Raw genomic sequence first — 115,343 nt, forward strand, 5'->3', positions numbered from 1 at the left:
TGTTCGGATCGTCGCCCTTATCGACGATCTGGTACCAAAGGCCACTCGTCGGGTCTTGATAGCGCTGATACGCGTTGCACAACTGTCTCACCAGAGCGATCAGGTCGCCGCGGCGTGGATGCTCGTGTGGCATGACCTCGAGTACTTCGATCAACGCCATGCCGAACCAGCCAATCGCACGGCACCAGAAGAAGCCGGAATGATGCGTCATGGGATCGGCCCACGGCTGCTGACCGGACTCATCGTATGCGTGGAACATAAGACCAGATGCTGGATCGTTCAGGTGCTTCGCGTAAATCAGCAGTTGTTTCGCGGCCTCGTTTACGTCAACGTCGCGCTCTTGGAACATATCGCCATAACGCACCAGAAACGGCATCGACATGAACATGCCATCCAGCCAGAGCTGGTGCTGGCGGCTGAGTGCGTGCCAGATCCCCCCATCTTGAGTTCGGGGATAGGTGTCCAGCGTATGCCGGATCGTATCTGCGGCGGTGCGGTACTTCTGCTTTCCCGTCTCCTTATAGAGGACAAGCAGGAGGTTGCCGGGAAGCATATAGTCGAGCGCCGTAATAGGACGATCGATCTTCCCTTGATCGTCGACGTGCCGATCAACCCAACCCTGGATATAGTCGAGGTGCCTTCGGTCGCCGTGACGCTTATAGAAGAGGTATTGGCCGTAGAGATAGAGCGAGATGGCGTATCCCCATCCACCCAACGACTCGGGCGCGGGCCTTCGCGCCATCATGTTCTCGACGACAGCCTCCGACCAGTCGACCGTAGGTGACGTTGACCGCGTTTGTGCCGCGGCCAGATTGCATGCCAGGGAGCTATGCAACAGGGGCGCGCCGGCCAGCAGCTTGAGGATCTTCCTTCTGTCTTGCGTGCTCATCGTTTCCTTCTCTCGTATGCATCGTTCTGACTTGAGATCAGCCAGCTAAACTCTCAAATCGATATGATCGGTGCTACATTTCTATACGGATCAATTCATGAAGATGAAGAGCCCGCTACAGCAGCTGTATCCCAGCCAAAATCTTTTCTTCGTTTGCTGCCGCTCTCACCGACGCGCAGCAGAACCGCAAGTTACATCAGAAACGATTGGGGCAGCTGTCCTGGTTTGAGGGTGACAGCTGGCGCTACTTCAACGCGCGCGGCGCACCTGTGGAACTCCGCAACACCAGCGACGTGCCCACGGTATATTGCTTGCCGACTTTGTGTGGATCCGTGCCAAAACTGGTCAGCGCTTCATAGAACATCGCCGCAAGCTCAGGGCGTGCGAGGCGAATCGTCGTCAACGGGGGGAAGATGATGTCGGCAAGATCAATATCGTCAAAACCAATGACCGAGAAATCCTCGGGCGCGCTGAGTCCGTGACGCCGAATGACGCGCAAGGCGCCGATCGCCGTGAGGTCATTCGCGCAGAGAATCGCGGTCGGCTGGTCCTTAAGCTGGAGAATCTCCTCCATCCCAGCCTCCCCACCAGAGATGCGGTAGTTGCCCACTCGAATCAACTCCGGCCGGACCTTCAACCCTCCCTCGGCTACTGCCATTTTGAAAGCCTCAACGCGGTGGTCGGAGATCGTGGGGCCTGACGATCCGCCAATGTACGCGACCTTTCTATGGCGAAGCTTTTTCAGGTGTTGTATCGCCGCGCGCATACCGCTGGCGTAGTCGATGGACACATCGCTCAGCCCACGGCCAGTAACGCGTCTATCCATTGTTACCAGGGGAACACGGTGGTGGATCAACGCTTCGATCGGCTCCGTCTCGATCTCCGCCGCCAGCAGCGCCACACCATCCACCTGGCGAATCAACATCCTGCGAATCGTCTGCTGCATCTGCGAGTAGTGGAAGTCCGTGGTCGCCATCAGCATGTCCTGATTTCGCTCCACGAGAATGCCCTCAAAACTACGGATAAACTCAGGGAAAAAAGGGTTCGTGATGTCAGGAATGATCAAGCCATATGTGCTGCTCCGGCCATACTTCAGCGTGGTGGCGCTGCCGTTCGGCACAAAGCGCATCTCTTCAATGACTTTGCGCACCCGAGCAGCGGTCACCGGCCGGACAACCTTCGATCCATTGATGACGTTGGACACAGTAGCGCTGGAGACGCCTGCAAGCTTCGCAATGTCCCGCATGTTCATGCCCGACCGCCCCGCTGGTCAAAATAATGCAACTGACTCTCCTGACAATTTATCTCGGAGAGCCCGGTCAGCTGCGAATCCTTACAGCGTCATGCCGGCTTCCCTCCATGAGAGTAAGCGATTTTCCTGCCGAAGAGAGGTCGCCTCCGTCGATGACAATACGTTCGGTCGTTTCGCCCTCGGCGGCGAGAAACACCTGCGTGGGGGTAAGCAGCCGAACTGCCGACATCAGTACCTGCCTGCTATTCCGAATTCTCATCGCAGACTCCGCCTTTGGATCGGCTTCCATACTGAGACCATTGATGGCGCAATCCGTCACCCGATCGAGGATCAGTGCCGGCCGCAGGTCCTGCGACGCCACCTGAAAGCGCAGGTTGGTGAGTGTGAGCCCTTTGACCCCGCGGGCGTACAGTCCATAGGCCGGCATGGGGCCCATCATGAAGTACTCGCCTGCATACTCCGGCAGATCACGCCGCGCACCATCCTCCGCTGTACCACCTCCGCCGAAGGTCAGGTGGATATCGCTCAGCGAGACATTCTCCATCGTCGCTCCCCCCACGCAGTTGAAGACGATGCAGGAGTGCTTCTCACCCGCGTTAGCGTTGCTCGTGACCTTCGCCTCATCAATCTGACCGGGGTTCGTTGTGACGTTGCCGTGGATGTGGGAAAAGGAGATATTCCGCAACACTGCAGGAGGGCCGCTCTCCTCCGGATGAGGGCTCGTCATGTCGTCTCTCACGGGCGCTGGGGGAGCACCCGCAGGCGCCTGGCGCGGAGCGCGTGGCCCCACACCAACGTGAATTGGCCCTGTAACGTCATCGAGGACAATGTCCGAGAACGAGATGTTTTCATAACTCGATCCGGGATTGCCCTGGAACTTGATCGGACATCCATAGACCTGCCGAAGCACGCAATTGGAGATCGCGACGTTCCGCACCTGGCCACCGCCAAAGCGAAAGACGGACCAGCGAGTACTGAAGGTGCTGTTCGTGATCGTCACGTTCTGGCAGCTGCCGAACAATGCGCACGCATCATCCTGCGACATCACGATGCAGTTGCTGACCGTGAGGTACTGGGCGCTGATGAAATGGAATCCATCATTGTTCCCATTCACACGATTGTGGATGTAGAGGGAGTCCATGTGGACGCGCTTGGACTGAATCACCCGAATGCTGTGGTACGCGCAATCCACTAAATCCAGATTGCGCACGGTGAGACCTTCGCACTGATACGTAAGCAGGTGGTAGGGCCGCTTGCTCCCTCCAAGTCCACTTGGCGGAAGCTGCCCACGCACCGGTGAGTGAAACTGGAAGCCCTGGCCGTCAATGGTGCCAGGCCCCTCGATCGTGACATTCTTCGCTCTCACCGCATACAGCAGCGCCCAATTGCCGTCGACGAGGGTGGTGTCGCCGGTCAACGGGATCGCATCCACCGCGTGGTAGTCCTTGCCACTGCCGCTGCCAAGCAACACAGCGCCCGCGGAAATATGCAACGTTACATTGCTCTTCACCTCAATGCTGCCGACCAGGAAACGGCCCGCCGGTAGCAACACCGTGCCGCCGCCATCTTGTGTGCAAGCATCAATCGCCCGCTGCACGGAACCAGTGTCCAGCGTTGTGCCATCGCCCGTTGCGCCAAATCCCCGCACGTTATAGACACGGGCCCCGAGGTCGCTCGATGCTGTCGGTGCTGCGGCGGATGCCGCCTCGGCGTAGAGTCCCACGGCTGCCGCTCCTGCGATCGCGCCGGCAGGAGCTCTGCTCAGCCACTGCCTGCGAGTCCAGTTCGACTGACTTAATTCGTTTCCCATCACTCTCCAAGTCCCTTCTCATTCGCTTCGATCGGCAGCCATGCAACGGGCACGTGGCCCGGTGCCACAAGGCTATTTGGTGACCCGTAGAAAGATAACTCCATGGCCCGGGACCTGGACACTGTACTCAGCCGGCAATCGGCCCAGGTCCGTACCCCTCCAGAGATCACGGGCCCTGACGTCACCCGCGAAACCTGCCTTGCGGAAGTTCACATGCGCCTCAAGAGGAACACTCAACCGGTTAAAGATGCCAATGGCAACCGCGCCTCCTTCTAACGGTCGAGCCCACACCTCGATCGGCCCTTCAGCGTCGATGCGGTCGCCCTGTCGGCCTCCGGGGTCTTGATCGACAGCGATCACATCACGATTCGTCAGCATCGCCTTCGTCTCTTCGGTCATTGTGGAGAGATCGTTTCCGGCCAGCAGCGGGGCTGCCAGGATCGCCCATAGGCTCATGTGCGTTCGGTATTCCTCCGCACTCATCCCTCCGTTCCCAACCTCCAGCATGTCGGGGTCATTCCAATGACCCGGCCCAGCGAATCGCGAAAGACCCGCCTGGCTGAAGCCGATCTCCGCCATCCGGGCATACTTGTCGTTGATATCCCCCGTCGTGCGCCATAGATTGCCACCAACCTGCGGGCCCCACGCCCAGACGGAGTCGACGCCGTACTGGCAAAGGCTATAAACGATGGGCCGCCCCGTCGCTCGAAGTGCGTCATGCATCTTCATGTACGCATCGAACATCACCTTATGAGCTGCTTCTGCCGACCCTGCGGCCTTCATCTGGTCGCGCAGCCCGCAGAGGTCGTACTTCAAGTAGTCGATGCCCCAGGCTGCATACGTGTTGGCGTCCTGCTGCTCGTGCCCGAGGCTGCCTTCAAACTTCGCGCACGTTTTCGCACCGGGCGAGGAATAGATGCCAAGTTTGAGCCCCTTGCTGTGCACAAAATCGGCAAGAGCCTTCATGTCCGGAAACTTCTCGTTGGAGTGAATGTTCCCCTGGGCATCACGCTCCCCCTCCCAGGTATCGTCAATGTTGACATAGACATATCCCGCGTCGCGCATCCCGCTGGAGACCATCGCCTCTGCCGTGGAGCGGATCGTCGCATCATCCACCTTGCCCCGAAAATGGTTCCAGCTGTTCCAACCCATCGGCGGTGTTGGAGCTACGGCCTTCTGTTGCGCACCCAGGCTCCAGCCCACTGCAAACAGTGGCATCACCAGCCACCTGAGTTTCACGTTCATGTCCTCACCCTTTCGATTGCAAACTCGACTCGCACATTTATACGTATTATTTTTTCGATCCGTCAATCCATTTTGTGACGAAGATCGTCTTCTTTCGCTCGCGCCATCCGCATCCTGTGATTGGCTGCCGCGAAGAGCCAGTCCAGCGGCGCCCGTGCTCCTGTCGCCCGCGCGCCTCCAACGTCCAAAGGCTTCCGGCCATCTTTGTAGCATTTTTGTGGCCTCATCGAGAGCCCGACGGCACGCCAACCGAGACACTTCCGGCGTCAGGCACAGATTCGCTGGCAAAACCAACCTTCAACCTACGAAAAACTCATTGACAACGGTCACATGCAGCGCCTATGTTTGCCCGCGCCGCAAAATTAGCACGTATAACTAGGCGTCAACCAGAGTCGCCACGGCTACGTGCTCCTTCGGCGGCGGGGCTTCGGCACCCGCCGACATCACCAAACTGAGGCCGCTCGATGACATTCAACTTCAAGATTCTCCTTCTCCGCCGGTGGCGCGCTTTCGCGTGCCTCACCGCGCTCTTCGTGCTCATCCAGCCGCACGGAGGGGCACAAAGCTCCAGCGCAAACATCACCGGCACCATCGAGGACACCTCGAATGCCGTGGTCCCCAACGCGACCGTGACACTGGTCAATCAGGAGACCAACGTGCAGGTGACGACAAAATCACTGGCCAACGGTCAGTTCATCTTTCCGGACGTCCAGCCCGGCAAATTCACCGTGATCGTCATGGCTTCGGGCTTCAAGGAGCTCAGAAAAGTGGGACTGGTCCTCCTCGCCTCCGAGCCTCTCGACGCCGGCACCCTCAAACTCGCGGTCGGCGATGTGAAGGAGCAGGTCACGGTCCAGGCTGACATCACCCCGCTCCAGACCACCAGCGCCGAACGCTCGGCCGTTCTCGACAACGCGCAGATGGAGAATCTGCTCGTCATCGGACGCGACCCGATGGGCCTCACTCGCCTCAACCCGGGCGTCGTCGGTGGTGGCGGGTCTTCCAGCCTGAGCACGACATCGACACCGACGGTCAATGGCGTCAACAGCCAGTACAACTTCGTTTCTGTCGATGGCGTCCCCGGCAACACACGTGGCGGCAATACCTTCGATACGCCACCCAACATGGACGCCGTGCAGGAAGTCACCATGCTGGAGTCGAGCTACTCCGCAGCCAACGGTAAAGTCGCCGGGGCGAACTTCAACTTCGTGACCAAGAGCGGCACACAGCACTTTCACGGCGGGGCCTACTACTACTTCCGCAATGAGGACCTGAACGCCAACTCATACTTCAACAAGTTCAACGGATCCAACCAGGCCCGCGCCCGTTATCGGTACAACACCTTTGGCGGTACGCTGGGCGGCCCAGTCTTCTGGCCGGGCAAGTTCAACCGGGCCAAAGACAAACTCTTCTTCTTCGTGTCCATTGAAAATGCCCCGATCACCTCTCCGGACGGAGTGAAGTATTTCCGCATGCCCACGGCAGCGGAGCTTGCGGGCGACTACTCACACACGTATCAACAGGGTCAGACCACGGACAAACTGCTCTACATCAGGAACCCTGCTGCGTCGGGAACCTGCTCCTCGACGACCGGAGGGGCCGCATGCTTCGCGAACAACCAGATCCCCTCCGGCTCGATAAACTCCCAGGGCCTAGCCCTGATGCAGATCCTGTACAACAACACCATCGGTGCTAACCCGGGAAACTACATCGCGGATAACCCGGCATTGACGACAAACAACTACAACTACACAACGAACCACTCCTCGGATAAGTCGTACAACCAGCAGATCGTCCGCATCGATTACTTCCCGACCGAGAAGCTGCATATGTTCGGGCGGTATAACCATGCCATCATCAACAATCTGGGCTATGCCTCGACGACAAACAAGTTCACGTGGTTGTTCCCGCTGAACTACCAGCTTGTCGAACCAAATTATGCGGGCAACGTAACGTATACGATCACGCAGAACCTGGTGAATGAGTTGAACGTCGGCTTCTCAGGCTGGCTCGAAAATTCCAAGTATGTTGCCAGTGACATCGCCAAGGTCCAGCTTGGAGCTTCAAACTTCAACCTTCCGTCCCTCTACTCGGGCGTGAACCCTCTCAACCTCTTTCCCAACGTCAACTACGGCATGACGAACGGCCCGACCTACGGCTGGGACTCCCGATTTCCGTTCGCGGACGTCGTGCACAACCTTGCTGCGAGCGATGGCTTGACCTGGGTCAAGAGCTCCCACACCTTCAAGTACGGCGTGGACTTCGAGCAGGATTCCTATCTGCAGCCGAACCACAACCGTGTTGGAACCTTCGACTTCTCGGTAAACACCAGCAACCCAAACGACACGAACTTCGCATACTCGAACTCAGAGCTCGGCAATCTGAATACCTATACCCAGGTCACCAAGCTCCTGAACTACGACCCCGTCACCACCGTACTCGACTTCTACGCGCAGGACACCTGGAAGCTTAATCGTAAGTTGGTGCTGGACTACGGCATCCGTTGGTCATACGCCTTCTCTCAAAGCCTCGCCGTCGGCAACAACTTCGTGCCAAGCCTGTACAGTGCATCGGCAGCCCCAGCGCTCTATTCGTATACTCCTACGGGTGGTGCGGTCGTAGATCCTACGACTGGCAATCCGGCGGCTTATGCAGCTTATGCAGGTCTTATGGTTCCCGGCACGGGTAACCTCAACAACGGCCTCCTCTTCGCGAACACACCGGGCTACCCTTCTGGCACCACGTACAACCAGGGCCTGTTCTGGCAACCGCGGTTTGGCTTCGCGTATTCAGTAGACGACAAGACGGTCATCCGCGGTCACTATGGCATCTTCTATAACGCGCGATCCGGCTCGGGCCAGGAGGGCGACCTGACCAACAATGCTCCCAGCACCAACAGCCCCAAGCAGTACTACACAAGCATCAATTCGAGCGCGTCGAACTACTACGCTAACGCCGGCACACTCAGCGGGCCATTCTCCATCGGACATGCTCTGCCACTGCATATGCCGTTGCCATACACGGAGGAAGGAAGCTTGGGAGTTCAGCACCAGTTCCCGTTCGGTATGGTGGCGGATGTCGCCTATGTCGGGACATTTACGCGGCACGCGAGCCGTTATCTTCCCATCAACGAAGTCCCCTATAACTCGGAGTTCTCGCACTACTACACCACGGGTACTGGAAGTGCGACCAAGTGGAATTCGGTACCTGATAACTTCTTCCGTGCCTATGCAGGATTCGACAGCATCAGCATGCAACAGGATGACCTGACCGCGAACTATAACTCGCTGCAGGCCCGTCTCACTCGCCGCTTTCATAATGGCCTCGAGTTTGGTGTGAACTACACCTACTCCCGTACCATGGACTACGGCACCTGCGCCTCTACGGGTTGCAGCGACGCCTACAACTTCACCTCGGCCCTTTATCAGAATCTCCGGGCCTGGAACTATGGGCCAGCGAGTTATGACATCAAGCACAATCTTGCGATCAATTACCTCTGGACGTTGCCCAAAGGCAGCCATCTTTGGAACAACTTCGCCACACGCGCGGTGCTGGACGGCTGGCAGATCTCCGGTGACATGACCTATCTGAGTGGCGCGCCCGCACAGGTGGGACTCTCGGTGACCGGCAGCCCAAACATCACCGGTGGTGGCGACGGCGCACGCGTGGCGCTCACCTGCGACCCCATGCACGGTGCTCCGCATACCTTCAACCAGTGGTTCAACACAAACTGCTTTGCGACTCCGGTGGCGGGCTCGCTCCCCACGGCGACGAACTCATCCCCCACCCCCTACACGGTCCCGACTGGAACGATGTCGCCCAAGGTCAACATCTTCCTTCCGGGGGACACCAACTTCGATACGGCGCTCTTCCGCAATGTGCCGATCGGGGACCGCGGCCTCGCCCTGCAGCTGCGCGTTGAAACCTACAACACCTTCAACCACTCGGAGTTCAACGCGGTGAATGCCACTGCGCTGTTCAATGCCGCGACTACGTCCGGGGCTCTGCAGTCCAACAACCTGGGGCGAATGAGCGGAACCGCAAATCCTCGCTATATGCAACTGGCGCTGAGATTGAATTTTTAGTCAGTAGCGTTCCCATGGGTTTCCCTCAATGCGGCCCGCGCAGATTCTCGTCGCGGGCCGCTACTTTTCCAGTTCTGATGTCGAGGCAATCAAGATATGGATTCAAGATACCCAGTCGCCAACAGCAACCCGCCGCATCCTGAGTTGAACGCTTCTCTGCTTACAGAGGCACTCCACCTCATGAAGTGCAACGTCACCGCATCATGCACCTACACCCTCTCTATAGGCAGATCCGATTCTTGATCATTCGCTACCTTACTGCCGCGATCCTTCTGCACTCTTCCCTCACTGCCCGCGCGCAGGTGGATGTGCTCACCCAGCACAACGATCCCGCAAGAACGGGCTCCAACCTTCGCGAGACCACGCTAGCACCTGACAATGTAAACGTCCGCCAGTTCGGGATGCTGTTCAAGCAGTCGGTGGACGACCAGGTCTATAGCCAACCGTTGCTTGTCTCCAATCTGGCCATGAGCGACGGGACTCACGACGTGGTGTATGTCACCACGGTGAACAACAGTGTGTATGCCTTTGACGCGAACGAACCCAACGGCGCAGCCCCCATCTGGCATGTCAACTTCGGCACGCCGGCAAGTCTCAGCGACGGCAAGTTCGGTTGCGCGGACATCAATGGCAGCATGGGGATTATCGGCACGCCTGTCATTGACCGTGCTCGCCACGCTCTTTACGTTGTTGCGTTAACGAAATCCTCCACGGGCTACGCACAGCGACTGCACGCGCTTGATCTTGCGACAGGCGCCGACCTGCTCAACAGTCCCGTAATCATCCGCGCGCAGGCATTCGATGCTCTCGCCCAGAATCAACGTCCAGCTCTTGCCCTCTCGCACGGCATGATCTACGTTGGATACGCCTCACACTGCGACAAGGAGCCCTACCACGGCTTTCTCCTCGCATACGATCAAGGTACGCTGCAACAAGTGGCGGCACTCAACACCACTCCTACTGGGAGTGAAGGCAGTATCTGGCAGTCAGGGCAGGCACCAGCGATCGACGCAGCGGGCAATCTGTACGTTGTTACCGGCAATGGCTCGTGGGACGGGAAGGCCAACTTCGGAGAGAGCTTTCTCCGTCTGAGCCCCCAGCTCAAGGTCCTGGACTATTTCACGCCTACCAATCATCTGGAGCTCGACCGAAAGGACAATGACCTCAACTCCTCAGGAGCCACGTTGATACCCGGCACTCCCTTTGTGCTTGGAGGAGGCAAGACCGGCATTATCTATGTCCTCGATCGGGATCACCTCGGTCACCTCGGCGACGAACATGCCGTCGAGCATTTCGCGGCGACCGTCTCGCATCTCCACAGCATCGTCTACTGGAAGAGCGACGCAAACGGTGGGCTGCTGTACATGTGGGGACAACGCGATCGCGCCAAGGTCTATCGCTTACGCGACGGCATGTTCACACCCGCGCCGGCGATGAGCCGTACAGATGTCAATGATGGCCACCCTGGGGCTATGCTATCCCTCTCTGCGAACGGCGGCGCCGACGGCATCCTCTGGGCAGCCATCCACGCGACGGGTGACTCCTGGCACGAATCGCGTCCGGGCATCCTGCACGCCTTCGACGCTAACGACATCAACCGCGAGTTGTGGAACTCGCTCCAAAACCCGCAGCGCGACGACTGTGGGGAGTACTCGAAGATGGCGCCGCCGACCATCGCCAACGGCAGGGTCTACCTCGCAAGCTTCGGCACGGCAAACACAGGAACCGGCCAGCTTTGTGTCTATGGCCTGCTTCCCTCAGGGCCACCACCATCCGCCCCGCAGCATCTGTCCGCTGCCGCGACTCCGAATCGCGTGATCTTGACGTGGAACTCTTCGCCAGACGCTCGCACATACACCGTCATAGTGGCCGACGCCAATAGTCAAGCCGTCAGAGTCATTGGCAGAGGACTGACCACACCGCGCTTCGTTGACGAGTCGGCGCTCGACGGCCACACATACCAGTATCGTGTCGTCGCCGCGAACACGAACGGCCCGAGCCAATCCTCCGGGGAAGTTTCCGTCTCGCTTCCCCGGTCCCATACTTCGACCCACACCACCCACTAATACACGCGTGAGGAGAACGATGAGCCTGTTTCGACGAGATTTCTTGAAGTGGATGACACATGGCGCCGTTGGTACAGCGGCCGCAACCGTACTAAGCCCCGGAGCCCACGCCCATGCCGCGCCCCTGCCTGAGGAAGGCGCAAGCAGCGTCTTCGATGTGAAACGCTATGGCGCAACCGGCGATGGCAAGACGATCGACACGAACGCTATCAACCGCGCCATTCTTGCGGCAGCGAGCAGCGGGGGCGGAACTGTTCGCTTCCCTGCAGGGACCTATGCGAGTTATTCCATTCACCTCAAGAGCCACGTTGCGCTATACCTTGAAACCGGCGCGACCATCCTCGCTGCGGATACTCCCGAAGGTGGCGGTACTAGCTACTACGATCTCCCCGAACCGAAGACCGCTTGGGATGCCTACCAGGACTATGGCCACAACCACTGGCACAACAGCCTGCTGTGGGGCGAAGACCTCGAAGACATCGCCATCCTCGGGCCTGGCCTCATCTGGGGCAAAGGCCTCACGCGCAGCGAGAAGCCGTCGCAGATTCCCGGCATGGGGAACAAGGCCATCGCACTCAAGAACTGCCGCAACGTCTTGCTACGCGACTTCTCCATCCTGAAGGGCGGGTGGTTCGGCATCCTGGCGACCGGTGTCGACAACCTCACGATCGATAACCTCAAGATCGACACGGACCGCGACGGCATGGACCTCGACTGCTGCCGAAACGTGCGTGTCTCCAACTGCAGCGTCAACTCGCCGTGGGACGATGGCATCTGCCCAAAGAGCTCGTTTGCTCTCGGTTATGCGCGTGCTACAGAGAATGTGACCATCACTAACTGCTACGTCACGGGAGCGTATCAGCTCGGAACGATGCTCGATGGAACGTGGAAGCGCTGGCCCGCCGATAGCAAGATGACGAGCCCCACCGGCCGCATCAAGTGCGGGACCGAATCAAACGGTGGATTCAAGAACATCACCATCTCCAATTGCGTCTTTGACGGATGCCGGGGTTTCGCGCTCGAAAGCGTCGACGGTGCGCTGCTCGAGGACATCACGTTTACCGGCGTCACGATGCGGGACTGCGCCAACGTGCCACTCTACCTTCGCCTCGGCCGACGCATGCGCGGTCCGGCTGGAGTACCCGTCGGAACGCTGAGGCGCATCATCATCTCCAACGTGGTCAGCTATAACTCACTTGCGACCTTTGGCGGCGCGGGCCTTATCTGGGGACTTACAGATCACCCCATTGAAGACGTCAAGATTCACGACATCTACATGGAGCATCGTGGCGGAGGCACAGCGGAGGCAGCAACACGCGTATTCGAAGAGAAGGACACGGACTACCCTGAGCCCTATCGCGTGGGCAGTGTTCCGGCCAGTGGCTTCTACGTGAGGAACGTAAACAACATCGAGTTCACAAACGTTGAGCTCGCATGGACACAACCTGATGCCAGGCCTGCCATCGGTCTGCATAACGTCCATGGTGCAGACTTCTTCCGCATCAAGACGCCAAAACTCGCGTCCGCACCGGTCTTTTCTCTACAGGACGTCGAAGATTTTGCGGTTGCTTCGTCGCGAAATGTAGTGGACACGCGATTAGCCAGCGTCCCCAGCAAGACTCTTTGACTTGTCGCGGCATCCGCGTCTGGAGCGGATGCCGCGCCCATCAACCAGTGACCTGTATCGCATACCGCTTACCCGCAACGAGCCGCAACTTAACGGCGCCCTGCTCCAGCTTGTCGTGAGCGACGGAACCCGCAAGCGGATGCACGAGTGCGATCGCCTGCCCGGCCGGTGGCCGAAGTCGAAAATCTCCGCTGCGTGTGCACAGGACACTGCATTCCACCAGGCGTCCACCGTGCCAACGCATATCGACCTCAAGTCCGCCACGAGCACGTAGCCCCTTCACCGAACCGCTGGACCAAGCAGCAGGCAATGCTGGCAGCAAGCGTACCGAACCATCATGGCTCTGCAGGAGCATCTCCGCGATCGCGGCAGTTGTGCCGAAGTTGCCGTCAATCTGAAAGATCGCTCCGTGCCCTCCGGGATGCGTATCGAAGAGATTGCCGTTCGTACTGTGCTGCATCAACATGGCTAGCGATTCATGCGCCTTGTCGCCATCTCCCAGCCGAGCCCAGAAGTTGATGGCCCACGCACGGCTCCAGCCGGTGTAGGCCCCGCCATTCGCTAGTCTTCGCTCGAGCGAGACGCGCGAAGCCTTTGCGAGTTCAGGAGTCGACCACGGCGTGATCGCGTTCCCCGGAAACAGCGGATACATATGCGACATATGCCGCTGCCCCGGCGTGCTTTCGTCAAAGTCGACGGCCCATTCCTGCAGCTGCCCATAGCGGCCGATGCGGTACGGCGGGAGGCGCGAAGCCGCGGCCTGCAGCTTCGCGGCGAACTCAGCGTCGATACCAAGTAACTTTGCGGCTGCGCTCGTGTTGTCAAATAGCTCGCGACTCAAAGCAAGGTCCATCGTGCAACCGGCGCTGGTCATCGCAACCTTCCCGTCGGGCGCAAGAAAGCTGTTCTCCGTGGACTCCGATGGGCAGGTTGTGAGGTGTCCATCAGCGTCCTGCACCAGCCACGCAAGATGAAACTCCGCGGAAGATCGAAGGATCGGATAGGCTCGCTCACGCAGGAACTGGATATCGCCCGAAAAGAGATAGTGCTCATATAAGTGCGAGCACAACCATGCTCCGCTCATGCACCAGTTCGCCCATGTAGGCGATCCCACGCCCTCACCGACTGGGTTTGCGGCTCGCCACAGATCGATGTTGTGGTGCGAGCACCAACCCGGCAGATTGTAAGTCTCCTGCGCGGCACGTGCACCGGTCTTGCTGAGATCACGGATGAAGTCGAACAACGGCTCAGCGCATTCGGCCAGATTGCATGTCTCGGCCGGCCAGTAGTTCATCTGGATATTGATGTTTGAGGTCCAGTTGCAACTCCACGGAGCTTGCACGAGGTCGTTCCAGATGCCCTGGAGATTCGCCGGTTGCGAGCCCTGGCGCGAGCTGGCGATCAACAGGTAGCGGCCATAGGCAAAGTACAGGGCAAGCAGACTGGTGTCGGCGGCTGTGTACGCCGCAAGCCTTCGGTCCGTTGGAAGATGCGGTGCCGGATTCTCGCCCAGAACAAGACGCACCCGCCCGAACAGCCGCTGATGATCGGCGATGTGCTCTCGTCTCAGCGACGCAAACGACCTGGCCTGCGTTGCATCGATCTTCTCCGCGGCCGCGCGGCGCAGTTCGATCGGGTCGATATCGGGAACGCGATCGAACCCTCGGTACCCCGTCGCTGTAGCGATCACGATGGTAAGACTCGAAGCTCCATCGATCTCAAGCACCGTGCGGCCATCGCCACCACGGGTTGGACTGACCTTCCCGCCCTCATGCCGCACCTCCGCTACACACACGAAGTGCATCCCGTCCCCAGGGAGCTCAGACATCTCGACGGGATGATCGCTCTTCGGATGCCCTGCGCCAATCACATGCGAAGGAGCCTTCCCCGTCAGCACGAGGCGAAACTGCCCCATCGAATCGACGGTGCGGAGCAGCGGGCTCCCGAGGGTAAACTTCCCCGTCAACGCGCGAGGCCCATCGGCCGTGCAGCGAATCACCAGCACCCCCGCGGGCGCAGAGCAGAACATCTCTCGCTCGTACTTCACGCCTCCGCTGAGGTACGTCACTCGTACGCAGGCATCTTCCAGATCCAACTCGCGGCGATATCCCGTCGTCGTGCCTTCATGTTGCAACGCAAGCTGCATCTCCCCCACTGGCACATACGCCTCCGCGAATGCACCTTGCATCTTGCGGCATAACGTGTCTGCGGCGTGGTAATCCTGACGCTCCAGAACGGCCGCACGAATCTGTGCAAGATACGGCGCAGCGTCACGATGATTGCCGTCCTTCGGCTTCCCGGACCAGAGCGTGTCATCGTTCAGCCCAACGCGCTCGCTCCACGGATCCCCGTCTTGGCCACCGCCGAATACCATCCCCCCCAACCGCCCATTCCCAATTGGCAGGGCATCAATCCACTCTCGCGCAGGCGCATCAAACCAGAGCTTCAGTTCATCCGAACTCGCAATCGCCGCCGCTGCGAGCTTCGGCAGGTGCGCCATTGCACCAAGTGCCGTCGTCGCAACAAAACCTCTACGCGTGAGATTCATCTTCGTCATGACCTTCCTTGCTCATCAGACTTTCTGGATTGTGGGTCAGACCCATCCGCTACTGCTCAGGGGGCCGGTCAACAGCATCTCACGCCGAAGCAATCGCGCTACGAGTGCCGCCACGTTCCGCGGCCTTAGCATTGCGATAAACCATCACTGGCCGGCGCGCATCGAGATTCATTCGCACGTGGCCTCCGGTAATCTGAGGCTCCACCATCTCGCGCCGGTCAGAGAAGAGTCTGTAGGCCACCACCGTCGCGGCGTCCCACGCCTTTGGCAGGATGACTTCGGCCAGTCCAGCCTTCGTCCGATAGAGCGCCATCCGATCCTCGCCAAGCGGGCAGGTGCAAGAGCCATTGCTCGCTACTTCGCGACCTTCGAGCACCAACTGGTACCTCTTCGTCTGCCAGTCCAAGTCAAAGTACGAATCCTCTCCTTCCAGAACCGTACGTGACTGCGCCCCATCGATGGAATGACCCTCGATGTTGCGGCGATGCAATAGGAACCAGGGCGCCATTGCGAGATAGAAGGCATCGGTGATGCTCTCCATGGGAACATCGCCACTGAGGATGGCATGGGCAGCTTCGCCATAGAACAGCAACATCCATGCGATGTCCTCCACCCCTGCTCCCTTTGGGATGTTGCGACCCCACATCGCACTCTGACGGTAGATCGTTGCGAGCATCGGGACAGGCGAGCCTCCGAAAGGGCAGGGTGAAGGCCCTCCGGCATACCAGCACATGCTCATCTTTCCGATATACGGATACCGCAGACCTTCGGAGGTCACATCCACTCCGTGCTTCTTGAACTCCTCGAGCACGCGATAGCGGCCCTGGCGCAGATTCCGAATGCCGCTCGCCGGGTGCGCAGGATCCCAGTCATTGCGAATCGCATAGTAAGAAAGCACATCCACATGGATGGTGCCAGGCAATCGATACCGCTCACAGGTATACCGCACACGTTCCGTGCCAGGGCCTTCCATGTACTTGGCAAGCCCCTGGATGTAGGACTCCTCACCGGTCCATGCGCGACTCTTCCATAAGGTGCCGTCCGGTTTGCGCGCGATGTAGCGCTCGTCCCACGCAGGACTACTCCGGTAAGCATCATCGTAGTTGTCGGACAGACTGACATCCGCATTCAGCGGACGAACGTCGTCCTTGAGCCGCATCATCGCGTCGTAGCCTCCCAGCCGTTCGTCGACGACGTTCACCGCGGGATAGCCCGTATCCTTGCCTCGAAACTGCCAGCCCCACAGATGAACCAGCTGCGAAGCACCACCTGTAAGTGCGTGTGCTTTGCGGATGATCTCCTCGCACTGGGTGAAGGTGGCGCCCGGCGCCGGGAAATTTGGCTCATCCACCCGAATGCCATAGATATAGCGGTCGTGATAGTACGGGTTCGGCACAGGAGGCATGCGGCCTCGGACGAGCTTTGCTCCATCCACCCACCCCAGCGGCGCTCCCGTCGGAGCAAGGAAATCAAACCTCACCGATGAGGGATCCTCAATCAGCAGGTTCAGCGTCTGATCATTGCCGCAGGTGTTCGGGACGGTTCGGCCAAGGTTCATGTTGTAGCAGCCGCTGCCATCCACCCGATGCTGCTGCAGTGTACCCAACGTAGCTGCAAGTCGCGGCGCGTTGCCCGTTACAGCGAGCAGGGTGCCGTCCATGAATGCCGTAGTCTCCTGCACGCAGATCGCGCCGGAGTGCCCCGCCATGATGATGGGCAGCACCGCGTGGATCTCGCCCCAGAAGCTATTGGGGGCAAGCTTCCCGGCCTTGGCCTGCGCGAGCCTGACCACGTCGCCCCCGTTGTTGCCATGCGCCAGCCACGACTCAGGCTGGTCCGACGTTACAGTGACAAGCGCAGGCAGCGAGACCGAGATCAGCTCGAAACCGATGTGCTCGATGATCTTCCTCAGCGTGAGCCGGAGCGTGCTGCCTTCGAGCTCATACCGCAGCGTGAACTCAGCTGCGGGCTGCTCCCCATAGCGCGCCACGAAGGGAGCCTCCACCGCATGCCCAAGATGCCGCAGCGGTGCTGGACGGACATTGAGGTTCGCGTAATCCCGCGGTTGGAGGCGGCAGATCCGTGCGATAGGACGGATGCCAGCCGTCTCCCCATGGAAGGTCAACCCAGAAGGCAGGAGGCGGAATGAGAAAGGCAGACCGTCGGTAGAATCGATTCGAACCTCAAGCCCCGCAGACTTTAGCACCACCGGATGCGCAGGGACCGCACGCTGCGTGGTCTCGCCAACTGATTGTGCCCTGGCAAGGGCGCCGTGCGCTGCAACGGCAAGGCCAGCAGTACCGAGCCGCAGAAACTCGCGACGTCGAAGAGGCTCAAGGAGTGGATCATGATCTGACTGCAATATGCTTTGCCCCAGTCGCGAGATTTCGCTTCGACACAACTATCGAAGGAGTCGGAAACGTTTCCCTTCCACCTCGAGTGAAGCCAATTTATACGTATATTTTCAACGTGGCAAATAGGATCTTCAGATCCTCCAGAGGGCTCGTGGATCCTGCTTGACGGCGGGATCGCGAGGTCGTGCCATCGCCCGCACATTGCTGGCTTTCCACGGGCCGAGAGCGGCTCACAAACCGCCGGAACTTGGACAACGGCAGGCGTCCTGGATTCTCTTGCAGCTGAATCATCATCACCCGTGCTCGAGGTCGCGAGCAGATTCAAGCGGGAGCCATTGTCACCGTGGAGGATGGCCCAAACTACCGGCATCGACTCGCGCTCTTTCGTGGAGTAGAGCGTCTGCCGCAGCACCAGCGCAGTCCCCGGGGCTGACGGGATCACTATGCGGAAGTTTATCCACCTGCCTTCGCGACGAGCGGGCAGCGACGTCCCCGTTCGCCCGAGGATTTCATCTTCCCCAATGCTGACGGGGTATTGCTGCTCGTCACCAACGACCGCCGCCGCGTGCTAACGCCTCTAGCTGAACGACTCCGGATCGAGAAGCTGAACTTCAAGATCCTGAGGGGGACGATGGCCACTCAGGCCCGGAACTTGTGATCGGTGAAAGACATTCAGGCATACCTGCGGCATGCGCGACCGGACACTACCGCGAACGAGTGCATGCAGGCGCTGCCGGCAAGCGTCCAACAACTGCTCGTTTCCGTGTACCGGATGCTCACGAAAGGAGAGGGCGAGAAACAGCGTTTTTGCGGGTCTGCCACAAAATGGTCTTATGGGCCGGAAGACCGGGAAAAAACCGGTATTGCTGGCCACATTTGGCATCAAAATGGCATCAATTTCCAACCAGTGGGTGTTGGGCTGACCGTGGGGCAGCCCAATCCTTGTTCAATGCTCGAGCGCCGTGAATACTCAGCGAAGGCACTGACGTGGCGGCTTGCACGGAAGTGAACTGTCTATGCCGCGACCAAATCGGGCGCCTGGCTCTTCGGTGAACCTCGCGCCGAACATCTCCAGCTGAGCGTGGAGCCGTCTGCAAGGCCATGACCAGTCGGGAGCAAACATGTTGCACGGCAGGTTTTTCACTGGAATACTGTTGGCCATTCCATGGAAGAGCTTTTCTTATTTCTCCTCATCGTGGCCGTCGTCTGGCTAGCCGTTCGAGTCTCGAATTTAGGTAACGCTGCGACGAAGCTCGAGGAACTTGATCGGGAGCTCCATCGTCTCCGAGAGCGGCTGGTTGCGCTGGAGAGGCGTCCAGTGGACGCCGCTGATTCTGTGCCCCGACCCGGTGAGTGGCTGGCGCAGCGACCGCAGCAGCCTAAGGCCGAGGCAACCCTCGACGCCACGCATCATCCCGCGCCAGCCACTGCACCTTTTACACAGCACATAGCGCCGGTTCCAGTTGAGACGGCGATCAATACTCCCAAGGTTGCGGGCCCGGCGGTTAGCCCCACGAACGCACCTACAGCGAAGCTCGTCCAGAGCCTCGCTCCGCCCGCTCCCTCGTTGCCGTCGTTCTCGATATCTGGAGTCGAGCCCGGCACTGCGAGACGCGCAATCTCACTGGAGGAGCGCCTCGGGCATAACTGGCTTAACAAGCTCGGTATAGTGATCCTTGTTACGGGGCTTGCGCTCCTGCTTGGCTACCAGGTCCGTGCGCTCGGTCCGATGGGCAAGAGCCTGATGGGCTTCTCGCTGTCGATCGGCATTCTCGTTGCCGGCCTCGTTCTAGAGCGTCGGTGCGGTATCAAATCTTCGCACGAGCGATGATGGGTGGCGGCTGGGCGCTGCTCTAGTTCGTTACCTTCGCGCTCTATCATCTGTCGGCGATGCAGGTCCTTCATTCGCAGGCCACCGATCTGGTGCTGATGCTGAGTATCGCGGCAGCGATGGTCATTCACTCGCTTCGCTATCGCTCCCAGGTCGTCACGAGCCTTGCCTTTCTGCTGGCATTTTTCACCGTCTCCATCAGTCACGTCACCATCTTTAGCCTGGTCGCCGGAGCCATCCTCGCACTGGGCCTGGTCGCTGTGGCGTTTCGGCAGCGCTGGTTTGTACTGGTGCTCGGCGGTCTCGTCGCGGTGTACGTCAACCACTTCTTGTGGCTATACCGCGTGCTGCCGAACGGAGCGCAGGTGGGCCATCCCTTTCCGGAGTTCCTGCCCAGCGCTGGGTTGCTGATTTTGTATTGGCTGCTCTTCCGCATCTTCTATATCTTCCGGGTTCCGGATAACGATCGTGACCGTTTGTGTTCAACGCTGAACGTTCTGCTGAACTCTGCGGGTCTGCTCACCCTGCTCAAATACCAGTCGGCGCATCCGGAATGGGCTTTCCGGGGGCTATTGGCATTGGGAGCAGCGGAGCTCGTTCTCGCGTTCCTCTCACGACGGCGGCATCACAACGCGTTCGTAGCGTTGGTCATTATCGCTTCGCTGTTCCTGCTCGCGGCAGTTCCGTACCGCTTCAGCGGTACCAACTGGTCACTACTCTGGCTGCTGCAGGCGGAGATGCTGTTTGTTGCCGGCCTTGCGTTGCGGGAGACCGTCTTTGGCCGCCTGGGACTTCTGTCCGCATTCGCAGCGGTGGCGCAACTCGTCATCACGGGTGTTTTTCCCATTCTCGACGAGCGCCAAAGTGCTCTGGATGGAAGCCATCACGTTGCGTTGGCGATCGCCTGTGGCTGTGCGGCGCTGGCGGCGTGGTTCAACTCGGAGTTTGCCTCACGCCGCTGGCCCTTTATCGCGGAGAGGCCGGTCGATACCAATGCTCTGCGTGCTCTGAGCTACGTGGCGCTCCTCTGTGGTGGCTTGACGGCGTGGCTCGTGCTGAGCGGTCCATGGACGATCCTGCCGTGGCTCGCTATCGCGCTGCTGCTAGCCTTCATCTCTGTCCGACTCAGGTCTGAGGACCTGGCTCAACAGGCGGACCTTCTTTCGCTTGCGGCAGTCGCTCGCGCAGGTGCCATCAATTTCACGCAGTGGGATCACTTCGCGCATCAGCCGCGGGTCATCATCCTTTTGGTCGCGACAGCAATGCTCTATGCCCATATGCGTCGACAGCAGTCCGCCCAGATCTTCCGGCTAGGTGCCATCGAACGCTTCTACACCTGGGCCGCCGCAGCCATGCTGGGAGTTCTGGGGTGGTATGCGCTGGAACCGGCCGCTCTGAGTGTGGCATGGTGCCTGCTGGGGATGATCCTGGTGGAGCTTGGCCTTGCAACGCGCAAGCCGTTCTTCCGCCATCAGGGTTTCTGTTTGCTCTTCGCCAGCTTCGCGCGGTTGTTCTTCATCAACGTCGCGCTCGCACCGGCACCTCGCCTGTACACCATGCTCCCGCTCGCGGCCGTGTATGCCTGGGTGTACCAAAGGCTCTTTGCCAGCGAACAGTCCGACCGCGTGGATCGCATTGCCGAGACTGCGAGCGCATGGTTCGCGCTTGGGACTGTCGCGACGCTGTTGTATTTCAGCCTGCGCCCCGCATGGGTTTCGATTGGCGCAGCGGTGCTGTCGATCGCTCTCTTACTGCTGGCTCGAGTGCTGCAACGTTCGGTCTTTTCCGACCAGGCCTTTGCGATCATCGCGATGACCGCTGGTCGCGCAATCGCTTTCAATGTCTTCAGCATGGAGCCGCTTGCGGCGAAGTTCTGGGAAGGGAGGCTCTTCACCGTAGGAATCACCTGCGTTCTCCTGCTTGCGGCTTTGCCTATCGCATTCTCGATCCGCCGGCAGCAATCCGAAGCCTCCATCGAAGAACCGGCGTGGCGAAACTTCATCCTTCGACGGCCAGAGCAGATGGTATTCTTCGCTCCTCTCGCCATCCTGATTGTGCTGATCGCAGTACAGCTACGTGCGGGGATGATCACCGTCGGCTGGAGCGCCCTCGGTCTGCTTACGTTCCTCTTCGCCCTCGCAGTTGGGGAGCGGAGCTTCCGCCTTTCGGGTCTGGGCCTCCTCCTCGTCTGCGTCGGCAAGATCATCGCAGTGGATATTTGGCACGCTTCTCCTACAGACCGCTACGTCACACTCATCGTGATGGGCGCGGCACTGCTTCTTGTGTCCTTCCTCTATTCGCGGTATCGCGAAACCATCCTCGAATTGCTATGACTCTTTGGCCGAAAGACGAACGATGAGTCGCTATATCCCGTTGGTGTGATTCTTACCGCGTGCCTTGTGGCCATCGTGCTGATTCAGCGCGGCACATCAGTACGCAGCCAAGTCCGCAGGCGCTACTCACTGCGGCTACTGAGGCTCAACACGCCGTAACGCTTGTGCCGATGCGGTTCGACCGAAGGTCCGATGCCGAAGAGATCACCCTTGGGAATGAACTCGCTCAGCGTGCGGGCGCGTCGCTCGGCATCGATAGCAGAGAGGCTTTTTCTGAGAGGCACGCCCAGGACCAGCGCATCGGGGCTTACCTCCAGGTCGTCGGGAGCAAGGCAGCGGCCCACGCCCGTCGCAGGTTGCCATGGACCTTTCACTACATTCCGGATCCAGGTTTCGGAAACGCCTTCGCTCTTCCCGGAGGACACGTCTTCGTGGGGCGGGGCCTGCTCGCCCTGATGCGAAGCGAAGACGCGCTTGCAGCGGTGCTCGGCCATGAGGTGGAGCACGTCGATCTGCGCCACTGCGCCGAGCGCGCACAGACCGAGACGCGGCTGCATCAGTTCGGCCCCCTTGGGAATCTCCTAGGACTTCCTATCGATCGCTTCATGGCCGGGTACAGCAAGGAGCAGGAGCTTGAAGCAGACCGCGATGGAACGACGCTCGCTGTGGAAGCCGCCTACTCCTACACCGGTATTCTCCAACTCTTTGGCGAGTTTGCAAGGCTGGAGCCACACTCGGCCTCCCAGACGCGGCAAACAAACGGACCGGTATTCGCAACCCTGCTGATTCTGTCAGCCGTAAAGCTACTCGCAACGATGTGAGGATCATCTGCCCCCAAGGGCGCGAGTAAGGCGATGCGCAACCATCACCGGACGCTGCGCTTCACGACCGGCACAGAGCTTCCACGGTCAGCGAATCGTTTCCAATGCCCGTCAGACGCGCCACGGCAGGAGAACCAAGTCGGTCGCTTCTTCAGCATCTTTGAGGAGCGTCTTGCGCGGCGTGCCGATTCGCGCACGCATGGCCAGGCCACGAGCAAGATCCGTGACCTGGACCGCGCGCACAGCTACCGGGAAGTCAGGCGGGATGTCTCCCGCAGAGATCCCGTCCCGGAAACGGCGCTCAAGAAGCATCGCTCCGCCCGAGGCTGCGTTCTGCAAAAAACGTTGAACCTCAGCATCGTTCACAAGCGGCGCGACGCAAATCATAAGGCAGCCCCGGGCGGATCCTTTCTCGGTCGCACTTTCGACGTTGTACTTGAGGAAGCCCGCGATTGAGTCGCGAAGACTCTGTGGAGTGAAGAGCGCCTTCGCGGCTAATGCGCCCTTCTTTTCTGCGTACGCCCTGAGGACGCGCAGGAATATCGCCCGCTTGTCCCCGAAGACGGCATACAGGCTCGGTCGTCCCACACCCATCCCGGCGACGAGATCGTCAATCGTCACTCCGTCGTAGCCCTTCGACCAGAACACCTGAGTCGCCTTCTCCAGCGCCCCCGTCTCGTCGAAGCTGCGCGGTCGTCCTCGCAGTCTTGCGGTATTTGCAATCATTTAGTTCAAAACTCCTTGACACTTCCATCTTACCAATATACAACCAAGTAGTTCTATATTAACAAGCTGGCTCTGGCCTTACGCTTCTCCGGTTCTCTTTGCCCTTTCACTCAGGAGCCACTCATGAATTTAATCGCTCTGGTCACCGGCGCCACCTCCAGCTTCGGCCACGCCGTCGGCGTTGGATCTGAGCGCCCCGGCCAGCCTTCAGCCCGCGCTCCCCGAGCTGGCCAAGCGAGGCCAGCCCGACCGATTTCCTACGGCCCAATGCCGAGATAGCCCAGGTAAGAAGCGCGTGTTCACGGCGGCGGCCGTCGAGGCGACTCAGGCCAAGTTGGGCGGCCATCATCAACTGACTGTCGGATTGCTCCATTCCCCAAGTAACTAAGAACCTAAAGAAGGAGAACAAGAATGATCGAGAGTATTTTGATAACCGGAGCAAATGCTGGGCTTGGGAGAGAAACTGCCCGACAGTTCGCATTGAAACAAGAAACCAAAAGGGTAATCCTATTTTGCAGAAATCGCGAGAGAGCGGCAGCAGCAAAAAAGGATCTTGAGGAGAAAGCTGGTAAAAAGGTTTTTGAAATTGCCATCGGGGACGTTACGGATGCAGATTCCATAAGAAGATCGGCCGAAGAGATCAAGGAACCGCTCGATGCAGTTGTCTTGAATGCAGGTGGGGTCATTGGGAAAACGGCTGCGAACCGCACGCCTTCCGGAATGAACCAATTAGCTGCCACGAATATTTTAGGCAACGTGATCCTGGTGGAGGAATTGATCAAACGGGACAAGGTAAGGAAAGCAGTTCTAGCAGTCAGTGCCGAAGCTATTCCAGGCGTAAAGATGCTCGGAGTAAAACGAGTTTCAATGAGGACTTCTTCTGTCGATGAGTTTGCTGCCGTTCTTGACGGATCCTATTTCGACAAGAAGTTCGTGGCATTGCATGCATACGCCTATGTCAAGTACGCGGAAACCATGTGGGCGCTATCCATTGCAAGAAAGTACCCCAAGCTCAAGTTCATTGCTGTAAGCCCAGGGAATACAAAAGGAACTCAGGCGGCAGAAAGCCTTCCACCGCCAATGCGGTTCATGTTGAACTACGTGATGATGCCTATCGTCTTCCCTTTGATGGGCGAAATGGTGCATACGCTGGACGTAGGCGCAAAACGCTTTGTAGACGCCATCTCTGATGAGCGGTACAAGAGCGGCGTGTTCTATGCCAGTAAAGAGGGTAAGTTGTCGGGCGACATGGTGGACCAGAGCACCTTCTTTACCGATTTGAGAAAAACTTCATTTCAAGATAACGCCTACGAGGCAATTCATCGTTTCACACATTAGGCGCTCCGAACCGACGCCTCCGGGCAATCCTCCGTCTCAGCTCAAGGGAACTTGACCGCCCAATTGAGGCGCAGCGCCACCCAAACCTCCACGATCGCTCTAGCCAGGAAGCCGCGTGGCGGGCCGTCGTCAAGGTCTCCGGTATCGACTTCTCATAACCCGCATCCTCGAACGCGGGGACCTGAAGGAGCGCGGATCCGCGCGTCACTGGATGCAAAACAACATCGCCACTTCCCTAACTTGGAATTACTGCGACAGGACGAACAAAAACCATTCTCAAGGAGAATTCACATGAAACGGTACGAAGGGAAAAAGGTCGTAATCATCGGCGGCACGAGCGGCATGGGGCTCGCTACGGCGAAGATGCTCCTTGATGGAGGCGCGCGCGTTCTGGTGACGGGCCGCTCCAAGGAAGGCCTGGAATCGGCGCAGAAGGAGCTTGGGAATGACGCCATCGTGGTTTCGAGCGACGCGCGGTCGTTGACGGACCTCGATGCTCTCGCCGCTCGAACGAAGGCCGAGTTCGACACCATCGACCTGCTGTTCGTCAACGCCGGGTTCAGCATCCGAGCGCCTCTGGAGAGCATCACCGAGGCTATCTACGACGAGATGTTCAACCTGAACGCCAAGGGTCCGCTTTTCGCAGTGCAGAAGTTCGCGCCGCTCATCCATCGGGGAGGCTCTGTCGTGCTCACGGCCTCGATCGCCAACGTCAAGGGAATGGCTGGCAACGCCACCTACGGAGCCGCCAAGGCTGCGCTGCGATCCTTCGCTCGTACGCTGGCTGCTGAGTTGATCTCTCTCGAGATTCGCGTGAACGCGGTGACGCCGGGTCCCATCGACACGCCGATCGTCGAAAAAGCGTTTTCCGCTGACGCAGCCGCTCAGATCAGGGACAAGATGATTGGCATGGTCCCGATGAAACGCTGGGGAACGTCCGACGAAATCGCCAAGGCCGTCGTCTTCCTTGCGTTCGACGCGACGTTCACGACCGGCGCTGAACTTCCGGTCGATGGGGGCTGGTCGCAACTCTGAGGCCTGGACCGTCCAGGTAGGTGCTCACATCGAGGACGGTCTTCAATAACTCGCATACCAGGACGCATTTGATGCGATACAGCAAGCCGTGGCGTCGGCTCGGTCGTCGCCGCGGCTCGCTCAGAGCAAGTAGTCCAAGCCTGTTCGGTGTAGCGCGACCCACGGAAGAAACAATGAAAGCGATGAAGCATGTTGTGGCTGCGGTAAATCTACTTGCTATCTCCACGATGGCACCGGTAGAGGAAACGCAGCAGGGAGTCGAGAAGGCTGCTCCAGCGACGTGGGTCGCTCCGGCAGAGACGCTAAATTCGCCGCTGAATATGACTGAATATCAGATGATCAGCGGGGCGAAGGCATTCCCTGCCGACAGGTATGGTTTTGCACCAGGCGCGGCGATTTTCGCAAATGGGCAACAAACTGAGTCGCGGGCGTCCGCACGTTCGGGGCATGGGTCATTCACGTCGCGCAGGCCACCTATGCTTTGGGCTCGTACCTGAGCGGACTAAAGCCCGATATGGATTTAACTCTGCTTTCTACGAGGGTCGTCAGAGACTCTATCGCGACCCTTCTTGGCCTTCCCGGATGTGTCGATGCTCGCTCTCGGATCGCCTGCTCATGGTGACGAACGGAGTATTTACGCGACGGGATGTCGATACCAGTTTTTGAGGGATTTTGTGGGTCTGGGCTGGACCGAGACGGTAGCTTTACGCGCGAACCAACATTAGCCTCGGATAAACGCGAATTTCGCGATACCTTCGCTGAAGCTAAGGGTGTAGGTCAGCGCTGCTCCAATTCATCGCATCTTCGCTCTGTCGTGACTGTATGCCAGAATAACTAACTTGCAGGAATACCCGGCGATGTGTGATTCCGATAGCTTCTAAAAAACACACCGAGGGAACGCGATCGTGTTCCTGTTGTGCCCAGATTCATCAAACCGACCCTCCCGACGTGCTGACGTCGGCCGAACCGGGTAAACTTCCCTGTTGAATGATGGGTCGTTGCATAGCCGTCGAGACTGGAGCGAAGGATGAACACAAAGAAGCTGCTATTGATCTTCTTCGCCTTTGTCGCGTTCGTTCAGCCCCTGCTGGCGCTGAATCCTGATAACCGCATCTCGCAGTATGGACACGCGGCGTGGCGTGTGCAGGACGGGGCGATTGGCGGAAACCCGAATGCCTTCGCGCAAACACCGGACGGATACCTCTGGGTCGGGACGCCGAGTGGACTGTACCGGTATGACGGCGCGAGTTTCCTCGCTTGGAACCCTCCACCTGGTCAACACTATCCATTTGCCATTGCGAATATCACGGCCCTGTATACGGCCAGGGATGGGAGTCTCTGGATCGGCGGCGGAGGAGGGCTCTCACACTGGGCCAATGGAAAGTTCACGAGTGTGGACGCTCCCATTGCGGAGGTAGAGGGGATTGCGGAAGACGGAGAAGGCGCGATATGGATTACGCGGTCGCATATGCATCAGTTCACCGGGCCACTCTGCAAGGTGTCGGCTGACATAGAGCAGTGCTTTGGGGAATCCTCGGGGATTCAATCTATCGCCGCTGGTCCAATCGCGACAGATGCGCACGGACGCTTTTGGATTGCCGGGGTTGGGTCAGTGATTGAATGGCAGGGAAAGCTCATTCGAGAGCATTTTCTCTCTGGGGCACGTTCGCCTGATTCGAGCCGCTTGCTCAATACCACGATGGCCGGGGGCGAGGGCATAGTTTGGACGGGAGAGAGCCGAACTGGCCCCCGCGATGGCCTGCAGCGTTTATCCGATGAAAGATGGAGTCCTTACACTGCGCCAGGCTTCAATGGTGCAAACGTCGCAGTGAATACGCTGTTTCTCGATCAAGATCATTGCTTGTGGATTGGAACCGAGAATCAAGGGATCTATCGCATCCATGGCCAGAATGTCGACCATTTTGGACATGACGACGGTTTGTCCAGTAACTTCGTGACTCGGATCTTTCAGGATCATGAGGGCGGCATCTGGATCGCAACAAGCGAGGGTCTTGACCACTTTCGCGATCTGCCGATTGTGACGTACTCGAGCGTGCAGGGAGTCAGTGCGGACTATGTCGCTACGATGCTGGCCCGACGGGATGGCTCCGTCACGATAGCGAGCGACACATCCATGAGTTCGATTCACGCTTCTGTAGTCACTCCGCTGAAAATGCCTCCCTGGATGCATGGTCATCCTACCGCAATGCTGGAGGACGACCGCGGAAACCTGTGGATTGGGGGCGATGGCGGACTGAGGGTACAGGCGGGTGGCCAATGGCACGTTGTCACCGGGAGCGCTCTAATGGGCGACGACGTACGATCCCTTGCGGAGGCCACGGATCACACAATTTGGGCGGAAATTATCGGTCTGCACCCACGATTACTCCGCATTGAGAATTACAAGGTCCGCGAAGAGTTCAAACCACCGCATTTCCCCGCGGCGTTTTTCGTGGTAACAGATCCTCATGGAGGCGTTTGGCTCAGTTTTCTTGATGGAAGACTGATGCACTATCAGACCGGACAGTGGCAGGAACTGTCGATGGAACCCCTCGTTCGAAAGTACTCGCGCATCGGGACCATCTTCAACATTTCGTTCGATTCGGACGGAACTTTGTGGGGAGTTGCGAACGGTGGGGTCATCGGATATCGGCATGGAAGACTGCAGCTGCTCAATGAGCGCAATGGTCTGCCGTGCGCACGCACGTATGCGGCCCTCGCGGATCTTCATGGAGATCTATGGTTGTCCACGGTGTGTGGCCTGATGCGAATCAAGCATTCAGACCTGGAACGATGGTGGGCAGATCCTGAAAGCCGGTTTCAGGTCTCTCCTTTTCAAGCGATAGACGGCTTCCGCGCGGGAATCCCTCTTTCTCATCCAGCGGCAGTTCGCAGTACGGATGGAAAGCTGTGGTTTCACAACAACAGTGTTGTAATGATGATCGACCCTGACCATCTTCCTTACAACACGGTTGTCCCGCCCGTGCACGTGGAACAGGTAATCGCTGATCGCAAGGTTTATGGGACTGAGAGCGATTTGCGACTTCCCCCTAGAACGCACCAGGTGGAGTTCGATTATGCTGGCCTGAGCTTCGTTGCGCCGTCCAAGGTCCTCTTTCGCTACATGCTCGAGGGTTACGACACACAATGGCAAGAGCCAGGGACCAGGCGCGCCGCGTTTTATAACGATCTTCCACCGGGGAACTATACCTTTCATGTGATTGCCTGTAACAACAGCGGTCTTTGGAATAAGGCGGGCGCATCCATGCAGCTACGGGTCGCTCCGGCCTACTATCAGACGAATTTGTTTCGGGTGATGTGCGGCGCGATCGTCGTAGCGTTGTTTTGGGTCTTCTACTTGCTGAGGCTTCGACAAATGCAGCAGGAGTTTGCCGTCGCACTGGAAGCCCGTGTGAAAGAGAGGACCCGCATCGCCCGCGAACTGCACGATACGCTCCTCCAAAGCCTGCATGGGCTGATGTTCAAATTTCAGGCGGCGAGGAACATGCTACCTCGCAGGCCGGAAGATGCCATGCAGACTCTTGATAAGGCAATTTCTGAGACCGAACAGGCGATTGCCGAAAGCCGAGAGGCGATCCACGATCTAAGATCGGAGCCACTTTCTGAGCAGGATCTCGCGACCTTGCTGGAGGGGATCGGCGAAGAGCTGGCAGCCCTTCAAGACACGAACCACAAGTCACCAAGCTTCCGCGTCATCGTAGAAGGAGACCCGCAGAAGCTGTATCCGGAGCTGCAGGGCGAGGTGTACCGGATTGCTCGTGAGGTGCTCCGCAATGCGTTCTGGCATGCTGGAGCAAGTCAAGTCGAAGCCGAGATACGGTATGACAAAAACCAGCTGCGATTGCGAATACGTGATGATGGCAAGGGCATCGATCCTAAGGTACTGGAAGAAAGCCGCCGTCCTGGACATTGGGGGCTGCCTGGGGTCCGGGAACGAGCGATACAGATAGGGGCGCAATTGAGCTTTTGGAGTCAGGATGGGGCCGGAACGGAGATCGAAGTCACGATTCCAGCGACCGTCGCTTACGAGGAAATACGCAAGAAGCAAAAGTTTGCGGTGTTTCGCAGGGAGAGGAAATTATGAATAGTCAACCCGGGTTGATCCGAATTCTCACCGTCGATGACCATCCTCTTCTTCGGAGCGGAATTGCGACCCTGGTGAACGCCGAGGCCGATATGAAATTGGTTGCGGAAGCAACAAACGGTCAGGAGGCCATCGAACGATACCGATCGCACCGTCCCGATGTAACCCTGATGGATCTCCAAATGCCAGAGATGGACGGTGCTGACGCCATACGCGAGATCAAGAGCGAATTCCACGATGCGCGCATTATCGTACTGACGACGTACAGAGGGGATGCTCAGATATTGAGGGCGCTTAAGGCAGGTGCACGTGGTTATCTCTTGAAAGGGCACGTACATCGTGAGCTCCTGGAGGCGATCCGCGCCGTTCATGCCGGACAAAAACGAATTCCTGCGGACATTGCTGCAGAGCTTGCCCAACATGCGACCGATGATGCTTTGAGTCCTCGCGAAATCGATGTGCTGAGGCTGATCGCCGTGGGGAACTCCAACAAACTGATCGCCAATCACCTCTCGATCGGCGAAGCAACCGTGAAGAGTCATGTTGCAAACATACTTTCCAAACTCGGCGCCAATGACCGAGCTCACGCTGTCGCCATGGGGCTGAAGCGCGGGATGATCCAGCTATAGCCCCACCAAAAGACGGATCGCCCGCTCCTTATTTCAGCGGTTTCGGTTTTTTGCCGCGGCGAGCTAACCTGCGCGAGGAATGCTGCAGGAGATCTCTCTGCAACGCTTATTTTCCACCTTCGCCAACGGTCTGCCCGGCAGAGGCTTGATGCTCCAGCGCTGCGCGACCGCTGCTGTCCTGATCTACGACGCAGTGGCGAACCTGCGTGGGGGATCGCAGGTTGGGCCGGTCAGCCCGCAGGTGATCGCTGCTGCTGCGGGCATACTTCTCCTTCTCGGCTTATGGACCCCGATGGCTGGTGTCGTTGTCGCCGGATGCGAGCTGTGGATCATGATCTCCGGGAGTGGTGATCCTTGGATGGCCCTTGTCCTGGCAACCCTCGGAGCGTCCCTGGCAATGATTGGCCCCGGTGCGTGCTCCATGGATGCCCACTTTTTTGGGAGAAAGCAGATCAAAACACGGCGTTAGATAACTTCGCTCCGCCGATTGGGGGAGTAATTACCCCACATAAAAACTGATTGTGAAGGTCGACTATATGCCGTTTCCGATAAACACATAGCCGCACCACAATTACATTCACGATCGCAAGGTGATCCATGTTGAGTGACTAGGACTTGATGCTTCTGGCCCGGGCGATCAAACGACTCAAGGAGGAAGCAGCGTATGAAACCGTTCAGAGGTTTAGTGATGTCCGCGGTAGAAAGATTGGATCGCTCGAAAATCATGGCATCAAAGGCTAGTTTTCAACGTGCCCTTTGGCGGATATTACCCGTCATCGCGCTTATGGTCGCCGGTGCTTCTCTTGCCCACGCACAGGCAAAGAATCCGGAGCCTGTCAAAAACATAGTGCTCGTTCACGGTGGTTTCGTCGATGGCTCGGGCTGGGAAAGCGTCTACAAGATTCTCACGAAGAAGGGGTACCACGTCACGGTTGTCCAGAACCCCACGATCAGTCTCGAGGGCGACGTCACCGTGACCAAGAGAGCGATTGACGCGATGAATGGCCCAGTCATTCTCGTTGGTCATTCGTATGGCGGCGCAGTCATCAGTCAAGCCGGAACTGATCCGAACGTTGTCGGGCTCGTTTATATCACTGCATTCGCATTGGACAACGGTGAGTCGGTCGGATCTCTGCTGAAGAACCCTGCTCCGGGCGCGACACCCCCTCCGATCATGCCTCCCCAGGATGGCTTCCTGCTGCTGGATCGCGAAAAGTTTCCGGCGGCATTTGCCGGGGACGTAAATCCTGAGATCGCGGCCTTCATGGCGGCTTCGCAGGTGCCGTGGGGACTGGAAGCATTGAATGGCACGGTTACGGACGCTGCTTGGAAAACGAAGCCAAGCTGGTACCTCATCACGACGGAAGATCGGATGATCCCGCCTGACGCTCAGCGTTTCATGTCAAAACGAGCTGGCTCAAGAGTTGTTGCGGTCAAGGCGAGCCATTCCGTCTTCCTTTCGCACCCCGACGCCGTCGCCTCTCTCATCGAACAGGCGGCGGTTAGCTCTCCGTCTAAGTAACAAAGTAGAACCTGCTGGAGCTTCGCTGTTCACTATCCCCGCTGCCTGTAATTATCAGCGAAGCTCTAGCAATTTCGGACGTAGAAGCGCTTCTTCTTCTCTCGAAGTAACCCTCGCGAGATGCTATGCACCAACAAAAGACCTGTTCGTTCGACCTAACCAAAGAGAGATATTGTCTATGTCCGAATCGCCGCATTCATGGGAGACTCCCAGGTTCCGTGGGGGATGGAGGCCCTGCAGGGCGCAGTGACCGAGCCGGCATGGCGCTCGAAGCCGAGCTGGTATCTCGTTGCCCAAGACGATGGAATGATTCCGCCACCAGCCCAACGTATGATGGCAAGCCGCGCGGGCTCTCATGTAACCGAGGCGCCTGGCAGCCATGCTATCTACGTCTCGCACCCCGAGCTCGTCGCGGCCGTCATCAAGCAGGCGGCGATATAGATACTTACTCTCGAGCGCGAAGTCCGTCTTTGATAGAGTGCGCCCGTCCGTTGCAGCGTCATCGTACGGATGTGGCGCACCGATTCGGACCATCCAGGTCGTCTTCCAGAGCCGCAGCGACACACTGCTGCCCGACGATCACGGAGACCAGATCTTTCTCATCACCGACGACATTGCCGAACGTGTCCGAACGATCGGGGGAACAACGATTCGGTCGATAGGGCATATGCTCGCCTGTAACGCATTCCCGATAACGATGCTGACTTCGTTACTCCAGCCGATATGCTGAGCGAGCTGCACGAAAATGAAAGCGCTGATCTTGAGAACCTCCCATACACTTTTACCTCCCGTTGCTGCTCGCAATGCTGGGTGGACCGGTCAGGCGATTCCATTGCCAAGTTCGTTCACTGCATATATGCGTAGCACGGAAGCGGGCAACGCAGGAAGTGTCGCAGTAGAGTTGCCCCTCATCCCCAAGGCACGTTGGATGAATTCATAAGATCAATTCTATTTAGTGCAAGGGGCTATTTCATCACCAAAACCAGTCCGCTTTCGATCGTTCTCCTACTACATGTTTGCGTAGTCACACACGATGGACGCTTGTAACCCAAGCCGGAACGGCGCGTTCTCATTCTCTAAGATTTAGCGATCGTCGATGCTAGAGAATCCTCCAAGTCGCAAGGCTTCCGCTTTGAGTCTCTCGAACACGGTCGGCCGTGTTTTGCGATAGACGATGTTCCCCGGAACGATGAGCGTCACCTCTGTTCCGGCATTTGCGGAGCTCATAATAGAGAGTTTGCTTCGGATGCGCGCGGCTCGCTCGCGCATACCCTGCAATCCAAAGTGTCCGGTCTTTCCATCGTCCGATATAGATGGGTCAATGCCTACGCCGTTGTCCTTGACGCGGAGGGACAGATCGTTCGCATAGCGAAGATCGATCTCCAACCGGCTGGCACGCGAATGCATTGCGGCATTTCTGATGGCTTCGTAGCCGACGCGGTACACTTCATCGCGCACGATCGGATGCAGGTCTCTGGCGTCGCCGATCACAGAGAATGCAACTGTCATTGAGGCGGGAAGATGATGATCCTCAGTCGCCCTCTGCAACGATTCTGAGAGACGGTTTTTCTCTATGGTCGACACGCGTAAGGACTGCAAGGCTGCTCGTCCTTCGTCGACGGCTTGTGCAAGCCATGTTGAGAGCTTCTCCAGTGCATTGCGCATGCGCTTCTCATCAGAGCCAGCATCCAGCGCGTCGTCAGCAACCATTTTGCTGCCTTGAACGGTCTGGAGAAATGTGTCATGCAGTTCCCGAGCGAGACGAGTCCTCTCCGCGAGGCGCTCGTCGAACTGAGCAGAGATGGAACTCGCGACCTGTCGTAGCCGAAGCCGGTAAAGGCCCCACACAAGGAGTAGAGCGCTCGCAGCACAAAACGCTAGAAACCAATTCGTCTGGTACCAGCCAGGGGCGATGCTGAAATTGAGGGTGGCGCCTGCCTCGTTCCAAACCCCATCGTTATTGCACGCGATTACATGGAAGGCGTACTTGCCAGGGTGGAGATCATTGTAGAAGGCTTGGCGCCTCGTCCCCACATCCTGCCAGTCGGTATCATGTCCTTCCAACTTGTAACGGAAACGCACTTTCTGCGGGATCACAAAGCTCAATGCCGTGTAGTCGATCTCGAAATCTCGCGTGAGAGGTGGAAGACGAAGTCCCTCTTGCGGTAAGTAGCTCTTTCGATCGACGATCACGCCTTCAACATGGACCGGCGGAGGCAGAACGTTCTCGTACAGGTGATGCGGGTCGATCATTTGGAGGACGATACCGTTCGCGAACCATAGACGTCCATCCGGAGTTCTTGCGACTTTCTGGAAAGGCGCCCACCCCGGTTGAACGCCATCAAACTGATCAAAGACCCTCAGCTTCAACACGCTATCGGGCTGCTCCCACCACTTTTGCATCTCGGTGTTTTCAATCTCAATGAGCCCGCATTGCGTATAGAGCCATAAAGCGCCGGCGTCGTCGGGGATCATAGAGAAGATACTGTTGCAGGGAAGACCGTTGCGAGTGGTCAGCGTCTGCGTCTTGCCCTGTTTCCACCCGATGAGCCCAAACGCCGTGGCGCCCTGCACGGAGCCATCGGACTTGACGAGGAGATGCTCCACCTGGGAGTCCTGGGCGTGCTTGAATGCAATTACCTCTGCATGGCCGTTCCGATGACGCACGAAATCGCCATTTCTCGTGCCGAGCCAGATACCACCCGCGGGATCGGCGGCAACCTGGCGGGCCGCAGGCATGCCAGGAGCAGGAAATTGCTCCTGCACCTTCAAGTCATGAATACGAATGAGTGTTCGAGGTGGCCCGATGGTCTCGAGCCAGATATTGTTGTCAGAGTCTTCGGCCATCCCCACAATGACGCCGAACGGACTTCCATCCGGCTTCTTGATCCAACGGAATCGCCCATTCCTGTATACCGTCAAGGTGCTGTCAATGCCGACCCATAACTGGCCCTCATGATCTTCAAGCAGCGAAGTAACTTGATTTCCCGGCAGACCCTTCCCTGCCTGTATGGAGGTCACCTTGCCGTCCCGGAGTGCGTCGAGAGACTCCGCCCCGCCGATCCATAGAGTGCCATCCCGAGCGGCAAGGACGGCATCGACTTCTTCTGTACCAAGTCCTTCGCGGGTTGAAAGTGTGGCAACCTGAAGGTTGCTAAACTTGTCCACTCCTCTGGATGTGACGGCCCAGATATTCCCTTCATGGTCCTCCCAGAATCGGAGCACCGAGTTGCTTGAGAGCCCGTCTGCAACCTGAAAATGATCCACTCTGTGCCCAAAAATGCGATAAAGTCCCCGCTTAAGTGTCCCGACCCAGAGAGCATTATGGCTGTCCATGAACAGCGTCTCGATTTCCAGGTTGCGCCCATCCAATTCGGGTGCGATAAATGGCTTCCATACACTTTTGACGAAATGCTGTAACCCCATGCCTGGACCACCCAATGCCATGCCAGCCCACATGGAGCCGTCGACATCGGGGGCAAGACCAGTCACGCCTTGCATGCCCTCATTGGATTTCAGGCCTATGGGACCGTATGAGTCGGAAGACCCCGGTTTCCACCGGACAAGAGCCGTATCGCCGCCGATCCAGAGATTGCCCAGCGAATCCACATCCAACGATTCGGCGAAGTCGAAGTTTGGAACCCCCTCGGTCTTCCCATAACACTGGGTGCTTGTCCCAGTCACATGGCAAAGCGGGCCGGAGCCATCGAGAGCTCCCAAATGCGTGAACCACACTGTTCCATCATGATCCTCAACAATCGACGTGATGACTCCCATTGCGCTTGCGTAATTGATCAGATGCTCGTTTATCCAATGACTCAGACCATCGCGCGTTCCAATCCACAGGCTTCCATCGCGCGCGCCCAGGAGAGAATCGATGTCGAGAGACGGCAATGGCATCCCATTTGGTGAGGTCCAAGGAACAAACCGAACACCATCGAAGCGCAGCAGCCCGGCCTTCGTCCCTATCCATAGATAACCATTTGTGGTCTGAGCGATCGCTGACGGCGTGCCCATGAAGACCCCATCCTGGATCCTCCAAACGCTGTGTGCATATTGAGAGATGCTCCTGTTCGGATCGACCGCCAGGAGTGGAGACGCTCCGAGGACCAAGAGAAGAATGCACAGCGAAAGTGCCCGTTGAATTCTCACATTCTTGACCTCTGCAACAAAATTAGCGTGACGGCATTCATCTCTGTCTCCTACTGCCGCCTTTCGCGGACGAACATGGATCAGCCTCTGAGGCTAGCAAGCCTGCGGTCCGTTGACGGTATATGTCCTCATCCGTTGATGCAGCGCCACTAACGCTACAGGCTTCTGGTCTTCTACGTCAGGTGAGAATCTGCAGTTGCTATCCTGAAGTTTTCTACAGGTCAAATGTGAGGGTCAGACCTGAAGCAGGCCGCGCCTGATGGCTATTGTCACAGCGTGGGTCCGGTCATTCGCCCCCAACTTGTCCACCAGGTTCTTGATGTGGAAGTTAACCGTGGTCTCCGCAATCGAGAGGTCGTTGGCAATTTGCTTGTTGCGATAGCCGTCGCGAATGAGTCGCAGGACGTCCAATTCCCGGCCGGTAAGATCCTCGTCACACAGGTGCTCTGCAAGGCGGGCTGCTACTTCGGAAGCGATATGCCGTCTACCGGCGTGGACTGACCGAATTACATCCAGCATTTCCGCCTTCGGCATGCTCTTGAGGATGTAGCCGGAAGCGCCGCCTCGCAAGGCTCTTTGTATATCCCGACCGCTGTCTGAGGTGGTGAGCATGATGATACGAGCGTCCTTGAATTCGCCGAGAATCGCAATCAGCGCATCCGTACCATCGCTTCCCGGGAGTCGTAGATCCATCAGAGTGATGTCAGGCCGATGTTGTCGAAAGAGCGTAATCGCCTCTGCTGCATTGCTCGCCTGGGCGACCAAAAGCATATCCGGCTGCGATCCAATAATGGTGCTCAGGCCCTCCCGAAAAACAGGATGGTCTTCAACACTCAGGATGCAAATTGGCTTTGTCTGAACCATATGAATGTCCTGTCTGAAGTCGAGGGTCAGCAATGCAGGCTGTGCCAAAACAGCATACAACGACGGCCGCGTCGCAGGACGTTCCCCATTCCGTGCGGATGCGGTCTTTTCCTGCGTCCTATTCCACGGAATTTCGAATCCTGTTCCCATTGACTTCGTCTTTGCAGGATGCTGATTCACCTGAAGAAAAATTCAGGTGGAAATCCGTCGTTTCTGGTGTGGCAAACGGCGCTGTGGTCCGGCTAGTTTTGGGGTTATTACCCGCACGGCGAGCGGACGCAATGAGGTGTTGGCAAAGAGGATGCCCATGAATCCCATAATCGATCCAGCCTACCGGTCCTCCCGAATCTTTTCCTCCTTGGGTGCGGCTACGTTGCTCATATGCCTGTACATTTTGAGCGTAAGCAGGGCGCTCACTCTCATCACGTCTCATCTGCCATCCTCCTGGCTCCGCAGTTCCTGGCGGCAGGGCTACGTCTCGCACGTCGTCCTGCTCTTGGTTGCTCTGGCTTTTATGGCTATTCTCAAGCCGTACTTTGGCGGCAGCTTTGGGCTTCGTGTTCCTCAGCCAGGACGCTCATTTATCTGGCCTGCTCTGTGGATCGGCGCTTCTTTTGGGATGCTGATGCTTTGCGTGGACTATTATTCGAACCTCATCCACAGAACGGCCCCGCCGGGCCCCTTTGCCATCAATCCAGGCAACGTCATCCCATGGCTTCTGATGCAGGGCCTCGTTGTCGGTATTACTGAAGAAGCAGTCTTTCGCGGCCTATTCCTGGGATATCTCCTAAGCCGTGTGTCGTACCGAATACGGTTCGGCGGGTTTCAGGTCTCAGTCGCAGGGATTCTAATAGCAGTAGTCTTTTCCCTCGCGCACGCCGGAGCTTTCTGGCATACTTCGCTCTTCGCAGCCATAGGACAGCAAATCTATGCAATTGCGATAGGAATCTTCTGTGCCTACTTATTCGAACAATCCGATAGCCTCTTAGCCCCCGCTATCGCTCATAGTGCGGGCGACTTTGTCGAGTGGAGCTGCTGCTTTGCCATGACCGCACTCTGGCACAAATGAGTAGGCCGAGCATATCCACACAGTAGATGGCTGAGAAACCCAAGGCCATTCACGAACAACAAAAGGAGACACCATGAACGCCACGGAAACGGGAAATGTAAATTCAATCGTTCGAATTCACGACGAACCTACATTCGCTGTGGTCGGCACTCTGCTCCAATTCATCTCCACGCCGGAGCAATCCCGCGCAAACCTGAGTGTCATGCGCGGTTGGGTCCCTGCGAAGACCGTCATCCCTTTACACAGCCACGCGGACCCGGAAGTCTTCTACGTGACGGAAGGGTCCATGGAGGTTTTTCAGGACGATGCACGATCAGCCAAGTGGCAGGTTGCGACAGCTGGGGATGTCGTAACCATAGCTGGTGGAGTAAAGCACGCGCTTCGCAATTCAGGATCTCTCGATGTCGCGACGGTTCTAGTGAGCCAGGAACAGCTTTATCGTTTCTTCCGGGAGTTGGCAGAGCCACTTGACCCCGGAGGCAGTCCGCCCGCTCCGACTCCAGAGGTGATGCAAAAGCTTTTCGATGTGGCCTCACGTTACCATTATTGGATCGGCTCGCCATCAGACAATGCGGCAATTGGAATCATTCTTGGTTGAGCCTGCACGGAGGATACCCCGCCTTGCTGACCGGGATCACCTTATCGCCCCAACCTTCCAGGCTTCGCAAAGGGACATTCCACTGAAGAGGTGGGAAAGATGCATCAGGCTTGGTGTAAATCGGTTTAGTTGCAAATAGCCCTTTGGTCAAGGCCATACACGGACGTCGCACAAGCGCCAAATGAATGGTGATGGGATCACGCGGCGACTGTCCTCCATAGCAGAGACGGCTTAGGACTGTAGAAAAATGAAGCGAAAGAACTAAGCGATTTGAGGTGGCAGCAATTTCTTATTCAACTCACCTTCTAGCTGTGGGTGAAACACAGTTTGCACATCATAACAAGGAGAGGCCTCATGATTAAGACAGGACAACTTTGGGCTTTGGTCGTGGTCGGCGTGGCCATCAGTTCCTCTGCAATGCCGGCACAGGATAGCGCCACTGCGGAGAAAAGCCACGCACTTCACATCGATGTCCCCGTCAAAATAGAGCAAGCGAACATTGTGGTCGACATTGGCCACGCGATATTTGTAGGCGATATGCCGTTTGTTTTTGGAGACCTCGGCATCCTCGCTAAGAGTTACAGCGACGGGAGCACAAAAGGTCACCTTGTTGCTGTTCTTCACGGAGACGCTGCCTATTTCGTGCTGAATAACGATACATACAACACCAACCGTCATGTTCGAACGGGAAACCCATTTGAAAAGATCATTAGCGGATTGATCAAGCAGGGCGTCCAAATTGAATTATGTGGTGCCACGGCACAAGCGAACCAATGGGGCAACGCAGACCTTATCTCTGGAGTAAAGGTCGATACCGATGCGATGGTCCGGGTGACGCAACTGGAGCAGGAGGGGTATACGCTGATTTACGAATAGCGCAAGCAGTATCGCTTTCCAGCCATTGCCTCCGGCGGATCCGAGTAAGGGAGATATGTCATGAATACTATTCACATTGCACTGTTACTTGCGGCGTCGATCTTTCCGGCGGCTACAGCAAATGGAGGTCTAATGATTGATGGAAGCAAACAGGCTGTCCCGGACATTCATAGCACACCCCTATCCGGCGTCAAAGAACGCGAGGGAATCGTAGACATACCGAGCAACCACTCAGTCGACCAGACTGTGGACATATTAAAAAAGCTCCTGGACGCCAGGGCGATCACGCTTTTTGCCTTGATCGACCACAGCGGAGAAGCAGAAAAAGTTGGCATGAAGATGCCTCCCACCAAACTGCTGATCTTTGGAAACCCCAAAGGCGGCACACCACTGATGCTTGCTGCCCCCAGCATTGCCATTGACCTCCCTCTAAAGATCCTTGTGTGGCAAGACAGCAACGGAAAAGTCTGGGTTTCTTACAATAGCCCCCAGTACTTGAAAGAGCGGCATGGACTGCCGCAGGACTTGGCTAAAAACATTGCCGTCGTAGAGACGCTGGCGACCCAGGCCGCGCAGTAGCCGCTTGCTAGGGGCATAGAGATAATGGCGCGGCGCTGCAGGTGGAGTGTAGGAAGCGAACTGGAATGAGAGAAAGATATGAATAAATCGACGGAAAAGCAACTGCCAAGAGTTTGGTTCATCACCGGAATCTCACGAGGTTTTGGACGGGAGCTCGCATCGGCTGCTCTCGAACAGGGAGATATCGTCATAGGAACGACACGAAAGGGGAGCCAGGATATCGATGCCTCGTCAAGCAGGCTCCATGTGTTCCAGCTGGACGTTACGCAACATCGCGACGTTGATTCAGTGATAAGACAGGCCTGGCAGATCAACGGACGCATTGATGTGATTGTGAACAATGCCGGGTTTGGGGTTCTTGGTGCCGTAGAAGAAGTGGAGGAGAAACTCGCACGAGATGTCTTCGAAACCAACTTCTTCGGTCTGCTCAGCGTTACACAGGCGGCGTTGCCACATCTGCGCGCTCAGAGGAGCGGTCACATTATCAACATTTCTTCGATTGGAGGGATTGCAGGATCTGCTGGATATGGTCTTTACTGTGCCAGCAAATTCGCCGTCGAGGGCCTCTCGGAGTCACTCGCTTCTGAACTCAAGCCGCTTGGCCTTCACGTCACAATTGTTGAGCCAGGTTATTTCCGCACCAACTTCCTTTCAGGTGATTCTCTTCTGCGAGCGGGCCGCGCCATCGAAGCTTACGAGGAGAGCAGCGGGAAAACCCGAAAGAGTGCTGATGAACGTGACGGCCAGCAACCTGGTGATCCTGTTCTGGCGGCCAAAGCAATCATCGCAGTTACCGGGGCAGAAAATCCGCCGTTGCGCCTCGTTCTCGGCGCCGACGCGTTTGAGCGCGTTCGCGCCAAGCTCAGCCAAGTTGCAGAAGATCTCGAAGCGTGGGAGTCAACGAGCATCAATACAGCATTTCCGACCCCTCTGGCTGATACCAAGCCAAGCGCTGCTCCGGCGTGATTGCTTTCGCTTGGCATCGTCGGCGGGGCGGGATTGGACAATTTGACCAGGTAACTTGATTTTGTGCCGCGTCGGCACCATTCCAGATTGGAGAGACCATGAAAGCGATCGCATTCATCCGCCCGTTACCGATAGAGGCCGAGGACTCGCTGGTGGAATTGGATCTGCCGCAACCGGATTTCGGCCCGCGGGATTTGCTGGTCAATGTCCGAGCGATTTCGGTCAATCCGGTAGATACGAAGGTGCGGGCTGCGCGGCATCAAGGCTCGGCGTCGGACAAGATGGCCAAACCTCGGGTGCTTGGCTGGGATGCTGCCGGGGTAGTGGTGGGCAAAGGCAGCGCGGTCACCGGATTTGACGTGGGCGATGAGGTCTATTACGCCGGCGCGTTGGAACGTCCCGGTTCAAACGCCGAATATCAAGCCGTGGATGAACGGCTTGTCGGACGCAAGCCGAAAACGATCGGCTTTGCCGAGGCCGCAGCACTGCCCCTGACGAGCATTACCGCCTGGGAGCTGCTGTTCGATCGGCTCGGTATCCGTGAGGGCGAGGACGGAGAATCGTTGCTGGTCACCGGAGCCGCTGGCGGCGTGGGTTCCATTCTCGTGCAGCTGGCGCGCCGGCTCACGGGACTGACCATCATCGCGACGGCGTCACGGCCGGAAACCGTGCGATGGGTGTCGCAGATGGGGGCCCACCACGTGATCGACCACACCCAACCGCTAGCCCCACAGGTTAATTCACTGGGCGTCCCTCCGGTGAAATACATCGCCAGCCTCACGGCCACGGCACGGAACTTTGCGCCTTTGGTCGAGGTCTTGGCTCCGCAGGGAAAGCTCGGCCTGATTGACGACCCGGCGACGCTGGATGTGGTGCCGCTCAAGCGCAAGTCGGCGTCACTCCATTGGGAATTCATGTTTGCACGTTCGATGTGGCAAACCATCGACATGGGCGAGCAGGGACGCCTCCTGAGCCGCATATCTGAGCTTGTCGATCGCGGAGAGCTGCGCTCGACGCAAACACAGACCTTCAGCCCCATCAATGTCGAGAACCTGAAGACGGCCCATGCTCTTGCTGAGAGCGGTAAAGCAATCGGCAAAGTGACGTTGAGCGGATTCTGACCTTGACGCTTATAGATTTGACCCGCACCTTTTTAACGGCTTGAAATAAGGTGAGACTAGATGCCCGAGTTGACCTGCTCTGTGGACTAACTCACCTGATCGTTCGGAATTTCTTTTCGACGAGCGCTAAATCGCAATGCGCACTTCTAAACTCTTGGCGGACGAGTTGGCTATCCCGAAGCCGAATTTTCAGGTCCTACGCCGCACGATGGCGACGCGCGCCCAGAATCTCGGTTCAGTGAAGGACATTCAATCTCACCTGCGCCACTCGCGAGCGGATACGACAGCGAACGAGTACATGCAGGAACTGCCGGAGAGTGTGCAGCAGATGGTTGGCTCGGTCTACGCGATGCTCACATCAGCGGCAACACAGCAGCAGGCGATGTAGAGGATGCAGCCGGAGCAACCGGCATGGTTGATGCCAACCGGTGCAGTTTGGCATCAAATGGCATCAAGTCTCTTCCGCCAGTGGCTCTAAGCTGTTGATTTGATGGTGGGCACAGCAGGATTCGAACCTACGACTTCCACCGTGTGAAGGTGGCACTCTACCGCTGAGTTATGCGCCCGTCCGGGCCGACTGGCCGGTGGCTGCGGGTACGACATGAGAAACGCAAGCGAAAGCTCGGTTCAATGCGACCAGCTGCTCTCTGTCCAGCATAGCATCGCTCTGCCATCGCGCCAAACTGAGCAATGAACACCTTCATAAAGTCCACTCACAGGGTGGGCGTGGCAGAACGTGAGCATTGCGCGGTACGGGCGGTCAACCGACAGGTGCGCGAACCGCGTCTAAGCCTAAGGAAACTCAAGAGCCGGAAGGTACAATCCCGAAAGCATGCCATCCCCGCACAACCCGACCCCGCAGGACGAGATTCGTCCAAAAAGGGTGGACTCCGCGCAACCTGCGGACGAGGATGGGGTTCCTGAGGATATGGGAACGCTGGCGGTCCATCCCGGAATGGTCGGAACGACTCCAGGGCACGTTCCAGCAGAGAAACCAGTTCGCGATCTGACACCCGAGGAGCAGGCAGCCCGGACGGCGGCAGTGGCCCGCGGTGACTACTCGGGGATGAACGATGCCGAGGTGATGCTGGAGCTTAAGGCCGGCAACATGGGTGCCTTTGACATCCTGCTGAGCAAGTACCGCAAGCCCATCGTGCACTTCATGTTCCGGATGGTGCACAACCAGGCCGTCGCAGAGGAGCTGGCGCAGGAGGTCTTTCTCCGCGTGTACCGTTCGCGCGAGACCTACCGGGCGGAAGCCCGGTTCAGCACCTGGCTGTATCGCATCGCCACGAACCTCGGCGTAAATCATGCGCGAGATACTCGCCACGAAAGAGCGGCTTCCACCGTCTATTTGGATGAGCCCGACTCCGAGACGGGCACAACGCCGGATGTTGCGGACGCCACCCCTACGATCGAGGCGGACATGCTCCGCACCGAACGTATGAAGGCCATCCGCCAGCATGTGATGAGCTTGCCCGAACGGCAGCGCACCGCAGTGCTGATGCACAAGTACGAGGGCCTGGATTACAAGCAGATCGGCGAGGTTCTGAAGCTCTCCGAGTCTGCCACCAAGAGCCTGCTCTTCCGCGCCTACCAGACGTTGCGAGAGCGATTGAAGGAGTTTATTTAGGCCAAACGCTGGCGATAAGTCAGAGGCGGCAAACAGGAACCACGGCCCGTCAGGATCGGAAGACAACGACGGAAATCAAGTCCGGGTCAAACCGGCAAGCCGATAGAGAGTGACAATCCTCCCTGAAAGGAGGCTAGCAATGAACATGACGATGAAGACAAGGATCGATTGCAAAGAGTGCAAGGAATTGCTGCCCGACCTGCTGCTGGATCCGCAGGCTGTAGCGGAGCACGCTGGCGCAGCCGAGCATATGAAGACGTGTGCCGCGTGTCACTCCGAATATGAGGGGCTGCGCGCTACCTTTGCCCTGATGGATGAGTGGACGGCTCCTGAGCCCTCCACCTACTTTGATACGCGGCTGCATGCCCGCCTGCGCGAGGAGATGGCAGCTCAGCCCGAGGGGTTGTGGGAGCGTCTTCGCTCCTTCGTCCTCTATAGCACTGGCCGCCAGTTCCGCCCGATCGTAGCCGGAGCGATGGGCTGCCTCTTGCTGCTTGGCGGTGCGGGAACCTTTGCTGGTGTCTATCAGCCCTGGAACCACGGCGCGGCATCCTCTGCAACGGTGAACGATCTGAAGATTCTGGACAACAACGCGCAGGCGGAACAGCAGCTCAACCAGCTTCTTGACGATGGCAGCTCGCCGGACAGCTCAGCTGCTCCAACAACCTAGTGGCGTTCGGTCGGCCGACGACGTGGCTGGCATGTAAAATTTCACGGCGCTATTTCGGGCGCTTATGGCTAAGATGAGGAAGTCCCCTGAAAGCGCAGACTTCCGCAAGCAATACCAAGGGGCCGGCGCGGATGCCGGCCTTCGTTGTGAGTGGGCACCGGGTATCCGGGTTCAAGCGGGCTCTGAAGGTCTATCAGGAGAAGTTCGTCTAAAGAGAGGCCTGAAGGCCCGGGTTTTCGTCGTAACGTTATGCAGGCCTTGACCAGGGTGTTGTGATGAAGCGGATGGCGACAATGCGGAGCGCTGCGGTGGTGGGAGCCACCCTGTTGGCGGCGACTGGCCTTTATGGCCAGCAGCATTCGTCTGCTTCGCGACCTGCGCCCGCGCCTCACTTCTCTGCTCCACGGCCCAGCCAGCCGCCACCCCACAACAACTTCACCGGGCAGTCGCACCCGCAGAACGTGCCGCAACAGGCTCCGGTCGAGCGGCGCGCTCCCGGAGGCCAGCCCGCGAACCAGCAGCAGTTGGCGCCGATTCAGCGGCGGGAGACGGGCACGGGCGCGAATGGCGAGCACCTGGCCGAGTGGATGCAGCACCACAGCAACCTCTCCCTGCCCGAACAGCAGCGTGCGCTGCAGAGCGAGCCCGGCTTCCGGGATCTTCCCGGCCCGACGCAGCAGCGGCTGATGAGCCGGCTCTCCCAGCTCAACGCCATGCCGGCCGAGCAGCGTCAGCGGCTGATCCAGCGCAACGAGGCGATGGAGCGGCTGAATCCGAACCAGCGCACTGAGGTCCGTAACGCTACGCAGCAGTGGGCCGCACTTCCTCCGGACCAGAAGTTTGCCGTGGCGCGCAGCTTCCGCGCGCTTCGGCAGCTGCCGCCCGACCAGCGGAGCGCGGCCCTGCAGTCAGGCCGCTACACGGCGCCGTTCAACGCGCAGCAGCGCCAGGCGCTGGATGGGCTGATGCGGGTTGAGCCTATGCTGCCACCGGACCAGTGAGAGCAGCAGAACAGCGGATTAGCAGAACAGCAGAACAGAGAAGACAAGGAGCAGCCGAGGCTGCTCCTTTGACGTTTGTGGCGGATTCGCCTGCGGATTTGCGCGGTTTCGGCTCGGCTGACCTGCTCATCCGCTGCTGCTCGGCCGCTCTGCTGTTCCGCTGTTCCGCTGTTCTGCTGTTCTTCCTCTAGCTCTTGAAGAAGTTCTTCGCCAGGAAGAGGACGTTGGCGGGGCGTTCGGCGAGGCGGCGCATGAAGTAGGGGTACCACTCCGGGCCGAAGGGTACGTAGACCCGGACGCCGAAGCCTTCCCTGGCGAGCTTGCGCTGCAGGTCGCGGCGGACTCCGTAGAGCATCTGGAACTCGAAGGCCTTCTTGTCCAGTCCGGTTTGGGCGACGAAGGCGCGCATCTGGTCGATGATGGCTTCGTCGTGTGTGGCGAGGCCGCAGAAGACTCCTGATGTCGCGCAGCGCTTCATCAGCTTGACGTAGTTTGCGTCCACGTCGGGCTTCGCGGGGAAGGCGATCTCGGCGGGTTCCTTGTAGGCGCCTTTGCAGAGGCGGATACGGATTCCCTGCGCCAGCAGGCGCTCGATGTCGGCTTCGGTGCGGTAGAGGTAGGCCTGCATCACCGTTCCTACCGCGCCGGGAAACCGGGCGTTCAGGTGCTCGGTCATGGCGATGGTGCGCTCGGTGTAGGGCGAGCCTTCCATGTCGATGCGGACGAAGCTGCCGATCTGCGCGGCGTGCTGGACCATCTCGCCGACGATGCGTTCCGCCAGCTCATCACCTATGTCCATGCCGACCTGCGTGAGCTTGACGCTGACGTTGGCGTTGAGGTCCTTCGCGGCGATCTCGTCGAGGAGGCGGTGATAGACGGCTGCGGAGGCTTCGGCCTGGGCGACCTCGGTGACGCTCTCGCCGAGGGAGTCGAGGGTGACGGCGATGCCTTCAGCGTTGATCTGGCGGGTCGCGGCGATGGCCTGCTCGACCGTCATGCCGGCGACGAAGCGCTGCGAGACCTTGCGGCCGAGGGAGGACTGCTCCGAGAACGACCGGAAGCTTTTATTAGTGGAGAGCGCGATGAAGAAGGAACGAAGCATCTTGCTCTTCAGGGTAAGGCATTGGCGGTACGGGTGGCGGGGATGGGTACCACCCCTCCCCCGGGGGTGTCCGCAAAATCCTGACTGCGGAGACTTTGGGAGAGGAATCCGGGTGCGGGTTTCGGGTGTTCGGTTTCGGGTGTTGGATGGGTCTATTTCTATTGTAGTGAGTTGGGATGGGAAGTACGCCAAACGGGGCTGGGTATTTGGTGGTCGGGGCGGGTTCCTGTTTTGCGATAGCATGGCTGCCATGAACAGACGGAAACCGAATTGGATTACGGGCGCCTTTGTCATACTTTTTGGTGTTCTGGCGCTGCTGAGGAGCCTGAGCAATCCTCGGATGGCGGCTGCCCACGGTTCGGATCGCCTGCAACTGATCGCCGTGGGGTTGTGCTTTGGGATCGGCGCGAGCCTGCTGGCTGGTTTGTTCCGATTTCCGAGTGAGTGATGGAACGAATGGGTGAGCCAGCGTCATGATTGCCCTTGGATGAGGCCGTAACGGATGGGCGTCAACCTCTGTTTGCGGAGGGATAGGATGAACGGGATTCGATCCGCCGAGCGGGAGGATATCGTGGGCTCGACACGGCAGCTGAGTGGCGACAGGGCGGCAGAGGCGTGGCTGCGGGGGTCGGTGGCTCCGGCCTACGATGCCCTGCGGGCGGATCCATCGCGTGCGGTGTCCGCGGATCACGTGCGCTTAGCCCTGGCCAAGGCGAACGAGAAGGCTGTTGCGAAGAGACGATGATGCGTGAGGAGCCGCGGAGGACCGACGTACCTCAGGGGCTGAAGCCCCCTCATGAGGGCGGTTGGTGTCACGGCTGAAGTCCTTCGACGACGCTCAGGACGACCTGCCGTTCGTGCCACTTGTTCAGAGGGCTCCGGGGTGAATGGGGGAGTATGGGAGCGTGGCGGGATGGTTCAGGTGCGGGCGGTATCGGTTCCCACCCGTGACGATGAGGCTGTCACGGATGGGGCACCCGGAATGTGCCGGTGGAGATGCGGGTTTCTCCACTGCGCGGGACGGTAAAGCTGTCCCGCTCCGGTCGAAATGACACATCTTCTCTTGGCTTATCTATGGGGCGCTGTTAGAGCTCGCGGCTGAAGAGGGGCACCGCCTCTGCGCCCGTGACGATTGGGCCGTCAACCATTCGGTGCCTGACCTACGGCGAGTTGACCCGCAATCCACTGGCACACTAAGCGGCGACAGGGCGTGGGAAACGTTAGGCCCCTTGCCGTTACGTAGTTCGTGGTTTGCTTACGCTCTCCTTCAGCTTTGGGATAATCTTGTCCTTCACCGATTCCCTTGGGGTTCTGAAAAGACGGGACATGCCCGCTTTGAACTTCGCCAGCCCTCTGAGCCTTCGTGGTATTCGTGTTTCATATGCGGGGTCTATCCTCTTGCAAAAATCAAAGCGCAAGCCACCAACAAAGAAGACCGTAAACAGCGAATCCCCACATAAGCAATCCGCCCAAGAAAAGTGTGCAGTACTAGACACGCTCCCTTCCGTTCCTGAGATTATGCCGACCCCACCACCCAATAAGGAACGCTACACATGCCGTCCCGATCAGACGCCGTGGTGGAAGACCATGCTTGAAGTCACTGCCGTAGTTGTGGGACTCGCCGTTGCGGTAATTTATGTCCTCCAATTGAAGGAGATGCGAAAATCCACCGATGCCTCCACCGTAGCGGCGAATGCCGCGAAGAATGGATTTGAACTCAATCGTGATTCTTTGAAAGCAACAAGTGCGGGAATCATCGTACCTAATATGGGGTTTCAGCAAGGTTCCGGGGTCGTAAATGTTGTCATGGAGAACAGAGGCAAAGGCAATGCTTGGGACATCGAAACTACTTACAGGGTGAGCCTCATATCTCTTCCCAGGAAAAATGTAATTTTGAGATTGCCTCCCAAGACAGCGGTCTATCCTGTTGTAGCTCCCGCCGACGGTCCAGGCGAATTCACGATTTTGCCGAAATATACCCGGGAAGACTTACTTTGCTTCAACCGTCAACAGGAGGCGGTTCAGGTAGAGGGTGAATTTCGCTACGGAAACAGTTTTGACAATGTGGGCAACAGGAAGTTTTGCTTGATTGCAATGGTTGGCAATACGATCCCTTGCTCCGCACTGGAAATGAGACTCCGTGTAAATTCTGACCCTTTGGGGCTGAATATACCTCCTATCCCACCACAAGAAGATTGCCACAAGAAGGAATAGCGCTGCCCTGTCACGGAGCCTAGTCATGACGCACCGCCCGCTTGTGCGTCATGCATGTAATGTCAAAAATATTTGACACGCCTCGCGTTCCGCGCTACAGTCCTCCATGTCAAATATTTTTGACATGGAGGCAGTTCGATGCCGAGCCTTTCTTATCAGGAGAAGTCGCTCTACGGCTCGCTGGCCGCGGAGCTTGTCGTGTACGTTCCTTACTTCCTGTTTCATCGCGCGAACTCGATTGAGGGAGTGGCGACGATGATCCTGGCGATCATCGTGGTGCAGATCGTTCTGCAGTCGTTGATTGCGGTGTTTACGCGCAACCGCACTACCGATGAGCGGGACAGGCTGATCGAGCTGCGGGGGTACAAGACGGGGTATCTGACGGTGGTGTCGCTGATGGTGGTGGGGCTGGGGGCGTTGTGGCTGCATACGGCGACCAACACGTTTCCGCTGCATGGGCAGGCGCTGGCGATGCACTTTCTCTCGGTGTTCTTCAGCGTGCTGATCCTGGGCGACCTGGCGAAGACGGTGGCGCAGATTGTGGCTTACCGGAGAGCGCTGTGAGCGGCGACGGCAGACCGGTGGCGCCGGAGAGCGTGCAGGAGAATGAGGCCAAGCTGCCGATGACGTACCGGCAGAAGGAGCTGTGGTGGGAGTTCGGGTCAGCGGCCGTGGTGCTGGCGGTGTTCGGCGTCTCGAGCTGGCGGCATCCGCTCGCCCATGGCTGGGCCAGCACGATGGTGTGGTGGCTGCCCGTGCTGTCGCTGCTCTATTCGAGCTTCACGCTTCACGCGAAGGATCGGGGGGTGGCGGACGAGCGCGACCGCGAGATTGATGCGCGAGGCGATCTGACCGGGCTGAGACTGGCGGGTGCTGGCGTGGCGGTGATGGTCTTCAATCCCGGAACGCTTCTGCAGACGATCGACGGAGCGTTGGGGACGCTGTTTGTGCTGATGTGCCTGACGCAGATGCTGCGCTCGGCGCGGAAGCTGCGGTTATATGCGGGGCATGACAGCTTTCTGCCGGACCGGTGGATTGCGAGGCAGCGGGCCCGGCGCTGGCGGAAGATGGCGGACAGGACGGGCAGCATCGAAGCGCGCGAGCGTTGGCTGGCGATGGCCGACGAGTGGGAGCAGAAGGCGCGGCGATGAGCATGATCAACCGCATCCACAACCAGATTCGCGACCTGCGCGCCGAGCGGGGCATGACGCAGCAGGACCTTGCCGATGCCATCCAGGTGACGCGGCAGACGGTGATTGCGATCGAGCAGGACAAGTACTCGCCATCGCTGGAGACGGCGTTCAAGATTGCGCTGGTTTTCGGCGTGCCGCTGGAGAAGGTGTTCCAGTACAAGGCGGCGGGACGGGGCCCGCGCGCGTAGGTTCCAGGCATGACGTCGTTGGGAAGCTGCTGGTGCAAGGCGTCGGCGATGAGGCTGCAGAGCTACGACGTCGACCGCGAGATGTACTATCCGCGAAGCTACGCGAAGCGTGAGAGGAAGCTCGAACGCACGCAGCTTCGGTAAAGGCGGTAGACTTGCCGCATGTCCGAGACGCTGCCGCCCCAGCCCCCTCCGCCGCCGCCTTACACCGCACAGGCAACCGGCCCCGTTGGTTACCCCTACGCTCCGGCTTACGCGGGCTATGCTCCTCCGCCGCGTCGTTCGGGGTGGATGTGGGCGTGCCTGTTCGCGCTGATCGTGGGCGGGATGCTGCTGGCCCTGGTTGGCGTGGCGGCGTTTGCGGTGAAGAATGCGACGGGCGGGGAGTCCGACTCGAGCTTTGGCTCGGACTCGATTGCCGTCATCGACGTTACGGGTGTGATTGTCGACGCGGACAAGATCGACAAGGAGCTGGAGAAGTACGGCGCGGACGACAACGTGAAGGCGATCATCCTGCACATCAACTCGCCGGGTGGTGGTGCGGCGGCGTCGCAGGAGATCTATCACGAGGTGCTGCGCGTCCGTCAGGAGCACAAGAAGAAGATCATCGCGTCGGTGGAGAGCGTGGGAGCTTCGGGGGCGTATTACATCTCGAGCGCATGCGACCAGATCTACGCGAATCCGGCATCCGTAGTGGGTTCCATCGGCGTGATCATGGAGTGGACGAACTATGGCGAGCTGATGAAGTGGGCGAAGCTGAAGAACGTCACGATCAGCAAGGGCGATCTGAAGACTGCGGGCGATCCGAGCCGCGATCTGACGCCTGCCGAGCAGGCTTACTTCCAGGGCCTCGTCGATAATATGTATGGCCAGTTCGTCCACGACGTTGCGATTGGGCGGCACACGACGGAAGACAAGATCAAACCGCTGGCGACGGGGCAGGTATGGACGGGCGAAGAGGCTCTGCCGCTGGGGCTGATCGACCGGCAGGGAGGCTTCCGGGTGGCGCTGATGGATACGGCGCAGTCGGTCGGCATCAAGGGGGAACCCAACCTGGTACGCCCGGGGAAGGAGAAGCACGGGATCTTCGCTGCGCTTTCGGGGGACAGCGACGACCTGTTTCCGAACCCGTCCAAGCTGCTCGACCACTCGCCGGGTTTCTTTTTCCTCTGGAAATAGGCGAACTTTCGGTCGACGAACTCCGTCCCTATTCCAATGGGTGTGGTGAATCGGGCACATGCGGTGGGAGCAACGAATCTGTTTTCAGCCAGATTCGAGAATGAAAAAGCAACCAACCCGCCGCGTATTGCGTCGCATCCTAAGGCGAGTACCCTCTGGCGGGTTGCGGCACGCTCTTTCTTGAGCACCTTTGCAGGCCCTCCGCTTCACACGATAGATTAAAGTCGCTGGCCGATATACAGCGAACACCACCGGAGGAACCATGACCAAGGCAGATCTGGTCAACGATGTGACCGCTCTCGGTGACCTTACCCGTCGCGATGGCGAGGTAATCGTCGAAACCCTGTTCGAGTCCATCATTGGCGCGCTCAAAGCGGGCGACAAGATCGAGGTGCGCGGCTTCGGAAGCTTCCGCACCCGGCAGCGCAGCTCCCGTACCGGGCGAAACCCCAAGACAGGCGCCGCGGTAGCCGTCCCGGCGAAGCGCGTCCCCTACTTCAAGCCCAGCAAGGAGCTTCGCGACCTGGTCAATCCGGACGAGGCTGGCGGGGACTCCAAAGACGAGATGCAGGGGCTGGACGGAGCTGGTCATGTGGACCCGCACCATCCTCCCGCGATGTAGGCTCACGCCTCCATGTACCCGATAGATCCCTGGTGAGAGCGCCTGCAGCAAGAAGCTGCGGGCGCTTTCTGCCGTATAACTGAAAGCAATGACTTCCTTCGCGATCGAGGCCAAGTCCCTCAGCCGTCGCTTCAACGCATTCACGGCCGTCGACTCCATCGATCTTGCCGTGGAAACGGGCCAGTTCTTCGGGTTTCTTGGCCCCAACGGCGCGGGCAAATCGACCACCATCAAGATGCTCACCGGGCTGCTGGCGCCGACCTCGGGGTCGATCCGAATCCTCGGACAGGACCTGATCTCCAACCCGGTCGAGGTGAAGCGGAGCATCGGCGTAGTGCCGGAGGGCATGGCGCTGTTCGGCAAGCTCACCGCGAGCGAGTACCTGCACTTCGTCGGCCGGATGTACGGGCTCGACAAGCGCACCACCGCGCAGCGCACCGAAGAGCTGCTGGAGTTCATGAGTCTTGCCGACCAACCGAAGAAGCTGATCGCCGACTACTCCCACGGCATGGGCAAGAAGCTTGCGCTGGCCGCCGCGGTCATCCATGGCCCCAAGGTGCTCTTCCTCGACGAGCCCTTTGAGGGCGTCGATGCGATTGCTGCCGGAACGCTGAAGAGCATGTTGCAGGGCATGATCGCGCGCGGCGCGACCATCTTTCTGACCTCGCACGTGCTGGAGATCGTGGAGCGGCTGTGCACCCACATCGCGATCATCGACCGCGGCCACATCGTCGCCAACGGCTCGCTGGATGAACTGCGCGCCGGCGTGCGTACGCGGCTGCGCTCGGAGGCCGAAGATCAGACCATCGATCCCTCCGCCCGGCTCACGCTGGAGGAGATCTTCCTTTCGATCGTGGGAACCGAACGCGGGCCCACAGAACACGAGCAGGAGCTTGCCTGGCTGAGCTGATGCCGGAGCGATGCAGGCCAAAGCCATGCAGTACCGGATCGCGATGATCCGAACGTCCCCAAGGATCGAGTCATGACGGGCCCAACATCCCCGCAAAACTCCGGAAGTTCGTGGACTCTCAGGCAGTCGCGTGCCCAGTACACGGCGGTGGCGTGGCTGCGCTGGCGCGTGTTCGTCAACAGCTTCCGCCGCAAGGGCAGCACCGCCGACCTGATCGCGATCCTCGTCGCGGCGCCGATCTTTGGCCTGATTGCGCTGGCGGTCGCGGGCGTCACGGGCTATTCGGCTTATGCCTTCACCTCGGACTTCGAGTTGAACCGCATTGCGTGGCTGCTCTGGGGGACCTTCATCCTCTGCCAGCTGCTGAACATCAACATCGGGCAGCCAGGCACGGTCTTCGATCCGACGCAGCTCATCCGGTTCCCGCTGCGCGCGCGAAACTACATCATCCTGCGGCTGTTCTTCGGCATCCTGAGCCCTGCCAATGTGATGGTCGCGATCCTCTCGCTGGCGATCGCGATCGGGATGACGGTCGCCGAACCCTGGCTGTGGGCGTATGCGTTCGTTGCCATGGCGGTCTTTGCGATTACCAACGCGATCTTCACCCGCATGGTCTTCGCGTGGATCGATCGCTGGCTCGCGACCCGTCGCGCCCGCGAGGTGTTCACCGCGATCATCTTCACGCTCTCGCTGGTGGGCCAGTGGGTGAACGTGCGGTTCAACCCCGCGTACAACCACCACCATGTGCAGCATGGCCGCATCATCACGCAGCAACGCTTCAACGCGATGTCGCACGCGTACCAGCATGTGAAGCCGCTGGTGAACTTCCTTCCGCCGGGGCTCACCGGCGATGCGATGATCTCCGCCGCGGCGCATCGACCGGTGTGGTACCTGGGCTACGTCGTCGGCTGCGGCGTCTTTGGCTTCTTCTTCTTCGCGGTCTTCGCCATGCGGACGCGGACCGAGTTCCGCGGCGAGGTGTTCTCGGACGTGGCCAATGCGGTGAGCCTCCCCGTGAAGATGGCGCATAGCTCAACAGCGGCGCGGGAACCAGCTACGCGGTTCGATTCGCCAGCCGAGATTGCCTCCACCAATGCGCTGTTCTCAGACCACGGCAAGGGCGCGCTTCGGCTCTCGCCAGTCGTCTTAGCAGTCTTTGGCAAAGAGTTGCTGGCGATCCGGCGCAATACGGGCGTCTTCTACGCGCTGATCGCGCCGGTGGTGATGGTGTTCCTGTTCGCAGGGCGGCTGGCGACGCGCAGCTCGCCGAACTCCATCTATATTTTTCCGGCCTCGCTGGCCTACGCCCTGGTTGGCATCGTTCCGCTGGCGTTCAACTCCTTCGGGCTGGAAGGCCCGGGAGCGCAGTTCTACTTTCTGGCGCCGGTGCGGTTGCGCGACATCTTCCTTGCGAAGAACCTGGTCAACTTCCTGCTCGCCTATGCTGAGACCGCAGCGGTGCTGGCGATCGTGACGTACCTGACGGGCCTGCCGACGCTGAACATCCTGGTGTCGAGCCTGCTGTGGGCTGTGGGCACGCTGCTGATCACGACCACGATCGGCAACCGGCGCTCGGTCACCGCGCCGAAGAAGATCGATCCGGGCCGGACCTCGAGCAAGCAGGCGTCACCGGCGAGCGCGTTCCTCGGGATGGGGTTGCTGCTGCTGCTCGCGGGGTTCGGGATGGGCATCCTGACGCTCGCGCGCCACTTCGACATGCTCGCGGTGCTGCCACTCGCCATGCTGGTGTTCATGCTCGCGAGCGCGAGCATCTACGTCACCAGCCTGCGCTCGGTGGGCCGCTTCACCCTGGCGCATCGGGATGAGCTGTTTGAGGAGCTGTGCAAGGAAGCTTCGAGCTCGGTGAGACGGTGAAGAGTAGACAGTAGAGGGTAGACAGTAGACAGTGAAACCACCCCTGGCCGTCTCGACTCAGCAGCTCTGCTCTCTACTGTCTAACGTCTACTGTCTACGGTCTGCACCCCGATGACGCTCATCATCCTGCCGGTAAAGCCCTTCTCCATGCGGTGGGAGAAGTACTTCCTTGCGCCGGAGGCGAGGCGGGTGCAGCCGCTGCATTCGCCGGTCACGGTGATGTTCCGTTTCTTCAGCCCGGCGTCGAGGAGCTGCCGCCGATTGGCCTCGAAGAGGTCCATGTGCAGCTCCGGCCCCACGCCGGAGTGGCCGGGAGCGCGGGCGGTTAGAAAGAGCATGGGGTACTTCAGCCGGATGGGGTCGGCGTCCGAGACCTCGTAGAAGAGCTCGGCACCGTAGGAGAACTGGCTCTCGAACTGCTGCCGCACTTCTTCGCCCACGGCAAAGCAGCAGGCGCCGATGGCCGGCCCGATGGCGGCCACCAGATCCCGCGGCTTCGACCCGTAGCGGAGCGTCATCGTGCCGATACCACGCTCGACGATGCGAGCGAGCGTGCCCCTCCAGCCCGCGTGGAAGACCGCGACGGCCCTGCGCTTCGGGTCGACGATCATCACGGGGACACAATCGGCGGTTTGTACGCCCAGCAGCATGCCGGGGACGTTGGTCATCAGGGCGTCGGCGCGGACCACTGCCCGTCCGTTGGGTGTCACCAGCGGGGCCTGGCCGGGCTCGATCACGCGCACCATGCCGGAGTGAAACTGCCGCATAGTGACGAGCTGCATATGGGCTCCGCCGGCGACCCAGCCAGTGAGCCGCTCGCGGTTGGCGGCGACGTTGGCCTCGGGGTCCTCGCTGGTCCAGCCGAGGTTGAGCTCGCCGGGTGCATCGGGGCCCTCCGCATAGACGGTGGAGAGGCCGTTCTCGCGGGTGCTGAATCCGGCGTGAAGCCACGGGATAGCGTCGAAGGCAGGGACGCGCAGCACCCCTGGGGTCGAGGAATTTGGCTCTTCGGGTGTTGTCGTTCGTGGTTCAGGCAGGCTCCTGGCCAGGGTGCCAGGACGGCGGTTTTTGCTGCCTTTGGATCGCGACGCACGCCCCGGGGTGAGGCCGGCATCAGCGAACCGGAGATCGACAGCGCGAATTTCTTTTCCGGAGGCCGTATTTTTCGGCGAAGAGGAGCCAGCCATACGCATTCCATCTTAGCTGGGAGCGACGAGCATTCCTGTTAGACAGATGTCTCGATTGGTAAAACGGAAGCTTTCCGCTGCTGCGGAGAACTTAGTGTATGTATCTGCACAACAGGGACTTAAAGGAAGTGGGCCCGCTTTCACGCGGGCCCTTGAGAGGCTTCTGGGGGGAGGGGGAAAATAGGGGAATTACTCTGAGGAGCCCGTAAGGGCGGAATGGGAATTACAAAAGGTAGGATTACGTTTGAAGTGAAGCTCTCAGTTACAAGTTTAGATGAAGGAGGCCTTCAACGGTTGCTTCCCGTTCTCCCTTTTTCGTGAAAAATGTATTTCGAGCCAAATTGGGCTGTTTCCTCGTCAGATGACAGTGCCGCAAGAGTTTTGCGACATTTTCCACTCCTATCGAGTCCAAAGTGGGGTAGCCGGGCCCTATATGGGCTTATCCTTCTCCGGATGCTGTCGTGCGCGGAATGTGCTTCGCAGCGATACCGTGAGAACCCGGCAGACGCCGCGAACTCCTTGCATCCTTTGAACTTCGGCGTTACGATACCGCGACTGCCCTGCGAATGACGAACGAATTACAAATCGCCTCCCACCTTCTCCGCTCCCGCATTGGGAAGATCTGCGCCGCAATTCTTGGCTCGAATGCCGAGGAGATGCTGACCCGCGCCTCGGAAGTGCTTCAGGACACAAGCTTTATTGAGTTCAGGCTGGACTATCTCTCAAAGCCTGCGGCTGCGCTCACGACGATTGGCGAGTTTCTCGCCTCGAACGGGGCCATTACTGCCATTGCCACCTGTCGGCCCAAGGAGTTTGGCGGGCAGTTCGATGGCTCGAGCAAAGCGTCGCTGGATATTCTGCTGGCGGCGGCCGAGGCTGGCTTCCAGGTGGTCGATGTCGACATCGACTCGCTGGAGAAGCTTCCCGGCGACACGATGAGCCGCCTCCGCGCGACGGGCGCGGGCGTGATCATCAGCTGGCACGACTTCCACGAGACGAAGGACCTCGACGCCGTTGCGAAGCGCATCCAGGCATTTGAGCCCGACTTCATGAAGGTGGTTCCGACGGCCCGCAACCTGGCCGACAACCTCGTGCTGATGGACTTCATCAAGCGCTGGGAAGACCAGACCAATGCGGAGATCGTCGGCATCTGCATGGGCGAGGCGGGCACGATCTCCCGCATTCTGAGCCTGCGAGCCGGTTCGGCCTTCACCTTTGCGGCGGCCACCAAGGGCGAGGAGACAGCTCCCGGGCAGCTTTCCGCACGCTCCCTGGTCGAGACCTACCGGATCGACACCGTCGATGCAGCGACAAAGGTGTTTGGCGTGGCGGGGAACCCTATCGGCAGCTCCATGTCGCCGCTGATGCTCAACACGGCCTTTCGTCGCGAGACCGTCAACGCCGTCTACCTGGCGCTGCAGACCTCGAATGCGCAGGATCTTTTCAAGCTGGTGAAGGAGATTCCGCTGCAGGGTCTCAGCGTCACGATGCCGCTGAAGCAGGACGTAATTCCCTTCCTGGAGCGCACGGATGCGCTTTCGACGAAGATCGGCGCGGTGAACACGATCTCGCGCATGGCCGACGGCAAGTGGTACGGCTTCAATACGGATGTACACGGCATCGTCGGACCGCTGGAGAAGCGGATGTCGCTGAAGGGCGCGAAGGTGCTGGTGCTGGGCGCTGGCGGAGCGGCGCGCGCGGCGGTGTTTGGCTGCCGCGACAAGGGCGCGGAGGTGTGGATTCTGAACCGCACCCCGGAGACAGCGGCGAAGCTGGCGAAGCAGTCCGGGGCCAAGGTGATCAAGCGCGAGGCTGTCGCCAAGACGGGCTTCGACGTGATCATCAACGCCACGCCCGTGGGGATGAACGGCAACAAGTCGCCGCAGCTGCTGGGGCCGGAAGACCTGACGGCGAAGCTGGTGTTCGACACGGTCTACAACCCGCTGGAGACTCCGCTTCTGCGGATGGCGCGCCAGAAGGGCATCCACGTGATCACCGGCATCGAGATGTTTGTGCAGCAGGGAGCGCGGCAGTTCGAGATCTGGACGGGCAAGCCGGCTCCGGAGGAAGAGATGCTTCGTGTGGTGCTGCATGCGTTGCGCCAGGCGGCAGAAGCCGCGGGTGAGGTTGCTGCTCCGGCACTGGCTCCTGCGAGCCGCATCCAGACAGCTGCGGCAGAGGCTGCGGCGCCTCCTCCTCCGCCTCCAGCACCTGCACCTGTTGAGCCGGTGAAGCCCGTGGCGGTCAAGGCGGCTGCCAAGCCAGCCCCAGTGAAGGCAGCGGCTCCGGCCCCGGCCAAAGCACCCGTCCCGCCAGCCGCACCTGCAAAGGCGGCTCCGCCCAAGACGGGGGTGAACGGCAGCAAGCCCGCAGCGAAGGTGGAGGCCAAACCGGCTCCCGCCAAGCCTGTGGCTGCGGCCAAGGTTGCCCCCAAGGTCCCGACGAAGGTCACGACCAAGATCACGGCTACGGTGACGAAGAAGGCTGCTCCGGCGGCGAAGGCGGTCGCGAAGAAGCCGGTGGTCGCGAAGCCTGTGGCGAAGGCGATCGCAAAACCCTTAGCCAAGGCCAAGCCAGCAGCCAAAGCCAAGCCCACCGTCAAGGCCAAAGCAAAGGCACGCTGATTTCAGAGTCATTACGAAACTCGACCTGCCAGGGGACGTTTGGGCTGACTCCCTAGCTGATCGCCTAATTCGCTGTCGGCTGCTCGACGTGGTCGATGACAAACGCATCCACTGACGCCTTTACCGGCTCGAACTTCAACCCCAGCTGCTCCTTGATCGCGGTGAACTGCGGGGGAGGAGTATCTGCGTCTGCGTCGGGCGCGTCGCCGCGGGTGTAGGTCAGCTTGAAGTCGTAGCGCCCTGTCAGGCCGGTCTGATCGACGAGCGGTCGATCCATGAATAGCTGCTTGATCAGGACGAAATCCGTCATGGTGCTGGCTCTGTAGTTCTCGGTCCTCTGGGAGCCATTCCCTTGTGTCCACTCCAGGGGCTGCAAGTTCGGATCGGCGGCGGCAGTAAGCCTTGGCTGCCCGTTCACCACCTGGAGCGCATAGGCAGGCATCTCCCGCTTCTCACGATGAAACTGCAGCCCGAAACGCTCCTTGAGGAGCTGGCGCACCAGTTGTTGCTCCTGCGGAAGCGTCGCATTGGCCGTGAGGTTGGTCGTGCCACTCATGTCCCAGTGCTTCTCTTCCACCCACCCGGGAGCACCCACAATCTGCCGGGAGTTCAGCGAGTATGCAAAGGCGATGAGTTTCAGCAGAGGCTGGTCTTCGAGTTCGAAGCGATTGTTCTGAAAGCTGAAGTTGTTGTGCATCACCGCCGCGGGGTGAGGCTTCACCACGGCCACCTCGACGGTAGCGTCGATCTGACTCAGCGGCGCGTTCGCCTGAGCATTAACTCCCAACGCCGCAGGCAAAAGAACGGCGACCACAAAGAGACTTCGGCGGACAGAGGCTTCGGCCATGTGAGACACCTCAAGACTCAACTGGATCTACAGTGATGGACGATACGAAGCCAGCGCGAGAAAGTTCCCACGCCGAGACTGTATCGATAATTCGGAAGGTCCCTGCGTCCTCCGTAGCGAAGTCGAGGGGCCTACTGCCTGCCGATGCTGTCAAGGAAGCAGGTTTCTCCACTGCGCAGGACGATGAAGCCGTCCCGCTCCGGTCGAAATGACACATCCGTTGTGGGGCTGTGACCAACCAGCCAAGCTACGCTGCGAACTCCTTGCCGATCCAGCCGCGGAGGGCTTCCATGGAGGATTCGCGGCCGAGGAAGGCTTGCACCAACTCGCGGGCGGGTTTGGTGCCGCCGGGCTCGAGGACCTCGCGGCGGTAGCGCAGAGCTACGGGGCTGGTGAGGAGCTCGGTGGCGTGCTGGGCGCCTTCGCCTTTCGCGTCTTCGACTGCGGCCTTGGCTTCGATCGCGCTGAACTGCTCGAAGAACTCCAGCGCCATCACCTTGTCGTAGAGGTAGGTGTAGTAGTTCGAGGTGTAGCCGATGAGGTGCGTGAAGGCGGCGTACATGGTGTTGCCTTCGACGAATTCGTAGCGCGAGAAGCGGTCGTAGCCAGCGCGGAGCAGCAGGTCGAGGTCGAGGTCGGCGGCTTTGCGGTCGTGGGTCTCCATCGAGTAGGTTGCGTACATGACCTGGGTGAGCGTGGAGAGGGCGCGGCCATGCGCGGCGGCCTTGGTCATGCGTTCGATGACGTCGTAGGGCAGCAGCTCGCCGGTCTGGTAGTGCTTCGCGAAGGTGCGGAGGAGGTCGGCGTCCTCGAAGAACTCTTCGAGCATCTGCGAGGGAACCTCGACGAAGTCGCCTTCGGTGGCGATGCCGGACTGCCCTGCCCAGCGCTGGCGCCCGCCAAGGACCTCGTGCATGAGGTGGCCGAACTCGTGGAAGTAGGTGACGACGTCGGAGTACTGCATGAGGCCGGCGTCGGATTCACTGGGCTGGGGGAAGTTGCAGACGAGAGAGGCTTCGGGGAGGTTTTTGCCGAGGACTCCGCTGACGAGCGAGCACTCGGAGAACCACTTGCTCTTGCCCTCGCGGGGGTGCATGTCGAGGTAGATGCGGCCTAGGGGCGAGGGTTCAGGGCTGAAAGGTTCCTGGCTCTGTGCTGCGTTTAGCGTGGTGGCGGGTCCTTCGACTTCGCGCTGCGCGCTGCGCTCAGGATGACGCTGATCGGTATTGGAGGCGGTGTCGTAGACGAGGAAGGCTTTGACGCTGGGGTCCCAGACGGGGGCTTGGGTGTCGCGGACGAAGCGGACGCGGAAGAGCTTTTCGACGGTGGCGAGGATGCCCGCCTCGACCTGCTCGTAGGGGAAGTAGGGGCGGACGGACTGCGAGTCGAAGTTGTAGCGGGTGCGGCGGAACTGCTCCTCCCAGTAGCGGGCGTCGCTGAGGGTGAGGGGCAGGGCGTGAGGATCGCGTTCGCGGACGAAGGTCTCGAGCTCGGCGTACTCGCGCGTGGCGAACTCGCGGGCTGCGACCTCGACTTCATCGAGGAACTTGCGCATGTTGGCGGCGGAGCCCATCATCTGGTCGACGGTGGCGAGGTCGGCCCAGCTGCGGAAGCCTAGGAGCTTCGCCATCTCCTCGCGGCCGGCGAGGAGGTCGAGCAGCACCTGCTTGTTCGCCGGATAGCCGCGACCGTTGTAGGCGAGGTAGAGCTTGCGGCGGAGCGCGGGCGAGGCGGCGTAGTTCATGACCGGGGTCATATCGGGGGGATCGGTCGTGATGGTGACGGGGCCGTCGGCGGCGAGCGTCTTGGTGCCGTCAGCGGCAGCCTCTTCTCTGACGCCTTTGCGGGTGAGGTAGTCGGCGGGCAGGCCGAGGAGTTCGTTGGCGTCGGTGACTTCGACCTTGCGCACGTCGTCCTGCACGGTGCGGCTGAAGTTCATGCTGAGGCCGATCATGGTGTCGGCGAGGGAGCGGATCTTTTCGCGGGTCTCGTCGTCACGATCGACGCCGGACATGCGGTAGCCGAGGAGCACGCGCTCGAGGTAGTAGCGTGTGGCAGCGTCCTCGCCGGTGATCGCTTCGCCTTCGAGGGCGGCGAGGGCCTGGTAGACCTCGCGGTTCAGCGAGAGCGCGACGGACTCGGCGCTGACCGACTGCGAGAGCTCCTGCGCGACGTCGCGGACGCCCGCCAGCGGGTGGACCATGAACATGACGTGCGCCTGGCTGCCGGCCATGCGCAGGTGCCAGGAGGCGCGATCGTAGGGCTCCAGCGTGTTGAGCACGGTGCGCGCGCTGTTTGCGTCCACGGCCAGCAGCTCGGCGATGGCGGCACGCGCAGCGGCGAGATGCGATTCGACCCAGGTCTTTGCGCCCTCGGCGGAGTCCAGACCGGCCCAGATGTGGAGCGGATCTGTGGAAATGGTGGAGGCGGTAGCTTCGGCGACAGGCTGCATCGGTGTATCTCCCTGATTCCACTGTAAGCGAATCGTGATGCCGTCTGCTGGCTCACCGAAAGGTGTTATGGTGGCGGTTCGCCGGGCGAGCGCAGACTGAAAGCCGGGAGTGCTCATGCATACGGTACTGGTAATTGGGGTGTTCGCGGCGATGGTGCTTGCCCCGTGTGTGATCGCGAGCTATTCGAATTTTTCGCTGCAGGGCGTGACTCCAGAGAAGCCGGGGAAGAAAGCCGAGCCGGAGCTGGTCGAAGCGCCGGTGCGGACGCAGCATGTCGCGAGCTCTCCCCTCGAAGATCCCTCGGCCACGCGAACGCGATAGCCGCCCGGCTGACGAACTGGGGGACAGGACACGCGGTTACAATGAACGCGTGCGCTATCTGATTGCCCTGCTCGCTCTCGCCGGCCTTATCGATTCCTGGATGGCCCTTCGCATTCACAATCAAGACCCCGCGCAGGCACCGCCTTGTGCCGTCACCGCGAACTTCGATTGCGGCGCGGTGAATCATTCCAAGTATGCGGTACTGCCGCCTATCAGCTTCGATGAAGATCCTGCGACCTCGAAGAAGGTGCATGTTCCCGTCGCTCTGCTGGGCCTGATCGGCTATGCGTTGATCGGCGTGATCGCGCTGCTGCCGAAGGTGCCGCACCGCTCGTTTGTGCTGCTGCAGCTGGCGGAGGGTGGGTTCGCGTTTGCGGCGTTCCTCAGCTTCCTGGAGGAGTATGTCCTGCAGAAGTGGTGCATCTACTGCCTGTGGTCGGCGGGGTTCATCACGGCGATCATGCTGGTGGCGTTTGCGTCGCTGGTGGTGGATTCGCGGAAGCGACGAAAAGCAGGAGCTTAGCCAAACTCGCACCTCCAGGCTCAAAACCCGAAACCGGGTCATCATTTTTCCTCTCCCGTAAGGAGCGTGGAGAAAACATGATCGGGTTTCGGGTTTTGAGCTTCGGGTCTTGAGTTTCTGCGGCTACGGCTTGCAGGTGGGCGTGATGTCGTACTGCGGCTCGCATTTGTCCATGAGGAAGCGATCCATCCAGTTGACGATGTTCTCGAGGCGCTCGACGCGGTGCCAGGGTTCGCCGGAGCGGGAGAGCTCGTGGCTTTCGCGCGGGAAGCGGACCATGACGGTGGGGATCTTCTTGTATTTGAGGGCGCGGAAGAACTCCTCGCCGCCGGAGCCGGTGGGGGTGCGGAAGTCTGCGTCGCCGAGGATGAAGAGCATCGGCGTCTTGAGCTTGTCAACGTAGGTGATGGGCGAGTGGGCGCGGAAGGCGTCGATGTGCTCCCAGGGCGGGCTGGTGGGGTAGAACGACTGGTGGAAGCCGGCCATGTCCGCGGTGTACCACCAGTTGGCCCAGTCGGTGATGTCACGCTGCGCGACGGCGGCCTTGAAGCGATCGGTCTGCGTGACCACCCAGTCGGTGAGCAGGCCGCCGCCGGAACCTCCGGTGACACCGAGTCGTGCGGGATCGGCGTAGCCAAGCTTGACGGCTTCGTCGACGGTGTCCATGAGGTCGTGGAAGTCGTCGCCGGGGTAGTTGTTGAGGATGATGTTGGCGAAGTTCTCGCCGTAGGTGGTGGAGCCGCGCGGGTTGGGATAGACGACGACGTAGCCGCGGGCGGCCATCCAGAGCATCTCGTGGTCGAAGACCCAGCCGTAGGCCGAGTGCGGGCCGCCGTGGATGTTGAGGATGAGCGGCAGCGGCTTGGCGGGCTTGCCGGTGATGCCCGGGGGCATCATGACGAAGGTGTCGATGGTCTCGCCCTTGATGTCCTCGGCGTGGTGCGTGGGTTTGACCTGCCAGTCGAGCGGCATCGCGATATCGAGCTGCGAGAAGAGCGCGTCATTCACCTTGGTGAGCTGGGTCTGGGATTTGCCGTCGCCGGGATGGAGCGCGAAGAGGTCGCCGATGAGGATGGGGTTGGAGATCTGGGCGATGACGGTCTTCGCGTCTGCCGTGGCGTTGAAGCTGAGGACGGCCTGCTTGCGTTCGCTCAGCTCGGTGACCTTGCCGGAGGCGGTGTCGACGCTGACGAGAAGAGCGCTGCCGCGGTAGCCGGCGATGTCTAGGATGGCGGAGCTGTCGGGCGTCCAGGCTACGCCGCCGCGGCCTCCACCTTTGGGGGCGGTGTTGTCGCCGCCGACGCTGCCGCCCATCTCGTAGGCTTCCTTCGAAGTGAGGTCGCGAGGCTCAGTTGCAGACGGAGTGCCGTCAACCCAGCCGAGGTCCATGATCCAGAGATCGTCCTGCTTGTGGGTTGCGGGCTTGAGCTCGGGAGCGGAGGCGTGGAAGGCGAGGTGCTTTCCGTCGGGCGAGAGCGAGAGGCCGCGAGCGTTGACCTTGAGGGGGTCGGTGAAGGAGTCGGAGGGGATCTCCTTCGCGTGGTCGGGGCCGGTGGAGACCTTGATGCCGTAGATCGTGTTGTGGGGTTTGGCTTCGTAGATGGGCTCGTCGATGCGGGACTGAGCGTAGAAGATCCACTTGGAGTCGGGCGACCAGAGGGCGTCCTGCACGCCGAAGCGGCCGCCGGTGAGCTGCCACGCGGGGGCCTGCGAGCCATCGGCCTTGGGCAGCCAAACCATGTAAAGCTGCGGGACGAACTCGGGCTCGAGGTAGCCTTCGCCGTTCGCGCGCCAGGTGGCGCGGTTGATGACCTTGATGTCGGAGACGTGGGCGTCATCGCCGGTGAGGTGCGAGCGCTTCTGGGCTTCGGCCTTGGCCTCGGCGGGATCCTGTGGAGTGGACGAGGTGACGGTGAGGGCCTGGCCGTTGGGCGACCACTGGGGATTGCCTGCGCCCCTAGGAAGGTCGGTGACCTTGGTGATGGTGCTATTGACCTTGGCGGGCATGACGTAGAGCTGCGGCGTGGGCTTGCCGGCGGCGTTGGCTGCGGAGCGGATGAAGGCGATCTGCGTGCCATCGGGCGACCAGCGGGGCGAGGCTTCGCGCGGGCCGGCGGTGAGGCGCTCGGGCTTCGCGCCGGGCGTGGCGGTATCGAGGAGGTAGAGCGCGGTGTCGTAGCCGGAGCGGTCGGCGGAGACGGTGGTCTGAACGAAGACCACGCGCCCATCCTTCGGCGAGAGCTGGGTGTCGCCGATCCAGACGAAGTCGAAGATGTCCTTCTCAGTGATGGGGCGCTTGGGCGCCTGAGCGGAGGCGATCGATGTGCTCGAAGGGACGAAGGCGAGAGCCAACAGCAGGGACGGAGCCAGCAGACGACGCATCATGCTCGGGGAACCTCGTGGGGAGACTTCTGTGGGTATGTCGAAAACATATCACCGCGGTGGGGCGGCTGGTGCTTCCGGACGGACGGATGCCGGGACGCGTCGAGAGGCGTACCGCTCTACAATCTGTGCATGTGGCCGAAGGCGTTAGCGCAGATCCTCGAGTTGTTGCCTCACGTGTCGCGGGTTCTCCCACTGGCGGACCGGTTTCTGGCGTCGCGGCAATCGAATGACGAGGCCAACCGGCAGGCGCTGGAGGGTGCAACGGCTCACATGGCTGCGGTGACCGAAGGGCTGCGTGCGGACCTGGGACAGGTGACGGCGTCGCACGCGGGACTCTACCGGCAGATGAACGAGATTACTGCGAAGGTGGACGATGCGGCGCGCGATGCGCGGGCAGCGAAGGACGCCGCGGCGTCGCTGGAGGCCAAGCTGGCGGGGATCGTGGCGACGCAGGCCCGGTTGCAGCTGCTGCTGACGGTGGCGGTGGCGCTGCTGGCGGTTGTGGTGCTGCTGCTTCCCTTCCTGTTCCATGCAGTGGCTTCGCGGTAGGATCGTTCCCGGGACTATGCCACGCTTTCGACACGGGAAGAGCTCTGAGACAACACCACCGATGCAGCGGCTGGCGGGCCGCGTGGGCGCGGGGATTGCCGCTCGCCGCGAGAAGGTGCAGGCGCGGGTAAAGGAACGTCCGTGGCTGTATGCGGGGATCTGCGCTGGGGCCTTTCTGGTGGCGAGCGTTATCGCTGCGCCGTTTGTGAAGGCGCACCTGCAGGCGATTGCGGTGCTGGACCTGGTGGCGAACAAGCCGGTGCCGTGGGCGCTGCAGAAGAGCATCGCGCACCCGGTGAAGACGGACGAGCTGACGCTGCCGACGAGCAACGGGCCGGTGCCGGCGCGGATGTATACGCCGACGGACATGCCGGATGCTCCGGCGCTGATCGTGCTGCACGGGGTGCATCACCTGGGGATGAACGAGCCGCGGCTGATTGCGTTCGCGACGGCGATGTCGAGCTGCGGCATCCGGGTGCTGACTCCGGAGCTGCCGGACATCAAGGACTATCACGTGGGCGCGAACTCGATTGCCACGATTGGGGACGCGACGAAGTGGATGGCGGAGCGGAACGTGCCTCGTCGCACGGGCAATGAATCAGCAACACCGATGAGCTTCGCACCTGTTGGCGTGATGGGGTTGAGCTTCTCGGGTGGGCTGTCACTGCTGGCGGCGGCTAGCCCGCAGTATCGGCCGTACTTCCGGTTTGTGTTTGCGATCGGGTCGCAGGATGAGATGTTGCGGGTGGCGCAGTACTACCGGACGGGCGAGGACGCGGAGCCGAGTGGCGGCGAGGAGTTGCTGCCTCCGCATGAGTACGGCGCGCTGGTGCTGGAGTACGAGAACCTCGAAGACTTTGTGCCGAAGCAGGACCTGGCTCCGCTGCGGGCGGTGCTACGCGCGCACCTGTACGAGGAGCCGGCGAACGAGAAGGCCGCGATGGCGCTGCTGAATCCGCAGCAGGCTGCCGAGGCGAAGCAGCTGATGGATACGACCTCGGCCACGACGCGCGAGATGCTGGCGAAGGACGAGGTGAAGCATGTGCAGGACATGGCGGGGGTGAGTCCGCATGGGCACCTGGCGACGCTGACCACTCCGGTGTATCTGCTGCATGGTGAGGGCGACAACATCATCCCGGCAGCGGAGACGCAGTGGATGGCGGCGGAGCTTCCTCACCAGACGCTGCAGGCGGAGCTGATCTCTCCGGTGCTATCGCACTTGGATCTGGATGGGCATGGGCCTGGGGCTTGGGATCAGCTGAAGCTGGTGCACTTCTTTGCGCTGATTCTGCATGCGGCGGAGGGGCGGTAGGGTACCCCTCCCCCGAGCTTTTTGCAAATGTTCAATTTAGAGACTTTAGGGGTGGACTTCGGTAGTGTCCTAATTTGGATTGCTGTCGTAATTGTCCTGCTCATCCCCATGTTGTTTCCATTCTCCATAGAGCGAATGACTCAGGGCGTCTTTGCTAATGAGACTTCGCAGTTGGACTCCGTGCATGTTTGGAGTCCACAGATATCTAAAGCGAATTACGCGTGGAGCCTCGAAAACATCTGTATAGCTGACCATTCCATAGAGGTGAGCAAACAACTCACCCGTATTCAAGGATCTGATTATGTCGTGTCCGGTGTCGCAAAAGAACGGAAACTTTTTCTCCAGTGGCTTTTCCGTGGCGTGAATCACTGGCTCGCTCGTCAGAGGCTCTGGAAATTTAGCCGCATGGGGTTTATCTGAGCGCGTAATGGAAAAGTCGCCACAACTGTTGGCAATGAAAGCTTTTGTCTCTCCGAAATTGAAAAGCTCTACCTTCACAACGGCAAAGTACGAGTCGTTCATCGTCTCCACCTTTACGACCTCCAATTCCCCAATGCGAACTTTGACTCTCGCCTTTTCTTTTCTCTTGATTACTTCAACGCTATCCATCGTTGCCTTCGCAGCGTCTTCAGTTGCAATGGCGGCTCGTTTCGTCTCGGCCGTTTGATCAGCAATCACCAAGAGGGTCAGAAGGATCGCCCATGTTGTAATCCCCTCGGGCCAACCAAAGACTCTATACCAACGTGGCAGGTGCCTTGCGGCGTCCTCTGCGCCTTTGTCGCAGTCTTCCTGATGGGTCGCTGGGGACACCGTGACGGCCCTAATCTGATTGCATTTTGTCTCATACTGGTCGCGGGTTTTTTGATCCTGACGGGATACGTAGATCGAGCACCCCAGTATCAGGACGACGGCGATTCCGTACTTCCAAGACAGCAGTCTTTTCAGCATGATGGGAGAATTGTAGGGCAAATTGGCCCACGACCTGGACTACCTTGTGCGTTCTACGTTGTACAAGTCGCGGGTTCTGTTGGCCGGAGGGTACCCTATTCTGATTGTAGAGAGTTGGGTTAGTAAGTACGCCAAACGGCGCGACCGCAGTCTTGAGTGATTCCCACCCACATCATCGCTGCGCTAGCCCGGGTCCGAGAGTCCGGACCCGGGGCACCCGGTATCTTCTCAGCGACTTGCTGTGCTGACTGCCTTCCAGATCAGAAGCCCGGCGAAGATTACGACGACGAGAACAGTCCAGAGGTGTGCGCGGCTCGCGGCCACGGTGTATTCATTGCGGTCGGGGTCGGCGGGGTCGTAGCGGACGGAGATCGAGTCATCCTTCTTGTATTCGCTGGAGTTCGTAAAGAAGCCGCCGTACCAGTGCTCGCCGACCTTGTAGTTGAAGGAGACGGTGTAGATTGGGCCGCCACGGCCTTGTACCACCTCGACGTCGGTCACGGTGCCGTCGGCGGATTGCCAGTCGGTCTTTCTCTGCCAGCGCATGGGGATCACTATAGCGTGGGTTTGGGTCGGGGTACTCCGGGGATTATTGAGGCTCCCGTCCACATCGTCGCTACGTTAGCCCGGGTCCGAGAGTCCGGACCCGGGGCACCCGGATTCGTGGCAGGGCGAAAAGCAGGTCTCTCCGCTTCGGTCGAGATGACACTGTTTGGTTGGTCTCGAGGGTGGGGCCGGGGTTGAGGAAGGAAAGAATCCGCGAATGGGCTGGGAGTTTTGAGCTGAGAGTTTCGAGTTGCCAGTCGCCAGATTGCCAGTCGCCAGTGCTTGGCAGGTTGGCTCCGCTGTGCCGTGGATCAATATACTTTCTTCATGCCCACGTATCTGGAACTCTCTGACATCCTTGCGGCGAAAGACCGTATTGCTGGAACTGCTGTTCGAACCCCGCTGGTGAAGCTGGACCCGGCGCGGCTGGCTGCGGCCGGTTTCGTTGTGCCTGCAGACGTTCCGGAGATCTGGCTGAAGGATGAGAGCAAGCAGCCGATTGGGAGCTTCAAGCTGCGGGGGGCTTACAACACTGTTGCCCAACTGCCTCCAGCCGCGCTGCAGCGTGGCGTGATTACGTACTCCAGCGGCAACCATGCGCAGGGGGTGGCGTATGCGGCGCGGGCGCTGGGGTCGAAGGCGGTGATTGTGATGCCGGACAACGCGCCGAAGGTGAAGATTGCCGCAACCGAGGCGCTGGGAGCGGAGATTGTGTTCGTCGGGTCGGCTTCGAGCGACCGGAAGATGAAAGCGGAGGAGCTGGAGGCGGCGCATGGGTACTCGATGATTCCGCCGTACGATCATCCGTCGATCATTGCGGGGCAGGCTACTTGCGGGGTGGAGATTCTGGAACAACTCGCCGAGCTTACCGGCGAGGCGCCGGATGATGCCACGCTGGTGCTGTCGCCCGTGTCGGGTGGTGGGTTGCTTTCGGGGATCGCTACAGGGATCAAGCTGGCTAGCGAGGCTGCTGGCCATGCGGCTCCTCTTGTCTACGGCACGGAGCCGGAGCTGGCGGCGGACTCGGAGGAGAGCTTCCGGACGAAGACGCTGGTGGAGTGGCCGGCGGCGAAGACGACGCGGACGCTGTGCGACGGGCTGCGGACGCAGTCGCTCGGGGTGCTGAACTTTGAGCACATCCTGAAGTTTGTGGACAACATCATCACGGTGAACGAGGACGACATTCGGAGTGCGCTGAAGGTGTACCTGAAGGCTACGGATATTGTGGCGGAGCCTAGCGGGGCGATCACGCTGGCGGCGGCGCTGTATCGGAGCGAGGTGCTGCCGAAGGCGAAGCGGATTGTGGTGGTGGTTTCGGGTGGGAATTTGGAGCCTAGTCTGAAGGAGACTCTGGAGAACGAAGCGGGGGCGGCACACGTCTAAGAAGCCGTTGTTGGTTGTTCGGTGTTGGGTGCGCCTGCGAGCGTTCGAGGTTCCCACGCAGCTTGGGTGATTTGTGGAATCCCACATCTCAGAATCGAGATGTGGGGCACCCGGGATCGTTGCCACGCGTTAGCCCGGGTCCGAGAATCCGGACCCGGGGCACCCGATCGTCGCCTAAGCTGACAGTGTCGGACCGGGCAGAGGGAACAAGATGCGTGTTTCAGTTGCGAGTTTTGAGCTGCGGGTTGTGAGTGCTTCGCGTGTGGTTGCGTTGGCGATGGTGGGCGCGATGGTGCTGTGCGCTTCGGCGCAGAAGAAGCCGAAGCGGGACGATCAGCTTTCGGGGTATGACAAGTCCGCACGGGCCACGGTGCTGCATACGGCGAATCTGTACACGATGGCGGATGCGACGACGCCTCCGATCTCGACGGTGACGGCGGGGCACGAGGTGGTGATCCTGAGCCACAACGGGCCGTGGGTAAGTGTGCTGGCGAACACGGATGCGAAGGAAGATGACGACGACGCATCGCGGCCGGAGTTTACGGATCCGGGGAGCAATCCCGATCCTTCGTCGGGTTGGATTCGCGACAAGGGTGTGGTGAGCACGACGACGCCGAACGGTGATGCGCTGATCTTTGGGTATGCGGCGCAGCTGGAAGCTGAGGCGGCGGAGCCTCATCCGCCCAAGGACGCGGCCAGCGCAGCGCACCTGCTCTATCGGCGCGTGGCGGAGTACTTTCCGAACTCGCCGCTGGCGGCGGAGGCGGCGTATCGCTCGGCGGACATACGGTGGCAGCTGGACAAGGCAGATATCTCCACGCTGCCGAGCGCGCGGGAGCAGGACGCGATGCTGCGTCCGCGGCTGTATGACGGCGAGCTGAAGCGGGTGATGAAGTACTTTCCGCAGACGCCGCAGGCGGCCAAGGCGGCGTATGACCTGATCGACGACAAGCTGTGCGGCGACTGGCAGGGGTTGCCGAAGTGTCCGGAGATGGAGACGAACCTCTACCTGAAGTACGCCCAACAGTATGCGGGCGGGCCGAAGGCGGCGGAGGCGATGTACCAAGCGGCGTACCGGCAGGGTGCGCTGGTGACGCTGTACCTGGTGGACGATAACGGCAAGCGCAGCGAGGCGGCGGCGAAAAACTGCCAGGCGATCGCGGACCAGATGAAGCAGAAGTATCCGGACTCGGACTGGACGGAGCGGGCGATGTCGATTGCGTTCCGGGTGGCGCAGGGTGTTCCGATCTATGGGAATGACCGGAGCTAAGCAGCGGCTTCGCTGTTAGCAAGTCAGCGGCTTCGCTGTTAGCAAGTCAGCGGCTGCGCGGTTAGCAAGTCGGCGACTGCGCCGCTGGCTCTTCGCGTTAGGGCTGCTTGGAATCACCCGACATCCTGCGAACCCACTTCTCAAGAGCGAGAAGTGGGGCACCCGGATCGTTGCCGTCACCGAACAGTCATCGCGGGAACCAAGAGATTCATGCTCCGCTAAGGCTCCTCCGCTAGAATCCCGATATGCCTCTTCTGAAGATTCTGATCCTGGCGATTGTCCAGGGACTTGCCGAACTGTTGCCCGTCTCGAGCTCGGCCCATGTGGTGACGGCCGAAAAGCTGATGGGACTGGATCCCAGCTCGCCGGAGATGACGCTGCTGCTGGTGATGCTGCACACGGGCACCATGTTTGCCGTGATCGTGTACTTCTGGAGCCAATGGAAGCGGACGTACTTTGCCAGCAGCCATGCGTTTCAGCGGTTTGCGGTTCGGGCGATCTGGGCGACGGTGCTGACCGGGGTCATCGGGTACCCGTTGCAGAAGCTGGTGGCTCACGTCGCGTTTCCGGGAGCCCCGAAGGCGGAGATCGAGGAGCTGTTCGGCCGCCTGGACCTGGTGGGCTATGCGCTGTTCGTGGTGGGTCTGCTGATCCTGTGGGCTGGGCTGAAGGAGCGCAGCGCCGAGAAGGCGGACGCACGCGACTACGAGCGGCTGTCGCGCACGGGTGAGAATGTGACCTTCGGGCAGGCTGGGTGGATTGGCGCGGTGCAGGGGCTGTCGCTTCCCTTCCGCGGGTTCTCGCGGTCGGGCTCGACGATCTCGGCAGGCATGCTGGTGGGTGCGGCGCGGGAGCGGGCGGAGCGGTTTTCGTTTGCGCTGGCGGTGATCCTTACACCGGCTGTCGTTGCGCGCGAGGCGCTGCGGCTGATGAAGGCTTCGAAGGAAGCCGCGGCGATGGGTGCGCCGATCGACCTGCACGCGAGCATGATGGGCGCGGTGATCGGGATGGTGCTGGCGTTCTTTGCCGGGCTCGCCGGGCTGAAGTGGTTGAGCTCGTGGCTGGAGAGCGGCAAGTGGTACCTGTTCGGCATCTACTGCCTGCTGGCCAGCTGCGTGGTTCTGTTCCTGCATCACCAGGGGTACTAAACGGATGTTTCCGCCGGTTGCGGTGATCGGTGCGTTCGTCGCCGTTGTGGCGCTTTCGATCTTCGGTGGGCTGCTTCCGCTGGGACCGGCAAAAGCTTTGGTGAAACTCATCGCGACGTGCTTTATGGGCGTCGCGATGAGTGTTTATGGGATGGTGACGGTGTTGCAGATTGCCCGGGCGCCGCGGGTGAGCGCCGGTGGGGTGGTTCGGGCGGTGCAGGTGTTCCATGGCAAGGGAGCGCACACGCGGTTCGAACTGGATGGGCCTGACGGTCCCGTGACGCTGCACCTTTCGTATAGCGGAGGGGCGATCACCGAAGGCGATCAAGCGCTGGTGCGGTACGTGGGCGGCATGGGTACGGTGACGCACCTGGAGATGCTGAGCGGCCCGCAACGAGGCTGGAGCACAGAAGCGAATGACGGCACCATGGGCGCGTGGATGATGTTCGGGGTGGGGGTCATCCTGGTGCTGATCGCGTTCTGGAATAACGCGCGGTATCCGGATGGATCGTCAGGACGTCGACGCTGGTGGTGAGGCAAGACGATTCCATGTTAACGATGATGGGTCTGGCGTTCGCAGCGCTGTTCCCTGTGGGTTTCCTCGTGATCGTCGCCGCCCGGATCATCCCGCGGCTGCGCCCTATAGCCTGGACCGGATTTCTGTTGATGGGGTCGGGGTTCTTGGGCTTTTCGGTGACGAGCGCGTGGGACATTCACGCGGCGCAGCGCGTGACGATGGTCGGCACCGTGGGATATGTTGCGAAATCGACCGGTAAGGGCGGCACGTACTGGTTCAACCTAAAAACTTCCAACGGGTGGACGCAAAGGCTCGACCTCGGAGATGCGAACGGCGTGCGGCTGGAAAATGGCCAGTTGGTTCGCGCGACCTTTCTTGATCGAGGGGTGGGAACCGTCACTCACATCGAGTGGCTTGTCGACGACCGGGTAGTTTCCCCGATCGACCGTGGGACAGGGATGACGTCCAGCCTCCTGATGGCGATGATTTCGCTGCTTTTTCTCGGGGCGGGTGGGACTGCGTTTCAATCGTGGCGTAAGGCAAGATCGCAGAGCCTGGGATCGAATCCCTCGAAAAGCTAGCCTTGGTTGCCCACACGCTGCGCTGCTGGAACGCGGGTGTAGGCCCAAGCCCAGGCGATGAGGACGAGTTGCAGCGGAAGGCGGGCCCAGAGCACCCAGAGCGGGATGTTGGCGTAGCGTTCGGGGTGCTGGAGCATCCAGAGGTTGGCGGGGGAGACGGCGATCAGGAGCAGGATGATTCCCCAGGCGGCGGCGCGGTTCAGCTTTGGATAGGGGAGAAGGATTCCGAGGCCGCCGGCGAACTCTGCCACACCACTGATGAGGACGAGGGCGTGGTGGGCCGTGAGGTAGTCCGGCATGATGGCTTCGTACGTGCGCGTGGCGACGAAGTGGGCGATGCCCGCGGCGAGGTAGAGGGTACCCATGGCGATCCGGCCTAGACGCATCGGGAGACCTTCAGAGCGAACCCCTCCGGCGCGGTTCGCTCGCGTGCACGCTGTATGCCCATGCTGGCAGAGAAGCAGGTTTCCCTACTACGCGGGGACGATGAAACTGTCCCACTACGGTCGAAATGACACTTCCTGCGTGGTGCGGAATATGTCGATACGACCTAGACCTGGGTGTGGTGGTCAGCCCAGGCGGCTTCGAGGCGATGCGCCAATTCTTCCACTGGCTGCCTGCGGCGTCCGCCGAAGACGAGAAACCCTGCCGTTGCGGCACACAAACCACCGATTGCCCAAACCATCTTCTTCATCGCCTGATTCCCTCTTCGCAGCCCGAAGTCTTCGTCACAAAACTAATCTAGTGGGTTCGATGCAAAACGTGTAGCTGGCGTTTCCAGAATGTACATCGGCGGTACCGGAAGGCCGCGCGAGTGCGATCTTGTATTTCCGTGGAAGCGATTGACTCGAATGCGGCGGCGTGCGAACTTCGGGGAAACTCAACGATCAGGAGATTGGCATGCCGAGCGCTGCGGTCATCCCCGGGCCCCGAAGGATGCTGCATGTGCGCGCGACGTGGAGTGCGCGCGAGGACCGGATGCCATCGGTCGTCTGGCTGGGCGTGCTGTGGGTGGGCATCGTTGCGGGTTTTGGGCTGGATTTTCCGCGCTATCTGCACGAGAAGCCTGCCGTGCCCATGGTGGTGCATGTGCATGCCGTGGTGTTTTCGGTGTGGATGTTCCTGCTGACGGCGCAGGTGCTGCTTGTGGTGAAGAACCGCGTGGACATGCACCGGAAGTTGGGCTGGGTGCTGGTGGGCTGGGTATGCCTGATGGCGGTGCTGGGGCCGTGGGCGGCGCTGGCATCACAGGCGAATGCGGTGCACACGCCGATGTACGATCCGCAGTTTCTGGCCGTGAACATCGTGGACATTGGGTGCTTCGTGGCGTTGTTTGCCTGGGGGATTGTGCTGCGGAAGAACCCGGCGGCGCACAAGCGGATGGTGATGCTTTCGATGGCGTCGATCGCAGACCCGGGGTTCAATCGGCTGCTGGGATACTTCTATCCCAACGAGCCGCAATCGGTGCTGCCGTGGTTCTTTTACGTGTTCTACGGGAACGTGTTGCTGGTGGCGCTGATGGCGGGATGGGACTGGTACAAGGGTCGGCTGATGCGGCAGTTTGTGGTGGGCGCGGCGTTGCTGCTGGGGGCGGAGTTTGCGTGCTCGGCGGTGTACTTCTGGAAGCCGTGGGCGTCGGTGGCGACGAGCTGGATTGCGGCGTATGCGCGGCACGTTTGAGGGAAGGTTTGAGTCGGCATTCCCCCTCCGCGGCTGAAGCCGGGTTGCCCTCGGGATTTATGGCGGGACTGTCTCGATAGAGACGACGAGCCATGTATTGGGAGATCCCTGCAAAGTGTGTCATCAGGGAGCGCAGCGTAGCTCAGTCGAGGGATCTGCTGTCTTCCGATGCTGGCCAGGAAGCAGGTTTCTCCACTGCGCGGGACGATGAAACCGTCCCGCTTCGGTCGAAATGACACATCCTTTTATGGTTTGGAATCCGTCGATAACAGCCTGGCTTTAGCTTTTCGTGATGGCTGAAGCCATGACCTGCCGTTCGTCCCCTTCGATAAGACGTCGCTTGGGGTTTGTCGCAACGGTACACTGAAGGCACGATGGATCGGGTTCGATTTGGCCGGGCACTGGGGTATGGGGCGCGTCATGCGGCGAAGTCGCTGGCGGCGGCGGTGGACGCTGCGACGACGCCGAGTCCGAGCGGCTCAGGCCAGAGACCGTCCACTCCCTCGTCCCCGACTGTGCAGCCGCCGAAGCCCGTTGCCTCTGAGGTGCGAGCTGCGGCTGCGCCCCGTGCGGCGCAAGCAGCCCAGGTTCTGCAGGCGGGCAAGCAGGCGAGCCGGTCGGTGCTGGGGCCGGTGAAGAAGGCTACCGGTGTGGTGATGCTGCAGGTTTCGGGGAGCTTCTTCGGACTGCTGGCGTTCGGCATGGGGCGTGGGCTGTGGGCGCTGCGCGGGAACTTCCGGGCTCCGGTGTTCTCGAACGCGTGGATGGGCGCCTGGGTGGTGGCTGCGCTGGTGGTTGTGCTGAGCTACTTCTGTGTATCGAACTTTGTGCGGGCGAGCCGGCGGGAGCGGAGCTAGCTCTCACCCGGCAAAGAAGCAGGTCTCTCCACTTTCGCTTCAACTCGCTTCGCTCGCTCAGCGTCCGGTCGAGATGACACAGTTGGGGTGGCTGCGAAGGAGCCGCCAGATGGCACCAAAAAGCAAGAAGGCGCGTTCGAGTTTTGCGTTTCGAGCTACGAGATTCGAGTGCTACGCGGACTCCGTTGGGCTCCGTTGCCGCAATAGCCCGGGTCCGAGAATCCGGACCCGGGGCACCCGATACTTGCGGATCTCGCGAATATCGGTCCGGTACGCCCGGCTGGCTTCCGTTCTGGCTATTGCATCAGGCATCCTAGAAGAGGCGCGCTCGCACCGCTGCTCTTACGCAAGCTAAAAGCAAGAAGGACATTCCATGGCTGAACTGACGACCTACGCTCCCTCGCTGCGCCGCACGGCGCTGAATGCTACGCACCGCTCGCACAAGGCCAAGATGGTCGATTTTGGCGGATGGGATATGCCGGTGCAGTACTCCGGGCTGATCGCCGAGCACATGGCGGTGAGGACGGGCGTGGGCGTGTTTGATGTGTCGCACATGGGCGACATTCAGCTGCGCGGGCCGAACTCGCTGGCGGCGGTGCAGAAGCTGCTGATGAACGATGCGAGCAAGCTGCAGATCGGGCAGGCGCACTACTCGGCGATGCTGACGCCGGAGGGCACGTTTGTCGACGACGTGGTGCTGCACAAGCTGGGCGAGAACGACTACTTGATCGTGATCAACGCGGGCACGCGCGAGAAGGACATCAGCTGGGTGCGGAGCGTGATCGGCGGGATGAGCGGTGTGCACATCATGGATGTGAGCGACTACTACACGCAGCTGGCGATCCAGGGGCCGAAGGCGAAGGAGACGCTGCAGAAGCTGACCGGAGTGGACCTGACGCCGATCAAGAACTACTGGTTTACGTGGGGCACGGTGTGTGGCTGCCACAATACGCTGATCGCGAGGACGGGCTACACGGGCGAGGACGGGTTCGAGATCTACATTCCCAGCGACGAGCCGACGAGCAGCCGGGTGTGGGGCGAGGTGCTGGAGGCGGGCGCGGAGTTCGGGATCATCCCCTGCGGGCTGGGGGCACGCAATACGCTGCGGCTGGAGAGCGCGATGGCGCTGTACGGGCACGAGATCTCGGACACGATCAATGTCTTTGAGGCCAACCTGGGGCGTTACTGCAAGCTCGATAAGGGGACGGACTTTGTCGGTAAAGAAGCATTGGAGAAGGTTCAGGCAGCAGGTGGTCCTGGTCGCAAGCTGGTTGGCCTCGAGATGCTGGATCGTGGCATCGGGCGTGACGGGTATCCGGTCCTCACGCTGGATGGGCAGAAGATCGGTGAAGTGACATCGGGCTCGCCGGCACCGTTCCTGAAGAAGAATATTGCGCTGGCGTATGTGCCGGTGGAGTACACGGCGGTGGGCACCGAGGTGGCGGTGGAGATTCGTGGGGCGCTGAACAAGGCGGTGGTGGTGCCCACACCGTTCTATCGGAGGGCGAAGGCTACACCGGCGGTGACTGCGCCTTTGTCGTAGCCAGAGTCGTTGGCGATCGATCCCTCAGGGGCTGAAGCCCCGCCCCTTCAAAGCGTGAACCGCTCGACAGAAGACTTGCTCATCATCCAGAGCCCCGGCTCTACTACAATTTCACTGGAGACATATCAGTCCATGAGCTATCCCGAGAACTACAAGTACGCGAAGTCGCACGAGTGGCTTCTGCTTGAAGGCGACGCCGCCACCATTGGCATTACCGATTACGCGCAGAGCTCGCTGGGCGACATCGTGTTCATCGAACTGCCGAAGGTGGGGCAGGAGCTTGAGGCTGGATCGACGTTTGGTTCGGTGGAGAGCGTGAAGGCGGTGAGCGACCTGTACTCGCCCGTGACGGGTGTGGTGACGGCGATCAACGAGGCGCTGAATGCGACTCCTGACACGCTGAATGCGGAAGCGAACACGACGTGGATCATCAAGGTCGCGGTGAAGAGCGCGGATGAAGCGAGCGCGATGCTCTCGGCTGCTGACTATGAGAAGTTTGTCGCGGAAGAGACCGGACACTAAAGCCGTTGTTGGATGTTGGGTGTTCGTTGTTGGGCGGCTTCGTGCTTTTCCTGACAACTAACAACTGACAACCAAAAACCCGAACTACGTTTGCACTACAAAGAAAGCCCTGTTATGCGCTATTTGCCGAAGTCTCCTGCCGACCGTGAAGCGATGCTTGCTGAGATCGGTGTCGACAACATCGATGCCCTGTTCACCTCGATTCCTGAGGAGTACCGGCTCACTCGCGATTTGAACATTCCGCGTCAGCATGCGGAGAGCGAGGTGCTGGACCGCTTTCGTGCGTTTGCGGCGAACGTGGCCGACGGCGATATTGCCAAGGCTGCTCCGACGCCGCTGTATGCGAGCTTCCTGGGCGCGGGTGCGTACCGGCACTATCGCCCGGTGGTGATCGACTCGCTGGTGCAGCGCGGTGAGTTTTTGACCAGCTATACGCCGTATCAGCCGGAGATTGCGCAGGGCACGCTGCAGGCTACGTTCGAGTTCCAGACGATGATCTGCGAGCTGACGGGCATGGAGATTGCGAACGCGTCGATGTATGACGGCTCGACCGGCGTGGCCGAGGCCGTGATGATGGCGGTGCGCGTGACGGGCCGCAACAACGCGGTGGTCGCGCGGAGCCTGCATCCGGAGTTTCGCGAGGTGCTGAAGACGACGGTGCAGCACCAGGAGATCGGTGTCACGGAGGCCGCGTTCGACAAGACGACGGGCCGCGTGGATATGGCGGCACTGGAAGCGGCGATTACTCCTGATACGGCCTGCGTGGTGATCGGGTCGCCGAACTTCTTTGGCGTGATCGAGGACGTGGCTGCGGTGGCGGAGCTGGTGCACTCGAAGGGTGCGCTGCTGGTGGTTTCGATCAACGAGGCGCTGAGCCTGGGTGTGGTGAAACCGCCGACGGAAGCGGACATCGTCGTGCTGGAGGCGCAGAGCTTTGGCGTGGCCGTGGGCTTTGGTGGACCGTACTGCGGCGTGCTGGCGTGCAAGGAGAAGTTCCTGCGGCAGATGCCGGGACGCCTGTGCGGCGAGACCAAGGACATGGACGGCAAGCGCGGCTTCGTGCTGACGCTGAGCACACGCGAGCAGCATATCCGCCGCGAGAAGGCGACGAGCAACATCTGCACGAACCAGGCGCTGGTGTCGCTGATGGTAACGATCTACATGACGGTGCTGGGCAAGCAGGGGATGCAGGAGCTGGGCGAGCAGAACCTGGCCAAGGCAGCATACCTGGATTCCACGCTCCGCTCCAAGGGAGCGAAGCGGTTGTTTACGGGACCGAGCTTCAACGAGTTTGCTGTGGCATTGCCTGCTTCTGCGGATGAGGTGAATGCGAAGCTGCTGGGCGCGAGGATCATCGGTGGGCTGTCGCTGGCGAAGTGGTATCCGGAGCTGGGCGAGAATGCCTCGCTGTGGTGTGCGACGGAGCTGACGACGAAGGTGCAGATGGATGCTGTGAGCGCAGCGCTGTAACGAACGCTGTACGCGCAGGAAAGGAACCGGGCTTGGACATCAGCACGATTGAAGGCGAAGAGCTGGGCTCGGTGACCTTTGTACAGGACTACGTGCAGCTGGACTTCAACGGTCCTGTGCTGACGCTCTACATCTGGCCCGAGGTCTTCATTCCGGTGGGCGTGTCGATGGGCGAAGGGTCTTATGCGTTCGGCGAGCCTGGGTATCGCGATGCGTTGTGCTTCGTGATCGGCGAACCGGTGGAGACGACCTCGTTCGAGGAAGGCAGCGCGCTGGAGATTCAGTTCGAGAACGGCACGATTGTGCGGACATCCCTGCGCGATGAGGACTACGACGGACCGGAGGCTGGCCAGTTCTCTACGGGAGAGCCGGGCGAGCCGTTGGTGGTGTTTTAGGCTTCCGAATCGTTCCTGCGGCCGCCTGCCTTCGGTGCCTCAGGGGCTAAAGCCCCTTTTGTGGGTCGCACTGATGGCGGGGCTGAAGCCCCGCCCTGACAAAGCGTCACTCATTGAGCCTCACTCGTTCACACTGCGCTTTGCGCGACCACCGCTGACGCGCAAACGGCGCTTTATGCGGAGGAACTCCGCGAGGCTCCGGCGCGGTGCAGGAATCTCTCGACGGGCATGGGGCTTGAAGTTACTCTGATTGCGGAAGCGGAACTGTGTAGAGCTTCTTCCTGGAGGAATGCATGGCTCAACCGTACAAGAAACCATCGGCTGCATTCGTGGGCGCGTCGTGGCTGGCTTTGTTGCTGGGCATGTTGGGATTTGTGATCGGGCTGTGGAACGCGACGCTGCAGCTGAACGAGAAGGGGTACTTCTTCACGCTGCTGATGTATGGGTTGTTCGCCGCGGTTTCGCTGCAGAAGAGCGTGCGCGACCGGCTCGAGAACATCCCGGTGACGAATATCTACTACGGGCTGTGCTGGCTGTCGCTGGGAATCACCCTGCTGCTGACGGGGATCGGGCTCTGGAACGCGACAATTGCGCTCTCGGAGAAGGGGTTCTACGGGATGGCGTTCCTGCTGTCGCTGTTTGGAGCGATCACAGTGCAGAAGAACGTGCGTGACATGGCGGGCGCCGAGCCGGAAACCCTCAGCGAGTAGGAAGATCGCGGGAAAGACAAAGCGAGGGGCCGGAGATCTGGCCCCTTTGCTGCGCTCGTTGCACTCGGTATTAGTGGCGATAGTTGCGGATGAAGGTATCGCGGGGCAGACCGTCTCGGCGTGCGGCGTGGAGCAGTTGCTGGGCCTCGCGCTCATTCATGACGCCTCCGAGGCTGACGAGCCAGGGCGAGCCACCGGTGGGGCTGTAGACCTGCGGGTGCAGGTTAGGGTGCTTTGCGGCGATGGCGTTAGCGCGGCTCTGGGCCTGGTCCTGCCGATGGAAGGTGTAGGCGATGACGTGCCAGCCGGGCGCGGAGGCGGCGGCTACGTTGGCTGCAGCGACGCTGGCCGAGGTCGGCTGCGGCGTGGCTGCCAGGGCCGGCTGATTGATGTGGTGGACCTCAAGCTGCACAGGCTGGGCGGGCGAGGACGCCGAGGATGAAGAGGATGAAGAGGATGACTCCGGAACGATACCTGAGGCGGGCTTCGGGGCCTTCTTTCCTCCGGCGAAGTGCCAGACGACGAAGAGCAGCACGAGTGCTGCGGCCGTGTAGATGGCCCAGTTCTTCGGGAGAGGAAATGCGGTCGATTCCTCGGGGTCGAGCTCGTCCATCTCGTCTTCGCGATGCCTGGGAACGTCGGGCGAGAGCGGGAGGGACTGCTGGATGGGCGCGGGGACGTCGTGCGCGGCGCGTGAGGTGCTGGAGGCTATCGGAGCATGCTCGGCTGCGGCAGCTGCGTTGACGGCTGCGGCAACGGCTCCGGGAGCCGGCGGGACGGCTGCCGGTGGGGGTGGGGCCGGCGTGAGCATCGCGGCGATCTTCGCGAAGCTGGTGGAGCCTTCGAGGGCGGCGGGAATGATGCGCGGGAAGGGTTCGGGCAGGCGGTTGCCGGGCTTGATCTCGGACTCGAGCGTGAGGCAGCGGAGGAGGAGGGTGCCGAAGTCGTGTAGGTCCTTCTGGCGGGTGGCGGCGACCTGCCCGGCGGAGACGAACTCACCGTCTTCGAGGCACTCGCGGACGCAGTCGCTGCGGAGCTTGACGTCTTCTCCGACGGCGAGGACGTTGTCGGCGTTGACGTGCTCGTGGACGAGGTTGCGGGCGTGCAGGGCGGCGAGTGCGGAGCTGACGGAGAGCGCGACCTGGAGGGTCTCGGGGACGGTGAGTGGGCGCTCAGCGAGGACCTCGGCGAGGACAGCATCGTCGGCTTCCATGAGGGCGTAGGTGAGGGCGACGCCTTCGAGCTCGGTGCGGCCGACGCGCTCGATGCCGATGAGGTGGGCCTCGTGATCCTGACGTGCTGCGGCGGCCTTGCGCCAGCGGGCGAGCTGGTCCTCCTCGTCGTAGTGGGCCTCGGTGAGGCGGATGACGGCGGCGTGGCCGGAGGCATCGGCGGTAGAGAAGAAGCCGTTGCGGCCTTCGGAGCGGCGGAGCTTGACGAGCTTGTATTCGCCGGCGACGGTGCGGCCTTCGTAATCGGTCCAAAGTTCCATGAGCGGGTTCTCCGTGAGAGATGTGGCTGTAGAAGGTGGTTCCCGGGGAGGCGGCGAGGTGCGAAACACTCGCGCAGTGGATCACCCGGCGGAGAGGCAGAGAGCTGCCGTTGCGTGCATGACTGATGCATGCGTTGCTTCGATTAGACGCTGGTGGAGCGACGCGCGAGCGCCAGGGGAACCTTGTCGTTCACCTGGCGTGCGGTGGAAAAGTGCGGTAGTTGCGCATCGCTACACGAACGTGCTGCGAGATGAAATTGCGCGGATGTGAGAACCTTAAGGGGTTGGGCACAACATCCTGCAACCAAGAGATATTCCAAGCGCAGAGGAGTTCGAGGGGTGGGCGCGATAGAGGTGCGGCATTTTCTGGAGCGAGCCCAAGACTTCCTCGAAGGGATGCAGCTTCTACGCGACGATAATGCGTATCGGCAGTCCTCTGCACTGCTCGGAATTCACTCGGCAGTCTCATACACCGACGCGCTAAGAGCCGGCCTTTCCGAGTCGAGTCTCAGCTCCGATGATCATCGGAACGCCGCCCGAGAACTTAGGGGCCTGTTGTTGGGGAAAAGCATAGAGAGCGATAATGGAATTCAGCATCTGGAAGCGCTGATCGCGAAGAAAAGCGCCGTTGCGTATGGAGCATCGCGCATAGGTACGAACGAGTTTGCGCTTATCCTCACGCGGGCCGAGCGCTTTGCACGTTGGGCAAACAGGACCGGCAGCGAGTTGAAGATCGAGGGGTGGACAAATGGCGACTAATGAACAGATCTCGCTAGGACGTGCCAAGAATGCTGTCCTCTCCTACTTCGAACGGCGCATGTCGGTTCCCAAAATCTATCTGGACGCGGGATGGGCTGACGGGCACGTCGATGTTCTAGCAATCGATAGGGACGGCGTCGGCGACGTGCACGCAGCGCTATTGTTCCTCGAGCGCCGATTTCCCGACGGGCTTCTCGATATCGCTCATGATGGACGGGTTGTCCAGAGCCTTATGGAGAAGTTCACAACGGTACCTGCTCATTTCAAGTACATCGTTGCAGTCGATCCGAATCCCGTCGGGGCTGGAAGATTCGATCTCGCTGATCGCCACGTCGACACGTCTTTCGCTCCGGATGGAATTGGCCGGGTAGGCTTTTTGGCAATCGAGATTTTCGAGGACGGCGAAGTGGCTACCCGACTGGTGATTAAGCCTGAGCGCTTCCGCGCCAAGGTTGCTCCCCAAGTAGACAGTTATATCCAGAATCATGCAGCGGATTGGGAAATTCGCGCATAGAAATACCGCTTCCTCAGACAGGACACCACATGGCAGACGAGAAGTTTGTAGGCACACCCAAGAAGGTCACGACGCACGTTAACCAGAACGAGGACCTGATCTTTGAGAAGTCCTCGCCCGGCAAGAAGGGGTATCGCCTTGCCGAGCTCGACGTTCCCGCGGTTGACACGGCTTCCCTGCTGGGCGATGCGACGCGTACGGATGGGCTGGGCGTGATGCCGGAGCTGTCGGAGATCGAGATCATCCGGCACTTCACGCGGTTGTCGACGTGGAACTATGCGATCGACCTGGGCATGTATCCGCTGGGGTCATGCACGATGAAGTACAACCCGCGCATCAATGAGCTGGTTGCCCGCCTGGAAGGCTTGGCCGAGGCGCATCCGTACCAGCCGGAGGCTCTCTCGCAAGGCGCGCTGGGCATCATGAAGATGCTGTCGGATTGCCTGATCGAGATCACGGGCATGGACACGATCACGCTGCAGCCGGCGGCGGGAGCGCATGGTGAGTTTACGGGCATCCTGCTGGCGAGGGCGTATCACACGGCCAACGGGAATCCGCGTAAGAAGATCCTGATTCCGGATTCGGCGCATGGTACGAACCCGGCTACGGCAGCGGTGTGCGGCTACCAGATCGCGAATCTGAAGTCGAATGCCCTGGGCATGGTCGACCTGGCTGAGCTCGAGAAGATGGTAGATGAGGACGTGGCGGCACTGATGCTGACGAATCCTTCGACCATCGGCGTGTTCGAGTCGGACATTCACAAGATTGCGGACATCCTGCATGCAAAGGGCGCGCTGCTGTACATGGACGGCGCGAACATGAACGCGTTGTGCGGCAAGACGCGGCCGGGCGACTTTGGCGTGGACGTGATGCACCTGAACCTGCACAAGACGTTCTCGACGCCGCATGGCGGCGGTGGTCCGGGGTCGGGACCGGTGGCTTGCAAGAAGCACCTGGAGCCGTTCCTGCCGACGCCTGTGGTGGTGCAGCGGGAGAATGGACTGCTGGGTCTGGACTTCAACCGGCCGCAGTCGGTGGGCCGCGTGAAGGCGTGGTACGGGAACTTCGGCATGTTCATCCGCGCGCTGGCGTACATCCTGGCGAACGGTCCGGATGGGCTGCGGCAGACGACCGAGGATGCGGTGCTGAACGCGAACTATATTCGCAAGAACCTAGAAGACACGTTCGAGCTGCCGTACAAATCGGCGTCGCTGCACGAGGTGGTGTTCAGCGACAAGCTGCAGGCCAAGAACGGCGTGAAGACGGGCGATATGGGCAAGCGGCTGATCGACTACGGCTTCCATGCGTACACGGTGAGCTTCCCGCTGGTGGTGCATGGCGCGATGATGATCGAGCCTACGGAGTCGGAGTCGAAGGAAGAACTGGATTTGCTGATCGATGCGCTGAAGCAGATTGCGCGCGAGGCGGAGGAGAACCCCGAGCTGGTGCAGACGGCGCCGCATACGACGCGGCTGCGCAGGCTGGACGAGACGACAGCGGCGAGGAAGCCGATCCTGCGGTGGAAGGCTCCGGTGGCGCATACCAAGCTCACTCCGGAGAGTGCTGCGAAAGAGTGGTAGTCCTAAGCTGGGGCAGTTTGCGATCATGGGTGGGAAGCCACCCATGATCGATTTAACGCCACAAGTTGTCTCTCGAAGTGGGGGTTGCCGCTCACCTCAAGCTACACCGCTCGTTTCCATCGTCGTGGTGATCTTTCGCGACCGCGTGGAACTGGCAAACCTGATCACGAACCTTGCGCCGTTCCGCTGTGGGGATCTCGAGGTGATCATCATCGATGGCGGCTCGGACGAAGGCTCGGTGGAGCTGCTTGAGGCTCGTAGCTGCGAGGTCGACGACTGGCTGAGCGAGCCCGACGAGAGCCTGTACGACGCGATGAACAAGGGCATTGCGCGAGCGCGCGGCGAGTTCGTGCTGCACATCAACGCGGGTGATCGGCTGCTGACCGTTCCCTACGAGGCCCTGCGGGCTGCGGCGCGCGATACCGCGGCGGTGGCCTTCCGTGTCGAGAACGAGGGTGAGGGCGTAGTTTTGCCCGAGTGCGGGGAGCCGCTCAAGAGTCGCTGCTCGCTGCATCACCAAGGGACGTTTTACCGGCGGGCCCTGCATCTGGGCTACGACATCCGTCTGCGCATCGTCGCGGACTTCGACCATAATCAGCGCATGCTGCTGGCCGGGCTCAAGGTCGAACTCGGCCAGGAGGTGGTGTCGTTCCATGGCGCAGGAGGTGTCTCCAGCAGCCCGGAGATGTTGGCGGAGCACTTCGCGACGGTGCGGAAGAACTTCGGCTGGAGGCAGATGGTGTGGGCGCGTTTCGCGCACACGCGGTTCTACAAGATTGCCGCTCGTGCCCGGGAGGTCGGGCTGGCACGGACGCTTCGCTTTACGCGTCGTCAGCTGCAAAGAGGACCGCGAGGCGAGCCCAACCTCTGACCGAGAGGCGGGCCCCGACTCAGCTTTGAAGTGCCGCTACTTCGCTTCGATCTTGACCCACTCGTCGGCCTTTTCCCACTTGATGTGGAGTTCGGTGGAGTGCTTGCCGGTCTTTTCGAAGCTGATGCTCATGAGTTCCTGCGGTGCGGAGATCTCGTCATGCTTGAGCGGCGTGCGGCCGAGGTCCATGTCCTGCTTGTAGACGGTGCCCCACTGGCCGGTCTGCTTGTTGACGATGAGCTGCCAGGGCTTTCCGGGGGCTGCGGGCATCGTGTAGAGGGTGTAGCTTCCGGCAGGGACGGAGAGGTCGCCGATCTTGAGGGGGAGTTCGGTGACGAGGCTCGTAGCCTCATTGGCGCCGGTACGCCAAACCTGGCCATAGGGGACGAGCCCGCCCATGATGACGCGGCCACGCATGGAAGGAGCGCTGTACTTGATGGCGAGGGTCTTGCCCTCGAGCATGACCCTGGCTTCGGCGGGAGGCGACAAGGGGGGCTTTCCGTTGCCCTGCGCGGGCATCTGCATCTGGGCGCCGGCCGCGACAGCGGAGACGGCGAGGGTGGTGACGACAACAGCTTGAGACAGGACCGCAGCGAAACGTGTGGTGAGGGCAGAACGGATGGGGAGGGTAGAACCATTCATCATGGGCCTTATGCTACGCTTTAACAAGCGCGCCCGTAGCTCAGCTGGATAGAGCAACAGCCTCCGAAGCTGTAGGTCACACGTTCGAATCGTGTCGGGCGCACCATCTCCCTCACAACTGAAGAAGATAGCTGCTCAGCCCCAGTGGTCGACGGTGACGAGGCGGCAGTCTTCGGCGGCGAAGCGCTGCAGCAGGCGCGCGGTGGCGGTGACGCTGTCGGAGCGGTCGAAGCCCATGTTGATGTCCGAGCCATCGTGCAGGAGGATGTTCGCTCCCCTGCCCCAGTAGCGGGATCTCCTGAGGCCACCTTCGATGTTCTTGAGGATGCCTTCGACGCCGATGGGCTCCCAGTCGAATCCCATCACGTTCCACTGCACGACCTTGAGACCGAGCTCGCGGGCGATGCGGATGACCGCTGGACGGCGTGCACCGTGCGGAGGGCGCATGTAGTGCACCGGAGCTCCGAGGGCATCTTCGAGGGCGTGGTTGCAGTCGGCGAGCTCCTGGCGGATGCGGGCCGCGCTTTGCCAGGCGAGCCAGGGGTGGCTCATGGTGTGGTTCGCGACGAGGTGGCCGGCGTTGTGGACGGCGCGCACCATGTCGGGGCGCTGCTGCACATATCTGCCGATCATGAAGAAGGTGGCGCGGGCTTTGTGCTGGGCGAGGAGTTCGAGCAGATCGTAGGTCGCGGCGTCGTTGGGTCCGTCGTCGTAGGTGAGCGCGACTTCCTTTGTGTCATGCCCGGCGACGATGGTGCGGCCGAAGATCTGGGACTCGGGACGCATGCAGCCGTTGACCAGCGTGGCGCCGAGTCCGGCGAGGGCTCCGGTGAGCACAAGTTCGTTGGTGAGGTGCGAGGTGAGCATGTTCTGGGGATGTGGTTTGGGAGGTTGTCCGTCAGGCGCCTGAGGACGGCGGAGACGCCGTTTATGTCGCGCTTACAGCGCTCGCGATCTCAAGGGGATGTGTACCTGGGCCTTCGGCCCAGGCTGGGATGTGGTCGGGCCGTTGGCCCTTCGATCAGGGCCGATGCTTGATGGTCTCGGCACGATCCTGACCTGGCTGCTGGTTTGAGCTTGCAGGTTGGGATCGGGGCGAGACCGCTCGCTTCGGCCCGGTTTCTCACTTCTTCTTCAGGAGGGCGAGGACCTCTTCGGCGTGGCCTTCGGGCTTTACGTTTTCGAAGATGTGCACGAGCTTGCCGTCGGGGCCAATGATGAAGGTGGTGCGGGCGACGCCGGTGACGGGCTTGCCGTACATCTTCTTCTCGACGAGCAGGTCCCAGCCCTTGATGAGGGTCATCTCGTCATCGGCGAGCAGAGGGTACTGGATGTCGTACTTCTCGGCGAACTTCTTCTGCTTCTTGACGGTGTCGCGGGAGATGCCGAGGACGACGACGACGGCCTTCTTGAGCTTCGCGAAGGAGTCGCGGAAGCCGCAGGCCTCGATGGTGCAGCCGGGGGTATCGGCGCGGGGATAGAAGAACATGACGACGGGTGAGCCCTTGAACTGCGAGAGGGAGATGTTGTTGCCGTCCTGATCGGGAAGGGTGAAGTCTTCTACGAGATCGCCAACGTTGGGGCGCATGATGTTCGGCTCCTGAGCTTCGTCCTGCAGCCATGGTATCGCGGCAGGAGCAGAGGATTGCGACTCGAGGGGATGAAGCGGGACCGTGAGAGGTGGTGGATTCCCGGTTCTGTCTACATCGCTGGACGAAGTTCGCCAGGACCTGAGAGGTCCATGTAAACTACTTCAATCCTATGACTTACGTGGAGAGACGAGCCTGGTATCGAACAGTCTCGCGAGACGCCTCCACGTGTCACCCACGAACTCGCTAACCTCTGGAGAACGCTTCTTGCGCTTTCGTACTTTGCTTCTGCTTTGCCTTCTGTCCCCATTTTGCGCCCTTGCTGTCCACGCCTCAACCTACGAGCTGACGTACACCGCGACTGTCAGCGGCACCTACAATTCCACCCCGTTCACAGACGCCACGATTACGTTCACGGGGACCTACGACTCGTCCTCGGTGCAAACAATTCCGATCCCGGGGGTCACGTTGTACTACGTGCCCACGACCGTGAACTTCAGCATCGACGGAGCGGGGTCGGGCACGATTTCGGGCGGCGGAATCTTCATCAACCAGTCCAACGAAGTTGCGGGCATCGAAGGCTCGGATCAGGACGTACTTGATGTCAGCGCCGCAGCATTTGGCGGCCTGAGTCTGCTGGCCCCCTTCGATCCCGTGCTGGGAAGCTATGACTACAGCTCCTCGGTCAACACCTCTGGCGGCCTGCTGGACATTTCGAGCGCCAGCGACCTGTCGTTTGCGATCGACGGTGCATCTACCGCAACGCCTGAGCCGGGATCGCTGGCGCTGCTGGGAACCGGCCTGCTGGGTGTTGCGGGGATCGCCCGCCGCCGCGTCTTCGGCAGCTAAAGTCGTTGAAGACCTGCAGAAACAGAAGAGCCGCCACGGTTGCCGTGGCGGCTCTTCTGTTTCTGCGAGAGGTGAAGCCTGCCGCTACGCGACGACGGCCGGGATCTTCTCTTCGTCCGGGATCTCCTGGTCCGTAGAGGCTACCGAAGACGAGAGCGGGAAGTAGGCGTTGGAGACGTACTGGCCGAGCATGCGGTGGGTGTTGAAGAAGGTGCCGTTGACCGCGATGGAGTGCTGGCGGATGCGGGCCCAGACCTTGGGGCTCTGCCAGGCGGGAACGACTGCCTTCTCGAGCTTGGCGTAGAGGTTGCCTGCTTCCTGGGACTCATCGTCTGCATCCTCGATGGCCCAGCCGGTGATGCCTTCGGCGCAACCTTCGATCCACCAGCCATCGAGCACGGAGAGCGAAGGCACGCCGTTGAGGGCGGCCTTCATGCCAGAGGTACCCGAGGCCTCATAGGGGCGAAGCGGGGTGTTGAGCCAGACGTCGACGCCGTTGGTCAACTGCTCGCCGAGCTCCCAATCGTAGTTCTCGAGGTAGACGATCTTGAGCTTGGAGGAGTTGATGCGGGCGGCGGCGGAGAAGACGTCGCGGATGAGGGCCTTGCCCGCGTTGTCGGCGGGGTGAGCCTTGCCGGCGTAGAGAATCTGGAGGCCGCCGAGGGATTCCGCGATGGCTTCGAGGCGGGCAGGGTCCTTGAAGAGCAGCGAAGCGCGCTTGTAGGTGGCGACGCGGCGCGCGAAGCCGATGGTAAGCAGCTTGGGATCGAGCTCGACGCCAGTGCGGGCCTTGATGGTCTGGAAGAGGCGGAGCTTCGCCGCGGTGTGGGCCTCGACGATCTTCCAGGGGTCAATGCCGTACACCGAGCGGAAGTACTGGTTGTCGTGACGCCACTCGGGGATCTCGCGATCGAAGAGGTCCTTCATGGGCGCGGAGAGCCAGGTGGCCGCGTGGACGCCGTTGGTGATGGAGTGGACCTTGTACTCCGGGAACATGTGCTGCGAGACCTTGCCGTGCTGCATGGCGACGCCGTTGACGTAGCGCGAGAAGCGCAGCGCGAGGTAGGTCATGTTCATGAGGCCGTTGTGCAGGGCTCCGAAGCGCTCGATGGTGGAGGCGCGCTCGTGGCCGAGGACTGCGGCCATCTGGTCAAGACCGAACTGGTCGTGCCCCGCGGGGACGGGGGTGTGCGTGGTGAAGACGCACTGCTGCTGGATGGCCTTGGCATCGTCGTCTGTGGCGTTACGGAGAGGAGCGCCGGCGAGGCGCTCTTCGAGCAGGCCAATGGTGAGCAAAGCGGCGTGGCCCTCGTTCATGTGGTGCACCTCGGGCTTGACGCCGAGGGACTGCAGCAGCTTGATACCGCCGAGGCCCAACAGGCCTTCCTGGCAGAGGCGGTAGTAGTTGTCGCCGCCGTAGAGGTGGTCAGTGAGGGTGCGGTCGTAGGGCGTGTTGCCTTCGATGTCGGAGTCGAGCAGAAAGACGGGAATGATGTGGCCGGTGACGCCGACGACGTCGAAGCGCCAGGCGCGGAACTTGAGTTCGCGTCCCTGCAGGGAGATGGAGAGGATGTCCGAGGCTGCGGGCAGGGTCTTCTCTGGGAACCAGACGACATCGCTTTCGGTCTGCTGGCCCTGTGCGTCGAGGTGCTGCTCGAAGTAGCCGCGGCGGTGCGCGAGCGAGACGGCAAGGATCGGGGCCCCGGTATCGGCGGCGGAACGCAGCGTGTCCCCGGCGAGTACGCCAAGACCGCCCGAGTAGGTGGGCAGGGACTTCGAGAGCGCAATCTCCATGGAGAAGTACGCGACACGGCGCTCAGTGAGATCCAGCACCACAGCAGAAGGAACGGTATTCGGGGACGAAGGCATGAGGGTAGGTGATCCTGTTCTTGCGCCGGGAGAAATCAATCCCACCCGGAGCTGAGGTTCGCAGAGATGGCCCAGAAGGAAGACACGATGGAGGGATGGAGTGCGCTCGCAACCGTCCGCCGGTGTCTATCGATGCAAATAACCACCTTTAGTCTACCAAGCGGGCAAACGGTTGCGCGTCCCTCTTCCGACACAGAAGGAGACACCCGAAATCGGGTGCGGGCCAGCCGGGTGGGAGTGAGACGGCGGAGTGAATCCGTGTGCGGACAGGGCTGGGGTAGCAGGATCTTCAGCTTGCAGGCGTCAGGATGACGAAGCCGCTGTGGAAGGCGAGGCTTAGGAGGAATGCCAGAACGAATGCCGCCAGGGTGACTGCCGTGCAGCGACCGAGTCTGCGGCGCAAGGCCTGTACCAGCAAGAGAATGACGAGCAGAACCGAAGCGAAGACCAGGCCGTTGAGCACGTAGTCGTGCGTGGGATTGACGTGCATGAGCCAGAGCGGGATGAGCGGCGGGGCGGATTCGCCCTTCTCCATGGCGCGCATTTCGAGCGTCAGACGCACCCAGGCCCAATAGCCGCCGACGAAGAAGAACGCGCAAAAACCCAGGAACTGACCGAGGAAGGAGAGTAGACGCTTAACCATAAGAGAAGGGAGGGCCAGAAGCCGGTCCGGTGCCAGTGTAGCAGCGGAGACGAGGCGCGAGCGTTCGCGTTGGACGGGTGAGCTTCTGGCGCTTCCGAATCAACCCGGTGGCTTGTATCGTGATTACGTTGAATGATCCCTGCCAATTACGTGGAGGATGACCATGAGTCTTCGCAGAGTTTCTCTCTGCATCCTGGCGCTGATCGTCTCGACTGGTGCCGTCAGGTCTTTGATCTCCCAGACCACGGGCTCCCAGAGCCAGCGGGATGCGGGACATCCGTCAGAAGCTCAACTGAAGGGTGAGAATCTGCTTTTTGCTCCGCCGAGGAATTTTGAGAAGGCTTACCACAGCGACCGAATCGGCTCACTGACGGAATTTGTCCCAAGGGGCGAGACCGTTGACGATTGGACGGAGATGATCACGGTGCAGGTCTTCCACGGTCTTAAGTCCGACCCCGCGCCGTTCCTGCAGACCATCGGGAGACTACTCGCGAAAAGCTGCCCCGGGTTCAGTACTCCGAAAGGCATTATTACGGGAAAGGAGAACGGCTACGTCGTTTCGATGCTGATCGTGAAGTGTCCGATCAATCCCGCGACCGGAAAGCCTGAGACGACGCTTTACCGGATTATTAAGGGGAAAGACGCTCTGTACTCGGTTCAACATGCATGGAGAGCTGTAGCTTCAGACAACGACTTGGGCGACGCGGTGCTTGCCTTCGGCAAAGTCACCGTTTGCGATACCGACGACGCAAGCCATCCTTGCCCTTCGTTCGATTCTCTGGCGCCGGGCCCGCAATCCAAGCCCAGACCTTAGAGCAGATCGAGAATGCCCGGGCACTCCCCTCGCGAACGGTCGCGCCCAGCGTCGAGTTTGGAGCTTCGGTCGGCTCTTGCTATACTAGGTTTCGACGTTCTCGATGGCGTGCGACCCTTGTGGGTGGCGCGTCGGTTCCCTCCCGGTAGCGGCCGAAATCCGCAACCTCCAGTGGCAGGCGAAGGTCGAAACGAAGCTTCTGCCAGTCTCTTGGCGGCCCGCAAGGGCTCGGCTGCAGAAGATTTCCATGCCAAGGCCAGATAGCTCAGTGGTAGAGCGCGGCCCTGAAAAGGCCGGCGTCGGCGGTTCGATCCCGTCTCTGGCCACCACTTTCTAGACAATAAAATCTATTGTTTCGAGGTGGAGGGCCTAGGTTGTACCAAACTTGTGCCGCCACCCGCGTTAGCCTTTTCCAAGAAAGGCGCTCCCAGGCTTCGGTGTATCCGCGCCATTCTGCCGACTGCGACCATAAGGACAACACCGAGTGGAAGCGCTTCCGTTGTCCGAAATGGGTGCGCGGCGTTCTTTCAAGGTACCGTTCGCCAGTCCGCAGCGAAACGGCGTTGGAAGCAAGCAGAGAGATCCGCCTGACGGAGGGAAATTGACGCATACCCGCGCTACAACGGACCAGGTTGTAAGCATCATGCAGGAGGTCTCCGAGCGATCGCGCATCACGAGCGATTCTCAGCAGTCAGAATGCTCTATACCGGCCATGCCGCCTAACCCATGATCGGCTTGCGGGCGAGTCTGGAGTGTATCGCGTGGATTTGACCGGCAACCGCCGACTGGATTCGCGAGACTACGCAAGATGATCCTCGGCCACACTTCTCTATCTCGAGCCGCCTGCTGCAAATACGTAGACGATTCCCGCACCAACATGCAGATCGTTCTGGTGGTTCGCGGCTCCATTCGGAAGCATGGAGTAGACGTATCCTACGTCGAGCACACGGACAGCCAGTGAGCCGCGGAGGCGATAGTCGAGCGCACCTCCCAGTCGCAATGCAAACGATGTTGCAGAATAACCGGGCATGGCGAGCGCGTTGTTACTGGTGCTTGGAAACAAGGAGTTGAAGCCGTGTGCTGCACCAAACAGTCCTTCGCCGTAAGGGGACCATCTGCCCCGTTCCTTCCAGCGGTACCGCGGGCCCACCGTGAAGCTGAAAAGCGATAAGGGAACCCCGCTGCTTCCGATTGAAGAAGCATGCCCGGCGGTGAGGTTTGCCGCGACGCCGAGGTCTCGCCACACCTGATGTCCGGCTTCCACCGAGCCGCCATAGATCCAAAACTTCTCACTGGAGTTTGTATGCAGGGAGCCTTCCGCAGAAAAGGTCACGGCTGCATCTGCGTTGTAAGGGGCAACCTTGCCGGGCTCTTCAGCACGCGCTGCCGTCGTCCACGCGAGCGATACCACGACCATGGCGAAGATGGCTCCGAGACGGCGTGAACGCATTGTGGACATCTGCATGGTGACTATCTTTCTCCAGGCTGGTGCAAGAACGTCTTACTGCACGGTCAGGGTCACGCTCGTCGTGCGGACCAGCGTCGTGCCCTGCAGGCTGGTTGCAGTGCCCGATACGATGATGTTGTAGGTCTGGGCTTGCTGGCCGAAGAAGCCTTCACTCGTACCGCAACCTGTCATCATCGCCATGGTGCCCAGCGAGAGCAGACCAACAGAGGTCATCAACAGGGGCCGCAGCCTGCGCTTGCGTTTGCCGGAGAACGGGAACAGCAGCATGGCGACCGCCAGGGTCGAGCCTCCGCCCATCGGACCGTAGCGCTTCAACATGCCGGATTGAGCCGGCGTCTTGATGGACATGGTGAAGGGCTGGGCTGTGCTTCCCGCTGTCAGTGTGGCTGGAGAGAAGGTGGCTGTGGCTCCCTTGGGAAGACCGGTCGCCGAGAACGCGACGGGGAAGCTGAGGGGTCCGCCGACGGGGAGCAATGAGAAGTTGAAGACCGCCGAGTTCCCCGGAACCACCGAAGCGGTCGAACTGCCGCCCGATGCAATGTTGAAGGAGAAATCTCCTACCGGCTGCACGATCGTAGCGGCCGTGGATGTCGTGTAATTTGAGTCGCCCGAGTAAGTCGCACCAATCGCATAGGTGCCGCTTGTGCTGAAGCTTGTGATCACCGATGCACTGCCGTTTGCCAGTCTCTGCGAAGCGTACAGCGGTGAGCCGTTGGAGTAAAACGTGACCGTCCCCGTGGGTGTGCCTGCGCCCTTGGGCGTTACAGTCGCGGTGAGCGTGACGGCATCGCCAACGAAGGGAGCGGGGTCGCTCGACACAACCATCGTGGTCGTTGAGGCTTGAGTTCCATTGCCGCTCAGTGCGATCGTCTGCGGCTGCGCTCCTGCCCCATTCAGCGCGAGCGCGCCTGAGACCGTGCCTGTGGTGGTGGGCGTAAACGTCAGCACCAGCGTGCAGCTGGCACTGGCCGCGAGCGTAATCGAGCCCGTGGCGCACGTGCTGGACGAGGTCCGCGCAAACGGTCCAGTGATCGCGGCTGAGGACACGGTCAGGCCCGCGTTTCCGGTGTTCGAAAGCGTCACCGTTTCCGTGGCCGACGCGACTCCGACGAGAGCCGATCCGAAGTTCAGCGTGCTGTCCGCGATACCCCGAAGACGCTGATTGCCTCGATCCGCCACGGAGACATCACCGTTCGCGTCGAGTACCGCGGCAACGGGGGTATCAAACGATGCGGCATTCAGGGCGCCCCCGTCTCCCGCAAATCCCTGCGTGCCATTGCCGGCCAAGGTTGCAATGCCGCCCGCTGTGACTGCGCGGATGCGCTGGTTGTTGCTGTCCGCGATGTAGAGATTGCCTGCTGCGTCCACGCTCACACCACTGGGCCGACTCAGCGCCGCAGCCGTGGCACTTGATCCATCTCCACCGAAGCCGCCGGCGAAGCTCAACGCTCCGCTTCCCACTACCGTCGAGATAACGCCGCTGGTGTTGATCGCTCGTATCCGCTGATTGTGGAGGTCGGCCACATACACGTTTCCGGCACCGTCCACAGCAACGGCTACTGGAGAGTCCAGCGCGGCTGCGGTCGCAGCACCAGCGTCTCCGGCGAAGTTCTGCTCGCCGGTGCCGGCGATCGTCGTGATGTTGCCGCTCGAAAGCTTGCGGACGCGAAAGTTGTTGGTATCCGCAATGTAGACGTTCCCCGAAGCATCCACCGCTACGCCATGCGGCATGTTCAACTGCGCGGAAGTTGCCGCCGCGCCATCGCCCGAAAAGCCAGCGGCGCCTGTGCCCGCGATGGTCGTGATCGTGCCGCCTGAGACCAGGCGCACGCGATGATTGTGCGAGTCCGCGATGTAGAGGTTCCCGCTTGTGTCCACGGCGATGCCGGTTGGCGTATCCAACTGTGCCGATGTTGCTGCGCCTCCATCGCCGGAGTACCCTTCGACTCCTGTCCCGGCCACTGTTTGGATCTTGCCGTTGCTCGCCAGGACCTCGCGGATGACATGGTTCGCCGCGTCAGCGACGAACAGGTTTCCGCTGGAGTCATAGGCCACCGCAGAAGGCGAGGCAAGTGTTGCCGAAACAGCTGCACCGCCATCCCCTGAATAACCGACGGCCCCGGTTCCCGCCGTGGTTGCGGTCACGGGTCCCGGAGTTACGGTCAGCACACCTTGCGCCGAAGCGGAGAGGCATAGTGTCAGGCCGGCCACGGCCAGCCCACCCACCCGTACTGTTTCGCGCAGCGTCTTCATGCTCTTAAGGGATATCCCGGCTTCCAGCAGGTGTGTGTGTAGAGGGAGTGCCATCACAAACAGGTCGCATACTGACCAGGCCGCCCCACCTACTGACAGGAGAAGGCGACCCAGATAGGCATATAGACGCTGCCCGAGGTCGGTAATGCCGTGGAATCCCCGCTGACCTGGAAATAGAGGAGATAGCCAGCGGTGGTCTTCGAACTGGCTGTCGCGCTGCATGATGCTGGAGTGCTGGAGCTGGCGGCAGCGTTGATCTCACAACTGGCAAGCGAGCTTCCGGCGGACAACGCCGTCTGTGCCGAGGCTGCAGTGTTGTTCTGCGTCTCGTAGAGCGTAAACGTCAGTGGGTGAGAACTGTTCTGAAGGGCACTCGATGAGTACACCGTGAAGCTGGCAGTGCAGGAGGACGGGACCAACACTGTGCTGGTTGGCTCGGGACTGGTAGTCGCCAGAGTGAGAATCGAACTTCCTGGCGAAAAGTACACCTCGGTCGCGTTATAGCCGATCTCGTGTGGGGTCATGGTATATGGCAGGCCGGCGGGACTTGCCCCCGTAGCCGACGATCCGGCCGGACCGGTTGCGCCCGCCGGGCCCGTTGGACCCTCTGGACCATTCGCGCCCGTCGCACCTGTTGAGCCGGTCGCGCCGATCAGACCCGCTGCGGCGATCTCCTGCCAGTAGGTGGTGTTGTTATAGGGGTCGTGGCCGGAGCTGGACGTGGCGTTGATGTACTGCCAGGTGGACCCCTGCGCGCTTGTGGTGCAGGCTCCGCTGGCCGGGCAATAGACGATATCGCCCTTGATATAGGTGGTGGAGCTGGAGTAGTTGGTAACGGCGGTGAGTAAGCCCGTCGCCCCGGCCGGCCCTGCTGCGCCCGTCGGGCCAGCAGCTCCGGTAAGGCCTACCCCCGTCGCTCCGGTCGCTCCCGTTGCTCCGGTGGCTCCCGTTGCTCCCGTTGCTCCGCCAACACTCGCGATGCGAAGGCTAAGCAGGTCGTAGCCGGCAAACGAGGAGTTGGACTGCGTGGCGCCACTGGTATTCGTAATCGTCAGCGTATCCCCGGCAGTCAACGCCAGGACAGCAAGAATTCCATTCGAGGGATCCGAGATGGCGATACTCGACCCATTCCTGTTCAACGAGATAGGGTTACTGTTTCCCAGGAAATCGATGATATAAGTGCCGGTGGCATTGATCGTGACCACGCCGGTCGACACATTGAACCCGATGCCGGAAGCGCTATAGGTCATCGGGGTGGCGTTCAGGAAGTTGCCGTTGTTTGCTACAGAGTAGGCGTTGGTCGTATACGCGTTCAGGTACGACGCGGTACCGCCGCCGCTACCGCCGCTGCCAGTCGTCGCGACCCAGTAGCTCCCATCGGTGGGAAGAATGCCTGCGGTGGTATTCGCGATCGCCAGGTAGGTGGTCCCGCCATAGACCACCACCGATCCGGCGGGATAGGCGACCGAGGAAGAGTAGTTACCGCCAACAAAGGGACCGGTAGCGCCTGCAGCTCCGGTGGCGCCAGTTGCACCTGTGACTCCCGTCGCACCCGTTGCGCCTGTGACGCCCGCAGCTCCGGTGAGGCCGATACCCGTGGCCCCGGTCGCACCTGTAACTCCGGTGGCGCCAGTGGCTCCGGTCGCTCCACTGCCGCCAAGACTGGCGATGCGCAGGTACAGCGTTTGGATATTTCCACCGGGGGCTGTAATGCTCTGGCTCGTCCCCGTGGTGTCGACGAAGGTCAGGACATCGCCCGCATTCAGCGCGAGGACCGTGGAAATGGCATCCGTCGGGCTAAGGTTGGTCACGGTGGTTCCGTTCTTCTTTAGAGCAATCGCCGCGCCGATACTGACGGAGCTGTTGGTCGAGAAGTCGATAAGGTAGGTTCCAGCGTTGGTGACGGTGACTGCGCCTGAGGAGTAGCTGAGGCCCGTCGAGTTCACAACCGTGGGAGCGGCACTGGACATGTAGTTGCCGTTCGCCGACACGCTGTAGCTGCCTGTGGTTGTGGCGAGCAGCCAGACGGGAGTCGAGGAAGATCCCGATCCGCTGCCGGTAGTAGCGACCCAATCACTCGCATTCGTGCCAGGCTGCACGCCCGTCGAAGATGCCAGAGCGAGGTACGTGGTGCCACCATAGGTGACGACCGAACCTGGCACATAGTTGACGGACGCGGAATACGTGCCGCCTGCCGCTGCACCAGTGGCACCGGTTGCACCTGTAGCTCCGATTGCGCCCTGCGCTCCGGTCGCGCCGGTCACACCCGTTGCGCCGGTGGATCCGGTTGCGCCGGTGGCACCAGTGTTGCCCGTAACGCCCGTAGAGCCAGTGGATCCGGTAAGGCCCGTCGCGCCGGTGTTACCCGTTGCGCCTGTTGCCCCCTTATCGCCGGTGACGCCTGTTGCTCCGGTGACGCCAGTGGCACCAGTAATGCCGGTCGCACCCGTTGCGCCCGTTAGACCCGTGGCACCAGTGTTGCCCGTAACGCCCGTAGAGCCAGTGGCTCCGGTAAGGCCCGTCGCGCCGGTGATGCCTGTCGCGCCAGTCACTCCGGTAGCTCCGGTGACGCCTGTCGCGCCAGCAATGCCTTGAGCTCCAGTTACGCCGGTAGCTCCTGTCACACCTGCGACGCCTTGGATGCCAGTGGCTCCTGTTGCTCCGGTCAGGCCGGTCGAACCCGTTGCACCGGTGAGGCCCGTGGCCCCGGTGTTACCCGTGACACCCGTAGCTCCAGTGATGCCTTGCGCTCCAGTCGCGCCGGTAGCTCCTGTCACACCTGCGACGCCCTGGATGCCAGTAGCTCCTGTTGCTCCGGTCAGGCCAGTCGAACCCGTTGCGCCGGTGAGGCCCGTGGCCCCGGTGTTACCCGTGACACCCGTAGCTCCAGTGATGCCTTGCGCTCCAGTCGCACCGGTAGCTCCTGTCACACCTGCGACGCCCTGGATGCCAGTGGCTCCCGTTGCTCCGGTCAGGCCAGTCGAACCCGTTGCACCGGTGAGGCCCGTGGCCCCGGTTGCTCCCTGAATGCCCGTGGCGCCAGTGGCCCCGGTCGCACCAGTAGCACCCGTGGCGCCCGCAATTCCTTGAATGCCCGTCGCTCCAGTTGCGCCCGTAAGACCGATCGCTCCGGTTGCGCCTGTAAGACCCATCGCTCCCGTGGCCCCGGTTGCACCCTGTGCGCCCGGCAGTCCCATGGCTCCCGTTGCACCGGTAGCCCCCATGGAGGTCACCGTGACGTCCAGAATGGCGGCGTGCCCCGTCTGGTCATTCTCCTTCGAATCGAGGGAGTACTGACCAGAGGCTGAGCCCAGCTCAATGCCAAAGTTCGTCGCAGGGTTTGTGATCCAGCCCTGCACCAGAGACGTGATATCGAGAGTGACGTAGATGCCGCTGCTGCCTGGCGTCACACTGAGAACCGTCGCTCCTGCGGAAGGCTGGGTCGCGTAGGTGACCGAACCTTCGCTCCACGCGCTCGTCACAGGAGACACCGTGATCGCCCCGGCCGAGTACACCCGGTTGACGAACATCGTCACCTTGGCGCTGGAGATTTGCGACTCTGTAATCCCTGCAGGCAGGCCGCTCAGATCAAACTGCACCAGCGCAGTGTTTCCACCGCCGACGTACAGATTGGACATGTATCCGAGATTCGCCGATGGCCGTGTGGAGCTAACGTGAGCATCCGCCGAAACGGGCAGATTGGAAGCCAGGGCACTGATGCTGCAGGCGGCGAGAGCGATGGCGGCAATAGCTCTGAGGGTAACCAGGAATCGTTTCGGCAACACAATCTCTCCGTCGACGCAATGCCCGAAGCAAAGCGCAGGTCTCTCCCACAACAGGCCCGGCTGATGCACAGCGAAATATTTCGGCGACTCGGTGAACTCTACTGATCGATCCCGCGATCTGTCTATAGCGTCGAGAAAATATCTTTGAAGAATTCAACGAGATGATATCTTCGGTGACGGGAATTCCCTCATCGATCGGAACCGTGGATAAGCCTCACAAGTTCATGCTTGCTTCCATGGGCCTGGTGCTCATGATGGTTTTGCTGGTCTATGCGCACTCGTTCGACAACGGGTTCCACTTCGACGATTTCCACACGATTACTGATAATCCGAGCATTCGAAGCCTCAGCAACGTGCCGAGTTACTTTCGTGACGCTTCGACATTCAGTGTTCTTCCCGCGAACCGGACCTATCGCCCCATCGTCTCCGCCTCCCTGGCATTGGACTATCACCTCGGCAAGGGCTATCAGCTTTTCTGGTTTCACCTGAGCACCACCATCGAGTTTCTTATCCTTGTGTGGCTGGTATCTCTGCTGGCCAGCGGGCTGTACAAGAACACGGAACCGTTGCCAGCTGCACCATGGCTCGCGATCCTCGCTTCAGCCTGGTTCGGGCTCCATCCTGCAATGGCCGAGACGGTGAATTACATCATTCAGCGCGGCGATCTTTTTTGTACGCTGGGTTGCGTGGCTGCTCTGGTCCTCTACATGCAATGGCGAGGAGGGCGCCGCTATGGCGTTTATCTCCTGCCACTGATCTTTGCGCTGCTGTGCAAGCCTCCCGCGGCGGTCTTTCCAGTGCTCCTCTTCGCTTACATCGCGCTATTCGAAGTTTCGGAGGAGAAGCGATGGAGGAAGGCCGCGATAGCAGTCGTTCCGTCGTTGCTGGTTACCGCTGCGGCCCTCGTGCTGCAGTCAGCTATGACGCCGAAGACCTTTGCTCCGTCGATCCTCTCGCCTTCGGCCTACCGCCTTACCCAGCCCTTCGTCTGGCTGCGTTACTTCGCGGAGCTGTTCCTTCCGCTTCACCTCAACGTGGACAGCGATCTTCAGCCCTTCACCAGCCTCAATGCGGAGGCCATGCTTGGACTGGTGTTCCTCGCAGCTTTGCTCGCGGGCATATGGCTCAGTGCGCGGTCGCCCAGGCTAAAGCCGCTGACCTATGGGCTGATCTGGTTCGTGGTTACGCAGCTTCCGACCTCTGCGTATGCGCTCTCCGAAGTCGAGAACGACCATCGCATGTTCTTCAGCTTCGCTGGCCTGATCCCAGGGACCGTATGGGCTCTCTACCTGGCGCTGCAACGGGTCCTCGGTGTGCGGAACATGCAGCGATGGCGCGGGGCTATCTCCGCAGCCGTGCTCCTTGCTCTATGCGGATACGCGTATGGGACCACGGTCCGCAATCGTGTGTGGCACAGCGAGGAATCTCTCTGGTGGGATGACGTCCAGAAGTCTCCGCATAACGGTCGCGGCCTGATGATCTACGGCCTCACCCAGATGGAGCAGGGACGCTTCGCCCGGGCGCTCGACTACTTCACCCGCGCGACGGAGTTCACACCCAACTACGCAACCCTCGAGATCAACCTCGGCATCGTGAACGGCGCCATGGGGCATAACGCCGAGGCCGAGCAACACTTTCTGCGCGCCATCGCGCTTGCACCGTCAGACGATCAGACGCACGCCTTCTACGGGCGCTGGCTGATGGAGCGAGGGCGCGGCAGTGAAGGCGTCGCACAGTACAACCTGGCACGGCAACTGAACCCTGCGCGCCCTTTGCCCGTGCCCTCCGTCGCGCAAGCCGCTGTTCATCCCGAGGAGCACGCGATTAACGAGTCTCTGGCGTGCTATACGCGGGGTGACTACGAGGGCTCCATCCGCGCGGCGCAGGAAGCTCTCGCCATCAATCCGCAATCCGCACAGGCTTACAACAACATTGGAGCGTCGCTCGCACGTCTCGGGCGCTGGGAGGAAGCCGCTGAAGATGATCGCCACGCGCTGGCGATCGACGCGTCGCTGCAGATCGCACGCAATAATCTGGCGGAGGCTCTCGCACACAGTCAGCAGACTTCGGGACCGCCCGCGCCAGCCGCAGCCTTCCCTGCTCTGCTCGCCCGCTCTCTGACGCTGTACCAAGCGAAGGAGTATCAGGCGAGTCTGCAGGCTGCCACCGCCGCGGCGAAGCTCGAACCCGGATCGGCAGAAGCGTGGAATAACATAGCCGCAGCCGATGCCAGCCTGCGGCGCTGGGACGCCGCCATCGCCGCCGCTCAGAAAGCGGTCGCCCTGAAGCCCGACTTCCAGCTAGCGAAGAACAACCTCGCCTGGGCTCTCTCGGAAAAGCAGAAGAGCCTCGTCGGCGGACGTCCTTGACGGCTGTGGACCAGGTCGCGGAAAGACGATGCCAGGTCTCAGCGGATGCGAGCGTCACGACGAAAGACAAAGGTGCGCTGCACGGAGAAGCTTACGAGGCTTAGCAGACTGTCCACCAGCAGCTTCGCAGAGAACACCTGCCAGCCCCAACGGTGAGCCAGCATGGAGATCGCTGCATAGCTACCCAGAGCGACGACGGCCACCAACAAGTAATACTCGAGCAGCGAACGCACCAGCCCTCCGCGGCTGCGAAAGACAAATTGGCGGTTGAGTGTGAAGTTCACCAGCGAGCTTGTGCGCCCGGCGATGACCGACCATCCGATGTGCCCGGTAAGCCGGAACGCCACCAGGAACAGCAGGAGATCCAGGCACGCCGCTACGACCGAGGACAACACAAACCGCGCGAGAACGAAGTAGATCCGCATCGAATCCCAGATGGGACTGAAATGCGAAGAGCGATTGCCATCAATGTACACCGTCTCGATGGGTATCTCTAAAACGGTCTTTCCCTCGCTGCAAAGGTGCGCGAGCATGTTCATCTCGAACTCGTAACGCTCGCCCTCGAGCGTCATGAGCCCAGGAAGCAGCTTCGTTGGGATGCCGCGCAGCCCGCTCTGGGTATCTCCCAGCCACGCTCCTGTTGCCAGCGCAAATACATATCGAGTTAGCACGTTACCGAATCGGCTTCTCAACGGCACGCTGCCGGCAAAGGAGCGCGCGCCCAGCACAGCGTCGTTGGAAGCGACCAGCGCCTCTGCAACACGCACGATGTCTGCAACGGTGTGTTGTCCGTCTGCGTCCGCCGTCACAATGCCGACGGCCCCAGGGAGCTCCGACAATACGTGGTTGAACGCGGTCTTCAGCGCGCGCCCCTTACCAAGGTTGACTGCGTGGGTTAGCAGCTTCGCCCCGGAGTTCTGCGCCGCCCTGAAGATGGGTTCAGCATCCGCGGAACTTCCATCATTGAGCACGAGAATCCCTGCAAAGCCACGGGCAATCAGGTCACCCACCAGCTCGGCAAGCACAGGCTCAGGCTCACGAGCTGGTATGACTACGTACACGGCGGTTAGCGATTTCGTGGGGAGCTCTGTGGAAGGATGCATGCTCCTGAAAACCTACACCGAAGTAATCCCTCGATGCCACAGCTCAACTCGACTTGCCACTAGCTGCATTTCGGGAAGCACCGGGCGCCCGATTCAACGTGCGGTGAAAATCATTCCCGGGGCGTGACACATTTTGCGGACGGAACGCGCGAATTGAGTAAGGCCGCGAAGATGCGTCCTGATTCGATTTCCGAGGACAGGTCCGATGACGATGACACGAAAACAGCTCAAGCGCACATTTGTCGCAGCCGTAGCGCTTGCCGCCGGTCTCCTGGCGGGATGCAAGCCCGCTCATGCGCAGCACCTTCAGCATGTTGACCGAACGACGGCAGCCTCCGGGCAGCATGCGCTCCGTCACGGTTGATGATGGTCGAAACGCAGTCTCGCTGTCAGGGCTGACTGTGAATGGTCACGGCTCCAATCAATCCGGAGGGAAGCAGCGGAGAGTCCGCCTTGTAGGCGGAGATGTTGGTGTGCGTGATGGGTTGCGTGACGCCAGGTTGCGCGTCTCCGATGAGGCGATTCGCCCAGTCGTTCGAGACCTCGATGCGGAGCTCGTTGGCGCCGGCGTGGAGATCCTTGCACAGCGCGAGAGAGTAGGGGTGCGCCCAGATGGTGCCCTGGAGCTTGCCATTGACGAAGACGCGCGCGAGTTCATGCACGTCGGTGAGTTGCAAGAGCACACCGCGTGATGCATCTGCGCCGGAGAGAGTGAACTGCGTGGTGTAGGTGGCCGTCCCCGAGAAGTAACGGATGCCTGGCGTGGTGGAGGCGCTCCAACTCTGCAGATCGTTGAACTGCTGCGGTTCGACGGGAGCACCTCTTCCCTGCTGGAAGCTTAGGGTCCAGTGCTGCAGCGTCGCGATGAGACGCGATGGTGCGTGAGGTGAAGGGACACCGGGGCTCGAGAACGAGGGATCGAGGAGGACGAAGCTCGAGCCGTGGGCCGCGAGATGCACAGAGACGCGGGTGGCCTGCCCGGTGCTATCGGCAGCGAGCGGCTGCGCTTCGCCGGTGACCGCATCCCAAAGCTGGGCGTGGCCGCCGGGCACACGGAGTGTCAGCGTGGTGTCGATAGCGCTGGCTGTTGTGTTGCGGATGAAGTAGATGTCAGTCGAGCCATTGCGGCGATGGATGTAATCAACTGCAGGCGAGGTGCTCTCGAAGTCGGGTGCGACGTGCAGCATCGCGAGCGCCTTGCGGCCATCCTGCGTGCAGATCAAGGTGCCTTTGCCAAAGCTTCTCGACTGGCCTTCAGTGCACCCTGCGAACAGCTGCGAGGAGAGCTCGTTGAAGGCAGATTGATCTGCGGGGCTCTGGTTACCGGTGGCGCCAAGCAATGGGAGGCCAGCAACGGCTCCGCCACCTTCGAGATAGGCCGCGACGCGTCGCAGCGACGTGAGCGTGAGCCTGCGCGTGGATGGAAGGACGAGCAGCCGCCAACGGCTTCCGGTGGGGCCGACCAGCTCCGTACCATCGTCGTGCAGGGTGTGCAGGAGCGCGTCTTCGTTGGTGACGTCGTAGTCGTAGCCAGGCAGGACGTGGGCAGGATCGTCGGACTTGACCCGCACGAAGTTGGGCACGTTGTCGCCGTAGTCGTAGAGGACGTCATTGACGGGCGTTCCCTGTTGCATGAGGAACTGCACGCGATTGAGATAGGCGAAGAAGTCGTGCGCAGCGGACCACCAGGTGACGTTGGGGTTGGCGTGCGTGCCGGCGAAGTACTCCTGCCCGGGCATGCCCATGCGTGCAGGCGAGGAGGTGAACTCATGCCAGAAGAGGCGGTTCATGCCCTCGGTGATGGCGCGGTCGAAGGCGGGCTTGAGATCGTTGGCGAGGCTCTCGTTCCACTGCGGGCCAACGGTGGTCATGCCTTCCTGCGCGACGAAGGGCTTGCCGTAGATGTTGGCTGCACTCGCGGCCTCCTTGGTGAAGAAGCGATCGCGGTCAGTGGCGCGATGCGCATTGGGCGCCCAGTACTCGGTCTGCGGGAAGGCACTGCCGCGGAAGGTCTCGAGCGCATCGAGTGGAGCTCCGTGAGGGCCACCACTTTCGGGATGGATGCCGAGTCCATACGCGCGGGCATGCGCTGCGAAGACGTCGTAGTGTTCCTCGGTGACGAGGTCGGCGACGGTGCGGCGCAGATCATCGAGGAAGCGCGTGGTGTGACCGCGGTCCTGCACGATGCGGCCTGCCACCGTGGGGAGATAGGGCACGGGATCATAGCCACGGCGCCGCTGGAACTGTTCGCGGAAGTCTGCCGTCCAGTTGGCGCCGCCGAGCTCCCAGCTATCGGTGACGAGATACCTGAGGCTGCGGCCGAGGTAAGGCTTTGCGGCTTCCAGCAGCGGCTGCATGTTCTGGTCCCAATAGCGATCGAAGGCGCGGTGATCGAGGTAGTCGATCGCGAGCCCCTTCCAGGTGGAGCTGGAGGTGGAGACCAGCGCGCCCGAAGCGGTGTAACCGATGCGAAGGATCTCCCAGTCGCCACCAGGCGCCTGCCAGGTGAGCTTGTTGTTGCGAACATGGTCAGTGAGGTTCTGCACCTCCGCAAGCGAAGCATCGGCGAGTGCGGTGTCATCGGGCTTCGGCCCGGGATCGACCATCGACGAGGAGTCCGGCATGCTGAATCCGGTCTCTGCGGCACCGATGCGATAGCGCAGGGCGTTTCCGTTGGAGTTGCCAGAGTGAGGCCCAGACTTCGCCGGTTGATCGGGAGGGAGCGCGACGCCGCGATGCAGCGGATAGGCGAGCACTGCGATCTCGCGGTAGAAGCCGTCGTGCGTCGCCGGAGCGGTGAGCGTGAGTTCGAGGAGGCGACCCCCTCTTACGTCTTTACGCGACCACGTGAGGATCTTCGAGGCATCCTCGGGCTTTACACCTGGGCCTCCGAGGTTCCAGCCACTTTGAATATTGAGGCTGATCTCGAGGCCGAGGCGGTCTGCCTCCCGGAGCGCGTGGAGATAGAGCTTCGTCCATGCGGGAGTGCCGAAGCGAGGGCCAGCAGGGACGGGGCGATTGCCGTTCTGATCCGCTCCACCGGCGTCGACGAGGATGGCGCCGCCGTATCCCATCGCCGCCATCTGTTCGAGGTCATGCGTGATGGTGGGGGCGTCGGTATTTCCATTGAGCCACCACCAGTAACAGCGCAGTCGCGCTGGCGGGGGTGGATCGCTAAATCCGAGACGCAGCTGCGCGGGCGTCGTTGCGCCCTGGGCGGGGTGGTCCGTGATGTACTGCGCCGAAGCCTGCGGCGTGCGTGACGCTCCACAGGTGAGCAAGATCCCAAGCCCCAGAAGGGTAAGCCGGTCCCTCAAAACAATCCCTTTCGCGATAACCGCTGCCAACAAGAATCCCTGCGATGGTACAAGGGCCGGGAAAATGCGCCATCTGCCCGGAAGATCTCCGGGCAGATGGCGTCGGAGGATCGACGATCAGAAGTTGATGCGCGCCGTGAGTTGTCCGATACGCGCATCGTTGGCCTGGGTGAAGTAGTTGGCGCCGTTGACGGTGGTGTACGGGGCGGCTCCAAAGGTGGAACCACCGAGGCTGGTGCTGGGCGCACCGAACTCCGGCGTGTTGAGGACGTTGAAGAACTCGCCACGGATCTCGAAGCTGACACCTTCGCGCAGCTGGAACTGCTTGAAGAGCGAAGCATCCATCAACGGATAGATTCGCTGGCGGATGGGCAGGTACAAGCTGTTGTGCTGCGTGGTGTAGGAGAGCCGCTGGCGATAGGCAGGCGTGGGCGATTGCGAGTCGCACGCGGGCGCCGAGCTGGTGGAGTTGACCAGCGCGCCCGAGGTGTTCTCGTAGCAGGTGTTGATGAAGCGGGAGTACGTCGGATGAGCCTGGTGAGGATCTCCGATGATGTCGACGCTGCCGGGTGCGGAGATGAGGTTGCCGTTCTGTGCGCGGAAGACGCTGTTGAGCTGCCATCCGCCAACGAGGAGGCGGGCGGCGTAGTTCATGTTCTGGAACTTCGGCAGCTGAAGGGTGCCGAAGACGTTGGCGACGATGGTCGCGTTGGGATCCTGCACGGAGTAGAGCTGCGGCATGGCGCCGAAGTTGTTGACGAAGCCGTTGTGCAGCATGGTCTTCGACCAGGTGAGGTTGGCCTGCAGTGAGAAGTGATTGCGCATGGGGCGCGAGACCTGCACCTGCAGCGAGTTGTAGTTGACGGTGCCGATGGAGCTGTACTGCTCGGTGACGCTGCCGAACTCGGGGTACGGAAGCAGCAGCAGGTTGCGCGCGACGGTCGCGTTGTTCAGGGTGGTGGTGCCGGTGAACTTGCCAGCCATCGGGTTGGCGACCGCGGTGTTGAGGTAGGTGACCTCAGCCGCACCCTGGTCGTAGTAACTCTGAGGCAGGACGTTGATGTTGTGGTTGACCTCGAGGTTCTGTGCCTCGGTGCCGAGGTAAGCGATCTGCAGCGCGAGGTTCCCGGGCATCTGCTGCTGCAGACTGCCGCTGTACTGCAGGCTGCGCGGCTGGATGTGGTTGGGATCGACGAAGCTGATGCTCTGGCCGAGCGCGGTCGAAAGACCCAGCGAGCTGCCGGTAGGCAAGGTCACGCCGCTGGGGAACGGAGCCGCAAGGGAGTTGAGCGGAGCGCTGGTGGTGTAGTTGTTGTAGCTGGTGAGCTGGCTGAAGCCGGTGCCGATGGGCGTCTCCAGGGTGTTGAAGTAGATGATGCCGAAGCCGCCGCGGAAGACCGTACCGGGGAAGGCCTGGTACGCGAGACCGATGCGCGGCTGGAAGTTGTTATAGTCCGGCGAGTAGGGATGGCGGTTGCTGCTGCTGGTGTACTGCAGGCCACCGTTGAGCGTGAGCCCCGAGACCGAGGCCTGCAGCGGGTTGGCACAGGTGGTGCAGAAGTTGGACACCATCTTGTTGTAGCGCTCGGTGAAGGGCGACTCGTAATCCCAGCGGAAGCCGAGGTTGAGGGTCAGCTTCGGAGTGACGCGCCAGTCGTCCTGCACCCAGGGCGCCACGTAGATCTGCTGCAGCGCATAGGCGGCGTTGATGCTGTAGTTGGCGGTGCTGAAGTAGCCGAGCAGCATCGAAGCGACGGGATCGCCGGAGCTGGCGTCCGCACCGACCGAGGTGCTGATGGAGTTCTTCTGCGTGAAGCGGCGATCGAAGAGGAAGCCGGGGTTGGTGGCGCCGGTGCCGACGAGACCACTCTGCGGGTTCTGCACGTTGTAGCGGATCAGGTTGCCGTCGAAGCCGAAGCGCACGGTGTGATGCGAGAAGGACTTGGTGAGAATCTCGGTGAGCGAACCCGTCGTGTCTTCCGAGACCTGGCCGCCCGCGCCTGGGGAGAGGCCAGCGTAGCTATCCGAGAAGCTCGCGCCGGGGAACGAGGTATACGGCAGTCCGCTGGACGAGATGTTGATGCTGGAGAGATCGAAGTTCTGGTTCCCCGGATAGGTGAGGCCGAAGGGATGGAAGACGATACCGAAGCGCGACTCAAGCACCATGGTGGAGGAGAACTGCTGCACGTCATCGAGGCTGCCGCCGCGGTTGTTGCGATAGACGTGATAGCCGTAGCCGGTGCTGGAGGTGAGCGGACCGATTCCCTTGGGGAAGCCCTGGAGGGGGTAGTTCTGCGTGAGGCCTGAACGGAAGAAGATGGCGTTGAGCTTATTCTTCGAGCCGATGGCGTGATCGAGGCGGGCGATGAACGAAGGGTAGGTGCTGGGGTAGGAGGTCTGCGTGGAGATGTAGTTGGTCGCGGTAGCGGCTGCGCCGGTCACGTTGGGCAACGGAAGATAGTTGGCGAGGGAGGCACCGGCCGAATTGAGCCGCGCCGCGATGTTGTTGTTCGCGAAGTATGCCGTGCGATTGCCGTTGGCATCGACCGGCGAAAGAGGATCGTAGAGCTGGACACCCGAGGTGCAAAGACCGGTGGAGTCGAAGCCGCCAGAGCACAGGACTGAGAAGTCGCCAGCCCGCTCGGCCGAGGTGGGAACGCGCGACGTGTAGTTGATGGCGGTGTGCGAAGCGTAGCGCTCAAACGCGACCATGAAGAAGGTCTTGTCCCGCCCGTTGTAGACCTTGGGAATCCACACGGGGCCGTCCACCACGAAGCCGGTCTGGCTGAGCTGGTCGTTGTTGCGTGGGGTCTTTCCGGTAGCGGCGTTCTGGTTAGGGACCTTCTCGCTGGTGTTGGCGTTGAGGTAAGTGTTCTGGAAGACGTAGTAGGCTGCGCCGTGCACCTTGTTGGCGCCGGTGCGGATGATGGTGTTGGTGACGACGCCATTTCCGTGGCCGACGGCGGCATCGAAGACCGAGGTCTCGACCTTGACCTCCTGGACGGCCTCCGGCGAGGGCACGAAGCCGGTATATCCGGCGCCGGAGAAGCGCTCGGCCGGGTCGTCGGGGATGCCGTTCAGCATGAGGCGGTTGTGGCCGCCGCTGCCTTCGGTCGTCACCTGCACGGCCACGCCGCTGAAGGGATTGGTGAACTGGCTGGACTTGCCCTGGAAGTAGCCGCCTGAGGCGGTGTTCGTGACACCCGCGGCGAGGGTCGCCATGACGAACGGATTGCGCCCGTTGTTGGGCAGGTCGGTGACCTCGGCGGTGCTGAGCGTGGTCGCGATGTTCGCGGAGCCGGTATCGACGAGCGGGTTCTCGGCAACGATGTTCACGGTCTCGGTAGCGCCGGCCGGGCTGAGCTGGAAGTCGATGACCTCGAGCTGGCCGGCGGTGAGCACGACGTTGGTGCGCACCTCCTTGCGGAAGCCGGAGGCAGTGAGCGTCAGCGTGTACGTGCCGGGCTGGAGCGAAGGCATGTTGAAGGCCCCAGCGCCGTTTGCGGTTGCGGTGGTCTTGAAGTGAGTGGACGCCTCTTCCGCGGTGAGGACGGCGGCGGGGACCTTTGCGCCGCTCGGGTCCGTGACTTCTCCGCCGATGGTGCCGAGGTATTGCTGCGCGGTCGCGCCGAGGGCTATCCCCATCAACGCGAGCACTACGGACGCCCGTCGTGCGGTCTTCACCAGCCTCAAAATTGTTTCGATTGCTGCCATCCCGTGGGATCTCCTTGATTCCCGGCCTCTGAGAGGGCCGGCTTGAAAACGACCCATGCTCGGAAGCGGAAGCAACGACCGACAAGTTAATTTACCGGAAGGCGAGCGAAGTTCTAACGGTTAGAAATTGATTCAAGATGTTTATCATCAGTGGTTTGCGGCATCGATGCTAAGTGCGCAGAAGTGCCTCGGAACTTGGCCAGCGCTCTATTTCAGATGCTAGACTTCTGGGCACTGACGAGGATGGGCGATGGACACGGTGGCGACAGCCGACGAACGTAAGGGATCGCGCGCAGAGAATGCGGCGGACCGGCGAGAGCGCCGAGCCCTGATCGAGCGTGTCGCCGGGAGTGCGCTGTTTCGTCGCTCAGCGCGCCTGCGCGACTTCCTGCTGTACGTTGGGCTACGGTCGGTGGATGACGACAGCGCCGAGATTCACGAACAGGAGATCGGCGAGAGGGTCTTCGATCGCTCGCGGGAGTACGACCGGAGCCAGGACAATATCGTTCGCGTCAACGCTACCGAACTGCGTCGCCGGGTGGACCAGTACTTTGCGACCGAAGGCGAGCACGAGCCGCTGACGTTTTCGATTCCGCGGGGAAGCTACAAGCCGGTCTTCCACGTTCGGTCCGAAACGGAGGCGAGACCATTGCCCTCCGTTCCGGACTCGAGCCTGGCGCCAGCCGCTGCCGTGAGCGGACTGGCGGCGCAGCCCGTTGTGGGAGACACTGCGCCCCGTGTGCCGATGCGGGTGCACGCGATGTGGGCTATCGCGTCGGTGGCTATCGCGGCTCTATCCGTGGTGAGCTTCGGATGGTGGCAGGCGGGACATCGCCCGGCAGACGCGGCTCATGCAGGGCCGGCCGTTTCAGCGTTCTGGTCACGCTTTGCCAGCACGGCTCATCCGGCCGACATTGTGCTGCCGGATGACTCTCTTTCGGTCGCAGAGGACGTTCTGAAGCGGCCTGTGATGCTGACCGACTATCTCGATCGCAGCTACCAGGGGGTGATCAACACCTCTTCCCTCAGCGACGACCGCAAGGCAGATCTCTGGCAGATCCTGAACCACAACCTGATTACTCTGGGGGCCTTCCATGGTGCACAACAGATCTCGTCGCTGCCGGGGTTTGCGGGAGCGTTTCGACTGACCGCAGCCAGGTTCTACGGCGCGGACTCGATCAAGCGGAACAACGTTGTGCTGATGGGCGGGAAGAAGGCGAATCCGTGGGTCGTGCTGATGGAGCGAGACATGAACTTCATCCTCGACTTCGACTTCGAGCACGGGCAGGCGTTCGTACAGGATCGACATCCCGCGCCTGGCGCACCGGCGCGCTACGCCGTCACGAATGATCCGATCGGCATCCGCGGTTACAGTATCGTCGCGTATCTGCCAAACCCAAGCCGGACGGGACAGGTGGTGATTGCGGAAGGCACGGACTCTGATGGAACGAGTGCGGCGGCAGAGTTCCTCACTTCCGAAGAGCAGATCCAACACCTGAAGGCCGCCCTCCATACCGATCGCCTGCCCTACTTCGAAGCCCTGTTGCGAACGACACGGTTGAGCGGCACGTCGTTGAATGCGGAGATTATCGCGGTGCATCGCGTGCAGGAATCCGCTCAGTAAACTCCTCAAAAAAATGCGGGCGCGGAGAGGATCTCCGCACCCGCCGGGAAACGCACTGGCGATCAGGAGCGCACGTGCAGCGGACCCTTTCCCTCAAAGAATGCATAGACCGCAGGCAGCAACAGAAGCGTGAGCGCCGTTGAGCTGACGAGTCCGCCAATGACAACGATGGCCAGGGGGCGTTGAATCTCCGAGCCCGGGCCGTGCGCGAAGAGGAATGGGATGAGCCCAAGTGCGGCTACCGTCGCGGTCATCATGACGGGGCGGAAGCGAAGTGCAGTTCCTTTCCTGACGGCCTGTTCCTGCGAGAGCCCATCTTCGCGCAGCTTGCGAATGTAGGAGACCAGGACCACACCGTTAAGCACAGCGATTCCCCAGAGTGCGATGAAGCCGACCGAAGCAGGCACGGAGAGATACTCGCCCGAGACGAAGAGGCCGACGATGCCGCCGATGGAGGCCAGCGGAAGCACCGTGATGATGAGCGCGGCGAAACGCACCGAGCCAAAGAGCACAAAGAGCAGGAAGAAGATGGCAGCGATGGTGATGGGCACGATGATCATGAGGTGATGCATGGCGCGCTGCATGTTGTGGAACTGCCCGCCCCACTCGATGGTGTAGCCGGAGGGGAGTTCCACCTGATGTTCGACCTTGCTCTGGAGTTCCTTGACGTAGCCACCCAGATCGCGATCCTGCACGTTGATGCCGACCACGATGCGCCGTTTGCCCATGCTGCGGTTGATGAGCGCAGGGCCTTCGACCACCTTTACGGCTGCCAGCTCCTTGAGTGGAACGCGCGGGCCATCGGGTGAACTGACCTCGAGCTCTCGAATATCTTCGACGCTGTCGCGCAGGTTTTCGGGCAAGCGCACAACTGCGGAGAAGCGTCGCTCGCCTTCGTAGATCTGCGTTGCTGACTTGCCTGCGATTGCAGTCTCGATGACGTCGTTGACGTCCGAAGCGTTGATGCCATAACGCGCGATCGCGTTGCGGTTGATATCGATGGTGAGGTATTGCTGGCCACCGACGCGATCCACGCGCGTGTCCTGCGTACCTTGTACCGAGGTTGCGATCTTCGCGATTTCACCGGCTTTCGCTACAAGCAAATCCAGGTCATCGCCGTAGAGCATGACAGCGACATCAGCGCGGACGCCGGAGACCATCTCGTCCACACGATCGCTGATGGGCTGCGACATGACGAGGTTGATGCCGGGAAGCGCGGCGAGCTTGCTGCGAATCTGTTCTGCCATGCCTTCCTGCGACATGCCGTGCGGGCGCTCGTCGAAGGGTGTGAGTGAAGCGAGCACATCGGCCTCGTTGGGACCGGCGGGATCTGCAGGAGATTCACCTCGACCGACGCGCGAGACCACGCTTTGTACGCCAGGCACCTGCAGCATCAGTCGCTGCATTGATTTCTCCATCTTCAGGGACTCGTCGAGCGAGATGTTGGGCACGCGATCAGCGTTCGGCGAGAGGGTACCTTCCTGCATCTCCGGTATGAAGGACGTGCCGAGCAGCGGGAAGAGACAAAGCGAGCCGACGAAGAGGCACGCGACGGTGATGACGGCCGTCTTGCGATGCGCGAGCGTCCAAGCGAGCAGCCAGTCATAGGGACGACGAAGGATGCGGACGAGCCAGGTGTCCTTCTCCGAGCCGCCCTTGAGCAGATACGACGAGAGGACAGGGGACAAGGTTAGTGACAGCACCAGCGAGATGGCCAGCGCGATCGCGATGGTGTAGCCGAGGGGCGCGAACATCTTGCCTTCCATGCCCTCGAGCGTCATGAGTGGAAGGAATACAACGATGATGATGGTGACGCCGAAGAGCGTTGGCGTTGCTACCTCCTTCACTGCGGCCAGGACGATATCGGTCCGGGTTTGACTCCTCCCTGAGTGCTCATGCTTTGCGTGACTCAACTTACCGAAGACGTTCTCGACGACCACGACGGAGCCATCGACCATGAGGCCAATGGCAATGGCCAGACCGCCAAGAGACATGAGGTTTGCAGAGAGACCGATGTGGTTCATCACGAGAAAGGTGACGAGAGGCGTGAGCAGCAGGTTCGCGCTGACGACGAAGCTGGAGCGAAGATCCCCAAGGAAGAGGAAGAGTATGACGATGACGAAGAGGACGCCTTCGCCGAGGACCTCGGTGACGGTGTGGATGGCGGCGTCGACGAGCTGCGAGCGATCGTAGTAAGGGACGATCTGCAGGCCGCCGGGGATCATGTGTTTGCGGTTGATCTCGTCGACGCGTTCTTTGACGCGGCTGACGATCTCCTTGGCGTTGCCTCCGCTGCGCATGAGCACAACGCCGCCGACGGCCTCGGTGTAGCCGTTCTTGATCATGGCGCCGTAGCGGACCTCCGTGCCGATGCGAACGTCTGCGACATCGCGAACGTACACGGGCGTACCGTTATGCTCCTTCAGCACGATGTTGCGAAGATCCTCGACGCCGTTGACGAGGCCGACGCTACGGATGAGGTACTGCTCGGCATGTTGGGGGAGAACGCCGCCACCGGCGTTTTCGTTGTTATGGGCGATGGCTTCGCGGACATCGTTGATCGTGAGGTTGTAGTAGTGGAGCTTCTGCGGATCGACGAGGGTCTCGTACTGCTTAACGAAGCCGCCAGTGGAGTTGATCTCAGCGACACCGGAGATGGAACGAAGCAGAGGGCGCACGATCCAGTCTTCAACGGTGCGGCGCTCGATGAGTTCCTCGCGAGACAGGACGTGCTTCGACGCGCTCTCGCCCGGGCGCTCGAGGGTATACTGGTAGACCTCGCCGAGGGCGTTGGTGATGGGCCCGAGGATGGGGGTGACACCCTCAGGCATGTTGTCGCGCAGCTCGGCGAGGCGCTCGGAGACCATCTGCCGCTCGCGATAGAGATCGCTCTCATCGGAGAAGACGAGCGTGATGAGGGAGAGCCCAGGCTTGTTGAGCGAGCGCATGTCGGTCATGCCGGGCAGGCCGGTCATCGCGATTTCGATAGGCACAGTGACGAAGCGCTCTACCTCTTCGGGACTCTTGCCGGGCGCCTCCGTGGCGATCTGCACCTGCACATTCGTCACATCGGGGAAGGCATCGACGGAGAGATTCTGTGCAGCATTGACGCCGAAGGCCAGCAGGACGATGGAGACGACGACAAGGATAAGGCGATGGCGCAGCGCGCCCGCGACGATGCGCTCCAGCATCTATTCGCCTCCCTTGATCGCGTTCTGCTTCCGCTGATTGTTGAGATGGAAGGCGCCATCGATGATGATGCGCTCTTCTGGTCTTAGGC

90 protein-coding genes, 3 tRNA genes and 1 pseudogene (2 of these 94 cut by a window edge) are annotated in these 115,343 nt (G+C 60.6%); 61 read left to right on the plus strand and 33 right to left on the minus strand.

Annotated elements, in window-relative coordinates:
* The 4 genes from C4S68_RS21270 to C4S68_RS21285 all read right to left on the minus strand — a co-directional run.
* Nucleotides 1–889, minus strand: the 5' portion of a protein-coding gene (locus C4S68_RS21270; RefSeq protein WP_103935149.1) for a glycoside hydrolase family 88/105 protein. Its footprint begins 290 nt before the window's first position; 889 of the gene's 1,179 nt are visible here — the first part of the coding sequence; it begins with the start codon at nucleotides 887–889; the stop codon falls past the left edge of the window.
* A gap of 244 nt (nucleotides 890–1,133) precedes the next feature.
* Nucleotides 1,134–2,141, minus strand: coding sequence for a LacI family DNA-binding transcriptional regulator (locus C4S68_RS21275; protein WP_103935150.1), 1,008 nt, complete (start codon nucleotides 2,139–2,141; stop codon nucleotides 1,134–1,136).
* Nucleotides 2,142–2,208: 67 nt separating this feature from the next.
* On the minus strand, nucleotides 2,209–3,951 hold the full coding sequence (locus C4S68_RS21280; RefSeq protein WP_103935151.1) for a glycoside hydrolase family 28 protein: 1,743 nt from the start codon (nucleotides 3,949–3,951) through the stop codon (nucleotides 2,209–2,211).
* Nucleotides 3,952–4,023: 72 nt separating this feature from the next.
* Nucleotides 4,024–5,169 carry a glycoside hydrolase family 27 protein gene (locus C4S68_RS21285; protein ID WP_235011771.1) on the minus strand — a complete coding sequence of 382 codons (1,146 nt, stop codon included), beginning with the start codon at nucleotides 5,167–5,169 and terminating at the stop codon, nucleotides 4,024–4,026.
* 491 nt (nucleotides 5,170–5,660) lie between these two features.
* Between C4S68_RS21285 and C4S68_RS21290 the strand changes: the two genes are divergently transcribed.
* The 3 genes from C4S68_RS21290 to C4S68_RS21300 all read left to right on the plus strand — a co-directional run bounded on the left by C4S68_RS21290 (nucleotide 5,661) and on the right by C4S68_RS21300 (nucleotide 12,974).
* Complete coding sequence (locus C4S68_RS21290; protein WP_103935153.1) at nucleotides 5,661–9,281, plus strand: outer membrane beta-barrel protein; 3,621 nt, start codon at nucleotides 5,661–5,663, stop codon at nucleotides 9,279–9,281.
* 239 nt (nucleotides 9,282–9,520) lie between these two features.
* A complete protein-coding gene (locus C4S68_RS21295) occupies nucleotides 9,521–11,347 on the plus strand; it encodes a PQQ-binding-like beta-propeller repeat protein (protein ID WP_103935154.1) in 1,827 nt (608 codons plus the stop codon).
* A 19-nt stretch (nucleotides 11,348–11,366) separates the two neighbouring features.
* Complete coding sequence (locus C4S68_RS21300) at nucleotides 11,367–12,974, plus strand: rhamnogalacturonidase (protein WP_235011772.1); 1,608 nt, start codon at nucleotides 11,367–11,369, stop codon at nucleotides 12,972–12,974.
* A gap of 40 nt (nucleotides 12,975–13,014) precedes the next feature.
* Here the strand turns inward: C4S68_RS21300 and C4S68_RS21305 are convergent, their stop codons facing one another.
* Nucleotides 13,015–15,531: a glycoside hydrolase family 95 protein gene (locus tag C4S68_RS21305; protein WP_235011773.1), complete on the minus strand. Its 2,517-nt coding sequence runs from the start codon at nucleotides 15,529–15,531 to the stop codon at nucleotides 13,015–13,017.
* Nucleotides 15,532–15,610: 79 nt separating this feature from the next.
* Nucleotides 15,611–17,521 (minus strand): endo-alpha-N-acetylgalactosaminidase family protein, encoded by a 1,911-nt coding sequence (locus C4S68_RS21310; protein WP_103935155.1) that lies wholly within the window; start codon nucleotides 17,519–17,521, stop codon nucleotides 15,611–15,613.
* A gap of 1,025 nt (nucleotides 17,522–18,546) precedes the next feature.
* Here C4S68_RS21310 and C4S68_RS23030 point away from each other — a divergent pair.
* The 5 genes and pseudogenes from C4S68_RS23030 (at nucleotide 18,547) to C4S68_RS21325 (ending at nucleotide 22,870) form a co-directional block, all read left to right on the plus strand.
* Nucleotides 18,547–18,894 (plus strand): hypothetical protein, encoded by a 348-nt coding sequence (locus C4S68_RS23030; RefSeq protein ID WP_146072260.1) that lies wholly within the window; start codon nucleotides 18,547–18,549, stop codon nucleotides 18,892–18,894.
* Between the two features lie 156 nt (nucleotides 18,895–19,050).
* On the plus strand, nucleotides 19,051–19,716 hold the full coding sequence (locus C4S68_RS21315) for a DUF2339 domain-containing protein (protein WP_103935156.1): 666 nt from the start codon (nucleotides 19,051–19,053) through the stop codon (nucleotides 19,714–19,716).
* Nucleotides 19,717–19,763: 47 nt separating this feature from the next.
* Nucleotides 19,764–20,753, plus strand: a pseudogene (locus C4S68_RS24040) (DUF2339 domain-containing protein); the annotation flags it as partial.
* A gap of 519 nt (nucleotides 20,754–21,272) precedes the next feature.
* Nucleotides 21,273–22,049: a DUF2339 domain-containing protein gene (locus C4S68_RS24045; RefSeq protein ID WP_407641118.1), complete on the plus strand. Its 777-nt coding sequence runs from the start codon at nucleotides 21,273–21,275 to the stop codon at nucleotides 22,047–22,049.
* A gap of 170 nt (nucleotides 22,050–22,219) precedes the next feature.
* Nucleotides 22,220–22,870, plus strand: a complete 651-nt coding sequence (locus C4S68_RS21325; RefSeq protein ID WP_103935158.1) for a M48 family metalloprotease — start codon at nucleotides 22,220–22,222, stop codon at nucleotides 22,868–22,870.
* A 111-nt stretch (nucleotides 22,871–22,981) separates the two neighbouring features.
* Here C4S68_RS21325 and C4S68_RS21330 read toward each other — a convergent pair whose 3' ends face one another.
* The gene (locus C4S68_RS21330) at nucleotides 22,982–23,596 is read right to left on the minus strand and encodes a TetR/AcrR family transcriptional regulator (protein ID WP_103935159.1); all 615 of its coding nucleotides are present in this window, start codon (nucleotides 23,594–23,596) and stop codon (nucleotides 22,982–22,984) included.
* A gap of 411 nt (nucleotides 23,597–24,007) precedes the next feature.
* Here C4S68_RS21330 and C4S68_RS21340 point away from each other — a divergent pair, with 411 nt between their 5' ends.
* The 7 genes from C4S68_RS21340 (at nucleotide 24,008) to C4S68_RS24050 (ending at nucleotide 32,666) form a co-directional block, all read left to right on the plus strand.
* A complete protein-coding gene (locus C4S68_RS21340; protein WP_103935161.1) occupies nucleotides 24,008–24,934 on the plus strand; it encodes an SDR family NAD(P)-dependent oxidoreductase in 927 nt (308 codons plus the stop codon).
* A gap of 291 nt (nucleotides 24,935–25,225) precedes the next feature.
* Nucleotides 25,226–25,969 carry an SDR family oxidoreductase gene (locus C4S68_RS21350; RefSeq protein ID WP_103935162.1) on the plus strand — a complete coding sequence of 248 codons (744 nt, stop codon included), beginning with the start codon at nucleotides 25,226–25,228 and terminating at the stop codon, nucleotides 25,967–25,969.
* 1,027 nt (nucleotides 25,970–26,996) lie between these two features.
* The gene (locus C4S68_RS21360; RefSeq protein WP_103935164.1) at nucleotides 26,997–30,074 is read left to right on the plus strand and encodes a sensor histidine kinase; all 3,078 of its coding nucleotides are present in this window, start codon (nucleotides 26,997–26,999) and stop codon (nucleotides 30,072–30,074) included.
* The gene (locus tag C4S68_RS21365; protein WP_103935165.1) at nucleotides 30,071–30,703 is read left to right on the plus strand and encodes a response regulator; all 633 of its coding nucleotides are present in this window, start codon (nucleotides 30,071–30,073) and stop codon (nucleotides 30,701–30,703) included. Before C4S68_RS21360 ends, C4S68_RS21365 begins: the two co-directional genes overlap by 4 nt.
* Before the next feature lie 148 nt (nucleotides 30,704–30,851).
* The gene (locus C4S68_RS21370) at nucleotides 30,852–31,172 is read left to right on the plus strand and encodes a hypothetical protein (protein WP_235011774.1); all 321 of its coding nucleotides are present in this window, start codon (nucleotides 30,852–30,854) and stop codon (nucleotides 31,170–31,172) included.
* A 195-nt stretch (nucleotides 31,173–31,367) separates the two neighbouring features.
* Nucleotides 31,368–32,225 carry an alpha/beta hydrolase gene (locus C4S68_RS21375; RefSeq protein ID WP_200821612.1) on the plus strand — a complete coding sequence of 286 codons (858 nt, stop codon included), beginning with the start codon at nucleotides 31,368–31,370 and terminating at the stop codon, nucleotides 32,223–32,225.
* 225 nt (nucleotides 32,226–32,450) lie between these two features.
* A complete protein-coding gene (locus tag C4S68_RS24050; RefSeq protein ID WP_407641119.1) occupies nucleotides 32,451–32,666 on the plus strand; it encodes an alpha/beta fold hydrolase in 216 nt (71 codons plus the stop codon).
* Nucleotides 32,667–33,308: 642 nt separating this feature from the next.
* On the opposite strand, the gene C4S68_RS21390 is transcribed toward C4S68_RS24050, so the two are convergent.
* Complete coding sequence (locus tag C4S68_RS21390; protein ID WP_146072261.1) at nucleotides 33,309–36,242, minus strand: sensor histidine kinase; 2,934 nt, start codon at nucleotides 36,240–36,242, stop codon at nucleotides 33,309–33,311.
* A gap of 369 nt (nucleotides 36,243–36,611) precedes the next feature.
* Entirely contained in the window at nucleotides 36,612–37,241 is a 630-nt protein-coding gene (locus tag C4S68_RS21395; protein ID WP_103935279.1) for a response regulator, read from the minus strand.
* A gap of 307 nt (nucleotides 37,242–37,548) precedes the next feature.
* Between C4S68_RS21395 and C4S68_RS21400 the strand changes: the two genes are divergently transcribed.
* The 7 genes from C4S68_RS21400 to C4S68_RS21430 all read left to right on the plus strand — a co-directional run bounded on the left by C4S68_RS21400 (nucleotide 37,549) and on the right by C4S68_RS21430 (nucleotide 42,838).
* Nucleotides 37,549–38,310: a CPBP family intramembrane glutamic endopeptidase gene (locus tag C4S68_RS21400; protein WP_160115274.1), complete on the plus strand. Its 762-nt coding sequence runs from the start codon at nucleotides 37,549–37,551 to the stop codon at nucleotides 38,308–38,310.
* A gap of 73 nt (nucleotides 38,311–38,383) precedes the next feature.
* Nucleotides 38,384–38,908 carry a cupin domain-containing protein gene (locus tag C4S68_RS21405; RefSeq protein ID WP_103935169.1) on the plus strand — a complete coding sequence of 175 codons (525 nt, stop codon included), beginning with the start codon at nucleotides 38,384–38,386 and terminating at the stop codon, nucleotides 38,906–38,908.
* Between the two features lie 354 nt (nucleotides 38,909–39,262).
* Entirely contained in the window at nucleotides 39,263–39,784 is a 522-nt protein-coding gene (locus tag C4S68_RS21410) for a DsrE family protein (protein ID WP_103935170.1), read from the plus strand.
* A 60-nt stretch (nucleotides 39,785–39,844) separates the two neighbouring features.
* Nucleotides 39,845–40,363, plus strand: coding sequence for a DUF302 domain-containing protein (locus C4S68_RS21415; protein WP_235011775.1), 519 nt, complete (start codon nucleotides 39,845–39,847; stop codon nucleotides 40,361–40,363).
* A 78-nt stretch (nucleotides 40,364–40,441) separates the two neighbouring features.
* Nucleotides 40,442–41,329, plus strand: coding sequence for an oxidoreductase (locus C4S68_RS21420; RefSeq protein WP_103935172.1), 888 nt, complete (start codon nucleotides 40,442–40,444; stop codon nucleotides 41,327–41,329).
* Nucleotides 41,330–41,427: 98 nt separating this feature from the next.
* On the plus strand, nucleotides 41,428–42,450 hold the full coding sequence (locus tag C4S68_RS21425) for a zinc-binding alcohol dehydrogenase family protein (protein ID WP_103935173.1): 1,023 nt from the start codon (nucleotides 41,428–41,430) through the stop codon (nucleotides 42,448–42,450).
* 136 nt (nucleotides 42,451–42,586) lie between these two features.
* Nucleotides 42,587–42,838: a site-specific integrase gene (locus tag C4S68_RS21430; RefSeq protein ID WP_200821613.1), complete on the plus strand. Its 252-nt coding sequence runs from the start codon at nucleotides 42,587–42,589 to the stop codon at nucleotides 42,836–42,838.
* Nucleotides 42,839–42,941: 103 nt separating this feature from the next.
* On the opposite strand, the gene C4S68_RS21435 is transcribed toward C4S68_RS21430, so the two are convergent.
* Nucleotides 42,942–43,016 (minus strand) — tRNA-Val (locus C4S68_RS21435).
* A 266-nt stretch (nucleotides 43,017–43,282) separates the two neighbouring features.
* Between C4S68_RS21435 and C4S68_RS21440 the strand changes: the two genes are divergently transcribed.
* The 3 genes from C4S68_RS21440 (at nucleotide 43,283) to C4S68_RS21450 (ending at nucleotide 45,754) form a co-directional block, all read left to right on the plus strand.
* Nucleotides 43,283–44,083, plus strand: a complete 801-nt coding sequence (locus C4S68_RS21440) for an RNA polymerase sigma factor (RefSeq protein WP_103935174.1) — start codon at nucleotides 43,283–43,285, stop codon at nucleotides 44,081–44,083.
* Nucleotides 44,084–44,222: 139 nt separating this feature from the next.
* A complete protein-coding gene (locus tag C4S68_RS21445) occupies nucleotides 44,223–44,753 on the plus strand; it encodes a hypothetical protein (protein ID WP_235011776.1) in 531 nt (176 codons plus the stop codon).
* 284 nt (nucleotides 44,754–45,037) lie between these two features.
* Nucleotides 45,038–45,754 (plus strand): DUF3106 domain-containing protein, encoded by a 717-nt coding sequence (locus tag C4S68_RS21450; protein WP_160115275.1) that lies wholly within the window; start codon nucleotides 45,038–45,040, stop codon nucleotides 45,752–45,754.
* A gap of 187 nt (nucleotides 45,755–45,941) precedes the next feature.
* Here C4S68_RS21450 and C4S68_RS21455 read toward each other — a convergent pair whose 3' ends face one another.
* Entirely contained in the window at nucleotides 45,942–46,856 is a 915-nt protein-coding gene (locus C4S68_RS21455; RefSeq protein WP_103935176.1) for a proline dehydrogenase family protein, read from the minus strand.
* Between the two features lie 535 nt (nucleotides 46,857–47,391).
* On the opposite strand from C4S68_RS21455, the gene C4S68_RS21465 reads away from it, so the two are divergent.
* The 9 genes from C4S68_RS21465 (at nucleotide 47,392) to C4S68_RS21505 (ending at nucleotide 55,037) form a co-directional block, all read left to right on the plus strand.
* Nucleotides 47,392–47,601, plus strand: coding sequence for a type II toxin-antitoxin system ParD family antitoxin (locus tag C4S68_RS21465; protein ID WP_146072263.1), 210 nt, complete (start codon nucleotides 47,392–47,394; stop codon nucleotides 47,599–47,601).
* A 539-nt stretch (nucleotides 47,602–48,140) separates the two neighbouring features.
* The gene (locus tag C4S68_RS21470; RefSeq protein WP_146072264.1) at nucleotides 48,141–49,070 is read left to right on the plus strand and encodes a hypothetical protein; all 930 of its coding nucleotides are present in this window, start codon (nucleotides 48,141–48,143) and stop codon (nucleotides 49,068–49,070) included.
* A 138-nt stretch (nucleotides 49,071–49,208) separates the two neighbouring features.
* Nucleotides 49,209–49,634, plus strand: coding sequence for a hypothetical protein (locus C4S68_RS21475; RefSeq protein ID WP_103935180.1), 426 nt, complete (start codon nucleotides 49,209–49,211; stop codon nucleotides 49,632–49,634).
* Nucleotides 49,631–50,221, plus strand: coding sequence for a hypothetical protein (locus tag C4S68_RS21480; RefSeq protein ID WP_103935181.1), 591 nt, complete (start codon nucleotides 49,631–49,633; stop codon nucleotides 50,219–50,221). The genes C4S68_RS21475 and C4S68_RS21480 overlap by 4 nt, the downstream gene beginning before the upstream one ends.
* A complete protein-coding gene (locus tag C4S68_RS21485; protein WP_407641116.1) occupies nucleotides 50,218–50,451 on the plus strand; it encodes a helix-turn-helix transcriptional regulator in 234 nt (77 codons plus the stop codon). The genes C4S68_RS21480 and C4S68_RS21485 overlap by 4 nt, the downstream gene beginning before the upstream one ends.
* A 162-nt stretch (nucleotides 50,452–50,613) precedes the next feature.
* Complete coding sequence (gene sppA / locus C4S68_RS21490; protein WP_103935182.1) at nucleotides 50,614–51,630, plus strand: signal peptide peptidase SppA; 1,017 nt, start codon at nucleotides 50,614–50,616, stop codon at nucleotides 51,628–51,630.
* A 217-nt stretch (nucleotides 51,631–51,847) separates the two neighbouring features.
* Entirely contained in the window at nucleotides 51,848–52,252 is a 405-nt protein-coding gene (locus C4S68_RS21495; RefSeq protein WP_268807318.1) for an HU family DNA-binding protein, read from the plus strand.
* Nucleotides 52,253–52,340: 88 nt separating this feature from the next.
* Nucleotides 52,341–53,162, plus strand: coding sequence for an ABC transporter ATP-binding protein (locus tag C4S68_RS21500; protein WP_103935184.1), 822 nt, complete (start codon nucleotides 52,341–52,343; stop codon nucleotides 53,160–53,162).
* Between the two features lie 72 nt (nucleotides 53,163–53,234).
* Nucleotides 53,235–55,037 (plus strand): hypothetical protein, encoded by a 1,803-nt coding sequence (locus tag C4S68_RS21505; protein WP_146072265.1) that lies wholly within the window; start codon nucleotides 53,235–53,237, stop codon nucleotides 55,035–55,037.
* Between the two features lie 80 nt (nucleotides 55,038–55,117).
* Here the strand turns inward: C4S68_RS21505 and pgeF are convergent, their stop codons facing one another.
* A complete protein-coding gene (pgeF, locus tag C4S68_RS21510) occupies nucleotides 55,118–56,020 on the minus strand; it encodes a peptidoglycan editing factor PgeF (protein WP_235011777.1) in 903 nt (300 codons plus the stop codon).
* Between the two features lie 770 nt (nucleotides 56,021–56,790).
* Here pgeF and aroE point away from each other — a divergent pair.
* Nucleotides 56,791–58,848, plus strand: coding sequence for a shikimate dehydrogenase (gene aroE / locus C4S68_RS21515; protein WP_103935187.1), 2,058 nt, complete (start codon nucleotides 56,791–56,793; stop codon nucleotides 58,846–58,848).
* Nucleotides 58,849–58,912: 64 nt separating this feature from the next.
* Here the strand turns inward: aroE and C4S68_RS21520 are convergent, their stop codons facing one another.
* Both C4S68_RS21520 and C4S68_RS21525 read right to left on the minus strand, forming a co-directional pair.
* Nucleotides 58,913–59,695 carry a TIGR03435 family protein gene (locus C4S68_RS21520; protein WP_103935188.1) on the minus strand — a complete coding sequence of 261 codons (783 nt, stop codon included), beginning with the start codon at nucleotides 59,693–59,695 and terminating at the stop codon, nucleotides 58,913–58,915.
* 247 nt (nucleotides 59,696–59,942) lie between these two features.
* A complete protein-coding gene (locus C4S68_RS21525; RefSeq protein WP_103935189.1) occupies nucleotides 59,943–62,147 on the minus strand; it encodes a M3 family metallopeptidase in 2,205 nt (734 codons plus the stop codon).
* Nucleotides 62,148–62,262: 115 nt separating this feature from the next.
* On the opposite strand from C4S68_RS21525, the gene C4S68_RS21530 reads away from it, so the two are divergent.
* Together C4S68_RS21530 and C4S68_RS21535 are read left to right on the plus strand one after the other, a co-directional pair.
* Complete coding sequence (locus C4S68_RS21530; RefSeq protein WP_146072266.1) at nucleotides 62,263–62,469, plus strand: hypothetical protein; 207 nt, start codon at nucleotides 62,263–62,265, stop codon at nucleotides 62,467–62,469.
* 49 nt (nucleotides 62,470–62,518) lie between these two features.
* Nucleotides 62,519–62,992, plus strand: a complete 474-nt coding sequence (locus C4S68_RS21535; RefSeq protein WP_103935191.1) for a vitamin K epoxide reductase family protein — start codon at nucleotides 62,519–62,521, stop codon at nucleotides 62,990–62,992.
* Nucleotides 62,993–63,115: 123 nt separating this feature from the next.
* On the opposite strand, the gene C4S68_RS21540 is transcribed toward C4S68_RS21535, so the two are convergent.
* On the minus strand, nucleotides 63,116–65,377 hold the full coding sequence (locus C4S68_RS21540; RefSeq protein WP_235011778.1) for a S9 family peptidase: 2,262 nt from the start codon (nucleotides 65,375–65,377) through the stop codon (nucleotides 63,116–63,118).
* Between the two features lie 174 nt (nucleotides 65,378–65,551).
* On the opposite strand from C4S68_RS21540, the gene C4S68_RS21545 reads away from it, so the two are divergent.
* Nucleotides 65,552–65,926, plus strand: a complete 375-nt coding sequence (locus C4S68_RS21545) for a hypothetical protein (protein WP_146072267.1) — start codon at nucleotides 65,552–65,554, stop codon at nucleotides 65,924–65,926.
* 16 nt (nucleotides 65,927–65,942) lie between these two features.
* The gene (locus C4S68_RS21550; protein ID WP_146072268.1) at nucleotides 65,943–67,238 is read left to right on the plus strand and encodes an alpha/beta hydrolase family protein; all 1,296 of its coding nucleotides are present in this window, start codon (nucleotides 65,943–65,945) and stop codon (nucleotides 67,236–67,238) included.
* A 69-nt stretch (nucleotides 67,239–67,307) separates the two neighbouring features.
* On the opposite strand, the gene C4S68_RS21555 is transcribed toward C4S68_RS21550, so the two are convergent.
* Together C4S68_RS21555 and C4S68_RS21560 are read right to left on the minus strand one after the other, a co-directional pair.
* Nucleotides 67,308–68,186 carry a hypothetical protein gene (locus C4S68_RS21555; RefSeq protein WP_103935194.1) on the minus strand — a complete coding sequence of 293 codons (879 nt, stop codon included), beginning with the start codon at nucleotides 68,184–68,186 and terminating at the stop codon, nucleotides 67,308–67,310.
* 228 nt (nucleotides 68,187–68,414) lie between these two features.
* Nucleotides 68,415–68,732: a DUF3592 domain-containing protein gene (locus C4S68_RS21560; protein ID WP_103935195.1), complete on the minus strand. Its 318-nt coding sequence runs from the start codon at nucleotides 68,730–68,732 to the stop codon at nucleotides 68,415–68,417.
* 327 nt (nucleotides 68,733–69,059) lie between these two features.
* On the opposite strand from C4S68_RS21560, the gene C4S68_RS21565 reads away from it, so the two are divergent.
* The 5 genes from C4S68_RS21565 to C4S68_RS21585 all read left to right on the plus strand — a co-directional run bounded on the left by C4S68_RS21565 (nucleotide 69,060) and on the right by C4S68_RS21585 (nucleotide 73,631).
* Nucleotides 69,060–70,115 carry a threonine ammonia-lyase gene (locus C4S68_RS21565; protein ID WP_103935196.1) on the plus strand — a complete coding sequence of 352 codons (1,056 nt, stop codon included), beginning with the start codon at nucleotides 69,060–69,062 and terminating at the stop codon, nucleotides 70,113–70,115.
* 211 nt (nucleotides 70,116–70,326) lie between these two features.
* Nucleotides 70,327–71,385, plus strand: a complete 1,059-nt coding sequence (locus tag C4S68_RS21570; protein ID WP_235011779.1) for a hypothetical protein — start codon at nucleotides 70,327–70,329, stop codon at nucleotides 71,383–71,385.
* Nucleotides 71,386–71,630: 245 nt separating this feature from the next.
* Nucleotides 71,631–72,533 carry an undecaprenyl-diphosphate phosphatase gene (locus C4S68_RS21575; protein ID WP_103935197.1) on the plus strand — a complete coding sequence of 301 codons (903 nt, stop codon included), beginning with the start codon at nucleotides 71,631–71,633 and terminating at the stop codon, nucleotides 72,531–72,533.
* 4 nt (nucleotides 72,534–72,537) lie between these two features.
* On the plus strand, nucleotides 72,538–73,068 hold the full coding sequence (locus tag C4S68_RS21580) for a hypothetical protein (protein ID WP_103935198.1): 531 nt from the start codon (nucleotides 72,538–72,540) through the stop codon (nucleotides 73,066–73,068).
* A 14-nt stretch (nucleotides 73,069–73,082) separates the two neighbouring features.
* The gene (locus C4S68_RS21585; protein WP_146072269.1) at nucleotides 73,083–73,631 is read left to right on the plus strand and encodes a hypothetical protein; all 549 of its coding nucleotides are present in this window, start codon (nucleotides 73,083–73,085) and stop codon (nucleotides 73,629–73,631) included.
* Here C4S68_RS21585 and C4S68_RS21590 read toward each other — a convergent pair.
* Nucleotides 73,628–73,996, minus strand: coding sequence for a DoxX family protein (locus tag C4S68_RS21590; RefSeq protein ID WP_235011780.1), 369 nt, complete (start codon nucleotides 73,994–73,996; stop codon nucleotides 73,628–73,630). The two genes, C4S68_RS21585 and C4S68_RS21590, sit on opposite strands and share 4 nt — an antisense overlap.
* Nucleotides 73,997–74,181: 185 nt before the next feature.
* Entirely contained in the window at nucleotides 74,182–74,325 is a 144-nt protein-coding gene (locus tag C4S68_RS23455; protein ID WP_200821614.1) for a hypothetical protein, read from the minus strand.
* 206 nt (nucleotides 74,326–74,531) lie between these two features.
* Between C4S68_RS23455 and C4S68_RS21595 the strand changes: the two genes are divergently transcribed.
* From C4S68_RS21595 to yiaA, 7 genes are all read left to right on the plus strand, one after another.
* Nucleotides 74,532–75,311, plus strand: coding sequence for a hypothetical protein (locus C4S68_RS21595; RefSeq protein WP_103935201.1), 780 nt, complete (start codon nucleotides 74,532–74,534; stop codon nucleotides 75,309–75,311).
* 374 nt (nucleotides 75,312–75,685) lie between these two features.
* Nucleotides 75,686–76,168 (plus strand): hypothetical protein, encoded by a 483-nt coding sequence (locus tag C4S68_RS21600; protein ID WP_103935202.1) that lies wholly within the window; start codon nucleotides 75,686–75,688, stop codon nucleotides 76,166–76,168.
* Between the two features lie 373 nt (nucleotides 76,169–76,541).
* Nucleotides 76,542–77,711 carry a glycine cleavage system aminomethyltransferase GcvT gene (gcvT, locus tag C4S68_RS21605; RefSeq protein WP_103935203.1) on the plus strand — a complete coding sequence of 390 codons (1,170 nt, stop codon included), beginning with the start codon at nucleotides 76,542–76,544 and terminating at the stop codon, nucleotides 77,709–77,711.
* Between the two features lie 132 nt (nucleotides 77,712–77,843).
* The gene (gene gcvH / locus C4S68_RS21610) at nucleotides 77,844–78,233 is read left to right on the plus strand and encodes a glycine cleavage system protein GcvH (protein ID WP_103935204.1); all 390 of its coding nucleotides are present in this window, start codon (nucleotides 77,844–77,846) and stop codon (nucleotides 78,231–78,233) included.
* Nucleotides 78,234–78,347: 114 nt separating this feature from the next.
* On the plus strand, nucleotides 78,348–79,703 hold the full coding sequence (gcvPA, locus tag C4S68_RS21615) for an aminomethyl-transferring glycine dehydrogenase subunit GcvPA (protein ID WP_103935205.1): 1,356 nt from the start codon (nucleotides 78,348–78,350) through the stop codon (nucleotides 79,701–79,703).
* Between the two features lie 32 nt (nucleotides 79,704–79,735).
* Complete coding sequence (locus C4S68_RS21620) at nucleotides 79,736–80,098, plus strand: hypothetical protein (RefSeq protein ID WP_103935206.1); 363 nt, start codon at nucleotides 79,736–79,738, stop codon at nucleotides 80,096–80,098.
* 293 nt (nucleotides 80,099–80,391) lie between these two features.
* On the plus strand, nucleotides 80,392–80,808 hold the full coding sequence (gene yiaA, locus C4S68_RS21625; RefSeq protein WP_103935207.1) for an inner membrane protein YiaA: 417 nt from the start codon (nucleotides 80,392–80,394) through the stop codon (nucleotides 80,806–80,808).
* Nucleotides 80,809–80,878: 70 nt separating this feature from the next.
* Here the strand turns inward: yiaA and C4S68_RS21630 are convergent, their stop codons facing one another.
* Nucleotides 80,879–82,300, minus strand: coding sequence for an SPOR domain-containing protein (locus C4S68_RS21630; protein ID WP_103935208.1), 1,422 nt, complete (start codon nucleotides 82,298–82,300; stop codon nucleotides 80,879–80,881).
* Nucleotides 82,301–82,639: 339 nt separating this feature from the next.
* Here C4S68_RS21630 and C4S68_RS21635 point away from each other — a divergent pair, with 339 nt between their 5' ends.
* The 4 genes from C4S68_RS21635 (at nucleotide 82,640) to C4S68_RS21650 (ending at nucleotide 86,024) form a co-directional block, all read left to right on the plus strand.
* Nucleotides 82,640–83,059 carry a hypothetical protein gene (locus C4S68_RS21635; protein ID WP_103935209.1) on the plus strand — a complete coding sequence of 140 codons (420 nt, stop codon included), beginning with the start codon at nucleotides 82,640–82,642 and terminating at the stop codon, nucleotides 83,057–83,059.
* Complete coding sequence (locus C4S68_RS21640; RefSeq protein WP_103935210.1) at nucleotides 83,049–83,573, plus strand: hypothetical protein; 525 nt, start codon at nucleotides 83,049–83,051, stop codon at nucleotides 83,571–83,573. Before C4S68_RS21635 ends, C4S68_RS21640 begins: the two co-directional genes overlap by 11 nt.
* A gap of 29 nt (nucleotides 83,574–83,602) precedes the next feature.
* Nucleotides 83,603–85,153: an aminomethyl-transferring glycine dehydrogenase subunit GcvPB gene (gcvPB, locus tag C4S68_RS21645; RefSeq protein WP_103935211.1), complete on the plus strand. Its 1,551-nt coding sequence runs from the start codon at nucleotides 83,603–83,605 to the stop codon at nucleotides 85,151–85,153.
* 124 nt (nucleotides 85,154–85,277) lie between these two features.
* Nucleotides 85,278–86,024, plus strand: a complete 747-nt coding sequence (locus tag C4S68_RS21650; protein WP_160115276.1) for a glycosyltransferase — start codon at nucleotides 85,278–85,280, stop codon at nucleotides 86,022–86,024.
* Between the two features lie 36 nt (nucleotides 86,025–86,060).
* Here C4S68_RS21650 and C4S68_RS21655 read toward each other — a convergent pair whose 3' ends face one another.
* Nucleotides 86,061–86,669 (minus strand): DUF2911 domain-containing protein, encoded by a 609-nt coding sequence (locus C4S68_RS21655; RefSeq protein WP_103935213.1) that lies wholly within the window; start codon nucleotides 86,667–86,669, stop codon nucleotides 86,061–86,063.
* A 26-nt stretch (nucleotides 86,670–86,695) separates the two neighbouring features.
* Between C4S68_RS21655 and C4S68_RS21660 the strand changes: the two genes are divergently transcribed.
* A tRNA-Arg gene (locus C4S68_RS21660) sits at nucleotides 86,696–86,772 on the plus strand.
* A 29-nt stretch (nucleotides 86,773–86,801) separates the two neighbouring features.
* Here the strand turns inward: C4S68_RS21660 and C4S68_RS21665 are convergent.
* Nucleotides 86,802–87,533: a polysaccharide deacetylase family protein gene (locus C4S68_RS21665; protein WP_103935214.1), complete on the minus strand. Its 732-nt coding sequence runs from the start codon at nucleotides 87,531–87,533 to the stop codon at nucleotides 86,802–86,804.
* Between the two features lie 256 nt (nucleotides 87,534–87,789).
* Entirely contained in the window at nucleotides 87,790–88,254 is a 465-nt protein-coding gene (gene bcp / locus C4S68_RS21670; protein ID WP_103935215.1) for a thioredoxin-dependent thiol peroxidase, read from the minus strand.
* Between the two features lie 268 nt (nucleotides 88,255–88,522).
* Between bcp and C4S68_RS21675 the strand changes: the two genes are divergently transcribed.
* Complete coding sequence (locus C4S68_RS21675; RefSeq protein ID WP_160115277.1) at nucleotides 88,523–89,104, plus strand: PEP-CTERM sorting domain-containing protein; 582 nt, start codon at nucleotides 88,523–88,525, stop codon at nucleotides 89,102–89,104.
* 84 nt (nucleotides 89,105–89,188) lie between these two features.
* Here C4S68_RS21675 and glgP read toward each other — a convergent pair whose 3' ends face one another.
* Both glgP and C4S68_RS21685 read right to left on the minus strand, forming a co-directional pair.
* A complete protein-coding gene (gene glgP, locus C4S68_RS21680) occupies nucleotides 89,189–90,973 on the minus strand; it encodes an alpha-glucan family phosphorylase (protein ID WP_103935217.1) in 1,785 nt (594 codons plus the stop codon).
* A gap of 289 nt (nucleotides 90,974–91,262) precedes the next feature.
* Nucleotides 91,263–91,616 carry a hypothetical protein gene (locus C4S68_RS21685; RefSeq protein ID WP_103935218.1) on the minus strand — a complete coding sequence of 118 codons (354 nt, stop codon included), beginning with the start codon at nucleotides 91,614–91,616 and terminating at the stop codon, nucleotides 91,263–91,265.
* Nucleotides 91,617–91,779: 163 nt separating this feature from the next.
* On the opposite strand from C4S68_RS21685, the gene C4S68_RS21690 reads away from it, so the two are divergent.
* Together C4S68_RS21690 and C4S68_RS21695 are read left to right on the plus strand one after the other, a co-directional pair.
* Nucleotides 91,780–92,430, plus strand: coding sequence for a hypothetical protein (locus C4S68_RS21690; RefSeq protein WP_103935219.1), 651 nt, complete (start codon nucleotides 91,780–91,782; stop codon nucleotides 92,428–92,430).
* Between the two features lie 254 nt (nucleotides 92,431–92,684).
* Nucleotides 92,685–92,759 (plus strand) — tRNA-Phe (locus C4S68_RS21695).
* A gap of 500 nt (nucleotides 92,760–93,259) precedes the next feature.
* Here the strand turns inward: C4S68_RS21695 and C4S68_RS21700 are convergent.
* From C4S68_RS21700 to C4S68_RS23875, 3 genes are all read right to left on the minus strand, one after another.
* Nucleotides 93,260–93,895 carry a hypothetical protein gene (locus tag C4S68_RS21700; RefSeq protein ID WP_103935220.1) on the minus strand — a complete coding sequence of 212 codons (636 nt, stop codon included), beginning with the start codon at nucleotides 93,893–93,895 and terminating at the stop codon, nucleotides 93,260–93,262.
* Between the two features lie 36 nt (nucleotides 93,896–93,931).
* On the minus strand, nucleotides 93,932–96,151 hold the full coding sequence (locus C4S68_RS21705; protein WP_160115278.1) for an NHL domain-containing protein: 2,220 nt from the start codon (nucleotides 96,149–96,151) through the stop codon (nucleotides 93,932–93,934).
* An 89-nt stretch (nucleotides 96,152–96,240) separates the two neighbouring features.
* Nucleotides 96,241–100,005, minus strand: coding sequence for a DNRLRE domain-containing protein (locus C4S68_RS23875; RefSeq protein WP_327333947.1), 3,765 nt, complete (start codon nucleotides 100,003–100,005; stop codon nucleotides 96,241–96,243).
* A gap of 134 nt (nucleotides 100,006–100,139) precedes the next feature.
* Between C4S68_RS23875 and C4S68_RS21720 the strand changes: the two genes are divergently transcribed.
* The gene (locus C4S68_RS21720) at nucleotides 100,140–102,305 is read left to right on the plus strand and encodes a tetratricopeptide repeat protein (protein WP_160115279.1); all 2,166 of its coding nucleotides are present in this window, start codon (nucleotides 100,140–100,142) and stop codon (nucleotides 102,303–102,305) included.
* Between the two features lie 38 nt (nucleotides 102,306–102,343).
* Here the strand turns inward: C4S68_RS21720 and C4S68_RS21725 are convergent, their stop codons facing one another.
* The 3 genes from C4S68_RS21725 to C4S68_RS21735 all read right to left on the minus strand — a co-directional run bounded on the left by C4S68_RS21725 (nucleotide 102,344) and on the right by C4S68_RS21735 (nucleotide 110,439).
* Nucleotides 102,344–103,408: a bifunctional glycosyltransferase family 2/GtrA family protein gene (locus tag C4S68_RS21725; RefSeq protein ID WP_103935224.1), complete on the minus strand. Its 1,065-nt coding sequence runs from the start codon at nucleotides 103,406–103,408 to the stop codon at nucleotides 102,344–102,346.
* A gap of 389 nt (nucleotides 103,409–103,797) precedes the next feature.
* Nucleotides 103,798–106,725 (minus strand): glycosyl hydrolase, encoded by a 2,928-nt coding sequence (locus C4S68_RS21730; protein WP_160115280.1) that lies wholly within the window; start codon nucleotides 106,723–106,725, stop codon nucleotides 103,798–103,800.
* Between the two features lie 117 nt (nucleotides 106,726–106,842).
* Nucleotides 106,843–110,439: an outer membrane beta-barrel protein gene (locus tag C4S68_RS21735; RefSeq protein ID WP_103935226.1), complete on the minus strand. Its 3,597-nt coding sequence runs from the start codon at nucleotides 110,437–110,439 to the stop codon at nucleotides 106,843–106,845.
* Nucleotides 110,440–110,689: 250 nt separating this feature from the next.
* Between C4S68_RS21735 and C4S68_RS21740 the strand changes: the two genes are divergently transcribed.
* On the plus strand, nucleotides 110,690–112,063 hold the full coding sequence (locus C4S68_RS21740; RefSeq protein WP_235011781.1) for a hypothetical protein: 1,374 nt from the start codon (nucleotides 110,690–110,692) through the stop codon (nucleotides 112,061–112,063).
* Nucleotides 112,064–112,125: 62 nt separating this feature from the next.
* On the opposite strand, the gene C4S68_RS21745 is transcribed toward C4S68_RS21740, so the two are convergent.
* Both C4S68_RS21745 and C4S68_RS21750 read right to left on the minus strand, forming a co-directional pair.
* Nucleotides 112,126–115,254 (minus strand): efflux RND transporter permease subunit, encoded by a 3,129-nt coding sequence (locus C4S68_RS21745; RefSeq protein WP_103935227.1) that lies wholly within the window; start codon nucleotides 115,252–115,254, stop codon nucleotides 112,126–112,128.
* Nucleotides 115,255–115,343, minus strand: partial view of an efflux RND transporter periplasmic adaptor subunit gene (locus C4S68_RS21750; RefSeq protein ID WP_235011782.1) — the 3' end only. Its footprint extends 1,042 nt past the window's final position; only the last 89 of its 1,131 coding nucleotides appear in the window; its start codon lies beyond the right edge, outside the window — the gene reads right to left on this strand; the stop codon is at nucleotides 115,255–115,257.

The organism is Bryocella elongata, assembly GCF_900108185.1.
Lineage (GTDB): Bacteria > Acidobacteriota > Terriglobia > Terriglobales > Acidobacteriaceae > Granulicella > Granulicella elongata.

What these genes read in the sequence shown, in the direction of transcription:
- C4S68_RS21275 (WP_103935150.1), bottom strand. Translation starts at nt 2,141, where the DNA reads ATGAACATGCGGGACATTGCGAAGCTTGCAGGCGTCTCCAGCGCTACT.
- C4S68_RS21280 (WP_103935151.1), bottom strand. Translation starts at nt 3,951, where the DNA reads ATGGGAAACGAATTAAGTCAGTCGAACTGGACTCGCAGGCAGTGGCTG.
- C4S68_RS21285 (WP_235011771.1), bottom strand. Translation starts at nt 5,169, where the DNA reads ATGCCACTGTTTGCAGTGGGCTGGAGCCTGGGTGCGCAACAGAAGGCC.
- C4S68_RS21290 (WP_103935153.1), top strand. Translation starts at nt 5,661, where the DNA reads ATGACATTCAACTTCAAGATTCTCCTTCTCCGCCGGTGGCGCGCTTTC.
- C4S68_RS21300 (WP_235011772.1), top strand. Translation starts at nt 11,367, where the DNA reads ATGAGCCTGTTTCGACGAGATTTCTTGAAGTGGATGACACATGGCGCC.
- C4S68_RS21305 (WP_235011773.1), bottom strand. Translation starts at nt 15,531, where the DNA reads ATGACGAAGATGAATCTCACGCGTAGAGGTTTTGTTGCGACGACGGCA.
- C4S68_RS21315 (WP_103935156.1), top strand. Translation starts at nt 19,051, where the DNA reads ATGGAAGAGCTTTTCTTATTTCTCCTCATCGTGGCCGTCGTCTGGCTA.
- C4S68_RS24045 (WP_407641118.1), top strand. Translation starts at nt 21,273, where the DNA reads ATGCTCCCGCTCGCGGCCGTGTATGCCTGGGTGTACCAAAGGCTCTTT.
- C4S68_RS21325 (WP_103935158.1), top strand. Translation starts at nt 22,220, where the DNA reads ATGCGGTTCGACCGAAGGTCCGATGCCGAAGAGATCACCCTTGGGAAT.
- C4S68_RS21330 (WP_103935159.1), bottom strand. Translation starts at nt 23,596, where the DNA reads ATGATTGCAAATACCGCAAGACTGCGAGGACGACCGCGCAGCTTCGAC.
- C4S68_RS21340 (WP_103935161.1), top strand. Translation starts at nt 24,008, where the DNA reads ATGATCGAGAGTATTTTGATAACCGGAGCAAATGCTGGGCTTGGGAGA.
- C4S68_RS21350 (WP_103935162.1), top strand. Translation starts at nt 25,226, where the DNA reads ATGAAACGGTACGAAGGGAAAAAGGTCGTAATCATCGGCGGCACGAGC.
- C4S68_RS21360 (WP_103935164.1), top strand. Translation starts at nt 26,997, where the DNA reads ATGAACACAAAGAAGCTGCTATTGATCTTCTTCGCCTTTGTCGCGTTC.
- C4S68_RS21365 (WP_103935165.1), top strand. Translation starts at nt 30,071, where the DNA reads ATGAATAGTCAACCCGGGTTGATCCGAATTCTCACCGTCGATGACCAT.
- C4S68_RS21370 (WP_235011774.1), top strand. Translation starts at nt 30,852, where the DNA reads ATGCTCCAGCGCTGCGCGACCGCTGCTGTCCTGATCTACGACGCAGTG.
- C4S68_RS21375 (WP_200821612.1), top strand. Translation starts at nt 31,368, where the DNA reads ATGAAACCGTTCAGAGGTTTAGTGATGTCCGCGGTAGAAAGATTGGAT.
- C4S68_RS24050 (WP_407641119.1), top strand. Translation starts at nt 32,451, where the DNA reads ATGGAGGCCCTGCAGGGCGCAGTGACCGAGCCGGCATGGCGCTCGAAG.
- C4S68_RS21390 (WP_146072261.1), bottom strand. Translation starts at nt 36,242, where the DNA reads ATGGGCACGCCGTCAGCGATCGCTCAGACCACAAATGGTTATCTATGG.
- C4S68_RS21395 (WP_103935279.1), bottom strand. Translation starts at nt 37,241, where the DNA reads ATGGTTCAGACAAAGCCAATTTGCATCCTGAGTGTTGAAGACCATCCT.
- C4S68_RS21400 (WP_160115274.1), top strand. Translation starts at nt 37,549, where the DNA reads ATGAATCCCATAATCGATCCAGCCTACCGGTCCTCCCGAATCTTTTCC.
- C4S68_RS21405 (WP_103935169.1), top strand. Translation starts at nt 38,384, where the DNA reads ATGAACGCCACGGAAACGGGAAATGTAAATTCAATCGTTCGAATTCAC.
- C4S68_RS21410 (WP_103935170.1), top strand. Translation starts at nt 39,263, where the DNA reads ATGATTAAGACAGGACAACTTTGGGCTTTGGTCGTGGTCGGCGTGGCC.
- C4S68_RS21415 (WP_235011775.1), top strand. Translation starts at nt 39,845, where the DNA reads ATGAATACTATTCACATTGCACTGTTACTTGCGGCGTCGATCTTTCCG.
- C4S68_RS21420 (WP_103935172.1), top strand. Translation starts at nt 40,442, where the DNA reads ATGAATAAATCGACGGAAAAGCAACTGCCAAGAGTTTGGTTCATCACC.
- C4S68_RS21425 (WP_103935173.1), top strand. Translation starts at nt 41,428, where the DNA reads ATGAAAGCGATCGCATTCATCCGCCCGTTACCGATAGAGGCCGAGGAC.
- C4S68_RS21430 (WP_200821613.1), top strand. Translation starts at nt 42,587, where the DNA reads ATGCGCACTTCTAAACTCTTGGCGGACGAGTTGGCTATCCCGAAGCCG.
- C4S68_RS21440 (WP_103935174.1), top strand. Translation starts at nt 43,283, where the DNA reads ATGCCATCCCCGCACAACCCGACCCCGCAGGACGAGATTCGTCCAAAA.
- C4S68_RS21445 (WP_235011776.1), top strand. Translation starts at nt 44,223, where the DNA reads ATGAACATGACGATGAAGACAAGGATCGATTGCAAAGAGTGCAAGGAA.
- C4S68_RS21450 (WP_160115275.1), top strand. Translation starts at nt 45,038, where the DNA reads ATGGCGACAATGCGGAGCGCTGCGGTGGTGGGAGCCACCCTGTTGGCG.
- C4S68_RS21455 (WP_103935176.1), bottom strand. Translation starts at nt 46,856, where the DNA reads ATGCTTCGTTCCTTCTTCATCGCGCTCTCCACTAATAAAAGCTTCCGG.
- C4S68_RS21465 (WP_146072263.1), top strand. Translation starts at nt 47,392, where the DNA reads ATGAACGGGATTCGATCCGCCGAGCGGGAGGATATCGTGGGCTCGACA.
- C4S68_RS21475 (WP_103935180.1), top strand. Translation starts at nt 49,209, where the DNA reads ATGCCGAGCCTTTCTTATCAGGAGAAGTCGCTCTACGGCTCGCTGGCC.
- C4S68_RS21485 (WP_407641116.1), top strand. Translation starts at nt 50,218, where the DNA reads ATGAGCATGATCAACCGCATCCACAACCAGATTCGCGACCTGCGCGCC.
- sppA (WP_103935182.1), top strand. Translation starts at nt 50,614, where the DNA reads ATGTCCGAGACGCTGCCGCCCCAGCCCCCTCCGCCGCCGCCTTACACC.
- C4S68_RS21500 (WP_103935184.1), top strand. Translation starts at nt 52,341, where the DNA reads ATGACTTCCTTCGCGATCGAGGCCAAGTCCCTCAGCCGTCGCTTCAAC.
- C4S68_RS21505 (WP_146072265.1), top strand. Translation starts at nt 53,235, where the DNA reads ATGACGGGCCCAACATCCCCGCAAAACTCCGGAAGTTCGTGGACTCTC.
- aroE (WP_103935187.1), top strand. Translation starts at nt 56,791, where the DNA reads ATGACGAACGAATTACAAATCGCCTCCCACCTTCTCCGCTCCCGCATT.
- C4S68_RS21520 (WP_103935188.1), bottom strand. Translation starts at nt 59,695, where the DNA reads ATGGCCGAAGCCTCTGTCCGCCGAAGTCTCTTTGTGGTCGCCGTTCTT.
- C4S68_RS21525 (WP_103935189.1), bottom strand. Translation starts at nt 62,147, where the DNA reads ATGCAGCCTGTCGCCGAAGCTACCGCCTCCACCATTTCCACAGATCCG.
- C4S68_RS21530 (WP_146072266.1), top strand. Translation starts at nt 62,263, where the DNA reads ATGCATACGGTACTGGTAATTGGGGTGTTCGCGGCGATGGTGCTTGCC.
- C4S68_RS21540 (WP_235011778.1), bottom strand. Translation starts at nt 65,377, where the DNA reads ATGATGCGTCGTCTGCTGGCTCCGTCCCTGCTGTTGGCTCTCGCCTTC.
- C4S68_RS21550 (WP_146072268.1), top strand. Translation starts at nt 65,943, where the DNA reads ATGCCACGCTTTCGACACGGGAAGAGCTCTGAGACAACACCACCGATG.
- C4S68_RS21555 (WP_103935194.1), bottom strand. Translation starts at nt 68,186, where the DNA reads ATGCTGAAAAGACTGCTGTCTTGGAAGTACGGAATCGCCGTCGTCCTG.
- C4S68_RS21560 (WP_103935195.1), bottom strand. Translation starts at nt 68,732, where the DNA reads ATGCGCTGGCAGAGAAAGACCGACTGGCAATCCGCCGACGGCACCGTG.
- C4S68_RS21565 (WP_103935196.1), top strand. Translation starts at nt 69,060, where the DNA reads ATGCCCACGTATCTGGAACTCTCTGACATCCTTGCGGCGAAAGACCGT.
- C4S68_RS21570 (WP_235011779.1), top strand. Translation starts at nt 70,327, where the DNA reads ATGCGTGTTTCAGTTGCGAGTTTTGAGCTGCGGGTTGTGAGTGCTTCG.
- C4S68_RS21575 (WP_103935197.1), top strand. Translation starts at nt 71,631, where the DNA reads ATGCCTCTTCTGAAGATTCTGATCCTGGCGATTGTCCAGGGACTTGCC.
- C4S68_RS21580 (WP_103935198.1), top strand. Translation starts at nt 72,538, where the DNA reads ATGTTTCCGCCGGTTGCGGTGATCGGTGCGTTCGTCGCCGTTGTGGCG.
- C4S68_RS21585 (WP_146072269.1), top strand. Translation starts at nt 73,083, where the DNA reads ATGTTAACGATGATGGGTCTGGCGTTCGCAGCGCTGTTCCCTGTGGGT.
- C4S68_RS21590 (WP_235011780.1), bottom strand. Translation starts at nt 73,996, where the DNA reads ATGGGTACCCTCTACCTCGCCGCGGGCATCGCCCACTTCGTCGCCACG.
- C4S68_RS23455 (WP_200821614.1), bottom strand. Translation starts at nt 74,325, where the DNA reads ATGAAGAAGATGGTTTGGGCAATCGGTGGTTTGTGTGCCGCAACGGCA.
- C4S68_RS21595 (WP_103935201.1), top strand. Translation starts at nt 74,532, where the DNA reads ATGCCGAGCGCTGCGGTCATCCCCGGGCCCCGAAGGATGCTGCATGTG.
- C4S68_RS21600 (WP_103935202.1), top strand. Translation starts at nt 75,686, where the DNA reads ATGGATCGGGTTCGATTTGGCCGGGCACTGGGGTATGGGGCGCGTCAT.
- gcvT (WP_103935203.1), top strand. Translation starts at nt 76,542, where the DNA reads ATGGCTGAACTGACGACCTACGCTCCCTCGCTGCGCCGCACGGCGCTG.
- gcvH (WP_103935204.1), top strand. Translation starts at nt 77,844, where the DNA reads ATGAGCTATCCCGAGAACTACAAGTACGCGAAGTCGCACGAGTGGCTT.
- gcvPA (WP_103935205.1), top strand. Translation starts at nt 78,348, where the DNA reads ATGCGCTATTTGCCGAAGTCTCCTGCCGACCGTGAAGCGATGCTTGCT.
- yiaA (WP_103935207.1), top strand. Translation starts at nt 80,392, where the DNA reads ATGGCTCAACCGTACAAGAAACCATCGGCTGCATTCGTGGGCGCGTCG.
- C4S68_RS21630 (WP_103935208.1), bottom strand. Translation starts at nt 82,300, where the DNA reads ATGGAACTTTGGACCGATTACGAAGGCCGCACCGTCGCCGGCGAATAC.
- C4S68_RS21640 (WP_103935210.1), top strand. Translation starts at nt 83,049, where the DNA reads ATGGCGACTAATGAACAGATCTCGCTAGGACGTGCCAAGAATGCTGTC.
- gcvPB (WP_103935211.1), top strand. Translation starts at nt 83,603, where the DNA reads ATGGCAGACGAGAAGTTTGTAGGCACACCCAAGAAGGTCACGACGCAC.
- C4S68_RS21655 (WP_103935213.1), bottom strand. Translation starts at nt 86,669, where the DNA reads ATGATGAATGGTTCTACCCTCCCCATCCGTTCTGCCCTCACCACACGT.
- C4S68_RS21665 (WP_103935214.1), bottom strand. Translation starts at nt 87,533, where the DNA reads ATGCTCACCTCGCACCTCACCAACGAACTTGTGCTCACCGGAGCCCTC.
- bcp (WP_103935215.1), bottom strand. Translation starts at nt 88,254, where the DNA reads ATGCGCCCCAACGTTGGCGATCTCGTAGAAGACTTCACCCTTCCCGAT.
- glgP (WP_103935217.1), bottom strand. Translation starts at nt 90,973, where the DNA reads ATGCCTTCGTCCCCGAATACCGTTCCTTCTGCTGTGGTGCTGGATCTC.
- C4S68_RS21685 (WP_103935218.1), bottom strand. Translation starts at nt 91,616, where the DNA reads ATGGTTAAGCGTCTACTCTCCTTCCTCGGTCAGTTCCTGGGTTTTTGC.
- C4S68_RS21690 (WP_103935219.1), top strand. Translation starts at nt 91,780, where the DNA reads ATGAGTCTTCGCAGAGTTTCTCTCTGCATCCTGGCGCTGATCGTCTCG.
- C4S68_RS21700 (WP_103935220.1), bottom strand. Translation starts at nt 93,895, where the DNA reads ATGCAGATGTCCACAATGCGTTCACGCCGTCTCGGAGCCATCTTCGCC.
- C4S68_RS21705 (WP_160115278.1), bottom strand. Translation starts at nt 96,151, where the DNA reads ATGAAGACGCTGCGCGAAACAGTACGGGTGGGTGGGCTGGCCGTGGCC.
- C4S68_RS21725 (WP_103935224.1), bottom strand. Translation starts at nt 103,408, where the DNA reads ATGCATCCTTCCACAGAGCTCCCCACGAAATCGCTAACCGCCGTGTAC.
- C4S68_RS21735 (WP_103935226.1), bottom strand. Translation starts at nt 110,439, where the DNA reads ATGGCAGCAATCGAAACAATTTTGAGGCTGGTGAAGACCGCACGACGG.
- C4S68_RS21740 (WP_235011781.1), top strand. Translation starts at nt 110,690, where the DNA reads ATGGACACGGTGGCGACAGCCGACGAACGTAAGGGATCGCGCGCAGAG.
- C4S68_RS21745 (WP_103935227.1), bottom strand. Translation starts at nt 115,254, where the DNA reads ATGCTGGAGCGCATCGTCGCGGGCGCGCTGCGCCATCGCCTTATCCTT.